Origin of the sequence: Sorangium sp. So ce363 (assembly GCF_051520435.1) — a bacterium.
In the GTDB taxonomy this organism is placed as follows: domain Bacteria; phylum Myxococcota_A; class Polyangia; order Polyangiales; family Polyangiaceae; genus Sorangium; species Sorangium cellulosum_B.
Genome location: NZ_CP150333.1, coordinates 1,268,776 through 1,383,536, shown reverse-complemented (window position 1 = coordinate 1,383,536; position 114,761 = coordinate 1,268,776). Strand labels below are relative to the sequence as shown.

The 114,761-nt window shown below is 69.8% G+C and carries 91 protein-coding genes and 2 pseudogenes (2 of these 93 only partly in view); 48 read left to right on the top strand and 45 right to left on the bottom strand.

Annotated elements, in window-relative coordinates; all coding sequences use genetic code 11:
* Positions 1–1,185: the 3' portion of a hypothetical protein gene (locus WMF12_RS05210; RefSeq protein ID WP_437867331.1), read on the top strand. Its footprint begins 390 nt before the window's first position; 1,185 of the gene's 1,575 nt are visible here — the last part of the coding sequence; its start codon lies off the left edge, out of view; its stop codon occupies positions 1,183–1,185.
* 110 nt (positions 1,186–1,295) lie between these two features.
* On the opposite strand, the gene WMF12_RS05205 is transcribed toward WMF12_RS05210, so the two are convergent.
* A complete protein-coding gene (locus tag WMF12_RS05205) occupies positions 1,296–2,054 on the bottom strand; it encodes a type IV pili methyl-accepting chemotaxis transducer N-terminal domain-containing protein (protein ID WP_437867326.1) in 759 nt (252 codons plus the stop codon).
* A gap of 243 nt (positions 2,055–2,297) precedes the next feature.
* On the opposite strand from WMF12_RS05205, the gene WMF12_RS05200 reads away from it, so the two are divergent.
* Positions 2,298–4,097, top strand: a complete 1,800-nt coding sequence (locus WMF12_RS05200; RefSeq protein ID WP_437867316.1) for a protein kinase domain-containing protein — start codon at positions 2,298–2,300, stop codon at positions 4,095–4,097.
* A 23-nt stretch (positions 4,098–4,120) separates the two neighbouring features.
* On the opposite strand, the gene WMF12_RS05195 is transcribed toward WMF12_RS05200, so the two are convergent.
* Positions 4,121–4,915 carry an alpha/beta fold hydrolase gene (locus WMF12_RS05195; RefSeq protein ID WP_437867301.1) on the bottom strand — a complete coding sequence of 265 codons (795 nt, stop codon included), beginning with the start codon at positions 4,913–4,915 and terminating at the stop codon, positions 4,121–4,123.
* 227 nt (positions 4,916–5,142) lie between these two features.
* Positions 5,143–5,829, bottom strand: coding sequence for a YqiA/YcfP family alpha/beta fold hydrolase (locus tag WMF12_RS05190; protein WP_437867296.1), 687 nt, complete (start codon positions 5,827–5,829; stop codon positions 5,143–5,145).
* A gap of 66 nt (positions 5,830–5,895) precedes the next feature.
* Between WMF12_RS05190 and WMF12_RS05185 the strand changes: the two genes are divergently transcribed.
* Positions 5,896–6,366 carry an N-acetyltransferase family protein gene (locus WMF12_RS05185; protein WP_437744500.1) on the top strand — a complete coding sequence of 157 codons (471 nt, stop codon included), beginning with the start codon at positions 5,896–5,898 and terminating at the stop codon, positions 6,364–6,366.
* A 323-nt stretch (positions 6,367–6,689) separates the two neighbouring features.
* Positions 6,690–7,976 (top strand): MFS transporter, encoded by a 1,287-nt coding sequence (locus WMF12_RS05180; RefSeq protein ID WP_437867293.1) that lies wholly within the window; start codon positions 6,690–6,692, stop codon positions 7,974–7,976.
* Between the two features lie 150 nt (positions 7,977–8,126).
* Here the strand turns inward: WMF12_RS05180 and WMF12_RS05175 are convergent, their stop codons facing one another.
* From WMF12_RS05175 to WMF12_RS05150, 6 genes are all read right to left on the bottom strand, one after another.
* Positions 8,127–9,428: an ABC transporter permease gene (locus WMF12_RS05175; RefSeq protein WP_437867291.1), complete on the bottom strand. Its 1,302-nt coding sequence runs from the start codon at positions 9,426–9,428 to the stop codon at positions 8,127–8,129.
* Positions 9,371–10,597 (bottom strand): ABC transporter permease, encoded by a 1,227-nt coding sequence (locus WMF12_RS05170; RefSeq protein ID WP_437867290.1) that lies wholly within the window; start codon positions 10,595–10,597, stop codon positions 9,371–9,373. The genes WMF12_RS05175 and WMF12_RS05170 overlap by 58 nt, the downstream gene beginning before the upstream one ends.
* Entirely contained in the window at positions 10,594–11,715 is a 1,122-nt protein-coding gene (locus tag WMF12_RS05165; protein ID WP_437744496.1) for an efflux RND transporter periplasmic adaptor subunit, read from the bottom strand. The genes WMF12_RS05170 and WMF12_RS05165 overlap by 4 nt, the downstream gene beginning before the upstream one ends.
* Positions 11,712–12,527: an ABC transporter ATP-binding protein gene (locus WMF12_RS05160; protein ID WP_437867289.1), complete on the bottom strand. Its 816-nt coding sequence runs from the start codon at positions 12,525–12,527 to the stop codon at positions 11,712–11,714. Before WMF12_RS05160 ends, WMF12_RS05165 begins: the two co-directional genes overlap by 4 nt.
* A gap of 238 nt (positions 12,528–12,765) precedes the next feature.
* Positions 12,766–13,965, bottom strand: coding sequence for a glycoside hydrolase family 88/105 protein (locus WMF12_RS05155; RefSeq protein ID WP_437867288.1), 1,200 nt, complete (start codon positions 13,963–13,965; stop codon positions 12,766–12,768).
* Positions 13,966–13,990: 25 nt separating this feature from the next.
* On the bottom strand, positions 13,991–16,243 hold the full coding sequence (locus WMF12_RS05150) for a heparinase II/III domain-containing protein (RefSeq protein ID WP_437867287.1): 2,253 nt from the start codon (positions 16,241–16,243) through the stop codon (positions 13,991–13,993).
* Between the two features lie 534 nt (positions 16,244–16,777).
* Here WMF12_RS05150 and WMF12_RS05145 point away from each other — a divergent pair.
* Entirely contained in the window at positions 16,778–17,095 is a 318-nt protein-coding gene (locus WMF12_RS05145; protein WP_437867286.1) for a hypothetical protein, read from the top strand.
* A gap of 145 nt (positions 17,096–17,240) precedes the next feature.
* Here the strand turns inward: WMF12_RS05145 and WMF12_RS05140 are convergent, their stop codons facing one another.
* From WMF12_RS05140 to WMF12_RS05105, 8 genes are all read right to left on the bottom strand, one after another.
* Positions 17,241–17,549 carry a hypothetical protein gene (locus tag WMF12_RS05140; RefSeq protein WP_437867285.1) on the bottom strand — a complete coding sequence of 103 codons (309 nt, stop codon included), beginning with the start codon at positions 17,547–17,549 and terminating at the stop codon, positions 17,241–17,243.
* Between the two features lie 134 nt (positions 17,550–17,683).
* Complete coding sequence (locus WMF12_RS05135) at positions 17,684–18,685, bottom strand: hypothetical protein (protein ID WP_437867284.1); 1,002 nt, start codon at positions 18,683–18,685, stop codon at positions 17,684–17,686.
* 303 nt (positions 18,686–18,988) lie between these two features.
* Positions 18,989–19,873 carry an SDR family NAD(P)-dependent oxidoreductase gene (locus WMF12_RS05130; protein WP_437867283.1) on the bottom strand — a complete coding sequence of 295 codons (885 nt, stop codon included), beginning with the start codon at positions 19,871–19,873 and terminating at the stop codon, positions 18,989–18,991.
* A gap of 21 nt (positions 19,874–19,894) precedes the next feature.
* Positions 19,895–20,077 carry a hypothetical protein gene (locus WMF12_RS05125; protein WP_437867282.1) on the bottom strand — a complete coding sequence of 61 codons (183 nt, stop codon included), beginning with the start codon at positions 20,075–20,077 and terminating at the stop codon, positions 19,895–19,897.
* A gap of 386 nt (positions 20,078–20,463) precedes the next feature.
* Positions 20,464–20,871 (bottom strand): hypothetical protein, encoded by a 408-nt coding sequence (locus WMF12_RS05120; RefSeq protein WP_437867281.1) that lies wholly within the window; start codon positions 20,869–20,871, stop codon positions 20,464–20,466.
* 82 nt (positions 20,872–20,953) lie between these two features.
* Positions 20,954–22,750 (bottom strand): glucuronyl esterase domain-containing protein, encoded by a 1,797-nt coding sequence (locus WMF12_RS05115; RefSeq protein ID WP_437867280.1) that lies wholly within the window; start codon positions 22,748–22,750, stop codon positions 20,954–20,956.
* Between the two features lie 384 nt (positions 22,751–23,134).
* A complete protein-coding gene (locus WMF12_RS05110; RefSeq protein ID WP_437867279.1) occupies positions 23,135–24,100 on the bottom strand; it encodes a class I SAM-dependent methyltransferase in 966 nt (321 codons plus the stop codon).
* A 93-nt stretch (positions 24,101–24,193) separates the two neighbouring features.
* Positions 24,194–24,361, bottom strand: a complete 168-nt coding sequence (locus tag WMF12_RS05105; protein WP_437867278.1) for a hypothetical protein — start codon at positions 24,359–24,361, stop codon at positions 24,194–24,196.
* A 330-nt stretch (positions 24,362–24,691) separates the two neighbouring features.
* Between WMF12_RS05105 and WMF12_RS05100 the strand changes: the two genes are divergently transcribed.
* Entirely contained in the window at positions 24,692–27,136 is a 2,445-nt protein-coding gene (locus WMF12_RS05100; RefSeq protein ID WP_437867277.1) for an alpha-glucuronidase family glycosyl hydrolase, read from the top strand.
* A 253-nt stretch (positions 27,137–27,389) separates the two neighbouring features.
* Entirely contained in the window at positions 27,390–30,812 is a 3,423-nt protein-coding gene (locus WMF12_RS05095; protein WP_437867276.1) for a hypothetical protein, read from the top strand.
* Here the strand turns inward: WMF12_RS05095 and WMF12_RS05090 are convergent.
* From WMF12_RS05090 to WMF12_RS05075, 4 genes are all read right to left on the bottom strand, one after another.
* The gene (locus WMF12_RS05090) at positions 30,793–32,184 is read right to left on the bottom strand and encodes a DUF1552 domain-containing protein (protein ID WP_437867275.1); all 1,392 of its coding nucleotides are present in this window, start codon (positions 32,182–32,184) and stop codon (positions 30,793–30,795) included. The two genes, WMF12_RS05095 and WMF12_RS05090, sit on opposite strands and share 20 nt — an antisense overlap.
* Positions 32,185–32,189: 5 nt before the next feature.
* Positions 32,190–33,914 carry a DUF1592 domain-containing protein gene (locus tag WMF12_RS05085; RefSeq protein WP_437867274.1) on the bottom strand — a complete coding sequence of 575 codons (1,725 nt, stop codon included), beginning with the start codon at positions 33,912–33,914 and terminating at the stop codon, positions 32,190–32,192.
* 366 nt (positions 33,915–34,280) lie between these two features.
* The gene (locus tag WMF12_RS05080) at positions 34,281–34,919 is read right to left on the bottom strand and encodes an NADPH-dependent F420 reductase (protein WP_437867273.1); all 639 of its coding nucleotides are present in this window, start codon (positions 34,917–34,919) and stop codon (positions 34,281–34,283) included.
* 28 nt (positions 34,920–34,947) lie between these two features.
* The gene (locus WMF12_RS05075; protein ID WP_437873831.1) at positions 34,948–35,766 is read right to left on the bottom strand and encodes an inositol monophosphatase family protein; all 819 of its coding nucleotides are present in this window, start codon (positions 35,764–35,766) and stop codon (positions 34,948–34,950) included.
* Between the two features lie 167 nt (positions 35,767–35,933).
* On the opposite strand from WMF12_RS05075, the gene WMF12_RS05070 reads away from it, so the two are divergent.
* Positions 35,934–36,842 (top strand): LysR family transcriptional regulator, encoded by a 909-nt coding sequence (locus tag WMF12_RS05070; RefSeq protein ID WP_437867272.1) that lies wholly within the window; start codon positions 35,934–35,936, stop codon positions 36,840–36,842.
* A 97-nt stretch (positions 36,843–36,939) separates the two neighbouring features.
* On the opposite strand, the gene WMF12_RS05065 is transcribed toward WMF12_RS05070, so the two are convergent.
* Complete coding sequence (locus WMF12_RS05065) at positions 36,940–37,875, bottom strand: LysR family transcriptional regulator (protein WP_437867271.1); 936 nt, start codon at positions 37,873–37,875, stop codon at positions 36,940–36,942.
* A gap of 109 nt (positions 37,876–37,984) precedes the next feature.
* Here WMF12_RS05065 and WMF12_RS05060 point away from each other — a divergent pair, with 109 nt between their 5' ends.
* Both WMF12_RS05060 and WMF12_RS05055 read left to right on the top strand, forming a co-directional pair.
* Positions 37,985–38,716 carry an SDR family NAD(P)-dependent oxidoreductase gene (locus WMF12_RS05060; RefSeq protein WP_437298067.1) on the top strand — a complete coding sequence of 244 codons (732 nt, stop codon included), beginning with the start codon at positions 37,985–37,987 and terminating at the stop codon, positions 38,714–38,716.
* Complete coding sequence (locus tag WMF12_RS05055) at positions 38,706–39,023, top strand: DUF1330 domain-containing protein (protein WP_437867270.1); 318 nt, start codon at positions 38,706–38,708, stop codon at positions 39,021–39,023. The genes WMF12_RS05060 and WMF12_RS05055 overlap by 11 nt, the downstream gene beginning before the upstream one ends.
* 9 nt (positions 39,024–39,032) lie before the next feature.
* Here the strand turns inward: WMF12_RS05055 and WMF12_RS05050 are convergent, their stop codons facing one another.
* The 3 genes from WMF12_RS05050 to WMF12_RS05040 all read right to left on the bottom strand — a co-directional run bounded on the left by WMF12_RS05050 (position 39,033) and on the right by WMF12_RS05040 (position 41,359).
* Complete coding sequence (locus WMF12_RS05050) at positions 39,033–39,509, bottom strand: hypothetical protein (RefSeq protein ID WP_437867269.1); 477 nt, start codon at positions 39,507–39,509, stop codon at positions 39,033–39,035.
* Positions 39,510–40,253: 744 nt separating this feature from the next.
* Positions 40,254–41,189 (bottom strand): helix-turn-helix domain-containing protein, encoded by a 936-nt coding sequence (locus WMF12_RS05045; protein ID WP_437867268.1) that lies wholly within the window; start codon positions 41,187–41,189, stop codon positions 40,254–40,256.
* Positions 41,171–41,359, bottom strand: coding sequence for a hypothetical protein (locus WMF12_RS05040; RefSeq protein ID WP_437867267.1), 189 nt, complete (start codon positions 41,357–41,359; stop codon positions 41,171–41,173). Before WMF12_RS05040 ends, WMF12_RS05045 begins: the two co-directional genes overlap by 19 nt.
* Positions 41,360–41,468: 109 nt before the next feature.
* Between WMF12_RS05040 and WMF12_RS05035 the strand changes: the two genes are divergently transcribed.
* The gene (locus tag WMF12_RS05035) at positions 41,469–42,632 is read left to right on the top strand and encodes a DUF418 domain-containing protein (protein WP_437867266.1); all 1,164 of its coding nucleotides are present in this window, start codon (positions 41,469–41,471) and stop codon (positions 42,630–42,632) included.
* A 99-nt stretch (positions 42,633–42,731) separates the two neighbouring features.
* On the top strand, positions 42,732–43,214 hold the full coding sequence (locus tag WMF12_RS05030; RefSeq protein ID WP_437867265.1) for an alpha/beta fold hydrolase: 483 nt from the start codon (positions 42,732–42,734) through the stop codon (positions 43,212–43,214).
* Here the strand turns inward: WMF12_RS05030 and WMF12_RS05025 are convergent.
* Entirely contained in the window at positions 43,176–43,883 is a 708-nt protein-coding gene (locus tag WMF12_RS05025) for a helix-turn-helix domain-containing protein (protein ID WP_437867264.1), read from the bottom strand. The two genes, WMF12_RS05030 and WMF12_RS05025, sit on opposite strands and share 39 nt — an antisense overlap.
* A gap of 248 nt (positions 43,884–44,131) precedes the next feature.
* Here WMF12_RS05025 and WMF12_RS05020 point away from each other — a divergent pair, with 248 nt between their 5' ends.
* Together WMF12_RS05020 and WMF12_RS05015 are read left to right on the top strand one after the other, a co-directional pair.
* A complete protein-coding gene (locus tag WMF12_RS05020) occupies positions 44,132–45,334 on the top strand; it encodes a cytochrome P450 (protein ID WP_437867263.1) in 1,203 nt (400 codons plus the stop codon).
* Between the two features lie 250 nt (positions 45,335–45,584).
* On the top strand, positions 45,585–46,421 hold the full coding sequence (locus WMF12_RS05015; RefSeq protein WP_437867262.1) for an alpha/beta fold hydrolase: 837 nt from the start codon (positions 45,585–45,587) through the stop codon (positions 46,419–46,421).
* 56 nt (positions 46,422–46,477) lie between these two features.
* On the opposite strand, the gene WMF12_RS05010 is transcribed toward WMF12_RS05015, so the two are convergent.
* Together WMF12_RS05010 and WMF12_RS05005 are read right to left on the bottom strand one after the other, a co-directional pair.
* Positions 46,478–46,768 (bottom strand): hypothetical protein, encoded by a 291-nt coding sequence (locus tag WMF12_RS05010; RefSeq protein WP_437867261.1) that lies wholly within the window; start codon positions 46,766–46,768, stop codon positions 46,478–46,480.
* Positions 46,769–47,071: 303 nt separating this feature from the next.
* The gene (locus WMF12_RS05005) at positions 47,072–49,336 is read right to left on the bottom strand and encodes an SdrD B-like domain-containing protein (protein ID WP_437867260.1); all 2,265 of its coding nucleotides are present in this window, start codon (positions 49,334–49,336) and stop codon (positions 47,072–47,074) included.
* Between the two features lie 889 nt (positions 49,337–50,225).
* On the opposite strand from WMF12_RS05005, the pseudogene WMF12_RS05000 reads away from it, so the two are divergent.
* Together WMF12_RS05000 and WMF12_RS04995 are read left to right on the top strand one after the other, a co-directional pair.
* Positions 50,226–50,387: pseudogene (locus WMF12_RS05000) on the top strand (DNA glycosylase AlkZ-like family protein); the annotation flags it as partial.
* Between the two features lie 465 nt (positions 50,388–50,852).
* Entirely contained in the window at positions 50,853–51,311 is a 459-nt protein-coding gene (locus WMF12_RS04995) for a hypothetical protein (RefSeq protein ID WP_437867259.1), read from the top strand.
* Positions 51,312–51,321: 10 nt separating this feature from the next.
* Here the strand turns inward: WMF12_RS04995 and WMF12_RS04990 are convergent, their stop codons facing one another.
* Complete coding sequence (locus WMF12_RS04990) at positions 51,322–51,897, bottom strand: exonuclease domain-containing protein (protein WP_437867258.1); 576 nt, start codon at positions 51,895–51,897, stop codon at positions 51,322–51,324.
* A 47-nt stretch (positions 51,898–51,944) separates the two neighbouring features.
* On the opposite strand from WMF12_RS04990, the gene WMF12_RS04985 reads away from it, so the two are divergent.
* Positions 51,945–52,946, top strand: a complete 1,002-nt coding sequence (locus tag WMF12_RS04985; protein WP_437867257.1) for a hypothetical protein — start codon at positions 51,945–51,947, stop codon at positions 52,944–52,946.
* A gap of 120 nt (positions 52,947–53,066) precedes the next feature.
* On the top strand, positions 53,067–54,428 hold the full coding sequence (locus WMF12_RS04980; RefSeq protein WP_437867254.1) for a CotH kinase family protein: 1,362 nt from the start codon (positions 53,067–53,069) through the stop codon (positions 54,426–54,428).
* A 148-nt stretch (positions 54,429–54,576) separates the two neighbouring features.
* Here WMF12_RS04980 and WMF12_RS04975 read toward each other — a convergent pair whose 3' ends face one another.
* Together WMF12_RS04975 and WMF12_RS04970 are read right to left on the bottom strand one after the other, a co-directional pair.
* Positions 54,577–54,723: a hypothetical protein gene (locus tag WMF12_RS04975; RefSeq protein ID WP_437744472.1), complete on the bottom strand. Its 147-nt coding sequence runs from the start codon at positions 54,721–54,723 to the stop codon at positions 54,577–54,579.
* A gap of 19 nt (positions 54,724–54,742) precedes the next feature.
* A complete protein-coding gene (locus tag WMF12_RS04970) occupies positions 54,743–56,212 on the bottom strand; it encodes a cytochrome c peroxidase (protein WP_437867246.1) in 1,470 nt (489 codons plus the stop codon).
* A gap of 224 nt (positions 56,213–56,436) precedes the next feature.
* On the opposite strand from WMF12_RS04970, the gene WMF12_RS04965 reads away from it, so the two are divergent.
* Complete coding sequence (locus WMF12_RS04965) at positions 56,437–57,543, top strand: sensor histidine kinase (protein ID WP_437867238.1); 1,107 nt, start codon at positions 56,437–56,439, stop codon at positions 57,541–57,543.
* Positions 57,540–58,397: a LytR/AlgR family response regulator transcription factor gene (locus WMF12_RS04960; RefSeq protein ID WP_437867227.1), complete on the top strand. Its 858-nt coding sequence runs from the start codon at positions 57,540–57,542 to the stop codon at positions 58,395–58,397. Before WMF12_RS04965 ends, WMF12_RS04960 begins: the two co-directional genes overlap by 4 nt.
* On the opposite strand, the gene WMF12_RS04955 is transcribed toward WMF12_RS04960, so the two are convergent.
* Together WMF12_RS04955 and WMF12_RS04950 are read right to left on the bottom strand one after the other, a co-directional pair.
* Positions 58,351–58,629, bottom strand: a complete 279-nt coding sequence (locus WMF12_RS04955; protein WP_437867210.1) for a hypothetical protein — start codon at positions 58,627–58,629, stop codon at positions 58,351–58,353. The genes WMF12_RS04960 and WMF12_RS04955 overlap by 47 nt on opposite strands.
* Before the next feature lie 62 nt (positions 58,630–58,691).
* Positions 58,692–58,904, bottom strand: a pseudogene (locus WMF12_RS04950) (VOC family protein); the annotation flags it as partial.
* Positions 58,905–59,668: 764 nt separating this feature from the next.
* Between WMF12_RS04950 and WMF12_RS04945 the strand changes: the two are divergent.
* The 5 genes from WMF12_RS04945 to WMF12_RS04925 all read left to right on the top strand — a co-directional run bounded on the left by WMF12_RS04945 (position 59,669) and on the right by WMF12_RS04925 (position 72,130).
* The gene (locus tag WMF12_RS04945; RefSeq protein ID WP_437867206.1) at positions 59,669–63,805 is read left to right on the top strand and encodes a hypothetical protein; all 4,137 of its coding nucleotides are present in this window, start codon (positions 59,669–59,671) and stop codon (positions 63,803–63,805) included.
* Entirely contained in the window at positions 63,795–63,998 is a 204-nt protein-coding gene (locus tag WMF12_RS04940) for a hypothetical protein (RefSeq protein WP_437867202.1), read from the top strand. The genes WMF12_RS04945 and WMF12_RS04940 overlap by 11 nt, the downstream gene beginning before the upstream one ends.
* Positions 63,999–64,031: 33 nt before the next feature.
* Positions 64,032–66,293: a hypothetical protein gene (locus WMF12_RS04935; protein WP_437867197.1), complete on the top strand. Its 2,262-nt coding sequence runs from the start codon at positions 64,032–64,034 to the stop codon at positions 66,291–66,293.
* A gap of 95 nt (positions 66,294–66,388) precedes the next feature.
* Positions 66,389–70,147 carry a DUF6603 domain-containing protein gene (locus WMF12_RS04930; RefSeq protein WP_437867192.1) on the top strand — a complete coding sequence of 1,253 codons (3,759 nt, stop codon included), beginning with the start codon at positions 66,389–66,391 and terminating at the stop codon, positions 70,145–70,147.
* A gap of 30 nt (positions 70,148–70,177) precedes the next feature.
* Positions 70,178–72,130, top strand: coding sequence for a hypothetical protein (locus WMF12_RS04925; RefSeq protein ID WP_437867187.1), 1,953 nt, complete (start codon positions 70,178–70,180; stop codon positions 72,128–72,130).
* A 598-nt stretch (positions 72,131–72,728) separates the two neighbouring features.
* Here the strand turns inward: WMF12_RS04925 and WMF12_RS04920 are convergent.
* On the bottom strand, positions 72,729–75,647 hold the full coding sequence (locus WMF12_RS04920) for a protein kinase domain-containing protein (protein ID WP_437867181.1): 2,919 nt from the start codon (positions 75,645–75,647) through the stop codon (positions 72,729–72,731).
* 406 nt (positions 75,648–76,053) lie between these two features.
* Between WMF12_RS04920 and WMF12_RS04915 the strand changes: the two genes are divergently transcribed.
* The 5 genes from WMF12_RS04915 (at position 76,054) to WMF12_RS04895 (ending at position 80,606) form a co-directional block, all read left to right on the top strand.
* Positions 76,054–76,902: an SDR family oxidoreductase gene (locus tag WMF12_RS04915; RefSeq protein ID WP_437744463.1), complete on the top strand. Its 849-nt coding sequence runs from the start codon at positions 76,054–76,056 to the stop codon at positions 76,900–76,902.
* Between the two features lie 11 nt (positions 76,903–76,913).
* Positions 76,914–79,301 (top strand): tetratricopeptide repeat protein, encoded by a 2,388-nt coding sequence (locus WMF12_RS04910; protein ID WP_437867166.1) that lies wholly within the window; start codon positions 76,914–76,916, stop codon positions 79,299–79,301.
* On the top strand, positions 79,298–79,561 hold the full coding sequence (locus WMF12_RS04905) for a GIY-YIG nuclease family protein (protein ID WP_437744461.1): 264 nt from the start codon (positions 79,298–79,300) through the stop codon (positions 79,559–79,561). The genes WMF12_RS04910 and WMF12_RS04905 overlap by 4 nt, the downstream gene beginning before the upstream one ends.
* Positions 79,562–79,736: 175 nt before the next feature.
* A complete protein-coding gene (locus WMF12_RS04900; protein WP_437867157.1) occupies positions 79,737–80,351 on the top strand; it encodes a PH domain-containing protein in 615 nt (204 codons plus the stop codon).
* A gap of 36 nt (positions 80,352–80,387) precedes the next feature.
* Positions 80,388–80,606 carry a hypothetical protein gene (locus tag WMF12_RS04895; RefSeq protein WP_012233609.1) on the top strand — a complete coding sequence of 73 codons (219 nt, stop codon included), beginning with the start codon at positions 80,388–80,390 and terminating at the stop codon, positions 80,604–80,606.
* A 41-nt stretch (positions 80,607–80,647) separates the two neighbouring features.
* Here the strand turns inward: WMF12_RS04895 and WMF12_RS04890 are convergent, their stop codons facing one another.
* Complete coding sequence (locus WMF12_RS04890) at positions 80,648–80,977, bottom strand: DUF2325 domain-containing protein (RefSeq protein ID WP_437867146.1); 330 nt, start codon at positions 80,975–80,977, stop codon at positions 80,648–80,650.
* Between the two features lie 257 nt (positions 80,978–81,234).
* Positions 81,235–81,564: a DUF2325 domain-containing protein gene (locus WMF12_RS04885; RefSeq protein ID WP_437867139.1), complete on the bottom strand. Its 330-nt coding sequence runs from the start codon at positions 81,562–81,564 to the stop codon at positions 81,235–81,237.
* 540 nt (positions 81,565–82,104) lie between these two features.
* Between WMF12_RS04885 and WMF12_RS04880 the strand changes: the two genes are divergently transcribed.
* The gene (locus tag WMF12_RS04880) at positions 82,105–83,079 is read left to right on the top strand and encodes a ferritin-like domain-containing protein (RefSeq protein WP_437867134.1); all 975 of its coding nucleotides are present in this window, start codon (positions 82,105–82,107) and stop codon (positions 83,077–83,079) included.
* Positions 83,052–83,966 carry a hypothetical protein gene (locus tag WMF12_RS04875; protein WP_437867125.1) on the top strand — a complete coding sequence of 305 codons (915 nt, stop codon included), beginning with the start codon at positions 83,052–83,054 and terminating at the stop codon, positions 83,964–83,966. Before WMF12_RS04880 ends, WMF12_RS04875 begins: the two co-directional genes overlap by 28 nt.
* A 181-nt stretch (positions 83,967–84,147) precedes the next feature.
* Here the strand turns inward: WMF12_RS04875 and WMF12_RS04870 are convergent, their stop codons facing one another.
* On the bottom strand, positions 84,148–84,780 hold the full coding sequence (locus tag WMF12_RS04870; protein WP_437867118.1) for an RNA polymerase sigma factor: 633 nt from the start codon (positions 84,778–84,780) through the stop codon (positions 84,148–84,150).
* Between the two features lie 146 nt (positions 84,781–84,926).
* Between WMF12_RS04870 and WMF12_RS04865 the strand changes: the two genes are divergently transcribed.
* Together WMF12_RS04865 and WMF12_RS04860 are read left to right on the top strand one after the other, a co-directional pair.
* Positions 84,927–85,184, top strand: coding sequence for a hypothetical protein (locus WMF12_RS04865; RefSeq protein WP_437867110.1), 258 nt, complete (start codon positions 84,927–84,929; stop codon positions 85,182–85,184).
* A 399-nt stretch (positions 85,185–85,583) separates the two neighbouring features.
* Positions 85,584–85,814, top strand: coding sequence for a hypothetical protein (locus WMF12_RS04860; protein WP_437867105.1), 231 nt, complete (start codon positions 85,584–85,586; stop codon positions 85,812–85,814).
* Here the strand turns inward: WMF12_RS04860 and WMF12_RS04855 are convergent.
* On the bottom strand, positions 85,798–86,886 hold the full coding sequence (locus WMF12_RS04855; RefSeq protein WP_437867101.1) for an RNA polymerase sigma factor: 1,089 nt from the start codon (positions 86,884–86,886) through the stop codon (positions 85,798–85,800). The genes WMF12_RS04860 and WMF12_RS04855 overlap by 17 nt on opposite strands.
* Before the next feature lie 227 nt (positions 86,887–87,113).
* Between WMF12_RS04855 and WMF12_RS04850 the strand changes: the two genes are divergently transcribed.
* The 8 genes from WMF12_RS04850 to WMF12_RS04815 all read left to right on the top strand — a co-directional run bounded on the left by WMF12_RS04850 (position 87,114) and on the right by WMF12_RS04815 (position 96,249).
* A complete protein-coding gene (locus tag WMF12_RS04850; RefSeq protein ID WP_437867092.1) occupies positions 87,114–88,226 on the top strand; it encodes a hypothetical protein in 1,113 nt (370 codons plus the stop codon).
* Positions 88,227–88,240: 14 nt separating this feature from the next.
* Positions 88,241–89,860 (top strand): hypothetical protein, encoded by a 1,620-nt coding sequence (locus WMF12_RS04845; protein WP_437867087.1) that lies wholly within the window; start codon positions 88,241–88,243, stop codon positions 89,858–89,860.
* Between the two features lie 37 nt (positions 89,861–89,897).
* Positions 89,898–91,424, top strand: coding sequence for a hypothetical protein (locus tag WMF12_RS04840; RefSeq protein ID WP_437867083.1), 1,527 nt, complete (start codon positions 89,898–89,900; stop codon positions 91,422–91,424).
* Between the two features lie 154 nt (positions 91,425–91,578).
* A complete protein-coding gene (locus WMF12_RS04835) occupies positions 91,579–92,175 on the top strand; it encodes a hypothetical protein (RefSeq protein WP_437867078.1) in 597 nt (198 codons plus the stop codon).
* Between the two features lie 12 nt (positions 92,176–92,187).
* Positions 92,188–92,754, top strand: a complete 567-nt coding sequence (locus WMF12_RS04830; protein WP_437867072.1) for a sterol desaturase family protein — start codon at positions 92,188–92,190, stop codon at positions 92,752–92,754.
* Entirely contained in the window at positions 92,751–93,506 is a 756-nt protein-coding gene (locus tag WMF12_RS04825) for a sterol desaturase family protein (protein ID WP_437867050.1), read from the top strand. Before WMF12_RS04830 ends, WMF12_RS04825 begins: the two co-directional genes overlap by 4 nt.
* A 216-nt stretch (positions 93,507–93,722) precedes the next feature.
* A complete protein-coding gene (locus tag WMF12_RS04820) occupies positions 93,723–94,355 on the top strand; it encodes a hypothetical protein (RefSeq protein WP_437867029.1) in 633 nt (210 codons plus the stop codon).
* A gap of 190 nt (positions 94,356–94,545) precedes the next feature.
* The gene (locus WMF12_RS04815) at positions 94,546–96,249 is read left to right on the top strand and encodes a DNRLRE domain-containing protein (protein WP_437867024.1); all 1,704 of its coding nucleotides are present in this window, start codon (positions 94,546–94,548) and stop codon (positions 96,247–96,249) included.
* Here WMF12_RS04815 and WMF12_RS04810 read toward each other — a convergent pair.
* Positions 96,230–96,529 (bottom strand): hypothetical protein, encoded by a 300-nt coding sequence (locus WMF12_RS04810; RefSeq protein WP_437867016.1) that lies wholly within the window; start codon positions 96,527–96,529, stop codon positions 96,230–96,232. The genes WMF12_RS04815 and WMF12_RS04810 overlap by 20 nt on opposite strands.
* A gap of 595 nt (positions 96,530–97,124) precedes the next feature.
* On the opposite strand from WMF12_RS04810, the gene WMF12_RS04805 reads away from it, so the two are divergent.
* Together WMF12_RS04805 and WMF12_RS04800 are read left to right on the top strand one after the other, a co-directional pair.
* Positions 97,125–98,339 (top strand): aldose epimerase family protein, encoded by a 1,215-nt coding sequence (locus tag WMF12_RS04805; protein ID WP_437867011.1) that lies wholly within the window; start codon positions 97,125–97,127, stop codon positions 98,337–98,339.
* Between the two features lie 156 nt (positions 98,340–98,495).
* Positions 98,496–99,701 carry an alpha/beta hydrolase gene (locus WMF12_RS04800; protein WP_437867001.1) on the top strand — a complete coding sequence of 402 codons (1,206 nt, stop codon included), beginning with the start codon at positions 98,496–98,498 and terminating at the stop codon, positions 99,699–99,701.
* A gap of 51 nt (positions 99,702–99,752) precedes the next feature.
* Here WMF12_RS04800 and WMF12_RS04795 read toward each other — a convergent pair whose 3' ends face one another.
* Complete coding sequence (locus tag WMF12_RS04795; protein ID WP_437866989.1) at positions 99,753–101,243, bottom strand: glucuronyl esterase domain-containing protein; 1,491 nt, start codon at positions 101,241–101,243, stop codon at positions 99,753–99,755.
* A 20-nt stretch (positions 101,244–101,263) separates the two neighbouring features.
* Positions 101,264–102,898, bottom strand: coding sequence for a glycoside hydrolase family 30 protein (locus tag WMF12_RS04790; RefSeq protein ID WP_437866969.1), 1,635 nt, complete (start codon positions 102,896–102,898; stop codon positions 101,264–101,266).
* A gap of 604 nt (positions 102,899–103,502) precedes the next feature.
* Here WMF12_RS04790 and WMF12_RS04785 point away from each other — a divergent pair.
* From WMF12_RS04785 to WMF12_RS04775, 3 genes are all read left to right on the top strand, one after another.
* Positions 103,503–104,369 (top strand): glycoside hydrolase family 11 protein, encoded by an 867-nt coding sequence (locus tag WMF12_RS04785; RefSeq protein ID WP_437866952.1) that lies wholly within the window; start codon positions 103,503–103,505, stop codon positions 104,367–104,369.
* A gap of 309 nt (positions 104,370–104,678) precedes the next feature.
* A complete protein-coding gene (locus tag WMF12_RS04780) occupies positions 104,679–106,232 on the top strand; it encodes a DUF5924 family protein (RefSeq protein ID WP_437866948.1) in 1,554 nt (517 codons plus the stop codon).
* The gene (locus WMF12_RS04775; protein WP_437866943.1) at positions 106,229–107,059 is read left to right on the top strand and encodes a hypothetical protein; all 831 of its coding nucleotides are present in this window, start codon (positions 106,229–106,231) and stop codon (positions 107,057–107,059) included. Before WMF12_RS04780 ends, WMF12_RS04775 begins: the two co-directional genes overlap by 4 nt.
* Positions 107,060–107,074: 15 nt before the next feature.
* On the opposite strand, the gene WMF12_RS04770 is transcribed toward WMF12_RS04775, so the two are convergent.
* The 4 genes from WMF12_RS04770 to WMF12_RS04755 all read right to left on the bottom strand — a co-directional run bounded on the left by WMF12_RS04770 (position 107,075) and on the right by WMF12_RS04755 (position 112,339).
* Complete coding sequence (locus WMF12_RS04770) at positions 107,075–108,994, bottom strand: sensor histidine kinase (protein WP_437866932.1); 1,920 nt, start codon at positions 108,992–108,994, stop codon at positions 107,075–107,077.
* A gap of 178 nt (positions 108,995–109,172) precedes the next feature.
* A complete protein-coding gene (locus WMF12_RS04765) occupies positions 109,173–110,336 on the bottom strand; it encodes a formimidoylglutamate deiminase (RefSeq protein ID WP_437866913.1) in 1,164 nt (387 codons plus the stop codon).
* Positions 110,337–110,497: 161 nt separating this feature from the next.
* Entirely contained in the window at positions 110,498–111,136 is a 639-nt protein-coding gene (locus tag WMF12_RS04760; RefSeq protein WP_437866904.1) for a hypothetical protein, read from the bottom strand.
* A 180-nt stretch (positions 111,137–111,316) separates the two neighbouring features.
* A complete protein-coding gene (locus WMF12_RS04755; protein ID WP_437747943.1) occupies positions 111,317–112,339 on the bottom strand; it encodes a YegS/Rv2252/BmrU family lipid kinase in 1,023 nt (340 codons plus the stop codon).
* Positions 112,340–112,496: 157 nt separating this feature from the next.
* On the opposite strand from WMF12_RS04755, the gene WMF12_RS04750 reads away from it, so the two are divergent.
* Positions 112,497–114,761 carry the 5' portion of a PEP/pyruvate-binding domain-containing protein gene (locus WMF12_RS04750; protein ID WP_437866896.1) on the top strand. The gene runs 819 nt beyond the window's last position, so 2,265 of the gene's 3,084 nt are visible here — the first part of the coding sequence; it begins with the start codon at positions 112,497–112,499; its stop codon lies off the right edge, out of view.

The following is a 114,761-nucleotide window of genomic DNA, read 5'->3' as shown; positions in this document are numbered from 1 at the left end:
GAGAACAGCCGCTTCGCCGGCATCGATGAGAGCGCGCTGGACGCGGGAATGGGAGGGCTGCTCGAAAGCCTCCGTCCCGAGGACCGCGTCAGCGTCATCCGCTATGGCGAGAGGGTCGAGCGCCGCGCCTTCCTCGCAGCGCCGGAGTCGGCGGAGCTCACGCGCCTCATCGCCGACGAGCGCCTCGGCGACGGCGCCGGCGAGCTCGTCGGCCTCTACGAGGGGATCGCCGCCGCCGAGAACGCGTTCGAGGAGGGCGACGCGGCGGGCTTCGAGGGCGCGCACCGCGTGCTCCTGCTCACGAGCGGGCACGCGACCAGCGGTATCACCGATCCCGACCGCATCCTCGGTCTGGGCGAGGCGCTCGTGGAGAACGGCACGGCGTTCGGCGTGATCGGCGTGGGGGAGAGCTTCCTGGTGAAGATCCCGTCGGCGCTGGGCTCGATGGGCGCGGGCACGTACGCCTACGCGCTGAGCCCGGGCGACCTCGGCGGTTTGCTCTCGGAGGAGGGGAAGACCACGCTCTTCCCGCTGGCAACGGACTTCAGCCTGGAGGTGACCCCGTCCGCCGGCTACAAGGTGGGGCGCATCTACGGGACGAAGCGGGCGACCGCCAGCGCCGCGGGGGCGGCCCTGGAGATGCCGGCGCTGTTCATCGGCCAGCGCGACGGCGCGACCGACGTGGGCGGCAGCCGCCGCGGCGGCGGTGGCGGTCTGTTCGTGGAGCTCCTCGCCGACGCGTCCCTCGGCGACGACATCGGGCCGGACAAGGCGGCCTTCCAGGTGACGGCAGGCTGGACCTCGGCGAAGGACGGAGCCGCGCAGAACGTCGACACCACGCTGCTCAACGCGCTGCCTCCCGGGCAGAACCCCGACTCGATGTGGTGGAACATCTCCGACGGCGGCTCGGGCAAGCCGTACATGATGCTGAACATGTACCTGGCGCTGCGCGGCGCGCTCGACTTCTACCAGGCGGGCGACTGCCGGCGCTCGCTCGGGGTCATCGAGATGATGAAGCCGTCGGTCGGGGGGTGGCTCGGGGAGTACCCGGACACGGACATCCAGGACGACAACAACCTGATGTTGATGTTGCGACAGAACATCGAGGATGCCTGTCGTGAATCGCAGTCGTCCACGGAGCCCACGCCCCCCTTCGACTTCGACGGCGGCTGCGGTTGGCTGTGACCGCCACCTTCCCCCTCTGAACGCCGCTCGGCGGAGGTGGGGGCGGGGGGGCGCGCTCCCTTCATCCCGAGAGGGGAAATCGACAGGCGGTCACGGAGAGCCGATGTGCATCACGGCTGTCCGATACCCGCGATCGCCCGGAGCGCCTGGACCGTGTTGTCGAGGTGCCCCCTGGCCTGGACGAGGTGGCTGATCGTCCTTCGGATCTCGCGCACCGCCGGGCGGAAGATATAGAGCCCTTCGAGAAAGAGGACCCCCAGGGTCACACACAGCAGGATCAGCTCGACGAGCCGGAGCCGCTCGATCCGCGCCGTCGCCTCGTGGGCAACCTGAGAGACGACCCGGTCCATCCCGCTCAGGAAGCCCGGCTCCGCGGCGAGGATCGCGGCGACGATCGGCTGGATGGCGGCCGCCTCCACCGGCTTTTCGCCGCCGGCGCCGACCGCGGCGAGGAGATCCTTCCCGTCCCGGAGCATGCTCTGGTGCAGCGGCTCGATCGCCTGGAACATGCGGGTCACCTCCGGCGTGTTCTTCCCCGGCAATCCCATCGCCGGATCGCCGTGCTGGAGCGCGCGATGCGACCGCTCCCAGAGCGCCATCGCCTGCGCCAGCTCGTCGGCGCGGCCCTTGCGCTCGGCGGGGTCGGTGGTCACCTGGAACGTGAGCGCGGCCTTGCTGAGCCGCTGGCTGAGCATTCGCTGGCGCCCGGCCACGTTGACGACGTGGGCGTCGCTCGTCTGCTGGTTCAACGCGTGCTGCACGAGGAGCTGCGCCACGACCGACAAGAGCGCCACGGCGCCGAGCGCGCTGACGTACAGGCGCGTCAACCGGCGGGTCGGTGCCAGGAGCTCAGAGGAAACCTGCGCCATTGTTCTCTCTCCATGGGCGAGGAGGGAGACATTACCCGCGCATCGGAACGAACATGTATCGCTCATGTTTCCACAGATTGCTTTGCGCGCGCTGCCCCGCGCTCCGCCATTTCAGGCGGACGCATTCAAAAAAAGCTGACTTCTCATGACCGCTCCATGGTAAGACTCGCCCGAGAGCGCTCATCGCGAGGCCCCTTTGCGCTGGCCTTGCAGTAGCGTCCACTGGAACCAGGAGAATGTCTCATGCAAGAGCGTACCGCGTTGGCCGCGGGCGGCGCGCCGCCGAGCACGGCCGGAAACGCACCTGAGCTCTTGCCGAAACAGTTCGGCAAATACACGCTCCTGTCGAAGCTGTCGGCGGGGGGCATGGCGGAGATCTTCCTCGCGCTGCATCGCTCGTCCTTCGGCTTCGAGAAGCTCGTGGTGATCAAGCGCATCCTGCCCTCGATGAACCAGGATCCGTCGCTTATCGACATGCTGCTCCACGAGGCGCGCATCGCGGCGACGCTCTCGCATCCCAACATCGTCCAGACGTTCGACGCCGGGCAGGTGGACAGGACGTATTTCATCGCGATGGAGCACATCCACGGCGAGGACGTCGGCTCGATCGTGCGCGAGGCGGCGGAGCGCGACCCGGGAGGGATCCCGCTCGAGCACGCGCTCAGCATCATCCTCGGCGTCTGCGCGGGGCTCGCGTACATCCACGACAAGCGCGGCCTCGACGGTGCGCCGCTCGGCATCGTCCACAGGGACATCTCGCCGCGCAACGTGGTCGTGAGCTACACGGGGGACGTGAAGATCGTCGACTTCGGCATCGCGCGGAGCGAGCTCGGCGACGTCGAAGAGCAGAGAGAGAACGTGCTGATGGGCAAGTTCGCCTACATGGCCCCGGAGCACGTGGCGGGGGATCGCATCGACCATCGCGCGGACATCTTCGCCGCCGGCGTGGTCCTGTTCGAGATGACGACGGGCAGACGTCTGTTCAAGGGCGGTACCCAGATGCGGACGCTCCTCCAGATCCACGGCTCGGAGTACCCCCTCCCGAGCGCGATCAAGCCCGGCTACCCGAAGGGGCTGGAGAAGATCGTCCTGCGCGCGCTCGAGAAGCGGCGCGAGGATCGCTACCAGTCTGCCCGGGAGATGCACGCCGCGCTCGAGGAGCTCATCCGCGACGAGCGCATCCCCGCCTCGCCCATGGGCCTCACGGCATGGATGGAGTCGCTCTTCCGGGACAAGCTCGCTCGCCACAAGGAGGCGCTCCTCGGCGTCAGGCAGCTCATCGACGTGATCGCGGCGCAGCAGCAGCGCTGGTCGCTGGAGATGAGCGGCGGCGCGACCGTCTCCCAGAGCGGCGTCCCGACGAGCACGAGCCCGACGACCTTGAGCAGCCCGCCGCCGCTCGCGGGCAAGGGAGGTGTTGCGGCGTTCATCCCGGCCGCCAGCGCGCTCGCGCTCGTGCCTGGGTTCCTCTACATGCAGGGGCAGCTCTCGGAGCGGCACGCCGAGTTCATGACGATGGTCCACGACGCCCAGGCGAGCCGCCAGGAGCCGCCCGCGCAGGTCGAGGCGAAGGGCTCGCTGGAGATCACGAGCAAGCCGGAGGGCTGCACGTTATGGGTGAACGGCGAGCGTCACCCCGTCGCCACGCCGGCCAAGCTCCACGGGCTTCCGCTCGGGCGTGAGCTCCACATCAAGCTCACAAGAGACGGATACAAGCCGTACCGCACGGCCGTGAAGCTGAGCGACGAGGCGCGCTTCAAAGAGATCGTGGCCGATCTGGAGAGGCTCACGGCGACGGTGGTGCTCTGGGTCGATCCGCCGGCCAACGTCGTCGTCGACGGGAAGCTCTGGAAGGGCAATCGCACGAGGATCGAGGGGCTCACGGTGGGCGAGGGACACCGCTTCGTGCTGTCCGCCCCTGGGCATGCCTCCAGGACGCTGATGGTCAACGTGGAGCCGGGAGAGATGAAGACGCTGAGCGTCCGGCTTCCGAAGCTCGGCGCGCAAGCGCCGGTGGAGGAGCGCGCCGAGGGCGCGCAGTGACGCCGCGCGCCGCGCGTCTCCCGTTACGCCCGGATCTCCACCGGCTCGCCCGGATCACCGCGCAGGAACGCCAGCGCCGCGCGGGCGAACGGCTCCTTCCACTCGCCGAAGATGGGGCCGTGTCCGCCGTTCGGCACGATCCACAGGCAGGAGCGCGGGATGGCGCGGTACAGCTCCAGGGCGATCTCGGCCGGGTAGAGGGGATCGCGGTCGCCGCTCACGATCATCGTGCGCGCCGTGATGGTCGACAGGTGGGGGGGCGTGAAGCTCATGTCGTCGTGGCTGGCCGCGAAGCGGCGCGGCTGATTCCACAGCGCTCGGATCTGCGCGTCGCCGAGCGCGTGGCGGCTCCTCATGTCCCGCCATTCCTCCTCCGAGCGGCCCTCGTCGGAGATGAGGCGCATGATCGCCCTGGCCTGCTCGGGGAAGTACGGTGTCGCGGACACGAGGACCATCGACGCGACGCGATCCGGCTGCTGCGTGGCCAGGTGCAGGAGGCACTTGGCGCCGAAGCTGAGGCCGATGGCCCGGAACGCCTTCACCCCCAGGTGGTCGAGGAGGGCGAACACGTCGGAGGCGCACTGACGGATGGTCAGGTCGCCCGCCGGGTTGGTCGAGCGGCCGTGGCCGCGCAGATCGGGGACGATGACCGTGTGTCCACACGCGAGCTCCGCGAGGTCGAAGACATGAGCCCAGTCCCCGCTCGCTCCGGTGAAGCCGTGGAGCAGCACGAGCGGCGGCCCTTCGCCGCGGAGCTCGTAATACATCTCGATGTCGTTGACGGGCGCGGTGCGCCCGGTGGCCGTCGCTGTCGCCATTCGCTCCTCCGATCGCTCGACCGCGGCCGATCCGCGGCCGGTCGCACACGATCTGTAAGCGGTGCTCTTCGCTCTTGATAGCTGTGCCCTTCTCGCATAGAATGCCAGTCGGCTGCTGAGGGGACGGCCAACCGGCGGTTCACGCAGGGCGCGCGGAGCTCGCGGATGGCGCTGAAACCGCTGAACAGACGCTCAGCGTCCGCGGTCCAGGCGATGACGGGTGTTCGTCAGCCGCCGACGAAATGGCGCAGGAACTCGTCCACCTCGCGGAGGATGCGCGGGATCGAGGCGACGAGCTCGTGGCCGTCGTCCACCTCGATGAGCCGGACATGCCGCTTCCCTGCGGCGAACGTCCGCGAGAGCTCGATGTCCACCACCTCGTCGCTCCGGCCATGGACGATCAGCGTGGGTACACGCACGTCAGGCCAGCCCTCCGAGCGCTCATCCACCTCGGCCGCGTCGGCGGCGAAGCCGAAGTCCACCCGGGCTCGCTTCTTCTCCGCGTAGTCGTCGACCTCGAGCCACCCCCGCTCCTCCCACGCCCGGAAGCCCTCCTCACCCAGCCGCAGCCGCCATCGCTCCATGATCCGGAACGCGGGCGCGAGCAGCACCAGCGCGCACACCCGCGCGTCCTCCTCGGCGACGCGGCACGCGGTGAGGCCGCCGAGGCTCGATCCCATCACCACCGCCCGGTCGCGCTCTCCGCCGATCGCCTGCTTCACGGCGCCGATCATCGCGCTCAGGCGCAGCCGCTCGAACGAGGGCACCCGCAGGTTGAGCCGCTCGACGACCACCCCGCGCTGCTCGAAGTGCGCGGCGATCCGGACGCCCTTGGTCGAGCTCGGGCCCGAGGCGAAGCCGTGCAGGTACAGCCAGCGCGGGCCGGCGGCGGAGGGCGGCGTCGTCATGGTCATGCAGGTGGGGAGCCTACTCCCTCCACCGCGGCGCGACGATGCGGTATGACCCGCCGGAGAGACGCCATGATCCGCCCCGCCACCGCCGCCGACATCCCCACCATCGCCCGCCTCATCCGGATGCTCGCCGAGTACGAGCGGCTCGCGCACGAGGTCACCTTCGACGAGCGAGAGCTCGAAGCGCACCTCTTCGGCCCGAGGCCGGCAGCCGAGGTCGTCCTGGCCGAAGCGGAGGGGATCCCGGTGGGATTCGCGCTCTTCTTCCAGAGCTTCTCCACCTTCCTCGGCAAGCCCGGGATCTACCTCGAAGACCTCTTCGTGCTCCCGGATCACCGCGGAGGAGGCCACGGCAAGGCCCTGCTCGTGCACCTCGCGAAGCTCGCGGTGGAGCGCGGCTGCGGGCGCTTCGAGTGGTCCGTGCTCGACTGGAACGAGCCGGCGCTCGGCTTTTACCGGAAGCTCGGCGCCAAGCCCATGGACGAGTGGACCGTCCACCGCCTCACCGGCGAGGCGCTCGCCCGGCTCGCGCAGGGCTGACGCGCTCGCCACGGGCGTTGCTCGTGGCGGCGCAGCCGAGCACCACCGGCTGCTGCTGGAGCAGCAGCGGCCGCGACCCCTCGGCGCGCTCTTGGCCTGATCACGCCCGAGGCGCGCCGTCCAGACGACCACCGCGGGCGCGGGGATCTTGGTACGGATGTTGCGATTCATGGCAAATGGCGGATTGCGAATCGCCCATCACACACGCCGCGTGGGCTGATAACGGCGTCGCGACTCCTGGACTCGGTCGCGACATGCCCTGGTGCTCATCGTGGTTGAGCGAGAGTCCACAACGCCCCACCAGGGCCGCCGCAGGCGCCGAGATGTCTTCCAACAACCTCACCGGGCTCGGCGTGCTGCGCCACCGGAGCTTCGCGTTCTACCTCGCGGCCAGGCTGCTCTCCGCGGTCGCGGTGCAGATGCAGAGCGTCGCGATCGGCTGGCAGGTCTACGCGCTGACCGGCGATGTCTTCGATCTGGGCCTCATCGGCCTCGCCCAGTTCGCGCCCTTCTTCGCGCTGATCCTCTTCGCCGGCCAGGCGGCGGATCGGTTCGACCGGCGCCGCATCATCACGGTCGGCCTCGGCGTGGAGCTGCTCTGCTCCCTCCTGCTGCTCGCGTTCACGGTGTCCGGCCTGACGGTGGTGTGGCCCGTGTTCGCGGTGCTGGTGCTGTTCGGCAGCGCGCGCGCCTTCATGATGCCGGCGCAGCAGGCGATCCTGATGAACCTGGTGCCGCAGCACAGCTTCAGCGAGGCGGTCGCGCTCAGCTCATCGAGCTTCCATGTCGCGGTCATCGTCGGGCCGACGCTCGGCGGGCTCCTTTACCTCGCCGGGTCGACGATCGTGTATTCGATCGTCGGGGCGCTGCTCCTCGTCTCGCTCGTGCTCATGAGCCTCGTGCGCGCGGCCCGGCAGGCGAGGCGCGCCGAGCCGACGTCGTGGAGCGCGGTGCTGGAGGGGCTTCGCTTCGTCTGGTCGAAGCCGGCGGTGCTCGGCGCCATCTCGCTCGACCTGTTCGCTGTGCTGTTCGGCGGGGCGGTCGCGCTCCTGCCCGCGTATGCGCGCGACGTGCTCCACGCCGGCCCGACCGGCCTCGGCCTGCTCCGCACGGCGCCGGCCGCGGGCGCCGCGATCACCGCCGGCGTCCTCGCCTTCCGGCCGATCACGCGCCAGGTGGGCCGCTGGATGTTCGGCGGCGTCGCCGTGTTCGGGCTCGCCACCATCGCCCTCGGGCAGACCCGGAGCTTCACCGTCGCGCTCATCGCCCTGTTCCTCGTCGGCGCAGGCGACATGGTGAGCGTCTACATCCGTCACATCCTCGTGCAGTTCGAGACGCCGGACTCCATCCGAGGGCGGGTGAGCGCGGTCAACGCGGTGTTCATCGGCGCCTCCAACGAGCTCGGCGAGTTCGAGTCCGGCCTCACCGCCAGCTGGCTCGGCCTGCTGCCCGCCATCCTCCTCGGCGGCAGCGCCACCCTCGTGGTCGCCGCGCTGTGGGCCCTCGGCTTCCCCGTGCTCAGCCGCATGGACCGCTTCCCGCACGCGAAGCGAGATCCCGAGCAGAGCGCGGACGGCGGCGGAGCGACCGAGGCCGCCGCGACGACGTGAGGCTGACAAATCCCCTCATTTTGTCGGCATTTTTGGCGAGAAATTGGACAGGGAGTCGGAGAGACGGGGAGATTCATGGGATTTGACTCCCCGTCTCCCTGTGAATCTTCTCGAAAAATTCGAGGTGATGCTGCAGGACGTGACGAGCTGCTACTCCGCGCGGAGGGCCTCGATCGGGTCGAGCCGCGCGGCGCGCCAGGCCGGGTAGAAGCCGAAGACCACGCCGATCGTGACCGAGAGGCCGAGGCCGAGGAAGAGCGACCAGGGCTCGACCTGGAACGCCCAGCGGCCGACCATCTGCGCGAGCAGCGCGCTGGCGAGCCAGGAGAGGGCGAGCCCCGAGAGCACGCCGAGCACGCCGCCGAGCAGCGAGACGGCCGCCGCCTCGCACAGGAACTGCAGCAGGATCGCGCGCGGCGAGGCCCCGACCGCGCGGCGGATGCCGATCTCCCGCGTCCGCTCGGTCACCGTCACCAGCATGATGTTCATGATGTTGATGCCCCCCACGATCAGCGCGACAACGCCGGTGCTGAGCAGCAGCATCTTGATGATGTCGAGGACGAGCCGCTCCTGGCCGTGGCTGTCCTCGTCCTCGATCCTGAAGTTCTTGACCCCGTGATGGCGGCGCTGGAGCGTCGCGTCGATGACGCCGCGGAGCGCGGCGAGCGGGGTCCGGACGGTGACGAGCGGATCCTGCCGGACGTACAGGCGGTCGGTCCTGTGCGACGGCGCGTAGAGCGCGTCGTAGGTGGTCTCCGGGACGAGGACCTTGCGGTTCCAGATGTTCGTGTCGTCCGTGGAGCCGAGGATCGGCCGGTCCTGGAGCACGCCGACGACCGTCCACACGTGGCCGTCGGCCGTCATGTGCAGGGGCTCGGCCTGCGCGGCCCGCGCAGGAGGGCCGCCGAAGAGCTCGGCCCAGACCTCGTGGCCGACCACGCACACGCGCCGCCGCGCCGCGAGATCCGCCTCGACGAGGAAACGGCCCGCCGCGAGCTCCAGGTCGTAGAGGGCCGGCGCCGCCGGCACGGCGCTGACGAGGGAGATCCGCTTCTTCTTGCCGCCGGCGCGGGCCTCGGTCGGGCGCACCGACTCGCTCAGGGCAGAGGCGCCGCCGAGGGCGCGCGAGGCGGCGAGCGCGCGGGCGTCGTCGCGCGAGAGATCGCGCCGGGTGCGGCGCCGATCGCCGACGCTCACCTCCGCGGGGTGGACCTGGATGAGGTCGGCCTCCACGGCCTGCTGGCTCGCCCGGAGGAGCGCCTCCTCGCCGCCCGCGAGCAGCGAGGCGAGCAGCACGATCGAGCCGGTGCCGATGATGATGCCGAGCAGCGTGAGCGCGGCGCGGGTCCGGTCGGCGACCACGGCGCGCGTCGAGTGGAGGAGATCGTCGAGCCTCATCGCCGCATCGCCGCCACGGGGTCGAGCCGGCCCGCGCGCTGGGCCGGCAGCCACCCGAAGACCACGCCCACGCCGGAGGAGACGAGCAGCGCCGCGATCACGGCCGGCGTGGAGACCGCGCCGATCCAGCTCGGCGTGAAGCGGCGGATGACCGCCGAGGCGAGCTCGGCCGCGGCGGCGCCGCCGGCGACCCCGAGCAGGCCGCCGAAGCCCGAGAGCAGCGCCGCCTCGGCCAGGAACTGCGCGCTGATGTCGCGCGGCGACGCCCCGAGCGCCTTGCGGATGCCGATCTCACGCACGCGCTCGGACACGCTGACGAGCATCATGTTCATCACGCCCACGCCGCCGATGAGCAGCGCGACGCCCGCGATGAGGCCGACGATCGCCTTCATCGTGGTGAACATGGCCTCGAATTTCTGCATGATGCTGCTGAAATCGAGGAGGGTGAAGTCGTCGACGCCGTGGTGGCGGTCGACGAGGAGCGCGTTGATGATGCGCTTCACAGGGTCGTTGTTGCGGACGTCGTCGGTCTTGATGACGAGCAGCGCCGAGGTGCTCACCGCCTTCTCGACGTCCGCCGCCGTGTCGAGCGGGGCGACGAGCAGGTCGACCCAGCTGAAGCCGAAGTTGACGCCCATCCGATCGGCGTCGGCCAGCACGCCGATCACGCGGCAGCGCAGGGCCCCGACCGTGACCCACCGGCCGATCGGGTCGCCGCGCCAGAGCCGCGCCGCGAGCTTCGGGCCGGCGACGCAGACCCGGGCCCGGCGGCGGTCCTCCTCGTCCGAGAACGTCCGGCCGCGCGCGACGGGCATCCGGAAGGCGTCGAGGAAGCCGCTGTCGGCCGCGATGAAGTCGGTGCGATCCTCCTTGCCCTCGTCGGAGGTGACGTCGCGCGAGCCGAGCATGGCGTACATGGTGTGCTCGGCGACGTGGGGGACGCCGCGCGCGAGCCGATCGCGATCCCGGCGGGTGAAGCCGGTGACGTACATCGTCTTCTTCCGCTCGGCGCGCTCCGGCGCCTTCGGGACGACGAGGATGAGCCGCGCCCCGCCGAGCTGCTCGATGCCGCGGCCCAGCGTGAGCAGGCCGCCCTCCGCGAGCGAGGTCATGAGCACGATGGCGAAGGCGCCCAGGGTGATGCTGAGGACGGTCAGGAGCGACCGCAGCTTGTGCGCCGAGAGGGCCTTCGCGGCGATCGCGAGGTAGGCGGACCACCTCACATCTTCGTCTCGTTCGCGGCCGCCGAGGGCGGGTTGATGAGCACGCGGGCCCCCTCCGGGACGCCGTTCACGATCTCGACGTCGCGATCGTTGCGCGCGCCGAGCGCGACCTCGACCTTCTCGGTCGTCTGCTTGCCGTCGGGGCCGTCGACGACGCGCGTGACGAGCTGCTTGCCGCCCTCGTCGGCGACGGCCTCGATGGGCAGGGAGACCACGCCTGGCCTGCTGTCGAGCCGGATGCGCACGTCGGCGGTCATGCCGGGCTTGATGAGGCCGTCGATCTGGGTGAGCTCGGCCTCGACCGGGAAGACGTCGACCTCGCGGCCCTCGAGCTTCACCGAGGCGGGCGCGATCTTGGTGACCCTGGCCGCGTACGTCTTGCCGGGCAGGGCGTCGAGCGTCAGGGTCGCCGTCTGGCCGAGCGCGACCTTGGCCACGTCGATCTGGTTGAGGTCCACCTTGACCACGAGCGTCGAGAGGTCGGCCACGGTGAGCAGCGCCTTGCCGTTGAAGGTCGACTGCACGCCCGGCGTGACGACCTCGCCGGGCTCGATGTTGCGCTGGATGACGGTGCCGTCGAGGGGCGAGGAGATCTTCGTGTACCGGAGCTGGTCCCTGGCGGCGCTGAGCGCGACCTCGGCGAGCCGGATGGCGACGGTCTTCTCGGTGAGGTCGTGCTTGGCCGTGTCGAGCTCCTGCGCGGGGACGACGCTGGCCTCGACGCCGGCGGTCCGCTGCGCGACCACGCGCTTGGCGAAGCCCGCGGCGGCCCTGGCCCGGGCGAGCTCGGCCTCGGCGCGGGCGACCTCGCGCTCGTAGTCGGTCGGGTCGAGCACGAGCAGCAGCTGGTCCTTCTGGACCCGGGCGCCCTCGTCCGCGAGCACCTCGGCGACCTGGCCCGCGACCTTGGACTTGAGCTCGACCTGCTCGCGGGCCTCGATGCGCCCGGTCTCGAGGATCTCGACGGCGAGGTCGCCGCGCTTCGCGGTCACGACGAGCGCCGGGTCGATGGGCGCGGGGCCGGCGCCGGCCTTCGCGAGGACGGCGGCGCCGCCCCCGGCGAGCGCCAGCGCCCCGACGAGCCACGGCCAGAGGCGCCGCCGACGCCGGGCGCTCACGAGAGGCCTCCGGGAGGGGACGACGAGGGTCCAGGGACCGACGACGCTGGTCCAGGAACCGGCGACGACGGTCCAGGAACCGATGACGACGGTCCAGGAACCGGCGACGAGACGTCCACGCGCCGGCCGCGAGGGCCGGTGTCCTCGACGATGGCGCCGTCCCTGAAGGTGACGACGCGGGTGGCGTAGTCGGCGATCGAGCGGTCGTGGGTCACGACGACGACCGTCATCCCCTGCGCGTGCAGCGCGCAGAAGAGATCCATGACCTGCCCGGTGGTGGCGGAGTCGAGCGCGCCGGTCGGCTCGTCCGCGAGGAGGAGCGGCGGCTCGTTGACGATGGCGCGGGCGATCGCCACGCGCTGCTGCTGGCCGCCGGACAGCTGGTTCGGCAGGTGGTGCGCCCGGTCCTCGAGGCCGACGCGCGCGAGCGCCCGCGCGGCCCGCGCCCGCCGGTCGGCCGGCCGGACGCCGGCGTAGACCATGGGCAGCTCGACGTTCGCGAGGGCGGTGTCGCGCGGAAGGAGGTTGAACGACTGGAAGACGAACCCGATCTTGCGGTTGCGGAGCTGGGCCAGCTCGACCTCGTCGAGCTCCTCGATCGGCTCGTCGTCGAGGAGGTAACGGCCGCCGGTGGGGCGGTCGAGCGTGCCGATGACGTTCAGGGTCGTCGATTTGCCCGACCCCGAGGCGCCCATGATGGCGACCATCTCGCCCCGCGAGAGCTCCAGCGAGACGCCGCGGAGCGCCTGCACCTCCACCTCGCCCATCCAGTAGACCTTGGTGATCGCGTCGAGCTTCACGAGTGCAGACATGAGGGTCCTCGGCGGTGGCCTGCGCGCCGTCCCCAGGGACGGCCGCGGCGCGCGCGAGCCCGGTTCACCTGACCCGCGCGTGACGCACCAGGGTGCGCCGCTCTCGTCGCTCCGGCCATCGCGCTGCGAAGGCCGGCGGACGCGCTGAGGCGTAGGCGAAGCGCAGCAGCAAGGCAACCGCGGCGCAGGAGCGCGGCGGTCGCGCGCCGAGGCCGCGGCGAGCGTGGCGCTGGCAGCGCTACAGCCCGGACGTTTCGACGAGCGCCAGGACCACGGCCCCGACGCCATAAGAGAGGTCGTCGCGGAGCTCGACCGCCGCGTAATCCTCGAGCTTGCCGACCGTCGTGGGCCCGGAGATTCCGGTCACCACCGGCCGCCCGGAGCCGTCCTCCTCGATGCGCGAGCGCACGCCCGCCATGGCGCGGTCGATCGCGGGGCGCACCGAGGCGTCGAGGAAGCCGTGGCGCAACCCGCGCGCGAGCCCGACGGCGAAGAGGGCCGTCGCGCTCGTCTCCAGGTAGATCTCGCCCGGGCGGTTCATGATCGTCCACCACAGGCCGCTGTCCTGGTCCTGCGCGCCCAGGACCGCCGCGACCTGCCGCTCGAGCGCCCCGGCCACGGCGTCGTCGTGCTCGCCGCGCGCCGCGCGCACGCGGAGGTACTCGTAGCCGGCCGCCGTGATCCAGGCGTTGCCGCGCGCCCAGTACACGTCCGGATCCTGCGGCGCCGCCCAGTTGTACGCGTGCCGGAACAGCCCGGGCTCGTCCTGGAGGAGCGACGCGAAGATCTGGAATTGATTCGAGAATTCGTCGAGCGGACGCGCCTCGCCCGAGCGCTCGCCGGCGCGGACGAGCACGTTGCCGAACATGAACAGCGAGTCGACCCAGAGGGTGGGCTCGAACAGCGGCGACACGCCGAGGTGATTGATGCCGCCCTGCTCCGTCCGGCGCGCTTCCTCGTAGAGGTAGCGGAGCACGTCGTCGACCACCTTCGCATAGGGAGCCGCGCACGTTTCCTCGTGGAGCGCGAGCGCGGCCATGGCCGGCGGGCAGCGGTCGCTGGTCGTGATCTCGTAGCCGTACTCGATGTGGCGGTCGATGGTGCGCCGGTAGTAGTCCCGGTACGGGGAGTGCTGCGTGACGCGGTACAGCTCGACCAGCGAGAGCATGACCGTGCCCTCGCCCCAGTCCCACGGCAGCGACTCCGCCGGGTGCTCGGTGATCCAGCGGTCGGCGATGGCGCGCGCCAGCGCGATGCTCTCGGAGTCGGGTGCGCGCTCGCGCGCGAACGCGTCCTCCGCCGACGGCGAGATCGGAGCGCACCCCGCTCCGGAGCTGCCCGGCTGCCCGGCGCCCGGGTCCCCCGCGCACCCGCCGGCCGCGGCGGCACACGCGGCGGCAGCGACGAGCAGCGCGCGGAAGCGCGACGTGCGCGACATGGGAGGGCGAGCTCTCGGCGGCATCTCACTCCTCCACGGCGAGGCTGGTGGCGTCGGGCGCGGTGACGCGGGGGCTCCCGTCGAGGAGCACCCTGGTCCCCCGCGCCATCAGCGCGAACGGCCGGTCGCCCTCGATCCGCAGCACGACGAGCTCCGCGTCGGTCTCGAGGACCTGCCCCCCAGGCAGCGCCAGCGCCTCCGGGGCTCCCTTGCTCCGCAGCACCGCGACGTCGGTCCCTCCTTCGCTCTCGATCTGCCACGCGACGACGCCGGGCTCCGCCGCGATCGGCGCCGCCTGGAGCGGCGCGTCGGGGCCCGCGTCCACGCCGACCTTGTAGGGCAGGAGCACCGCCAGGAACCCCGGCGCCTCGGCCTGCACGGCTGCGTCGATGACGGCGTGGTCGGCGGCCTTGCGGTCCTCCTCGAACTCGTGGACGTGGGGCGCGGTGAGCGGCGTGTACGGCGGCTCCACGACGGCGAGCCCCGGCGACGTCGACTGCACGCGCGCCTCGACGCCCGCCCGCGCCCGCTCCCATCGGCCGCCGTCGGGGAGGAGCTCGAAGGTGCCTCCGGACGTGAGCCCCGCGTAGCCGTGCAGCCGCCACGCGTGGGCGCGGGCCGCCGGGTGCGACGTCGAGAGGCGGTCGCCGACCACGAAGTAGCGGCCGTCGATGAAGGCCACGGATCGCTCGACGTGCGTGTCCTGGTAGTCCTGGTGCGCCTCCGCGTAGTCGACGGCGTCGCCGTCGTGGGTGTTCCGGAGGAAGGCGTCCGCGTCGCCGAAATCGTTGAAGAGCCCCTTGTCGGGCGCGGATCGGCCGTCGATGAGGACCACGTTGTGCGACGGCGACTGGCTGGTCTTTGCGTTGTCGAGCGAATCGGGCTTGTAGTAGCCGGCGTCGATCAACAGGTACTCTCCGTAGGCCGCGAGGGAGAACGACGTGCCGTCCACGTGGTCGTGGATCGCCTTGCGCGCCGAGCCGTGCTCCGCGAGGAGCAGGAGCCAGCGCGCGTCGTCGCCCCAGTCCGAGCGGAACACCGCGTGGCCGGTGTCGGGGAAGAAGCGCGTGAGGAAGCGCGGCGCCTCGGGGGCCACTGCGTCGTCGATGTAGAGCAGGTGATGCGCGATGAGGTCAGCGCCGAACTCCATGGCCTGGGGGTCGCGGTTCTGCTCCCAGTCCCACAGGTACTCCCCGCTCCCGCCGAAGGACGTGAGCAGCGGGCTCCCGTTGAACGGGGTGAAGACGCCGTCGTCGACCGGGGGCCGGCTGCCCCAGGGGAGGCGCAGCGAGAGCGACCAGTCGACGGCCTTCGTGAAGAGCCCGCCGCGCAGCGGGACCTTGAGCGCGCCCTGCTCGCCGTCGACGCAGCCGTGTCCGGCCCACGGGTCCTCGTCGGAGCGGGTACGGCAGTCGCGGGTGAAGGCCACCTCGCCCTCGAGCGCGTTGTCGAGGGCGATGAAGAACGCCGCCGTGGGGCCCCAGGCGAAGCCGGAGTAATACGGGCCCTCGGACGCCCCGCCGTCGGGCTGCACGTACTGGCCGTCCGGGCCCCAGAGGTAATCGAGCTCCGAGATCGACCAGCTCCACCAGGTCGCGGCGGCCGGGTGCTCGGGGAACGCGAGCGCCACATAACCGAGCGCGTCGGCGGTCCGGATCGGGTGGTTGTTCTGCGCGGGGCGCAGCAGGAGATCTCGATAGAAATCCTGCTCGAGGTACTTGGCGAAAAACTGACCGGTGATGTCGGTGATCTTGCTCTCGGCCTGAGCGGACTCCTCGTCGGGGAACCACGGCGTGGCGCTCAGGAGGTCCCACGTGTTCGTGTACCCCATGAGGATCTTCGCCATCCGGATGTTCATGTCGAGGACCGTGTTCGTGTCCCAGTGGGTCTCCAGGCGGCGCAGGAACTCGCGCGCCTTGTCGGCCGCCGCCCGGTCCTCGAAGGCCCAGGCGAGGAGGGCATTCGCCTGCGCGGTCGAGGCGTTGTTGCCGTTCGTCTTGTGGTCCCATGAAGCGGGGTCGGGCTCCTCCTCGTAGGGGCGGTCGGCGCGGCGCTTCAGGGTGGCGAGGATCGATGCGTAGGGCTCGCGATCGACGCGCGAGCGCAGGAGGTCGCGGTGCTCCGGGCGCGCGAGGAGCCGCGGATGAACGCCGGTGTCCCGCGGCTCGCTCGGCCCGGTGGCGTCCGTGCCGCACGCCGCGGCCGCGAGCGCGACGCACGCGAGCGCCGGAGCGAGGGTGTGAAGAGGGAGAGGAAAGCCGCGAGACCGTGATTTCATGGAAGGATGGGGCGAGGGCTCAGAGGGACGAGCTGGTGCGTGAGGCGCAGCGTATCAGCTCGTCCCGGCCTGAGGCCGCCCGAGTTCTCGCGGCCGTGGGGGCGATCACCACATGTCCACGATGGGCAGTCTCGGCAGCTGCCGACACGCCGGAAGATCCGACCAGAGCGGAGAGAACAACGCTGGCGACGCGCGGTCGTCAGGGGAATGCGGGAGAGGAGGAGCCTTCTGTGAGCCCGCCAGGGTCAGCGCGGCAGGCGCCTCGGGGAGCGTGTCCTGCGAGCTGAGCCGTGCCTGTTGCGATCGCCTGGCGCGGGCTGCGTCGAGCGCGCCCGCGGCCTTCTCCGCGTGACGGGCCGCGCTCGCGCAGGGTGGTGCGATCCTGCGCGAGCGTCTGCCTGCTGTAGCAGGACGCGACAGGCGGGGTGGAACGACCACGCTGCTGGCGCGGAACCCTCGACACAGGGGCTTCCCGCTGCGCGGTCTCCCGCTTGCATTGCCCGGCCCCGGTGGGGGGAGTCGAGGAGGTTCGATATGGCGACCGAGCAGAAGCAGGGAATGGGCGCACAGGGGCAGCAGGGCGCTGGCCTACAGGAGGGCCGCAGCGAGAGCACCGTGGTCCCCGACAAGGACTACAACCTGGTCAGCGTGCTCTACCATGTGCTCAAGGGCGCGGAGACCCACTCACAGTACATCCAGGATGCGAAGAAGGAGGGGGATCAAGAGCTCGCCTCCTTCTTCAGCGAGGTCCGGCAGGAGGAGCTGCGGCTCGCGGAGCGCGCGAAGCACCTCCTCGGACAGCGGCTGAGCGGAGGGCGCCCGGGCCAGGGAGGGGCCCGCGCGAGCGCCTAGGGCTCACGGCGCTCCGGGCCGCCCTGACGGGCCCTCAATCGGCGATATACTGGTTTCGACCAACGAAATCGAGATACGGGTACAACGCCGAGCGCAGGTTATCCACCTGAACACTCGAGTTGATACCGCCGACCTCCCACCCGTTTCACTTGGACGGGTTCCGGGTCGTCGCGTTCAAGAACAGCGGCACCTCCAGCAATGACTCCACGACGCCGGTCGTGGACATCTTGTCAAAATCGACGAGGACCGGAGCGGTGTTGTCCGTCAGGTTCTTCACCCAGACACGCGCAGCGCCGAAGTCACCGCCCGCGACGCCGTCGATGTCGCGGCTCGGGTCGACCTGCACCTGAATATCGTACCACTTGCCCGAAGCCGGCGCGAAGTTGGTCGCCTTGTACAGCTCACCGCTGTCCCGCGACCCCCGGAGGCGCAGCTGCCCCTGCTCGAACTGCACAAGGAACCCGACGTAGTTGTTCGGGGTGAGGCCGTTGCTCGCGCTGGCGACCGTGTTGACAGGAGCGAAGTAGACACCTGTGGTGCCGTACAGCTGGCCGGAGTAGACCGTCAGGTCGCTCGCGTCGTGGTCGGTCAGCTCGGTCTCCCACCAGGCGCTGGCCGCGCTCGAGCCCGTCGGACGAACCGCGAGCGTCGAGGGATTGCCGGTGCCGTACGGCGCAGAAGCCGTGAGCTGCCCCGGCCCGCCGGAGGCCGGCCCCTTCCACACCAGCTGCGGAACAACCTGACTATCCATGGCGACGCCGGACTGATAATGATCGAATTGTCACTCATCTGCGGCACGTAGTACCCCATCGAGAGGTCATCCACGGCATTGCTGTCACCGTAGGCCGCCACGACGAACCCGTTGAAATTGGAGGGGTTCTTGTTCACGCCCATGAGCAGCGGGACAACCAGCACCCGCTCGGTCACGCCGGTCGTCGTGAGATTGTCGAAGACGACGCGCGTGAAGTCCTTCTGCCCGTCCGTCACGTTGCGGACGTACAGCGAGCCAAGACCGGTGCCGACAGTGGGGTTGACGACCATCTTCACCTCCAGCCATTTGCCCATCGTGGCGGGGATGTTGACGGCTTGATAGACATCTCCGCCGTCATAGCCAGAACGAAGACGGAGCGCCCCCCAGGCCATGGAGACGGTCGGCCCCTGGTAGGCAGGGAGTGCGTAGCCCGTCGGGCTCCCGCCGGCCACGTTGATCGGCTCGAACGCGACGCCTGAGACGGCATTGTAGATGAGACCCGAGTAGACGACCTTGTCCGTGCTGTTGAAGCTCGGGCCATCGAACGCGGACCAGGCTACCTTGCCGTTGTAGCCGCCCGTGGAGACGATGCTCTGCTCGGAGTCATTCCCGCTTCCCGGCGGCGAGCCGATCGCGAACTTGTCCGGGTTCGCCCCCGACCAGCTGTTCGCGCCTTGGTTGTTCATCGCGTTGCCAAAGACGTGCTGCTCGTAGTCCTCGCGATCCATGGTGCAGGCCTCATACTGAAGGCGCACGTGGTCGTGGTAAGCGACGTCCGGCGACTGGGAGGGCAACGCCGCCACATGAGACCAGTCGGCGTGCTGCGTGGTGGTGTTCATGTTGCTCACCAGCACATCGACGCGGCCCCCTCCAGACGATGACTCCGACCGCGCTCGCCAAGGAGATGCTCAGCTGGGCAGCTCACGTGCAGCTCGGGAAGCTCAAGCGCCATCCACGCGGTGTGAAGAAGCCCGTGCCGAAGAGAACCCGATTCGCGAATGAAACTCACGTGTCGACTGCTCGATTGCTCGCAGAATCCAGGAAAAAGTCGCCTTGAAAGGGCTGCCCCTACCGGGAACCAATTTTCAAGGCAGTGCTATCCCTCACGAGCCGGACCCTCTCGATGTGCTCACGGATCCCGCTCACGCGTCGGCGTCAATGCTCTTGGGCTTGGCGCCGGCGGCCAGCATCTCCTCGCGCATGCGCTTGTGCCTGTAGCTGGCTAGCTTGAGGCTGAGCGCCGGAGACAGGCGATCGAGGTACCAGAATGCCTTCCACCATTTGGGCAGGACGATGATCGCCTCGTTGCGGGCGACGGCGTCGAGCGTGCGGCGCGCGAGCTCTTCGGGGGGGATTGGGTGCAGGCGCTCCGACATGCGCATGATGGTCTCTTTGGAGACGTTCTCCACGTTGATACGGCCGTACACACCGCCGGTGACGATGGGTGTGCGGATGGCGCCGGGGCACAGGACGGAGGCGCGGACGCCGTAGCGCTCTGCCTCCACGCGGAGGGCCTTGGTGACGGCGACGACGGCGTGCTTGGTGGCGGTGTAGGCGCCCTCGTTAAAGCCCGCGACGAGGCCTGCGACGGAGGCTGTATTCAAAATGTGTCCTGAACCCTGCTTCACCATGATCGGGTAGACTGCCTGGATGCCGTAAACGACGCCGCGCAGGTTGACGTCGATGACGTCGTCCCAGTCCTCTTGCACGTGACTGGCCATCTCGCCCCCGACGACGATGCCGGCGTTGTTGAACAGGTAGTCGATGCGGCCTGAGCGCTGCAGCGTGTCTTTTGCGATGGCCTTGAAGGCCGGCAGGCTGCGCACGTCGAGCTCGGCGGCGGTCGCGCGACCTCCGCGGTCGGTGATGCCTTTGGCGACCTCCGCGGCGACGCTGTGCTGGCGATCCGCCAGCACGACCTCGCACCCTCGATGGGCGAGCTCTTCACCGAGCGCGCGGCCGATGCCGGAGGCGCCTCCGGTGACGATTGCGACCTTGTTTTCAAGCGTTTTCTGGTTGGTGCTCATCGGGCGCGGACGCTATCACGTTCACGCGCCGCGCACGATGGCCAAGGTGCGCTCCACGACCTCGGCGACGTCGCAGTCCGACGTGTCGACCGTGTAGTGCGCAGTCTCGTACTGGGTGGCGCGCTCGGACAGGAGGCTCTTGAGGCGCTCCATCGCGAGCGGGTAAGGTGCCTCGGCGTTGGCTTGTTCGAGCGTCCGGATCACATCGACGGCACGCCGACGGACGTGGCTCGGAAGACGCTACTTCACAAGAAGGTCGAGCCCATGCTCGAGTGCGAGCTCCAGCACCGAGAGCAAGTGCCCCCAATGCGCGACGGTGATGCTCGTGGGCATCACGACGTCGGACGTCGGCGAAAGCCGAGACGCTGCGGGCGGCGCCGGAGCTTCGTTCTCCGTCTGCTTTGGCGCCTTGGTGTGCTCGCGCTCCGGCGCTTTCTCGCCCGCCTTTGCGTCGTCACACGCCTTGTTCTTCGCGAGCGGCGTGCCGCCTGGGGGGGCTTCGGCGTCACGAGGGGGCGAAAGGTCGAGCGGGCAGCCAAGACGCCGTGGTAGGTGATGGTCGGGTAGAACGGTGGGGGTATCAGGGCCAGTTACAGCTCGTGTGCTCGCCGGGACCGAGGTCGTGTGATGACCTTGAAAGGGGTGCCCACATAGGCCTCCGAGATGTCCGCGTCTGGGTCGGCTCGAACGCGGTCGACGTTGTCCAGGAGCAGATCGTATTGCGTCTGGGTGTCCCCCTCGATGTCCATCAACAGGTAATCGAGCGCATAGCCGTTGCTGCTGATCCAATCGAGCGCAGGGTCCAGCGTCGCCAGGCCCCACCCCCTGGTCTCGAGCCCCGTAGGGACCCCGGCCAGGGTGTTGCTGATGATCACGTCGTCGTAGTCGCCCCGCTCTGCCCACCCCACCGCGGCGATGTCTCCCCCGTTCTGGACAATCTCGGGGTTGGTCGGCTCGAACGCCTGCCAGCTCGTGAAGTAGCCCTCGGCTTGCGCCATCGCGGTCGAGCATGCGATCACCGCCGCCGGGGCGGGTGCCGGTCGGGGCGCCCCTTGCGAGGCGCCCCGTCGCCCCGAGCGGCTACTGGAGGGTCGGCGCCGTCCACTTCATCCACCTGTTCAGATCGGCCGTCGCCCCGTCGCCCTTGATCAGGTTGGTGTCCGCGGTGCCGCCGCCGACGAGGAACTTCTTCACGTACGCATCGAGGGCCGCCCTCTGCGAGGACGGGAACGCGCAGTGGGCATGGGCGGCGGTCTGCCAGTAACCCATCTTGTCCGGCACCCCGAGCCCCTTCCAGATCTGCTGGGCGATGGACCCCGCCGTGAAGGTGCTGTTGATGCCGAGCCAGTCGATCCTGTTGTCGATGACGAGCAGCGCGCGCGGCGCGACGAGCCCCATGACCATGTGATGGTCGAAGGGCAAGGACGTCACCCGGTTGCCGAAGGTCGAGCCGAAGTTCGCGCGGAACCACGGCTGCTCGCTGGCCGCGCTGGACAGGGTCTGCACGTTCTCCCCGGCGTTGGCGCCCGCCTGCGAGACGCGCCAGCTCGCCGAGCCGCCGGCGCCCGACTCCTGCGGGATCGTCAGCACGATGCGCTCGTCGAACGCGCCGGCCGTGAGCGCGCCCTTGCCGTTGCGCGAGCAACCCGTCACCGCGATGCGCTTCGGGTCGATGTTGGCCCCCGGGGTCTTCTCCAGCGCGTCGATGATCCGGCTCACGCCCCAGGCCCACGCGATCATCGAGCTGGCCGAGTGGTTGCTGCCGTAGAGGTTGTAGAACGTGCCCGTCCCGCGCGAGCCGCCGCCGTTCTGCGCGCCCATCGCGTTGTTGTCGAAGGTCGCCATCGCGACGCCGTTCTGGGTGAACACGCTGTTGTCCAGATTCGAACCGCCGATGCCGATGACGAGCGGGATCGGACCAGCAGGCGCGCCGGAAGGCCGGCTGATGTTGATGGAGAAGGAGGCGCTCTTCCCTGCATCGTTGACGTTGACCGTCAGCCTGTTCGCCGAGAACTGCCCCGTGACATTGTCCTTGGACACCACCGGCTTCGATCCGGACTCATACGTCTCGACCTGCGACTTGATCTCCGCGCGCCGGCACGCCCACTCCGACTTCTTCGTGATGCGTGAACCGCTCAAGCTCAGGAACGGATCGTGATGCGTGTCGAACACCGGGAGAGACGAGGCGGCGGGCAACGTCGGCTTGGGGCAGCTCGCGCCGCTGTCTTCGACCGCGCCCGTGCTCCCGCCCGACCCGCCGGAGCCGCCCGACCCGCCGGAGCCGCCGGAGCCGCCCGCACCGGAGCCGCCCGCACCGCCCGAGCCGCCTGCCCCGCCCGCCCCCGTGCTGCTGCTGCTCGACGACGAGCTGCTGCTCGATGACGAGCTGCTGCTCGATGACGAGCTCGCGCTGCTGCTCGACGAGGAGGACGCGCCCGTGCCGACGATCGTGCCTCCGCTGCCGGTGACCGACGCGACCGCGGGCCGCCCGCTGCCGTTTGCGCAGAACCCCCACTCCACCCAACCTTTCTCCTTGATCGCTGCGTTGTGGGTCACGTTCGTGGCGGTGAGCTGCCCGCTCGAGGACACGGAGGTCACGTTCCACGCATTGGCCAGCGTCGAGCCGTTGAGCCGGACGACCACGTTCCAGCCGGTGGTGGCCGGGGAGCGGGACTTGTTCGTCACCCTCACGTTCGCGCAGTAGCCGTTCCCCCAGTCCGACTGAATCGCGATATCCGCCGACATCGAGCCGTCAGCGCTGTCCAGGGCGCCGTCCAGCGTGTCGAGGTCCTCTTCCTCGATGGGCTCCACGGCGCACGCAAGCAGACCGAACGCGAACGAAGCGGAGATGCAGCCAAGCAAGCGAGTGATACGCATAAGGTTCTCCATGAATCGGAACGTCTGAGTCGCGGGCTTCTGCTCAAGGTGGATACGTGCACCAGCGAGACGCCTGCGAGCCCTCGTTCAATTGGTAGAGCTCAATATTCCCGGCCAGCGTGCACCTGATCATGAACACGTCGCGAACCTTGCCGACCCCATGCCTGGCAACCACGGTGTTCGTCGGACAGCTACTCACATGCGGATACCCCGCGGGGGGGTGGGGCACCATGAGAAAGCAAGAGCAACTCGGAAACGCAGCAGCAAGGAGCGAGCGCTCCGGGCAGCAATCTCCCCCCGAGTCGGTCCTCCGGATCGTGCCGCCGTCGCTCAGGCTGCCTGGGCGCGGGCCATCGTCGAGTTACGCCGTTCCGAGGCCGGGCGTCACGCCGGCGTGCGCCCCGACACCAGGTAGAACGTCACCCCGTGCGCGCCGCCGAGCGTGCGCGCGAGCGCGGCCTGCTTCCACGCGCGGGCCTCCTGCATGGCGATCGCCCACAGCCGCTCAAACTGCGCCGGATCGCCGCCGCCGGCCAGATACCAGGCGTGGGCCTGGTCGCGGGTGCCGCCCGTTCCGAGCCAGATGCCGCCGTCGATCCACGCCAGCACCTGGCGCAGCTCCGCGCGCTCCGCGGGCGTCTCGTACGGCGGGATCAGCGCGGCGCACTTGTCCGACTGGCACACGTGGAGATCGCCGAGCCCTGCCTCGCGGAAGAGCCCTGGCAGCCGCTCGCCCACGGAGCTGTCCCCCTGTCCCAGCGCGCGCTTGCCGTCCTGGCAGGTTGCCTCGAGCTCGAGCAGCGAGAGCCGGTCGGCGCGCGACAGGCCGGGCGCGGTGACCAGGGCGGTGGCCTTCTCGGCGAAGTTGTTCGGCTCGACCGCCAGCAGGAGGCCGCCAGGGCGCAGGACACGGCGCATCTCGCGCAGCACCCGCAGCGGGTCGGCGACGTGCATCAGGACCGTCTGGCACGTGGCGAGGTCGACGCTCGCGTCGGGCAGCGGGAGGGCCTCGGCGAGGCCCTCCAGGTACGACGTGCGCGCCGCCACCCCGCGCGCCTCGGCCTCGGCGGCGGCGCGCGCGACGAACGACGGTTCACGATCGACGCCCACCAGGGTGGCGTCGCCGTGAAGCACGGGCAGGAGGGTGCGACCCCAGTGCCCGACGCCGCAGCCGACATCGACCGCCGCGCGCACCTCGTCGAGCCGGAGCCGGCGGGCGATGAGCTCGACGAAATCACGGTTCCACCAGGTGTCGCGCCAGTCGCCCTCGAAGCCGACGAGCCAGCTGTAGTCGCTGGCCTCGAAGGCGGGCGGCGGCGGAGGAGCCGAGGGATCAGCGGCGCTGGACACGACGATGGCATACCACGGCCGCCGCACGGCCCGGCGCCGATCCACGATGTGGCGCCGGGCCGGGCTTCTGGAGGCGAGCCCCGCCGGGAGCGGTCACTCGACCGTCGGCGCCGTCCACTTCATCCACCTGTTCAGATCGGCCTTCGCCCCGTCGCTCTGATGATCGAACGGCAAGGACGTCACCCGGTTGCCGAAGTTCGAGCCGAAGTTCGGGCGGAACCACGGCTGCTCACCATTCCCAGTGGAAGGCGCCTCGATCACGGTTATTGGCAGCTTCAGTCCGCATTCCTGACGTTTTTTGCTCGGACCCCGCCAGAAAATGCAGGAGCACTGAACACTTCGCGCACGACGGCACAAGAAGCGACCTCTGACGAGGTGAGCAAGGCATGGCGGAGCCGCGGTGCGTTGCAGTCTTGCACGGCGCGTTTAGCCCTTGACGGGCGTCGAGATTCACCCTCGAGATCCGCGAATCGGTTTGTTCACCCTCTTTCCCAAGCCCCCTCCATGGAAAGGCTGATTCAGATGGCGCCTCCTTCGGAAAACAAGATGTCACGTCGCGCGGGTCGGCCGCCCCCCAGACGGCCTCATTCGATGAAGATCCTGAGGGTGCCGCTCCTCGTTGTCGGGCTCTTGAGCGCGGCGCTCGCGGGCGCTTGCTCCTCGAGCGGCACCGATGAGCCGAACGAGGTGACCGGCAGCGGCGGCTCCAGCGCGGCGGGGAGCCCCAGCGGGGCCACCGGCACGGGCGGCGGCGCGAGCAGCGGCGCGAACAGCGGCACAGGCGGCGGCGCATCGGTCGGCCAGGGCGGCGTGGACACGACAGGATCGACCGGGAGCACGGGCGGCATGTCGGGCTCCGACGAGGAGTACCCCGCGCCGGGCGCCCTGCCGGACGAGACGGGCGCAGACCTCTGGCTCAGGTACCCGAAGGTGCCGATTCCGGGGCGCCTCGCGGAGTACCAGGCGGCCTTCAAGCGCGTGGTCAAATCGGGGACCGGCGCGAGCCTCGACATCGCCGAGGCCGAGCTCGTCAAAGGGCTGAGCGGCTTGACGGGCGGAACCGTCGGGACCGGCGCGGCCGTCGACGGACCGGGCGCCGTGGTGATCGGGACGGCCACAGCGGACGTCATCAAGGGCCTGCCGCTCGCAGCGCGCCTCGGCGCCCTGGGCCCCGAGGGCTACCTCGTCGAGGCCGCCGACGTCGGAGGCCAACCGGTGATCGCCGTGGCAGGCAACACCGAGGTGGGCGTGCTCTATGGCACCTTCGCGCTCCTCCGGCACGTCCAGAGCCACAGCGCCCTCGACAAGCTGTCGCTCACCGGCTCTCCGAAGATCGGCCATCGCATCCTGAACCACTGGGACAACCTCGATCGCAGCGTGGAGCGCGGCTACGCGGGCCGATCCATCTGGGACTGGAGCGCGCTGCCCGGCACGCTCTCTCCCCGTTACAAGGACTACGCGAGGGCCAACGCCTCCATCGGCATCAACGGGACGGTGCTGACCAACGTGAACGCCAACGCGCAGGTCCTGACGCCATCGTACCTCACGAAGGTCAAGGCGCTCGCCGACGTCTTCCGCCCTTATGGCATCAAGGTCTACCTCACGGCGCGATTCAGCGCGCCGGTCGAGATCGGCAACCTGAGCACGGCCGATCCGACCAACGCCAGCGTCAAGCAATGGTGGACGAACAAGGTCAACGAGATCTACCAGCAGATCCCCGACTTCGGTGGTTTCCTTGTGAAGGCGAACTCCGAGGGGCAGCCAGGGCCGCAAGACTACGGGCGGACCCACGCCGACGGCGCCAACATGCTCGCCGACGCCCTCGCGCCGCATGACGGCATCGTCATATGGCGCGCCTTCGTCTACTCCGACACCAGCCCCCCGGACCGCATCAAGCAGGCCTACGAGGAGTTCAAGCCTCTGGACGGCAAATTCAAGAGCAACGTCCTCGTGCAGGCCAAGAACGGCCCGCTCGATTTCCAGCCCCGGGAGCCGTTCCATCCGCTGTTCGGGGCCATGCCGAAGACGCCCCTCGCCCTCGAGCTCCAGATCACGAAGGAGTACCTCGGCATGGACACGCACCTCGCCTACCTCGGCCCGCTCTACGAGGAGGTCCTCAAGGCGGACACCTACGCGGGCGGCGAGGGCTCGACCGTGGCGCGGGTCATCGACGGCACCCTCCACAAGTACACGACCACCGCGATCTCGGGCGTCGCCAACGTGGGTGACGACACGAACTGGACCGGATCGCAGATGAACCAGGCGAACTGGTACGTGTTCGGACGCCTGGCGTGGAACCCGGACCTCTCCTCGGAGGCCATCGCAGAGGAGTGGGTCCGGCAGACGTTCTCGAACGACCCCGTCGTCGTCGAGCCGGTCGTCCAGATCATGATGGAGTCACGCGAGGCGCTTGTCGACTACATGACGCCCCTCGGCCTTGTCCACATCATGGGCAACGACCATCACTACGGGCCGGGGCCGTGGCTGAACAGCCTGAGCCGCGCCGAGTGGAACCCGGTCTACTATCACAAGGCGGACGCGAACAGCATCGGCTTCAACCGCACCTCGGCGGGCAGCAACGCTGTTGCCCAGTACGCCGCGCAGGTGGGACAGACGTTCGGGAGCCGGGACACGGTTCCGGACGATCTCGTGCTCTTCTTCCACCGCGTCGGCTGGCAAGACAAGCTGAAGTCGGGGAGGACGGTCTGGGAGGAGCTCGTCCATCGTTACAGCCAGGGCGTCGATGAGGTGGGGGTCATGCGAGAGACATGGAAGTCCGTCGAGGGCCGTATCGATGGCAAGCGCTTCGGTGACGTGAGCGACTTCCTTGAGATCCAGCACTACGAGGCGCGCTGGTGGCGCGACGCGTGCCTCGCCTACTTCGGCTCGGTGTCGAAGCTCCAGGTCCCGAGCGGCTATGCCCCCCTGGCGAACACGCTGAGCTTCTACCAGGGGCTCCGCTGCCCGTCCGACCCGAAGAAGCCTCGCTGCTCGCAGGTCTATACGGGGAATCCGTCCCCGGCCATCCTCCAGTGAGAGCGGCGGGCCAGCTCGGTCTGGCCCGCGGCCTGCTGGCGATCTTCACGCCCCTGCCCCCGTCAAGCGCACAGCGTCCTCCGGGTCTTGCTGACTCGGCGATCTAGCCAGGTCACAACACCGGAGTCGTCGCATGACCTCGTCGTGGTCCGCGATCGACGTGAACGCACACACGCTGTTACCGTCCCGCTGGCTCATCCATCAGAGAACGGCGGGGTGCGCGTCGGCTGCCAAGGCCGTCAGGAGGTGCGTCATGACGCTGGCTTCGAGTCGAGCATGGTTGCTGTTGATGGCGGGGTGCGCCTCGGCGTGCAGCGCGCCTGGACCGCAGGCGGCGGGGACCGGTCCTGCCGAGCGCCCCGCGGAGCGCGCGCTCCGGCCGAGCGGCGCCGCGCCGGTCGAGCTCGGGCGGATCGTGAGCAGGGCGCGGGCGAGCTTTCGATCGACGCGACAAGGGCTCTCCGCGGAGGGCGCCGCCCACCGGATCGACGTCGAGGGCGGCGCGGCGCGGATCCGCGCGAAGCCCTCGGCGAGGGGGGCACGCAGGGGGCGAGCGAGGCAGCTCCAGGCGCTCGCCGGGGCGCGCTCCGCCGCCGAGCTGACGGCGCGCCGCCGCGCGCTCCGCGGGCCTCTCCTCGAGGGCGCGCCCGGCGAGCTCCAGCCAGGGAGCGCGCTCACGCTGACGACGCGATCGATCGCCCGCGCCGGCCACGAGTGCGTGAACGGCGAGGGCCGCGTGCGCATGGCGGCGGACGGCGGCGCGGAGCGCGCGTTCGAGACCTGCAGCGAGCTGTGGAAGAACCACGAGGCGAACGCCGAGCAGGCGTTCCGGTTCCCCGAGCGGCCCGGGGGGCGCGGCGATCTCGTCGTGCGCGTGAGCGCCCGGCTCGACGCCGCGGACGCCGCGCCCTCGGTCGCGAGCGACGCCCGCGGCCTCGTCCTCGGCGCCGCGCCGGGGCAGCGGTTCGTGTACGGCCACGGCACGTGGATCGACGCGTCGGGCCGCCGCGTTCCGGTGCCCGCCCGCTGGGCGGACGGCCACATCGAACTGCGCGTGCCCGCCTCGGTCGTCGAGGAGAGCGGCTATCCGGCGCTGCTCGATCCGGAGGTGGGCCCGGAGATCGGGACGGAGCCGCCCGTACCCGTCCAGCAAGACGTAGGGTTCGATCCGGAGATCGCGACCGACGGGACGAGCTACGTCGTCGTCTTCGAGGATCTGTCGCGCATCCGCGCGGTCCGCGTCGGCGCGCGCGGGGACGTGCTCGATCTCGACTGGCTGGATCTGGGCGAGGAGTCCGCCGGTCAGTACCTGCCCAGCGTGGCGTACGGCGGAGGCCGCTACCTCGTCACCTGGAGCCAGTACGGCGACGACGCCCGGATCACCATCCGCGGCCGCGTGATGCGACCCGACGGCACGCTCGAAGGGCCGGCGAGCTTCGCGATCTCGACGTCGGCCGAGGGCGTGTATCCCTCGGTCGAGTGGAACGGGGAGCGCTTCGTGACCGCCTGGCTCAGCCTCGCCGACGATGGGGCCGACGACGTCCGCGCGACGCTCGTCGACCCGAGCGGCAGCGCCGTTCCCGGCGCCGAGCGCGCCCTGTCCACGAGCGGCCGCGCGTCGCGGCCGGCGGTCGGCGCCGGGGCGGACGTCTCCGTCGTGGCCTGGGACGAGGACGTCGCCGGCGGCGGCGCGCGGGCCATCCGTGCGGCGCGGGTGGCCAGCGATGGGACAGCGCTCGACGCCTTTGGCGTTCAGATCTCGGAGGACCCGGGCAACGCGCGGCTGGCCGCGCTCGCGTCCGGCGGGACGAGCTTCCTGGCCACGTGGGTACGGGACGATCCCACGAGCACGATCCGGGGCGCGGTGCTGCGCGCAGACGGCACGATCGCGGCAAGGGACTTCCCGATCTCACGGCCGAGCCCGGGCGCCGGGGCCCCCGCCGCGGCGTTCGACGGCAGCAGCTATCTCGTGGCCTGGGCCGACGAGCGGGACGGTCGCGCGATGTACGGGGCCCGCGTCTCGGCCGAGGGCGTCGTGCAGGGGACCGACGACGTGAGGCTCGCGGACGGATCGCCTCGCTCCGTCCGGGATTCGGATCGGAACGCGCTCGTGTGGAACGGTTCGCACTTCCTGCTCGCGTTCCACGGCCAGGGCATCGAGGGCAGCCTGATCGGCCCGGATCTCGCGCTGGCCGCGGGCCGACTCGGGCTCAGCCCCCTGCCGAACAGGCAGGGCGCCCCGCGCGTGGCCTGGACCGGCGAGAGCTACCTCGTCGCCTGGACCGACGAGCCGGACCCGGAAGGGGAGCGGACGACCGCGCGCGCGGTGCGCGTGAGCGCGGCCGGCGAGGTCGTCGATCCGGTCGGGATCGAGCTCGCGAGCAGCGCCTTCGCGATCGATCTGGCCTCGAACGGCGGCGGCGCGTCGGTGCTCACCTGGAGCGCGCTCGGCGCCGGCGGGGATCACCTGCGGCGGGTGTCGGGCGACGGCGCGCTCGGGGAGAGCGTCGCCGTCTCGTCGCTCCACCTGTCGGCGACGCCGTCGGTCGCGGGCAACGGCGACGGTTATCTGGTGACCTTCGTGGAGAGGACCGCGGAGGAGCCCTTCGTGTACACAGCGTCGGGCCGCCTGCTCGGCGCTTCGGGGAGCGCTGGCCCGGTGTTCCCCATCGTGCCCTCGGTCGGGGCGGAGTCGCACGCGATGCCGCTCCACGCCGGGCAGGACTACCTGGTGGCCTACTCGAAGGCCGGCCTGCATCTCGTCCCCGTGAGCCGCACGGGAGACGTCGGGGAGGGCTTCCTGCTGTCGAGCGCATCGGCCGCCATCGCCGGGGCAACGGACGGCACCGACACGCTCGTTGTCTGGACGGAGTCCGTCGATGGCTGGCCGGAGGGCGGTGATGGGCCGGTGCACGGTCGAATCTACGGCACGGGCGGCTGGAGGGGCGAAGCATTCCTGATCTCGCCGACGAGCGCTGGTCATGCGGCGGCCGTGGCCTGGGACGGCGCGAGCTACCAGGTGGTGTGGGAAGAGGCGGAGACGCACCGGCTCCGGATCCGCGCCGTGGCCCCCGACGGAACGCCGGGCATGGAGGCGCTGCTCGTGGATGACGCGTGCAATGCGCCGATGCTGGCCCGCGGCGAGGATGGCCGGTTCCTCCTGAGCTATGACAAGCTCGGCCCTGCTGCGCGCACGCGGCGCGTCGTCTCGCGGCTGCTCAGCTGGGAGCCCTCGCCCGGGCCCGGCGCAGGCGGCGGCGCGGGTGGAAGCGGCGGCGCGGGGCTTGGCACGGGCGGAGGCGGCAGCGTGGAGCCCGGCGCGGGCGGGAGCGGCGGTGCGGAGCCGGGCGGGAGCGGCGGTACGGAGCCGGGCGCGGGCGGCAGCGGCAGCGGCGGCGGCGGCGGCGGCGCGGAGCCGGGCGCGGGCGGGAGCGGCGGTACGGAGCCGGGCGCGGGCGGCCGAGCAGGGAACGGCGCGGGCGGCGGCACCTCCAGCGCTGCCGCCGGCAGCAGCAGAATGGATGGGACCGACGACACCAGCGACGACGCACAATGCAGCTTTCACGGCGCCGGCAGCAGGTCAGCGTACCTCGGGCTCACGGTCGCCCTGTTCGGCATCGCCCTCGTCGCGCGACGCCGCGGCGCCAGGAGTGGCGCTATGACGTCAGGTTCGTGAGCGGCCCGGTGCAATGCTCCGGGGTGCCGAACGTGGTCCGGGTGTCGCCGAACAGGTTCAAGATCGACACGAGCAGGTTGTTGTGCGGGAGGTTCTTGTAGCGGAGCCAGCGCCCCGTACGCAGGCCTCCGCCGCCGCCGGCCAGGAGGAACGGCATGTTCGTCTTCTTGTGGCTCGGCGGATCCGAGATCTCGGAGCCGAAGAAGACGACGCTCTCGTCGAGCAGCGAGTGTCCGCCCATGTCGACCTTCTCCATCTCCTGCAGGAGATAGAGGTGTTGCTTCGAATACCAGTTGCAGATGAGCTCGCACTCCGCCGCCCTGAAGCCGCCGTCGTGCTGGTAGTAATGGTGGTGCTCGCTCAGGTTCAGCCAGGGGAAGGTGTGCTTCGCCTCGGTGTCGCTCCACTGAAGGGTGCCGACCGCGGTGATGTCGCAGGCGAGCGCCATCACCAGCATGTCCGTCATGAGCTTGCCGACCTTGGGGATCGCCGCGTCGGTCGACGTGTCCTTGATCGAGCCGTTGTCGGCGGAGTTGCGCCCCGTGCGCGGGTTGTAGTCGGACGTGTCGACCTTCGCCGGCGCCTGGCAGGCGCCCGTCGCGGTCGGCGCCTTGCTGAGGCTCTCCTCGATCTCGCGGATCTTCGTCAGGTGCTGATCGATCTTCTGCCTGTCAGCCGCGCCGAGCCGCGAGGACAGGGCGGAGTAGCGCCGGTCGAGGAAGTCGAGGATCGATTGCTTTCGCGCGAGGCGACGGGCAGCGTCGTCGTCGGCGCCGGGGTTCAGCGTGCCGAAGAGATCGGTGAAGATCTCCACCGGATCGATGCGCGGCGGGATCGGGCTGTAGGGCGCGTCGTTCTCGAAATTCGCGATGTTCATCGGAGACAGCAGGCCGTGGGACTTTCCCGTCGCCCAGCGCACCGCGATCTCGAGGCTCGCCTTCGCCTTTTGCCCCCCGGAGATCCGGGAGGCGATCACCTGATCGATGGACGGCCCGCTCCCGTAGGCGCGGCCCGCGGCGCCGTCCTGCGGCGTACCCGTGAGCCAGGCGATGATCCCCGCCTGGTGCTGCTCGCCGAGCCCGCTCTTCATGTCGAGGCCGTCGACGACGAGCAGCCGGCTCTGCACCGGCGCGAGCGGCGCCAGGATGGGGCTCAGCGTGAAGCTCGTCTCGGAGCCCGTCGGCCGCCAGCGGTCCATCACGGTCCCGCCGGGCGTGTAGACGGCGAGGAAGCGCTTCGCGGGGGCGGCTTGCGCGCGCGCCGTGGGCTCGGTGCCCATGATCTCCAGCCACGGGAGCGCGATGGCGATGCCGCCAGCACCTCGCAGCAAGGCACGCCGGTTCAAGCGAAACGTCGAGCGAAACGTCGACATAGCCGTCACTCCTCCCGGGGAGCCATGGTGTGGAAGGCGTCCGTCTGCGTGAGCTCGATGAGGAGCTGTTTCACGTTGTATCCGGACGTCTTGAAGGCGGCCGTGACCGCCTCTCGTGTGCACTTGTCCTCGGCGCGCAGGGTGAGGCCGTAGGCGTATTCGATCCAGTGCGTCGCGAAGCAGCTCTGCACGTCTTCCGTCTCGGCGAGCTTGCGCACCAGCTCGATCGGCCCGCTCACCGTCCCCTCCGTGCCCGGCACCGAGCCGCTCGCGTCGATCGCGACGTCGTTCTCGGTCGTGCGGAACAGCCCGACGGCGTCGTAGTTCTCGAACGAGAAGCCGACAGGATCCATGAACTGGTGGCACGTCGCGCAGACCTTGTCCTCGCTGTGCTGACTGAAGCGCTCCCGCGCCGTCTTGCCGGTGTACGGGTCCGGCGGCTTCACCTTCTCCAGGATGTCGCCCGTGGGGAGCGGGATCACGTGGCACATCAGCTTCTGGACCACGAAGGAGCCGCGGACCACGGGGTTCGTCATGTTCGAGTGCGTCGTCCCGGCCATCACCCCCGCCTGGGTGAGGAGCCCGAGGCGCTGGGTCGTATCGAGCTCCACGCGCTGGAACGCGTCGCCCGTCACGCCGGAGACGCCGTAGAACGCCGCGAGCGGGCCGTTCATGTACGTGTACGGGGCGGTCAAGATGGACGGCCAGGTGCCGGCCTCCTCGAAGATCTCCTGCTCGAGGAACCGCTGCGTCTCCTCACGCATCAGCGAGCCGATCGTGCGAGAGAAGGTCGGGAATGCCTCCGCGTCCCGCTCGAGATCCGCGAGGCTGCTGATGGGGAGCAGGCTGTCGAAGAAGAACCGCACGACGGGCCGGGCCCGAGGGTCGTCGAGCATGCGCTCGGCGTGCGAGCGCACGCCTTCCTTCGTCGCGAGCTCCCCCGCCCGCGCGGCCGAGCGCAGCTGCTCGTCGGGCATCGTGCCCCAGAACAGGTACGAGAGCCGCGTCGCCATCTCGTCGCCCGTCGGCCGGCGGAGCGCCGGGCGCGCGGGATCGGGCGCGCCCCACTCGACGCGGTAGAGGAAATCGGGCGACTGGAGCACCGCCTCGATCACCATCGCGATGCCGGCGGCGAACGTCGCGTCCTCTCGCCCGACGCTGTACAGCGCGAGGAGCTCGTCCGCCTCGCCGGCCTGGAGCGGCCGGCGATAGGCGCGCGCCGCGAGGTCCTCGACGATCGTGCGCGCGCACGCTTCCTCGCTCGCCGCCGTCACGTCGCCCGCGCAGGGAGCGAGCCTCGCGAGCGCCTCCGGCGTCGCGGTCGCGCGCTGGGCGATGCCCTCCGCGATGGTGCCCAGCTGCTCGGCGAGCAGGCTCGAGACAGACAGCGTGTCCGCGTCGTTGCCGAAGCCGTTCCCGATATCCTCGCTCGGCAGCGAGAAGGCGGGCTCCGTCGTGTCCCCCAGGAGGTCGCGAACCGTGTTGTTGTATTCGAAGCGCGTCAACCGCCGGAGCGGCGCTCGCCCGGGGTACACCGTGTCGTCCTGGCAAACACCGATCGGATCGTCGGTACCAGGTTTGCCGGAGCCGGAGCTCGAGCCGGAGCCGGAGCCGGCGCCCGGCTCACCCACGGATCCCGTACAGCCGCCGGCGAGGACCAGCGCGATCGGCGCGGCCCACCGAGCGCCTCCGCGACGACGCGCAGGCTGGTGACGCGAGGGTCTGGACATCGTTGTCGCTCCTCACCAGCGCTGGGAGCGCTGAAGTCCCGCGATTAGACAACAAGCGCTCTTCAATCGCCAGGAAATTGAGAGCGGATCCCTCGCCTTCGACCGCACAGGAGCCGTCGGGACCGTCCCGGCGGCCCCGTGATTCCAGTGACGGCGACATGATTTGATTTTTCAGGACGTGTTGCCTCCCGGCGCGCCCACGTTCCGTTCGTTCCGTTCAGCAGCGAAAATCACACGAACAAGGCGCTTCTCGCTGGCTGCAATTTTCTCGCGATGGGCGTTCGCGCAGGACCGGATGGGTACTTTCGCAAAGCCCCGGTCACGGAGATGGATTGGGCTCCAGATCCGCGATGCGCGCCGTCGCGTCTACCGGGCGAGCGCGACGGCGAAGGGCGCGAGCCCTCGCCTTCGCAGCACGGAGGGGACGAGCAAGGCGACGGCCTCGGGGCCGCGCGCTGTCTCGATGTCTCCGAGATCTTCGATCCAGTCGGCCGGCCAGCCCAGATCACCGAGCAACCGCCCGACGACCGCCTTCGCGCCCTCGTCGTTGCCGGAGAGGAACGCGGTCGGGGCGGCGCGCAGGCTCGTGGGATCGGCCATGACGGTGAACAGCATGGTGTTCAGCGTCTTGACCACGGCCGTCTCGGGCAGCGCAGCCTGCAGGCGCTCGGCGACGCTGCCGTTCGGGTAAAGCAGGCTGCCGGGAAGGCCGTCGCGGCCGCGCAGCGTCGCATTGGAGACGTCGACGAGGATCTTTCCCTTCAGCGCGTCGCGAAGGCCGCCGAGCCGCTCCACGCTCGTGTCCCCGGGGGTGGCGTTGATGACGATCGCGGCCAGGCGCGCGGTCTCCGCGTGATCCCTGAGCTCGACGCGCGCTCCCGACCATTTCAGCGCCGCTTGCGCCGGGTCCCTGGTGCCGATCGTGACGGCGTGCCCGGCGCCCGCGAGCTTGTTGGCGAGGACCGTGGCGACACGGCCCGAACCGAGGATTCCAATGTTTCCCATGAGTTGATCCATGTTCAGCCTCCTCCTCTCATCGGATGGTCGACAGGACGAAGGCCGCGCCGGCGTGGAGATCGGGCGCTGCAGCCAGGAAGTCCTCGCTGGCGAGGGTCCAGCGCTCCCCGCGTGTGTCCGTGACCGTGCCCCCGGCCTCCGCGACGAGCAGCGCCCCCGCGACGAGCCCGGAGCGGATCTGGCTGTACTGCCAGAAGACGTCCATCCGGCCGGCCGCGACCTGAACGAGCTGGAGGGTGGCCGGGACCGAGACGCGCAGGACGAGCGCGCTTCCGAGCATCGCGGTGACGGACATGCCAATCCGCCGGTACGTCTCGTCGTCCTCACCCGGCTTCGCCTGGCCGGTCCCGACGAAGGCAGCGCCGAGCGCCGTCTTCGCCGACGCTCGGATCCTCCTGGTCCCGAGGTACGCGCCGGCGCCCTTCCGGGCGGTGTACGTGTCGCCGGTCAGGGGCAGGTGCACCGCCGTCAGGACCGGCTCGTTGTCGCGGACGAGGGTCGCCGTGACGCACCAGTCCGCCATCCCGTGAACATGGTTGATGTTCCCCTCGACGGTGTCGGTGACCCACCACTCCCCCGGCGGGAGGGGCCCGCACTCGAGCTCGTCCTCGACCCACCGGGCCTCCGGGCGAGCGCGCGACAAGGGCTCGCGGAGCGCCTCGAGGGAGACCGCATCGTTGGCGCCGAGAGCCGCGAAGATGTCCTCTCGGCTCCTCGGGCGCGGCTCTGTCGAGAAGCGACCGACGAGCCGCTCGCCCGCCACGGAGAGCGCCGCGACGACCGCGGGCAGCAGGGGCTCGTCCTCCGCGCGGCCCGGGCTCCGGTCTCGCCACATCACATCGTTGTTCATCTGCTCGGAATGATCGGAATGAATCGACATGAATCCTCCTCGGACGAGCGCCTCGCGCGTGCTCGTGAACCGCTGAACCACCGCGCGGAGGAATAAACCCTGGACGACTCATACCGTCCAATGCATAGTTGATATGAGGAAGAATTACCGCCATGCATGTGGACCTGAACCTGTTGCCGGCGCTGGACGCGTTGCTCGAGGAGAGGAGCGTCAGCGCCGCGGCGGCCCGCTTGCGCCTGTCCCAGCCCGCGATGAGCCGAACGCTGGGGCGCATCCGGGACGCCACGGGGGACCCGATCCTTGTGCGCGCCGGCCGGACGATGGCGCTCACGCCCCGCGCGCTGGCCTTGCGACAGGAGGTCCAGGCCATCGTCCAGCGAGCGCACGCGGTGTTCGCGCCCGAGCGGGAGCTCGACCTGGCGAGGCTCGATCGGACCTTCACCGTCCGCTGCCACGACGCCCTGACGACGGCGCTCGGCACGCGGCTCTTGCGAGCGGTGCAGGAGCAGGCGCCTCTCGCGAAGGTCCGGCTCCTGGCCGAGCCCGCGGGAGACACGGACGACCTGCGCCACGGGCGCGTGGATCTCGAGATCGGCTCGACGGAGCCCGCGCTCCCCGAGATCCGTGGGGAGCTGGTCGGCGAAGATCGCGTCGTCGTCGCCCTCCGCCGGGCCCACCCGCTCGCGCGCGGCCGGCTCACCGCCAGGCGCTACGCCGAGGCGCTCCACGTCATCGTCTCACGCCGTGGCCGCCTGCGCGATCCGATCGACGAGGCGCTCGAGGCCCTGGGGCTGCGGCGGCGCGTCGTCGCGGCGGCTCCCACGTGCGCGGCGGCCATCCATTTCGCCCACGAGAGCGATCTCGTCGTCGCGCTGCCGGCGCGCGTCTGCGGTCCCATCGTGCGGGCGCTGGGCCTCAGCACCCGTCCGCTGCCGCTCGACGCGCCGGAGCTCAGGATCGTTCAGCTGTGGCACCAGCGCTGCGAGGGCGACAAGGCGCACGCATGGCTGCGCGGACACACGCGCGAGATCCTCCGAGCGATCTGCCGTGGAGAGGCGTGACCCAGCAGCAGCGCGCCGGTCGGCCGGCGCTCGCGGACATGGCGTCGACCGGCCTGGCGAGCGCGCTCCGCCGCCGGAGGTCCGGCCGGCGCGGCCCTCAACCCCTCCTCCGGCGGCGCGGGGCCTTCCCGGCCGCCGCGGGCGCCCCGGCGCCGTGGCCGCAGCGCCCGAGCGCCTCCCAGAGCGCCTGCGCGACGACGCCGTGCGGGCGGTCGCGGCGGCGGATCACGAAGAGCTCCATGGTGTCGGCCACGAACTCGGGGACCTGCAGCGCCACGAGCTCGCCCGCCGCCAGCGCGCCGGCGGCCACGTGCTCGGGCAGCCCGCCCCAGCCCATGCCCGCGAGGATGACCTCCTTCTTCGCCGCGACGTCGGTGACCGTCCAGCGCAGGCCGCCCTCCAGCACGTTCAGGGACGGCGAGGCGCTCGCCCTCGCGCTGTCGCGCAGGATGATCTGCGCGTGCGCCCGCAGCAGCGCGGGCGGGATCGGCGCGCCGCAGGTCGCCAGGGGGTGATCGAAGCGCGCCACCGGGATCACCCGCACGTCGCAGAAGCGCGCCGTCTCCACCGCTGAGCCGTCGATCCCGAGCTTCGTGGCGACGGCGAGATCGGCGCGGTCCTCGCGCAGCGCGTCGGCGGTGCCCGCCAGCCGCTCGGTGCCGAGCTCGATGCGCACCAGGGGATGACGCGCCTGGAGCCCCCGGAAGATGTCCATGATGGGGCCGAGCGGCGTCACCGCGTCGACGGCGAGCCGCACGATCGGCTCCACCTTCCCCGAGAGGCGCATGCCGAAGCTGCGCAGCGCCTCGGTGCCCTCGATGACGGCCGCGGCGCGCTCGTGGAACAGGCGGCCGGCGTCGGTGAGCGTGGCGCGGTACTCCCGGCGATCGAACAGCTCGATCCCCAGCTCGCGCTCGAGGTTGCGCACCAGCTTGCTCACGGCCGGCTGGGACTTGTGCAGCCGCGCGGACGCGGCGCTGAACGTGCCCTCGCCCGCGACGGCGAGGAAGGCGACGAGCTGATCGTAGGTCATGGCAGGGCCCGCAGGATCAGAACCTGGAGTTATGGTGTTGATAGAAACATACCACTTTCTCGGTTCGAGGGGCGGCCGTAGATTGTCGGCACGAAAGGAACGACACTCCATGTCCACCAGGATCGATCGCGTCATCATCACAGGCGCCAGCAGCGGTATCGGCCTCGACCTCGCCAGGAGCTTCCTGGCCGAGGGATCGAGCGTCGTCATGAACGGCCGCGACCCGGAGAAGCTCGAGCAGGCGCGGCGGAGCCTCGACGGCGGGGCGCGCGTCGTCGCCGTGCCGGGCCACGTGGGGGATCGGGCCACGGCGCGGGCCGTCGCCGCGGCCGCACGCGAGCGCTTCGGCGGCGTCGACGTGCTGATCAACAACGCCGGGATCTTCGGCGTGAAGCCGTTCCTCGAGAGCACGGAGGAGGACCTGGAGCGGTTCTTCACCACCAACGTGAAGGGGACGTTCCTGATGACGCAGGCGGCGGTGCCGCTGATGATCGAGGGCGGCGGGGGCTCGATCATCAATATCGGCACGGTGCTCGTCCAGCAGGCCATGGCGCGGATGCCGGCCTCGGCCGCCATGGCCAGCAAGGGCGGCGTCCACGCGCTCACCGTCTCGCTGGCCGCCGAGCTCGCCGCCCACAACATCCGCGTGAACACGCTGGCGCCCGGCATCATCCGCACGCCGCTCATCGGCGAAGGCGCCGATTCGCTGGCCTCGATCCACCCGCTGCAGCGCGTCGGCGAGGTGCGGGACACGACGGAAGCGGCGCTGTTCCTGGCCAGGGCCGGCTTCGTGACAGGCACGACGCTCGACGTGGATGGAGGCTACTCCCATGGGCGCTGAGGGCCGGCAGCACGTGCTCCTGGTGGGGCTCCAGCTGGCGGACGAGACGTCCTACGCCCGCTACCGCGCCGGGATGATGCCGATCCTGTTGTCCTACGGCGGCGCGTTCGGCCACGATTTCGTGGTGGCGCGCGTGCTGAAGGGGGATGAGCGGATCAACCGCGTCTTCACCCTGCTGTTCCCCGACCGCGCGGCGCGGGAGCGGTTCTTCGCCGACCCGCAGTACCGCGCCGTGCGCGCCGAGCTCTTCGAGCCGGCGGTCGCGGCGACCTTCATCCTCGGCGAGCTCGAAGCGACGGCGGGGTGAGCTGCCTCCTCAAGGCGTGTAGACGATATCGCCGTCATCGAAGAAGCCGCCGGGGATCGAGACGCCGACCGCGCCGTAGTAGTTCACGTCGACGGCGTCGACGCCCGCGCCTGGGCTGCCCAGGTCAGAGAAGGTGAAGCGGTTCGCCGCAGCGAACGCGCCGCCCGAGCTCCAGCACGTCCCATGGCCATCGAAGCTCCAGCTTCCGCCGCTCACGGTATGGGGACGGAAGCGCAGGTAGCGGCAGGTGACGGGGGCTTCGCCGGGATTGTGGATGATGATCGTGAAATGCCCCCTGAGCGAGCCGTCGACCTGCTGGCTCACCGAGCCCATGAAGCTGGCATGGCCGCGCACGCCCCATCCGGAGAGCGTCGGCAGCGGCCCGGCCGCCGCAGGGGACGACAAGGCGGTGACGGCCAGGCCGGCGGCCATCGTGAGGGACATGACGAGGGAGCGGGTCTTGTGGGTCGTGTTCGTGGGCAGCATCGTATCTCCTTGGTCGTTGCAGCGAGCCTCGCGCGGCTTCTTTCGTGCCGAGACCAGGCGGACACTCGCATGAGCCGTACCAGGGCCCACGAGGGGAGCGGGTCGAGCGGGAGAGGCTGCTTCAGCCGAGATCCTGGCAGCGGCGCGGCGCGAGGGACGCGAGGCTGGAGGGGCGCGCCTCCACGTCCGGTGGTGCCCCGCGGCACCACCGGGGGCGCGATCCGCCGTGCCTCGTTGAGAGGACGTCACAAGCCGGCTTCGCTCGGACAAGCAGGCTTCGTTATGTTCTCGCTGCACGACACGTGCGGTGCTCCTCGCCGACCTCAATGACGAAGGATCCCAGGAGACAGCGCGCCTCGTCGCCACCGCCCCCTCAAGCTCATGGGGCGCGAGGGGCTCCAGGCCGACTACGTGGCGCGGCGCGCGCTCGAATCGGTCGACGCCGGCAGCCTCTACGCCGTGCCTCACCGCGACGGCCGCTGGTTCTCAAAGTGCTCCCGATAGCGCCAGGCCCGAGAACCGCGATCTTCATGGCAGAGAAGATACCCATGGGCGTTGGTGTCAGGAATGCATACCTACGCCGATCGGAGTTGCGTATTGCAACAGGACGCTCACGGCGCACAGCGCGGTGACGCTCCGCCCGCGACCGGCAGCGACTCCGCCATGGGTAGCGGCAAGAGGCGTTCCTGGCCTCGAAGGTGCACCAGGCGCGCTCTCCGCAAGGGCTCGCCCTGCGCGGCGGTTCTACCGGGGGCGGCGGAGGGCCTCGCGCTGCGCCGCGGTGAGCCGGTCGAGCCTGGCGGTGATGGTGAAGCTGCCAGGCCCGACGCGCTGGAGGGCGACCGGATCGGTCACGTCCGGGTATTGCTCGGCGTCGCGCAGGGCGCCCGCGACGCGGTCCGTGGACCAGCCCAGCGCGGCGGCCAGTTGCTGGACGGTGAGCGGCGCGCTCGCGTGCACGAGCGCGGCGAGCACCGTCAGCGCGTCACCGACGGCGGCTCCCGTATGGCCGCCGGCCATGTCGTCGCTGAGGCGCGCGAAGAATCGGCCCATCTGGTCCAACCGGCCGCCGGCGGGGGTGGCGGCCCCGAAGATCTCGACTCCCTCACGGGCGGCATCCGCCCACATCGCGTTCGCGCGAGCGCTCGACATCCACGACCGGACCCAGACATCGTCGTCGAAGACGTAGCGCTCGCCCCGCCGCGGGCCGCGCTCGCGCCGGACCAGCTCGATCCCTTCCAGATAACCGATGGCCTTGGACACCGACGCGGGGCTGACCCCCAATCGCGCGACCAGCTCGACGGCGGTCAGGGCGCCCGCGTCGGTGGTGAACAGGGAGGCGAGCACCCGGGCCGCCATCCGTGGAAGCCCTGTCTGGACCATCAGCGTCGAGAAGCGCTCGATATAACCGCGCACCGCCTCGGGGTCCCGCCCGTCGGCGCCGGCGGCGCCCCGCTGCTCCGGGGGCGGGGCCGGCCTGCGCCGGCGGGCGCGCCGCCCGGTGGCCTCGTGGGCGTGCTCCGCCCGGTAGCCGGCGGGCCCGCCGTTGCGGGCCACCTCCCGGCTGATGGTCGACGTCGGCCTGCCCAGCCGCCTGGCGATCTCGGCGTACCCGAGCCCCTCGGCCAGCCCTGACGCGATGTCCCGGCGGTCCTGGTCGCTCAACCTGCCTCCCGGCATCCTCGCCCGCCCTCCTGTGGGTCGCTGGTCCGGCGCAGTGTGCGTTCACCCTCAGCACATTGCAACGCCGATTGCCCGATCGTTGCATTCATCGACAAGACCATTGCAATATTCACCATAAATTCGCCGCACAGCGCACCAAATCCATGGATCGTCCATTGACGATCCATGAGACGCAACGTAGCGTTCGCGACTGTTCAAAGGGCCACGGCGAGGGGCCGGCGTGTTCCGCCCGCTTCCCGAGGCGGCGCAGCCGGGCTCCGCCTGTGGGTGACGTTCATGGACCTTGCCATCAACACCCAAGCTCCCACTGACGTGGCCAGTCGGTCGCTGGCGCCGGACATCGCCCGTGGCTTCATGCTGCTGCTGGTCGCCGTGTCCCACGCGCCGACGTTCGTCAGCCGCTGGGATCTCGGGCCGGAAGCGCTCAACACGATCGCCGTGTTCATCCGATCCCTCGTCGCCGAGAACCAGGCGCGCGTCATGTTCGTGTTCCTCTTCGGCTACGCGCTGGGACAGCTGACCGAGCGGCAGCGCGCGCGGGGCAGCGACTGGGCCTCGATCCGCAAGCTGCTGCGGCGCCGGAGTCTCTGGCTGATCGTCATCGGCTTCGCGCACTCGACCCTGCTCGTGCCGTTCGACATCATTGCGGTCTACGGCCTGACGCTGCTCCTGCTCGCGCCGCTGGTCCGGACCCGGGACTCGGTCCTGTGGTGGACCAGCGCCCTCATGCTCGTCCCCGCGACACTGCTGCTCTCGTGGCAGAGCGTGACAGCACAGACCGCCGCAGCCATGGGCGCGCCCATGACCATGGCGCACCTCATGGCCCCCGATTACGGTGCTCACGTCCTCGCCGGCCTCCCGTTCTGGCCGCTGAAGACGGCTGTCTCCCCCATCGTGGTGGTGCCGGACATGCTGCTGGGCATCTGGGCCGCCAGGCGGCGGATGCTCGACGAACCGGAGCGCCATACGAGGTTCCTGCTGCGCGTCACCGCGATTTTGATGGCCGTGTCCGTCATCGGCAGGTTTCCCACGGCCCTGCAGCTGGCGGGCGTGTGGACGACATCGAACCGCTGGACGGCCGCCGGCGCACACGCCCTGACCGGATACGCCGGCGGTCTCGGCATGGCCGCCGCCTCAGGGCTCGTCGCGATCAGGCTCGGACGCGACCATGGTCGCCTCACCGCGGCCCTCGCCGCGCTGGGCCAGCGGTCGATGACGTTCTACCTGTTCCAGTCGGTGGTGTGGGTGGCACTGTTCTACCCGTTCACGCTCGACCTGAGGGACGACATGGGCTTCGCCGCGAGCTGCGCGGTCGCCGTCGCCCTGTGGATCGCCTCGATCCTGCTGGCCGACTGGATGCGCCGCACAGGCTACCGCGGCCCGGCGGAGGCGCTGCTGCGAAGGCTGTCCTATGGCCGCACCGAGCCTGTCAGCGCGTGATCGAGCCCCACGACGGCGCATGCCGTCTTCTTCCTCTTGTTCCTCTTGTTCGTCGGCTTGCACATTGGCGCAAATAGAATCACATCACACTTCGCCACGATGAACGCAGATATGTTCAAAGGCACTCCCCTAGAGGAACAGCATCTCAAGCTCGGGAACGAGCTGACACGCTTTCCTGGGTTCATCAAGAGAGTCATCGGCGTGGACTTGAAGCCCCATGACTGGTCCAATGAGGTGAAAGGCATCAAGGCGCCCCTGTTCATCGTCATTGGTGACGCCGACGGCGCACGGCATGAGCATGCTCTGGAGCTCTTTCGGGCCAAGGGCGGCGGAGAGATGGGAGACATCCACGGCTTGCCGAAGTCTCGTCTTGCCATCATCCCGGGCACCACGCACATCGGCATGATGCAACGGGCGAGCTGGTTGGTGCCCATGATCACCGAGTTCTTGGATTCTGACCTGAATCCATCGCCGCCGACGTTCTCGCGAGGATTCGGTACGCACCGCTCCTCGACCCGCTCCTTCCGGGTCGTGAGGCACGACTCAGGCGCCGAAGACTTCGCGCACCCGGCGTTCGGCTGAGTCGGCCAGGTCCTGCGAGATCAGGTGCAGAAAGGTGCCCGCTTTGTCCAGTCGAGCCCCCGCGGGCGTGGTGCGACCGAGGATTCCGGCCCCCTGGCGGCTGAGCTCGGCCAGCAGCTCATTGGAGCGGATGCTGGTGAGACAGGAGCGGTACCCGACCTCTCTCTCCAATGTGTACCTCTGCTTGCCCCGAGCTCCGCGTTCGCGGACGATCAGGCCCTGCTCCTCGGCCCATCGGGTGGCTGTGGAGACGGCGGCCGGGCTGACATGGAGCCGCCGGACCAGCTCGGCGGACGTGAGATCGCCGGAGTCGGTGGTGAACAGGCACGACAGGATCCTCGCCACCATGCGCGGGCATCCGGTCGCGATCATCAGCTCGGCGAGCCGCTGCTCGAAGGCGAACACCGCCTTGGGATCGCGTCCGTAGGCGGCGGCGGCGGCCGGCGTCGCTGGCAGCGGTATCGGCTTGCGGCGGCGGGCACGCAGCCGGGTCAGCTGGTGCGCATGGTCGGCGCGGTAGTCCTCGGGCCCGCCGTTACGGGCCACCTCCCGGGTGATCGTCGACTTGGGACGGTTCAGCCGCCGGGCGATCTCGGTATACGTCAGGCCATCGGTGAGCCACGCGGCGATGCACCGACGGTCCTCCTGGGTGAGCCGATCTCCTGGCACGGCGGGCGCCTCCAATGTGGTGCGAGCGGCGAGCAGTATGCATTCGTTGTCATGTCATTGCAACCATGGGATGGTCCGCGTTGCATTCGTCTCCATCCTCATTGCAACATGCCCCCACAATTTGCGCTATTTTAGCCGAATAGTTGCCCCAACGATCTTGACGATTTTACGAATGCAACGTAGCTTTTGATTCCTCGCGAACGCTTCGCGCGTTTCAACGCAATTCGGCGAAGAAGAGAGGAATGAACATGACGGAATCCGTACACACCGTCGGCCTACTGCCGACGGCGCGTGAGCCTGGCTGTCCCTTCGACCCGCCGAAGGAGCTGCGTCAGGCGCGTGAGCACGGCCCCATCAGCCGGTACCCCTTCCCCGGCGGACACGAGGGTTGGCTGATCACCGGCTACGACCTGGTCCGGTCGGTGCTGGCCGACCCACGATTCAGCTCCCGCAAGGAGCTCATGCGCCACCCGTTGATCGACCTGGGCGACATGAAAATCCCCCCGGCGCCGCCCGGCGAGTTCCTCCTGATGGACGAGCCGGAGCACGGCCGCTACCGGAAGCTGCTGACGGGCAAGTTCACCGCCCGGCGGATGCAGCTGCTCACCGAGCGCGTCGAGCAGGTCACCACCGAACACCTGGATGCCATGGAAAAGGCCGGCCCGCCGGTGGACCTGGTGACCGCGTTCGCCAAGCCCATCCCCACGATCATGATCTGCGAGCTACTCGGGGTGCCGTACGAGACCCGAGACGCTTTCCAGGAGCATGTCGATGCGATCGTCTCCGGGGTGAGCAAGCAGGACCAGGTGGCCGGCTACGTCGCGACCCAGCAGTACATCGCACAGTTGGTGGCGGCCAAGCGCGCTAATCCCACCGACGACGTGCTCAGCGACCTCACCGACACCGACCTGACCGACGAAGAACTGATGGGTGTCGGCCTCCTGCTGCTGGCAGCCGGGCTCGACACCACCGCGAACATGCTGGCGCTGGGCACCTTCGCCCTGCTGAGCAATCCCGCGCAGTGGGCCACGCTGCGTGCCCGACCCGAGATCGCGGACCAGGCCGTGGAGGAACTGCTGCGGTACCTGTCTGTCGCCAAGACCTTCCAGCGGGCGGCGCTGGAGGACGTCGAGCTGGACGGCCAGACCATCAAGGCCGGCGCGACGGTCATCCTGTCGTACAACACCGCCAACCGCGACCCGCAGCGCTTCGCCGATCCCGACACTCTCGACATCCAGCGGCAGGCCATCGGGCACCTGGCCTTCGGCCACGGCATCCACGTGTGCCTTGGCCAGCAACTGGCCCGTATCGAGATGCGGGTCGCCTTGCCCGCGCTGGTGAAGCGCTTCCCGACCCTCCGCCTGGACGTAGCGGCCGAGGACGTCGACCTGCGCCCCGAAACCGCGGACATCTTCGGAGTGAAGAGCCTCCCGGTCACCTGGAATGCGTGACCCATGAGAGTCACTGGGTTAACGAGGAGATTGACTTTCGGATCGCGTTCGGATTGCCTAGACCCCGCTTCGGATGGCATGATGGCGGCGGCTGCGGCATCCGAATCCTTGCGGAAGGGCATCAAGAATGAAGAGGCACGCCTCGCATGGACTGTTGGTTGCGCTCGTCCTCGTGGTGGCAGCTTGCCGACCGACGCCGAGAGAGAGCCAGAACGCCTCGACTGCGCCGAAAGATGCGAGGAAAGACACGATGAAAGATACGACGGTCAGCCAGAGCACGGAACCGGCTGAGAGCGGATATGCGGATGTGAACGGGCTGAAGATGTATTATGAGGTACATGGAAAGGGTAAGCCCATTGTGCTGTTGCATGGCTCGTTCATGAACATACCCATGAACTGGGCTCACGTTATCCCTTCGTTGGCACGAAGCAGGCAAGTGATAGTGGCCGAGATGCAAGGCCATGGCCGGACGCGAGATGTGCCTCGGGAGTTCAGCTACGAAGGCATGGCCGATGATGTGTCCGGGCTGCTCAAGCACCTCAAAATCGTGAGCGCCGATGTGCTGGGGTACAGCATGGGGGGAGGCGTGGCCTTTCAGGTAGCGATACGCCATCCCGAGCAGGTTCGTAGGGTCGTCATCTTGTCGGGCGCTTATGCGCACGACGGGTGGTGGCCGGATGCGGAGGCCAGCTTCGCTACGATGAACGCAGACATGTTCAAGGGCACTCCCATAGAGGAACAGTATCTCAAGTTCGGGAACGACCCGACACGCTTTCCTGAGTTCATCAAGAAGGTCATCAGCGTCGACGTGAAGCCTTATGACTGGTCCAATGAGGTGAAAGGCATCCAGGCGCCCCTGTTCATCGTCATTGGTGACGCCGATGGCGTACGGTATGAGCATGCTCTGGAGCTCTTTCGGGCCAAGGGCGGCGGAAAGATGGGAGACATTCACGGCTTGCCGAAGTCTCGTCTTGCCATCCTCCCGGGCACCACGCATATCGGCATGATGCAACGGGCGAGCTGGTTGGTGCCCATGATCACCGAGTTCTTGGATTCTGACCTGAATCCATCGCCGCCGACGTTCTAGCGAGGATTCGGTATGTACCGCTCCTCGACCCGCTCCTTCCGGTCTTGAGGCACGACTCAGGCGCCGAAGACTTCGCGCGCCCGGCGTTCGGCCGAGTCGGCCAGGTCCTGCGAGATCAGGTGCAGGAGGGTGCCCGCTTTGCCCAGTCGGGCACCCGCGGGCGTGGTGCGACCGAGGATTCCGGCCCCTTGGCGGCTGAGCTCGGCCAGCAGCTCATTGGAGCAGACGCTGGCGCGAATGGACGCGCCATAGCACGGCCGCTGCCGGAGCTGCTGACGGGCAAGTTCACCGTCCGGCGGATGCAACGGCTCACCGAGCGCGTCGAGCAGGTCACCACTGGGCCACATGCCCCGTTACCGGTGGCGGCGAGACTCCCGCAGGCTGTGGAGTGAACGCGGCCTCCTCGATGCATGGGAATGCGCCCGCTGCCGTTCAAGATCGCCAGAGCGTTCGAGCGATGAGGCTGCCGTTCGCGGACCGGAACGCTCTAAGGAGGAACTCGGGGAGGGAGCGGCGCAGGAGGGGAAGCGGCTGAGGAGAGGGGGAGGGGCCAGCGCGGGTCGCGCTCGAGGTGGTTCGCTCGGGGCGGGCGCTGGCCTTGGGGAGGTCTCGTCGTGCCGGCCGATCACCGGTTATCGGCCGATCATCGGTCAGTCACGGTGCGGCGCGCAGAGGAGGCCGTTGTTGTACGCGTCGAGCGTCTCGGCCAGGGGCTTGCCGGTCGCCCAGGGCGCGTTCCGGCTGGTGCTCTCCTTCACGTTGCTGCCGAGCGGGTACTTCTTGAGCCAGGCGTCGGCCGCGGCGATGGTGTCCTCGATGCAGCTCGACTGGTTGCCGATACCGACGTTGAGCTTGGCGACGATGAGGTGCTTCGCAATGATGTAGGTGACGTCACCCTTGGTCGGACGGCTGATGATGTCGAGGAGCTGATCCTTCGTGTACGTCTTGCCACCGATGGTCAGCTGCGAGACCTTCCACGCGCTCAAGTGGTTCTTCCAGTAGCCGGGGGTGCCGGTGCCGGGGGAGGCGCACTCGCAGACGCCGCAGTCGGCCGCGCAGCTCGAGCAGTCCTCGGAGCCGGCCTTGCAGACGCCATCGCCGCAGACCGGCGGGCAATCGCCGCAGTCGGCCGCGCAGCTCGAGCAGGTCTCACCGGCCTCGCAGACGCCGCTACCGCAGACCGGCGGGCAGATGCCGCAGTCGCTCGGGACCTCGAGGCAGTTCTCGCCGGCCTCGCAGACGCCGTTGCCGGGGACCGCGGGGCAAGCGCCGCAGTCGCCGGTGCAGGTCGAGCAGTCCTCGCCGTTCTCGCAGACGTTGTTGCCGCAGACCGCGGGGCAGGCGCCGCAGTCGTCCGAGCAGCTGCCGCAGTCCTCGCCGGCCTCGCAGGTGCCGTTACCGCAGACCGGCGGGCAGGTGCCGCAGTCGGCCGCGCAGGTGCCGCAGCTCTCGCTGCCGTTGCAGGTGCCGTCGCCGCAGGCGGGCGGGCAGACGTCGCAGTCGGCGCTGCAGCTCCCGCAGTCCTCGCCGGCCTCGCAGGTGCCGTTGCCGCACTGGGGCGGGCAGACGCCGCAGTCGACGGCGCAGGTGGAACAGCTCTCGTCGCCGCCGCAGACACCGTTGCCGCAGGAGAGCTGGTAGCCGAAGTCCGCGTCGAGCAGGTCTTGTGCCCAGCCGAGCGAGACAACGCCCACGTTGTCGAGCCCGCCGTCGGGGTCGGCCGTCGGCTCCTGTCCGGCGAGCGGACCGCTCGTCATGAAGTTGTCGGGCGTGATGACCACCGAGTAGGTGCCCGCCGGGAGCGTGTCGAAGAGGTAGAAGCCGGGCTGGCCGGTGTAGGGGCTCGTGCCGGTGATCGTGAAGTCGATCAGCTGGGCCCCCTGGAACAGCTCGACACGGACGCCGTTGACGCCGAGCTCGCCGGTCTCCGGCTCGTAGAGCCCGTCGGCGTCGCTGTCGAGCCACACCGTGTCACCGATCGACGAGTACGTCACGTAGCCGAAGTCGGCGTTGGCCACGTTCTCACCCACGTCGAGGGACACGCCGAGCGGCTCGTCGTCGCTGGTCAGGATATGGCCGAGCGGGAGCGTCGCGTCGTCGACGTCGACGACGTAACAGCCCGCCTCGAGCTCGGTGAAGCGGTAGACGCCGTTCGCGCCGGTCACGGCCGTCTGGAGCAGGGCGCCGTCGGCGACGCCGTCGCAGTTCGCGTCGCCGAAGAGGTCGACGACGACGCCGGAGATGCCGAGCTCGGAGGCGTCCTCGATGCCGTCCGCGTTCGCGTCGAACCACACCTTGTCGCCGATCGAGCCCTTCGGCACCGTGTAACAGACCTCGAGGAGAGGGCGGTAACCCATGTCGGTGTGGGCGCTGCCCTTGTACGACGTCTTCCCGCTGGCGCCCTCCTCGAGGAGGATCCCGTAGCTCGGAGCCGTCCCGCTCACCCACTGCTGCACCATCCCGGTGAGGTCGACGGTGGTCCACCCGGTGACGTTGGGCACGAACGAGGTGAACGCGGCGGGGTCCATGCCGCCGAAGTTGTTCCACGTGACGAGCGACTCGCTCCAGGGAGCGAGCACCTGGTGGACGTACACGGTCTTCGCGGTGCTCGTGTACGTCAGGGCGTAGAACTTGGCCGACGTGACGAGAGAGCCGGCGGGGATGGGGCTGAGATCGAAGCGGAACAGGGCGCGCTTCTCTCCGACCGAGCTGGAGTACCCGGTGTTGACCTCGAACGGGGACGGGACGTGGTAGCTCGGGGCGAGGCTCCAGATCTCGGCGTTGTAGATGTCGCCCAGGACACCCCGCTTGATCACGGTGCACGTGGGAGACGGAGCGGTCGTGTTGGCGAGGCTGGTGGCGGTGATGAACAGCGTGGCGAGCGCGGCAGAAGATGCGATTGCGATCTGCTTCATTGGTAGCTCCTCGAGGTCCTCACGGGTGAACCATTGCTGGAGCGTCATCCGAATAGCAGGCACCATGACACACGGGTCAGGCGAGGTCGGTTTCGCGGGCTCCGGTCGGAATGAGCCCCCGCGGGCTGATCAGGATCGGATCAGGTACGCGGGTGCCCTGGCTTCGATCAGAGGGCGGATGCGCAAGGTGACAGTGTTCAAGATAGCAACTCGACTGCGAAGGTGTCCAGATCTTTTTGAAGACAGATCAGAAAAATACATCGAGTTGCACAGTGACAATTTTGGGTCGTTCGGTGACGTTTTTGGGCGTCTCGCGTCGTCTCGCTTCTTCCCGCGTCCTCCCGCGTCTTCTCGCGATCTGTGGGGAGGAACGCAGAGACGAGCGTGGTCTGTCGCATCGATGTCGCATCGATATCGATGGCCAGTGCGCAGCTCGCGGTCCGCGGGTTGCGGCGTGCCCCGCGCGGCGCGTGCGGCGGCGGCACGCCACGACGCTCAGCCGGATCAGCAGCCCTCGCCGACCCTTCGCGGAGGCCGAGGGACGAACACGATCCGATCAGGTACGCGGGAGTGTCTGACGAGATTTGATGCAGAATGCGCACGGGACCATTTTTCAAGATAACGAATCTTCGCTTCGCCTGTCTAGATCCTTTTTTGCCGCGTGAGCTTTTTATGTGGCTCTTGGTCTCGTATGCGGGCTCGCATGCGGGCTCGCGTGCGGGTGGGTGTCAGGCGCCGGGCGCAGCTCATCGCGCACCGTTCATCACATGCCGTTCATCGCGCACCGTTCATCGCACACGTTCATCGTCCACCGCGCCCACCGCCGAGGGAGACCTGCCCGACGACAGCCCGGCCAGCCGGCCGGCCGCGCGCGCCGCGCGCGCCGGGCCGCCATGCGCCGGATGAGGCGGTGCGCCTCTTGGCGCCTTTCGATCCGGTCGTGTGGGACCGCCGCCGCTTCGAGCTGCTGTGGGGCTGGGCCTATCGCTTCGAGGCCTATGTGCCGGCGCCCAACCGCAAGCTGCGCTACTACGCGCTGCCGCGGCCGTGGGGCGAACTTGATGGTCCGCTGCGCTGCACCCGCGCTGCCACCCCAATACCGGATCTTCCTGCTTACAGGGGATGACCAACGGCGCGCGCAACACGATATCAGCACGTCTTCGAGCTCGTCGAACCCGGGCCAGCGTGGAAGCGGCTCCAACCGTGGGCGGCTGCTCGCCCCCGGCGCGGCGCCGGAGGTCCGCCGCCGCTGGTACGCCGCACACCAAAGCCGGCTCACCGGGGCGCCCGACCAGAATGGTGGGCCCGGCCACGCGCTTCCCGCTGCTCGCGGCGCTGAGCGGGACCGCGGCCGAGCGGCGCGACAGGCGGCCCTCGAGCGGCTAGAGAGGGACGAGCTCCTGGCGTAGCCGCGTCCGCCGGGTCCGGCGAGCGCCGAATCATCGGCATGGGCTTGACGACCATCCCCCCGGCGGAAGGACAATACGCCACAATGATAACGGTCCGTCCTCCTCCGATGACGGCCGAGCTACTCGAGCGCACGGACGGGTACGTGGTGGCGGTGTGGCGGCGGCTCATGCTGCTGGTCTGGCGGGGCAAGGCCACCGCGGTCGGGATCGATCGCTCGCGGGAGCTCTTCGCTGGCTGGTCGGCGGACCAGCCGGGCGGCGCGGCCTTCGTCGTCGTCCTCCCCCTTCAGAGCACCCTACCGCCGGACGAGGCGAGCCGGGCCGCGATGCGGCGGGCGGCGAGCTCCCCTTCCCGGAACCTCAGGGGCACGGCCACGCTCGTCGAATCGGAGGGGTTCATCGCCGCCTCGGTCCGCTCCATCATGATGCTGCTGCACACGGGGCGGGCGCCGAACGTCTTCCGGACGACCGGCGAGCTCGCGACCTGGGCGGCGACGCTCCTGAAGGACCCCGAGCTCACCTCCGCCGGCCTCGCGGAGGCGATCCGCGTGGCGCGCGAGGGTTGAGGCGAGGCGCTCACCCCGCGGGCCCTGCCTCGGGGATCGGCACGCGGCCAATTGCGTAAGGCAGGATACGCGCGATGTTGCGCGCGTCGTCGATCCCGCGGTGGTGTGTCCCGTGGAGCGGGAGTCCTAGCCGCTCGAGCGCGCTCGCCATGCCGTAGCGCTGGGTCACCCCGAGCGCCGCGGAGAAGCGCTTCTTGAGGTTCATGTGCCCCTGCAGCGGCAAGGGCACGCCCCAGCGGGCCGCGTCGATCTCGAACTGCTTGCGGTCGTAATCGCCCCACGAGCAGAAGAGCGCCTCCCGCTGGCCGACGAAGCGCCCGAGCGCCGCGACGGCCTCGGGGAACGTGGGCGCGGCGTCGACGTCTGCTTGCGTGATCGTGGTGAGCTTCGTGCAGAACTCCGTGAGCTTCGGCCGGATGACCGGGCGCACGAAGGTGGCGAGCTCGCTCACGGGCTCGAGCGTCGCGCCGTCCACGAGGACCGCGCCGATCTCGATGATCTCCATGATGCGCTCGGGGATGCGGCCCTCCTCGTCGCACGTCGCCTCCAGATCGATCACCAGGAAAAACGCAGGTTCCTTTCCCATGTCCGTCCTCCTCTCTGCTGGACCTTGATAGGATCCGCGCGAAGAAAATGCCCGGACACGAAACCGGACAGGCCGCTCCCGCGGGCTTTTCCTGGGAGGATTACGTCGCCTGGCTCGTCGCGCAGCACGGCTCCTTGACCGCGGTCGCCGAGCGGCTCTCCTCCCTGCGTGGCTACGAGGACGACGTGTACTCGATCGAGCGCGCCCTGCGCCGGCTGCGGACGCGCGGCCAGCGGGACGGCGGGACGTGGGGGGCGCGCGCGCTCGCGGCCTTCGGCTTGCCGGACGCGCTCACCGAGCGCGCCCGCTGGATGGGCGCCTATCACTCGCGGTTCACCGACCTGCCCCTGCCCCTCGCCCAGGACCTCTTGCGCCTCTGGGATCGACCGCCGGTGAGCGAGGATCCGACCTCCCACGTCTTCCTCGCCCTCGCCCACGCCACCTGCGTGCTGCGCGGCGACGACCGCGAGGCCGGAAAGACGCACCTCGCCCGCATCCGGCCGCTGCTCGGAAAGGCCCCGCCCGAGGCGCGGGTGGAGGCCCTGCTCACAGAGGCCTTCGTGGCGAGCCGTGATGACGTCGCGCGCGTGCCCGGTCTGCTCGACGAGATCGAGCCGCTCTTCGAGCTGCCGATGCCCGCCTGCGACCGAGCCTGCCTGTTCGCCCGGTGGATCGATCAACGCGCCTTCGAGCGGAACCGCTCCTGGGGCGGCAAGCAGCCGGATCCGGCGGCCGCGGAGGCGCTTTACCGGCGCATCCCGGAGGACGGTCCGGCCTTCGCGCGGTCGCGGCGGGCGAACGGGCTGGCGTATGCGCGGTGGAAGCAGGGTTTCCCCGAGGAAGGCGCCGCGCTCGCGCGCGAGGCGTGCCGGCACGCGGGGGACGGCGGACACATGCGGATGCGCGCGATGGCGCTGAACATGCTGGCGCGGATCGTGGGCGGCGACGAGGGCGCGGAGGCGCGGAGGCGGGCGATGGCGATCGCGAACGAGCTCGAGGACGAGGTGCTCAGGCTGCGGTTCGAGCGGCGAGCGGGGAACAAGGGCTGAGGCGGAATTTCTCCCTCTTGCCGTCTCTCGCTCCCCGCCTCCCCTGTGAAATTCCTGTTCTTTTTTCTCGTGTTTCAACCCGTTTGTCGCTCTAGGCTTGCCGTCCGCAAGGAGCGGCTGATGAAACCAACCTATTGCCTCTTGCTCGCGCTGGCGCTCTCCACGCTGGGCGCGGGCTGTGGGGACGAAGAGATCGAGAACGGCGGGCAGGGAGAGACGCTGCCGTGTTATCCGCCGGACGCCGCGGTGGCCGACGGCGACCCGAGCGCGCTGTACGCGGCCAGCGACGTCCCGCGCTTCGACTTCCGGCTTCGCGACGAGACCTGGGCGGACCTCCAGGCCAACGCGATCGAGGAGGAGTACGTCGAGGCGGAGGCCTGCTACAGGGGCAGCAGCCTGGGCCTCGTGGGCCTGCGCTTCAAGGGCGGCTACGGCACCCTCGAGATGTGCGTCGAGGAGCAGCCAGAGCTCCCCTGCGCGAAGCTCAGCATGAAGGTGAGATTCGACGAGTATGTCGACGGACAGCGCTTCTTCCGGCAGAAGCGCCTGAACTTCCATTCCATGATCCGCGACCCCACGAAGCTCCACGAGCGGCTCGCCTATGATCTCTACAGGGACATGGGCGTCGCCGCCCCGAGGAGCGCGTGGGCCACGCTGCACGTGAACGGCGAGCCGCTCGGCCTCTTCTCGATGGTGGAGGACGCCGACGGCCGCTTCACGGAGAACCAGTTTCCCGAGGATCCGGACGGCAGCCTCTACGAAGCAGCCTGGCCGGTCTCGACCGACCCCGCTTACTATGCCGAGAAGATCAAGACGAACGAAGAGGAGGCCACGCACGAGCGCTTCATCGCGTTCGCGGAGGACCTCGCGTCCACCGAGGGCGCGGAGCGCCTCGCCGCCCTGTCGACATGGATGGATGTCGAGGAGCTCCAGCGCTACCTGGCCGTCGATGACGCCATCTTGAACTGGGACGGGATCACCACCTTTTACGTCGACGAGGACGGCTCCGCCGCGAACCACAACTACTTCGTCTACGAAGAGCCCTCGTCGGGCACGTTCCGCATCGTTCCGTGGGATCTCGACAACACCTTGAGCCTGGGCAGCTGGCGCTTCTTCGGCGGGGCGGCTCACTGGACGGAGACGCCGGAGACGTGCCCCGAAGACGTCCCGGTCCTCGAAGGCAGAGCGCAGCTGCGCGTGCCCGGCTGCGACGTACTGTTCAGCGCCCTTCGCCAGGACCTCGCGGGCTACCGGAGCGCGGTCCGGGGCCTGCTCGACGGCCCTTTCCGCGAAGGGCGGCTCGAGGAGCAGGTGGACCGCTACGCCAAGCTCATTCGCTCTTCCGTAGAGGAAGACGCGCATGGGCCCCCCCGCCCCGCGTGGGAGGCGGACGTCGCGTACCTCAGGAGCGAACTGTCGGAGATGCGGAGCCGCATGGAGCGCTTCCTCGACGAGGCGGCGCGCACGGAGCGCGGCGAATAAGGGGCTCACCGCGCGGGCGGCGCGCCTCGAAGGGCGCCGCCTTCACGCCACGGCGAGACGCGCCGCGGGCACACGCCGCCCTCCGGGCGTCCCTCATCCGCGTGCTTCGAGCGCGCCAGGACGCCGCGCCGGATCACGTGCCCGTGAGCTAGCCGGCCACGAGACGCGTCGTCTCGTCGAGGAACGTCTTCATCCTCGGGCCGGCGACGTAGGCGCCGTCGTTCACCACCGCCGTGTGCGTCAGCGTCTCGACCGTCTTCACGCACATGAAGGCCGCGAGGTCGAGATCGTCCACCGCGAGCGTCGGCTGGCTCTCACAGCCGCTTCAGAAAGGCCACCAAGTCGCTCTTCTGATCGGCGGTCAACGCTTCGGGAGGGCCGATATCCCCATCATCGTCCGGCTCCTTCTCCCCAGGCAGGGTGAGGGATGGGAATCTGGAGAGCAGGTGGTCGCTGTAGACGTCAACAACCCTTTCCAGGGTGTCCGCGGCATTGTCGTGGAAGTAGGGAGCAGTTTTCCCTATTCCACGCAATGTCGGTACGTCGAATGCCTCAAAGTCGTTGGGGCTCCCGGTGATCATGGAGCGACCCGGATCGGCGGAGAAAAGTTGTAGCCCGAAGTTCGGCCCCGCGACGGGGTTGCCATCGCTGTCCAGCTCGTCATTGAGGCCCGCGGGGTCGCCATCGCCGCCCGGATCGTCATCGAAGCCCGGCGGGGGAGTCGGAGGCAGGTCCGCGGCTATCTCCCTTCGAGAATCGTCCGTGTAGAACCGATACCGGTAACGTGGAAAGCTCACATCCCTTGTAAAGACATGCGAATCAGGGTCCAGCTGACCCATGAATGTTTCGTATGCCGACCCAATATTAAGAAATTCGTTCTTGGGTTGAGCGGCGAGCACCGGGGTCGGGGGATCTGTAGCTGGCACTTCATAAAGCACGGTTCCGTCGGGTTTGATGACCGGGAAGGCCAGATCGTGGATATCCCGATCCACGATGGTCGCCTGGTTGCCGCCCCCATGGCACGCCGCGCATATGGCCTTGTAAACCTCTCGTCCCCGCTCCTCCGTCGGCGTGAGATCGAGCTCGTCCTCCACGTCGGGCGCGCTCTCCGGGGCACCGCCGCCGGCGAGAACCTCCGCGACGCTGCGCGCCCGGTTCGAGGAGAAGACATCGCGCTCGAACGCGGCGATGCGCTCGAGCTCGCTCCGGGGAGCCTCGCCGCCTTCGCTGTGCCCGGTGATGGCTCCTTGGGCTTGATCTTCGAGCGTCTTCATACGTCCATCCAGTTGAAAAGGCGCAGTCAACGCGGAGTCAGCGATGGAGGGCACTCCGCGCCACACGAAGAGCTTGCGATCGCCGGGGGTGATCACGTTGCCCTCATCGTCTATCAAGTCCACGTTGTCGGGCAATGTGAGCCACACGCGCACGAGGCCCTTTTTCAGGTGCTCGAATGTGAGCTTTTCGGCCGTGGGGTCGTCGGCGTCGATCGCGTTGAACAGCGGGTCGTCCGGGTTCGTCTCCAGCAGCCGCGCCACGTGGTCGGGGGTGAGCGTGAAGTTGTCCTCCGGTACGTGGCAGGTGGCGCACGAGCGGCCGTTGGAGCGCGGGAAGGGCGTGCTGAAGAGCTGCTCTCCCGTGAGGTCCTCTCTGCTCGCGCTGCTCGTGCCACAGGCGCTCGTCGCCATCAGCACGACTGCGGCCCAATGCCAAGGGCGGGTCACGAGCCGGCCTGGACGCGAGCCGCCGGACGGCTCGCGCTCTCTGCGGAATGTGTGTTGGGTCATGGTTCGTCCGTCTGAGCGAGTGGGATTGATGGGTTGGCTGGGTTTCTCAGCTCTCCCATCTGGCGCGCGGCTCTGCCGTGCACTTCCGACGAGCCGGGTGTTGGTTCCGACGAGCGGTCGCTCCGCGCGCACGAGCCGGTGAGCGCTCGGTCGCGGACCTTCTCCCCGTCGTCTCGCGAGCAGCGAATGTTGTGGACCGTCTCCCCGAATGGTAGCTTTCCTTCATGGAAGGCTCTGCTTCGCGCGCGCCGCTGACCCTCCATACCCGGCGACGTTGGCTCCTCGGCATGGCCTCGGCCATCGGCGTCGGGGTGCTCCAGACCGCCCCTGATCTCGGCGGCGAGGAGCACGTCGCGAGCATCGTCATCAGCTTCTCGCTCTGGCTGGTCGCGGCGCCGGTGGTGCTGCTCGCCCTCACCGCCGCCTTCGAGCGCGGCGTCGAACGCCGCTTCAGCCCGACGAGGTTGCTGGTCGTGAGCCTCCTCGGGGCAGTCGTCGTCGGGGCCCTGTTCGCGCTCGCGTTCGTGCTCGTCTTCGAGGGGCTCCTCGGCTTCGAGCTCGACGAGAAGGGGCCGCTCTCCCCACCGCTCGTCGCGGGATTCGGCGCCATGATGGGCCTCGTGCTCGCCGGCATCTGGGGGCTCGTCTTCGTGTCCCCGCACGTGACCGAACAAGCCCAGCGCCGCGCGCTCGAGACGGAGAAGCTCCGCCTCGAGGCGGAGCAACTCCGGGTCTCGGCGGAGCTCGCGCGCTTGCGCTCACAGCTCGAGCCACACTTCCTCCTCAACACGCTCAACACGATCGCGGGGCTCGTCGTGCAGGATCCGCGAGAGGCGCGGCGCTTGATCGGGTCACTCGGAGACCTGCTCCGGGGCTCGCTGCAAGGGGAGGACGAGATGCAGCCGCTCGACCAGGAGATCACGTGGCTCAGGCGCTATGCGGAGATCCTCGAGTCACGCCACCGTGACGCCCTGCGCTTCGACTGGGACATTCCGGCCGACGTCGGCGGCGTGCTGCTGCCGCGGCTCTTGCTGCAACCCCTGGTGGAGAACGCGGTCCAGCACGGCGCGCTGTGTCGCGCGGGCGGCGGACGGGTGACCGTGCGGGCGGCGATCCATGAGGCCGGCACGTCATCGAAGCTCGTATGTACCGTGACGGACAACGGGCCCGGTCTCTCGGCGAACGAGCCGCGCTCGGGCGCGCTCGGCCTCCACACCGTGCGTCGACGACTCCAGCTGAGGTGCCCTGGATCACAGCTGCGCCTCTCGTCGTCGAGCGAAGGAACCGCTGCGGTCGTCGAGGTGCTGATGACTCGAGGAGCGACGGCATGAGCACGGAGAGCGACGCGAAGCTACGCACGCTCGTCGTCGAGGACGAGTGGGCGGCGCGCGACTACCTCGTCGAGCTCCTCGATGGCTCGAACCTCGCGCAGGTCGCGGGCGCCGTATCGTCCGCGGAAGAAGCACGGCAGATCCTCCTCGGAGAAGGGCGCCACGCCTTCGATGTGGTGTTCCTCGACGTGCGCCTCTCCGGCGGTCGCAACGAGGGGCTCGACGTCGCGCGCGAGCTCGCGGCGCTGCCGGGCGCTCCGTTGCTCGTGCTCGCGACCGCGTTCCACACGCATGCGCTCCAGGCCTACGATCTCGGCGTCTCCGACTACCTCCTGAAGCCCTTCACCGAGCAACGTGTCGAGCAGTGCCTGAAGAGGCTGCGGGCGCGCGACCCGCGGCCGGGGCGCGCGAGTCCGCTGCGGATCGCCGCGCGGCGGAACAAGGGCCTCGTGCTGTTCGACCGAGACGAGGTCTGGGCGTTCGAGGCCGCGGAGCGCTTGACGCAGGTGCACACCTCCCACGGCGCCTTCGACATCGACCTCTCGCTCGCGGCGATCGAGTCGTCCTTCGGGCGGTCCTTCGCGCGTGTGCATCGCAACTGGCTGATCAACGTGGCGCACGTCAAGGAGCTCACGCGAGAGGGCGAGACCCGCGTCTGGGTGGGCGACGGCCTCGCGGCGCACGGTCGCGGTGTCCACGTGCCGGTCGCGCGTGAGCGCGCGCAGCAGGTGCTCGACTTGCTGCTCGCAAACACCGCTGGGTTGCGCCGCGGAAACGAGCCCACGCGATCGAGGCACTGCGAGGAGGTCACGCCGGGTACGCGGGGAGCACGAGGTCGCTGGCGGCGCTCGTGACCATCTTCTCGAACCAGCGGGAGAGCGGACGCGAGGTGAGCGCCCGGTACATCGTGTTGCGCAGCGCGAGGTGCACGCGGGTCGGCGGTGCGAAGAACGAGCCGACGTGCTTCGCCCCCTGCTGGCAGCGCCGGGCATATCGACGGATCCGCGCTTCGTAGCGCTGGAACGCGGCGCGATGGTCTCTCTTCGCGACGGCGAGCTCACCCGCGAGCACGTACGCGCAGACCACGGCGAGGCCGGTCCCCTGTCCTCCGATGGTGCCCCCGTAGCCGGCGTCGCCCAGGAGCTCCGGTCGAACTCCGCGTCGTCCACGAAGAACGCGTAGTGGTGCGGCTCGAACGTCTCGCGGTCGGCGAAGTCGAGCGTGAGCCCGCAGTTGATGCGCACGGGGGAGAACGGCCCGAACGGCGCGTCCACCGCGAGTCCGAACATGCGCGCGAAGAACTGCGCGGCAGCCTCCTTGTCGTGCGCGGGGACGATGGTGTGGTTGAGCTCGATCGACATGGGTGATCCCCTCCCCTTTTGCCATTCGATCCGAGCGCGGATCGTCAAGCGGCACGCGCGTCCTCTTCCAGGGTCGCTTCGGTTTCGCGGAGTTCTTCCCGTCGAACCTTCCAGGGTTGATGTGCTCCGCGAGCCCGTGCAAAGGGCGCCTGACAGCGGATGAGCTGATGCGGGCAGGAGGCGCCACGCAGGCTGGGGAGCGAACCGGCATTTCTGGCGGGACTGTTCCGCGGCGCCGAACCGTCGCGATCCGTCGGAGCCCCCGGGACGTTGGGAGAGCGTGACGACGGATCGCACCCCCTTGGACGGCATGGACCCAACCCGGGCCCAACGGTCAAGCCTCGGGCCTGGGGAGCTCGCCGTGACCGAGCCGTCGCGTCGGGGGTGTCTGTGGACGATGTCGCCCGGCCCGTGCGCCCCTTGTAGAGGGACGGGGCGATATCTCCGCTGGACAGCCACAGGAGGTGCGCGTACCAGGCGGCGAGCGCGTAGGTCACAAGCTCAGCTAACCTGTTCAGACCGTTTCCGGTGGGTCGAGGGCAGCGCGGCAGCCCTGCGCGGACCGTGTCCGGTGCCTCGAGGCGAGCTCTTGTCCCTCCGGCCCCCCGGAGGACGAGCGCTCCCCCGCGCGCGTCTATAGAACCAAAATCCTATGGATGCCGACCGGGGCGATCTGTAAGGTGCCGGACGTGGGAGGCAACGCTCCTGCCGTGGCCGGGGGGGGTGCGCGACGGCGACGAGCGGGCCCGAAGCGGAGGAAGGTCATGTCCATCGAACGGTCGTCGACCGCGAGCAACGTCCTGCTCGTGCCCATGCACCTGGACGCGCTCTGCCTGTCCAACGCCGAGAACGTGCGGGAGGCGCTCGCGGATTACACCCGGATGCCGTTCACCTACCAGGGTGATGACGGGAAGTATCACTACAGCAACACGCGCGCCAACATCAGCGAGTACATCCTCTCTCAGCCCTTCGCGTCGAGCTTCCACCAACTCGGGCCGGGCATCCACCTCCACTGGGCGCTGCCCGACGCCCTCACCCGCAGCGCCCAGAGCGACCCGGAGCGCGGGCACCGATTTCCTGTTGTCCCCAACCGCTGGCTGATCAGCCGCACCCGGAACGGCGCCATCGATCAGCAGTGGGTCGTCGAGAGCGATTTTCTCTATCCCGACCTCACCGGCCTCAAGGCCCCCGCGGAGCGGCCCGCCGCCGCCGTCATCCCATTTCCGCGCACCAACCTGCGCACGGGGCCGTATCAGCCGTATCGGCACGTCGGGCGCGCGGTGCCGCTCGCGGAGTGGCAGCCGCCCTCGTCCGGGGAGTACCTGCGCCAGTTCGAGCTCGCGCTCACCGCCATGGGGCCGCTCGAGTGGCAGGCGTCGCTCGATCATGTGAAGGCCGCGTTCGCGGCCTACTACCCGGGCTGCTTCAGCGTGTTCGGGTTCCACGACCCGGACGCGGCGCTCGGGGCCGATCCCACCGGCGTCCGCTACGACGTCATCGGCTGGTACGACCGCCCCGACGACGATCTTCTCAAGTCGTTCTACGACGAGCGCCAGGGCGACGCCGACCGCGTGCAGCTGCGGCAGGACTTCGAGCGCCGGTTCCGCTGGCAGCTCGCGCTGGGAGACGACGCGCTCCCCCGCCGGACAGTCTGCTACGCGCGGCTCACCTTCGGCAGCCAGCAGCGGGCCAACATGGCCGCCACGGCCGGCGCGGTGACCCTCGCGATCGGCGGCACGGGCACCGAGGCGCTCTCCGCTTATCTCGCGCATCAGCTCGCGGCCGACCCCGCCGAGCGGCCCGTCATCGAGCAGCAGCTCGATGCCCTGGAGTTCACCGACCAGCTCGATCAGCGGCAGCTCGACGTCGAGGAGAAGTTCCACGAGGCGCGCCACGAGCGGGGCTTCACGTCGCGGGTCGGAGGGCTGCTCTGGTCGATCCAGCGCGCGGCACAGTCGGGCGAGGACGCCGGCGAGGAGCTCACCTTGCCGGACGACGTGGCGCACCTGCTCAGCGTGCTCAACCAGACCCAGGCGGCGTACGACCGGGCCAACGAGCTCACCGCCGCCATGAGCGCGCGGCTCTTCAACGACTGGCACAAGTTCATCGACGCCAAGCACCCGCAGGACGCCAGCGCGCCTACGGGGCCCGACGACCCGCCCGTGGCAGACTTCGACGACGCGCTGTGGGCCCACCACGATGGCGGCGTCGTTCCCCTCCGGAAGCACCTCTATGCGACCGGGAAGCTCGGCTGGACCCAGAACCGCAGGACGAGGTCGGTGACGTGGACGCAGAGCGAGCAGCGCTTCAGCGTCGTCGACGTGTATGCCAAGGACTACTTCGATGATTACCTGGCCGAGCTCGACGACGATGACCTGACCGACGATTGGTGGGGGTGGGAGCTCCAGCAATACGGCCTCGCGCTCGCCGCGGGCGCCAGCGCGGCGCTCGTGCAGGAGGGCGGCGAGGGCCGCGAGGGGCGGGAGTGGCGCATCACCAACGGGGCGCAGACGTACAGGGTCAGGATCGAGAAGGGGGTGATGGTCCTCTACCTCCCGCCCACGGAGGACCAGCTCGCGGCCCGCCTGCTGCGCGCGCTCGACGCCCTGCAGCAGCGGCTCGCGGGGCTCACCCCGGCCTGCTCCCTCGAGGCCCTACCCGGCCCGCGCTACTGGCAACCGAACGATCCGGTCGTCTTGATGGTGGGCGACGCGATCGCGCCCACGGTCCGGCACGGCCGCGATGGGCGGCTCCGGAAGGACGGCCTGCTCGCATGCCAGCTCCTCCTGGACGTCGACGACGAGAGCCTGAACGCATTGCCGCAGCACGCGGATCTCCTCGGCCGGATCCGGCAGCTCATCGACGCCCAGAGCCCGGCCGCAGGGGAGCAGCGCGTGGGTTTCAACGACGGGAGCCGGAGGCCGTGGAACCCCTTCCTGCTCGAGTGGGACGTGCAGTTCTTCTCGCACTCGGTCCCCGAGGAGGGCGACGTCGAGCGCTACCAGCCCGACCACATCACCCGCCGCTACACGCTCGCGCCCGAGGCCGTCGACCTCGCGCACAACGACCCGGACGACATCGACGACTTCGTTGAAAACGCGGAGCCCTACCGGGGCTTCAGCATCCTCAGCCCCCACGCGGGCGGGACGATGAAGCAGCGGATCGCAGCGTACGTGGTCAAGCAGCGGCTCCTCCTGCCCGAGCCCCACAACCTGGACCTGTACGGGCTCACTCCGTCGCAGGCCGAGCAGTACCTGGACACGGACGGCAATGCGCAAGCGATCCTCGACGGATACCAGTCCAATCCCGCGACGGCGGACCACGACGACACGCTGAGCGTGGCGCTCGCGGCGTACGTGAAGCTCCAGGGGCTGCCCACCCTGTCGCAGGCCCTGAGCGGCTTCAACGAAGCGCTGCTCATGCAGAAGCGCACGATGCAGCTCGACATCGAGGACCCGATCGGGAACGACGACGACCGCTTCTTCGCCACGCGGGTCGCCGGGAGCGTGCGGGGCGCCTTGCTGCTCGCCTCCACCCCGCGGCGCGACTTCAACCCCGTCCGCGCCGGCGAGCTCCGGGTCACCAGCCTGCGCCTCGTGGATTCGTTCGGCCAGATCAACGACCTGGGCACGAACCCGGCCCATGGCGCGACCATCGTCTCCGCCGAGCTGATGCCGCTCCGGGTGCGTGGCCTCGACGATCACCGCGTCGTGCTCCCGCCGCGGCTCGCGCAGCCCGCGCGGATCCAGCTCCGGTGGCTGTCCGGCGCGCCCGCGGGGGGAGAGGAGCAGCCGGAGATGAACGCCCACCCGGCGACCTCGCCGATCTGCGGCTGGATCGTGCCCAACAACCTCGACCTCGGCTACTCGGTGTACGACCGCGACGGCGCGCCGCTGGGCGTCATCAATGCGGTCGGGTACTGGGATCCGGTGCCCGGCGCGGCCAGCGCCGTCGCGGTGGAGTCCATCCCCAACCCGCACCTGCGCAAGGTGGTCGAGCACCTCACCGCGGCCGGCCGGTCAGGCAGCGAATATACAAAGTCGTTCACCGCGGTGCTGAACAGCGCCGTGGACCAGAGCGATCCGGAGGCGCTCGCGCACAGCCCGGCGCTGTCGCTCCTGATCGGGCGCCCGCTCTGCGTGGTCCGGGCCTCGGTCAACCTGCAGCTCCAGGGGCTGCCGGCGCGCGACAAGCACTGGCGAGTGTTCAACGAGACCACGCGCGAGTACGTGAACGACGAGGACTCCGTGACGCCGATCTCGGAGAGCCCCGAGAAGTGGACCGCGGCCTTCGACAAGGTGGAGCTGCCCATCCGCATCGGCGAGTTCCGCCAGTTCAACGACGGCCTCATCGGCTACTGGAAAGAGGACGCGGACGGCGGCTTCGAGGGCAGCACCTTCTACGCGCCCCAGAGCGGGCAGCCAGGCTTCTCGGGCGCTGACCCCGCCTCGCGCAAGATCGTCACCACCGCGAGCGGCCCGGTGAACCTCCTGCAATCGGTGACCGCGCCGGCCCAGATCCTCACGATGCTCCTGGATCCGCGCGGCGTGGTGCACGCGACCAGCAGCGTGGTGCCGGCCAAGTCGATCACCATCCCGCCCGACCAGTATGAAAAAGCGCTGGCGGCGATCGAGGTGACGTTCACGTCGGCGCCGCTCCTGACCGGGCGCGCCGGCTACGGCAGGGCCGGCGGCCGGCGCGAGGTGAACGTGCCGCTGCGGGAGCAGCCCGGCTTCACCTGGTCGTGGGTGTCGCGGCAGCGCGGCGTATGGGAGGAGTCGCGGGCGTTCGCCGCGGTGGAGACGCGCGCGCGCCTCTCGGGACTACAGCAGATCTGCGAGGGCTACCTGAAGCTCTCGCGCGAGACCTCGACCGGGAGCACGGACGACCATGGCCAATGACACGAACAGGCCCCTCACGCTCACGCTGGCGGTGGCCGACATCAACCAGATCCTGGAGGCGCTCGGCAAGCTGCCGTACGCGCGCGTCTTCCAGCTCATCGGCCGCATCCAGCAGCAGGCCGCGGCGCAGCTCTCGGCGGCGGAGCCGGAGGCGCCCGGGAGCGGCGCGGGAGACCGGCCGCCCCGCGTTTGATCGAGGCGCCGGCAGTTCACCGAGGAGAGAGCCATGGCCACTGTAAAAACCTTCGATTTCGAGTTCACGACCCTGGCCCAGGATTCGGGCCAAGAGCTCACCAACATCCTGTTCGTCGACGACGCGCCGACGGACATCGACGGCCTCGACGTCGAGGCGACCGCGGTCGACGGCATCACCATCACGCTCAAGGTGGTGGACGACAAGCAGGTGAGCGCCTCGAACTACCACTTCAGGCTCACCTGCGACCCCGACGAGCTCGCGCAGCCCGACAAGATTGCGCTCGACGCGCCGCACAGCGGCTCGTGGGGCCTGCTCTGCGTCCACGAGACGCCGGACGCGGCCGGCGCGCAGGAGGAGCGCGCGCCGGGGGACGTCCACCTCTACTTTCTCTACAAGGGCGACACCTCGCTGGAGGTGAAGACCGGCAATCCCCTGGGATTGAGCTTGCTCAAGGTGGGCGCCAGCTCCAGGGGGGGCACGCGGCCTGCCATCGTGAGCTTCAGCTGGAACAAGACGGAGACGGACGTCGACAAGTTCGTGATGGTGGCAGGGGGGCCGGGGGGCGACCATCAGCTCACCGAGAGCGTGCGCCTGAGCCTCCTCGCCCCGCGGGTCCAGGCCGCGCCGACCTTGATGGCGGGGTTCGTCAGCTCCGACATCGTCTTGAACGACGGGGACACCGAGAACGGCCTCGTGCTCCGCATCGTCAACACGGGCCTGCAAGACATCCCGCTCTCGCCGGAGGGCAGCCCGAACGCGAGCCGGTTCACGCTTCGCTTCGAGGCCAGCGCGAGCACCGCGGTGCTCTGGGCCCTCGGGACAGCCTCGCAGGTCGGCCAGATCCTCATCCCCGCCAAGGAGGAGGGGGGGAGCTGGGTCACCGATCCGAACTGGTCGGGCAAAGATACCTGGACGGTGGGGCACACAGCCGGCGAGCCGACGTGGACGCTCACCCCCAAGACCGGCAAGACCGCCCTCAAGCCTGGCGAGGCGCTGGAGGTGCCCATCGGGAAGGTCGTCACCGGCCACGCCACGGGCCGCACGCCGCTGCGCATCGGCTACGGCGGCCTGCCCGGCTTCGGCGATGGCGAGCTCGTCGCGTTCATCCAGAAGTATCCTCTGATCTTCGCGGGTCAGCTCACCGGCGTGGGCACCGTCAGCCCTTCCGCGAAGCTGACGGTCAACTCGGGCGCGGACCCCGGAATCACCCACACAGACGGGACCATCACCCTCTCCACGCTCCTGGGTGACGGCGTGGCCCAGCTGCTCAGCACTTCGGGACACCCCCTTGCAATCTCGGCCGGTATCACCGGAATAGTCGTGATGCCCGAGGGCAAGGTGGGCATCAACGTGCTCAATTCTCCTTCGGACCCGCTCGTGGTCGGTACGTTGCAGGGCTACGGCATCACGAACACCAACGGGACCGTCAAGGTTTCTACCCGGATCGACAGCGACGGTGGCGCCGTGGGGACCCAGTCGAACCATCCCCTTCGCTTCTTCACCAACGGCAGCGTCCCCCAGATGACGCTGACGACCGACGGCAAGCTCGGCATCGGCACGACCGGCCCTTCCGAGAGGCTGATGGTCCAGACGGAGAATAACAGCTTCGGCATCACCCACACGAACGGGACCATCGAGCTATCCACCTACGTTGGCTACGGAAGGGCTGGGCTGGAGACGAAGAATAACTATCCACTCTTCTTCTCCACCAACAGCGGCGGCCCTCAGCTGCTGCTGGCGACCAGCGGCAATGTCGGCATCGGCATCGAGAGCCCTACCGAGAAGCTGCACGTCCACGGAAACCTGCGGGTCAACGGCGAGCTCAAGAACCATGGCCCCTTCGTCTTCCGGGCCAACACCGATGACAACCCCTCCGGCGAGGACCTGGCCAGGTTCTTCGACAGGAACGACAGCGAGATGCTCACGCTCAAGGCCGACGGCAAGCTGGGAGTCGGCACGACGACCCCGTCCGCCAAGCTGGAGGTGAATGGCTCGCTGCGTGTGAACGGCAAGATCACGGTCAACGGGCACGCCCCCATCGTGACCAAGCGGATCGATATGGGTAGTGCCATTGAACAGGATACCGGGTACCCCGTAGACCAGTGGCTCGTGATCGTCGCCGGATTTCATTGCGACGACAATCCCGGTGACAACTTTTATTGTTACACCGCCCACAAGTCGGGATCCAACAACTGGTGGGTCTTTGCCGAGCTGGAGGACGTCGGCGGCGACCACTGGATCGTCCATGTCATCGCCATCCGGCGCGAGCTTGCGGACGGTAACTTCGGCTGAAGACGACGTGAGCATGGCGAGGTGAGACGCCGCGGGAGACCGGCCCGCGGGAGACGGCGCGAGAGGGAGAGGCCATGGCGAGCACGAGGACGATCATGCAAGACCTGAAGGACCTGCTGACCGACGCTGTCTGGGAAGCCCTCGGCGAGGGCGTCGAGTTCTCGATCGAGACGGCGGACGGGGCGAAGACCATCGTCCTGCGGGCCGAGCCCGCGGAGGGGGGAGGGGAAGGGGATCCCGTCACCATCACCGCGGAGCTCGCCGACATCCGGCTCACAGATCTGGACGCCCTCACCCAGATCGCCGGCGGGGTGAGCCTGGACGTCATCCCGCCCGCGGTCCCGCTGGCGAGTTACATCGCGCTGCACGGGCTCGAGATCGTCGCCGCGCAGAGCCCCACCCGTGAGATCACGTCCGTCACCCTCGAGGTCCAGTCCGCCGAGCCGTGGGAGATCATCGAGGGACAGTTCTCGCTGGAAGAGCTGTTCTTCTCCATCACGGTGAAATCGCCGCTCGATCCGCTGACCCGCGAGGTGTCCTGCAAGGCCAAGAGCACGCTCGGGATTGGCGAGATCGCGCTCGACGCCGACGTGGCGCTGCCGGCGATGAACGTCGCGCTCGCCATCCCCGAGGGGGAGGAGGCGCCCCTCGCGCCGCTGCTCGCGAGCGTGCTGCCGGACGACGCGCTGCCCGAGCTCACGCTCACGACGCTCACGGCCGAGATCAAGCCGCGCGAGCAGCGCTATGCGTTCGCGGCCGCCGCCAAGGAGAGCTGGGAGGTGCTGCCCGGGGTCGTCACCCTGACCGGCCTCGGCATCGAGCTCGCGCGGGAAGGCGCCGCCCGGCCCACGGGCACGATCAACGGGTCCTTCTCCCTCGCGGGCGTGGAATTCGCCGTCTCGGCGAGCCGCTCCGGGGGCGGCACGGCGACGGCCCCGGCGATCTGGGTCTTCGAGGGCGGGGCGACGGAGGACGAGGAGGTCGCGATCGGCGCGCTGGTCGGGGATCTGACCGGCAAGCTCGGCATCCCGATGCCGGCGTTCGTCGAGACGCTGGCCCTCACCGACCTCACGGCCAAGCTCGATCAGAGCACGCAGAACCTCTCGGTGCGCGGCGAGCTCCCGTCGACCGGGTTCCTGGCGATCGACTTCCTCCCCGAGGAGCCGTCGCTCGGCCAGACGCTGATCGCGAGCTTCTCGAACCCGGAGGGCAAGGACGCGAGCATCCGGGCCATGCTCACGGGCGTCTCCGCCGAGCTCTCCGCGTTCGTCCCCGAGGGGCTCACCGTCGAGGTGAAGCAGGCGCTCTTCGCCTCGTGGCAGCCGGAGCTTGCCCCCGTGTCGACGACGCTCTTCGGCGTCGAGGTGGGCGCCGGCCTCGACCTCTCGCAGCTCCCGCTGGTGGGCCAGAACTTCTCCGAGGAGCACAAGGTGAAGCTCGCCTACGCGATCACGGTCGCCAGCCAGCCGCTCATGCGGCCGGACCTGGACGCGTTCGTTCCCCTGTTCAAGGCCCAGGGGGTGACGCTCGCCCAGCAGCTGCTCCCGACCGAGGAGACGCTCACTACGGTGGTCCTCCCGCAGGGGCTGACGCTCCGCGGCGAGCTCTCGATCGGCAATTTCAAGCTGCCGCTCAACGTGCCGGCCACGGTGGACGACAGCGGCGGGATCGTCGGCACGACCCCGGCCCGGGGCGCCATGGATCCGCAGTGGTTCCCGCTGCAGCTGTCCCTCGGGCCGGTGAGCCTGGAGCGCGTCGGCGTGAAGGTCGACGACGGCGAGCTCTGGGTGCTCCTCGACGCGGCCCTGAAGGTCGGCCCGCTGTCGCTGGGGCTCTCCGGGCTGTCCGTGAGCGCGCCGATCACGATGGACGAGACGCCCCGCTTCCACCTCGACGGCCTCGCCCTCGATTACCGCACGCCGTCGCTGGAGATCGGCGGCAGCCTGCTGCGCCGGAAGATGACGGTGGACGGCCAGGAGGTCGAGTCCTACGACGGCCTCGCGGTGCTCAAGGGCAAGCTCGGCGCCAAGTCGGTCGCGCTCAGCGCGATCGCCGGTTACGCGAGCTTCCAGGGAGAGCCGTCGCTGTTCCTTTATGCCGTGCTGGGGGTGCCGCTCGGCGGGCCGCCGTTCTTCTTCGTGGAGGGGCTCTCGGCCGGCTTCGGCGTCAACCGCGCGCTCACCGTGCCCGACATCGACATGATCAAGGAGTTCCCCCTGGTGCGCGAGGCGCTCAGCGGCAGCGCGAACATCGGCGACGCGAGCAACCGGGCGGCGATCCTCCAGGAGAAGGTCAACGCGCTGTCCAGCTACATCAGGCCCAGCCTGGGGGCGGGGTTCCTGGCCGTCGGGGTGAAGTTCACCTCGTTCAAGATCCTGAGCGGGTTCGCCCTGGTGACGGCGTCCATCGGCGAGCGCTTCGAGCTGAACGTCCTCGGCCTCGCGCGCCTCACCCTGCCCCTCTCGGAGCCCGGCGCCCCCGTGGAGCCGATCGCGCAGCTGGAGATGGCCCTCAAGGCGACCTTCATCCCGGAGGAGGGCTTCCTGGGCGTCATCGCCCAGCTCACGCAGGACTCGTTCATCTTCTCGAGGGACTGCAGGCTCACGGGCGGCTTCGCCTTCTACACGTGGCTGGCCGGGCAGCACGCGGGCGACTTCGTGGTCACGATGGGCGGCTACCACCCGCGCTTCCAGGTGCCCGAGCATTACCCGAGGGTGCCGCGCCTCGGCTTCAACTGGAACATCGGCGGCGTCGCCACCCTCAAGGGGGAGCAGTACTTCGCGCTCTGCCCGCACGCGGTGATGGCCGGCGGCTCGCTCCAGATCAGCTTCGAGTCCGGCGACGCCCACGCCTCCTTCCGCGCCCACGCCGATTATCTGGTCGGCTGGAAGCCTTACCACTACGACATCGAGCTGGGGGTCGAGATCTCCGCCGGGTACGGCTTCCTGGGCGACGTCAGCGTCGGGGCGAACCTGCGCCTCTGGGGGCCGGACTTCGGCGGGTACGCGGAGATCGACGTGTTCCTGTTCTCGTTCACCATCGAGTTCGGGGACCAGTCGAGCCGCTACCCGCTGGCCATCGGCTGGGAGGATTTCTCGACCAACTTCCTGCCGCCAGCCGAGGAGATCTGCAGCATCGCGGTGACCAGCGGGCTCTCGGCCCGTTACCAGGTGGAGGGCGGGGAGCTCTGGGTGGTGAACCCGAAGGAGCTCGCGCTGGCCACGGGCGCCTTCGTCCCGACGAAGAAGGGCCTCAAGGGAGACGCCGAGGCGCCCCTCGACATGGGGGGCGCCGCGGGGAGCTTCGGCATCCGCTCCATGGCGGTGAACCCGGATGAATTCGAGACGGAGCAGTGGATCAAGATCTCCAAGATCCCGGACGGCGGCGACCCCTCCGTGGACGTCTCCGATTGGTTCATCTTCCGGCCGTCGCAGAAGCAGCTCCCGTCCGCGGTGTGGGGCACGGCCACCACGGTCGCGGGCCAGCCGGACCGGATCCTGCCGCCGCGCGCCGATGAAGATCGCTTCGTGGCGGGCGGGGTGGTGACCGGCTTCGACATCACGATCGCGGCGCAGCCACCCGTCACTGACACCGAGGACATCCGCTCCGAGTACCTGCAATACGACACGACGCCGGAGGGCGACGTCTTCCAGTGGGCGCAGATGATCCCGTTCCAGCCCATGGAGGGCCCCCCCGAGGCGCGCCGCGAAGCGCTGCGCAAGACCCTGGGCCAGAGCGAGGCGCGGGACCAGCTCCTCACGGCGCTGGGGTTCGATCCCGCGCGCGACGTGTCCATCGATCCTCTGTCGCTCGCGCAGGTGTTCGTCGTCCCCCCGCAGGTCCAGCAGGTCTAGCGCGCTTTCCAACCTCCGAGGAGCACGGCCATGATCCGACGATTCCGCAACGAAACCGCGCCGGTGGTGGAGTTCATCCAGCACCACCAGCCCCCGCTCGACAGCGGCACGTACCGTATGGACCTGGTGCAGAGGATCAAGCCGGTCAACTCCGACAAGATCCTCGCGCACGATCTCGGGACCCGCAGCCTCACCTTCGTGGTCGCGGGGGAGCGGTTCTCCGCGCTCGCGCCGCAGCAGGTGGCCGGGCTCTTCCCGGCCGAGGGGAGCCTCGGCGACCACGCCAACGTCCTGCCGCACATCACGCTGACGCGCAGCACCCTGCCCTGGGAGCGCTCGCCGGATAACGTGAATCACGATCTGCCCTGGCTCGCGTTGCTGCTCTTTCACGACAAGGACTTCGCGGTAAAGGAAGACCGGCCGGAGCCGCGCGTCATCGCGCTGCGCGAGCTGACCGCGGCCGGCGCGAAGTTCCCCGCCGACACCACGCTGGAGCCGGCGCAGGACCCGAACGACCGCGTCACCGTGATCGAGGTGAAGCGGCGGCTGCTCGCTCCGGTGCTGCCGAGGAAGAGCGAGCTCGGCTTCTTGGCCCACGTGCGCCAGCTGAAGGATGCCAACGAAAACCCGCTGCCCGGCCAGAGCACGCTCGCGACCGTGCTCTGCAACCGCCTGCCGCAGGAGGGCGGCACCAGCACGGCGTACCTGGTCTCCGTGGAGGGGCGCTACCTCCGGGAGGGTGAGGGGTTCGATTTCGACGGCGCCGGCGAGGACGAGCCCATCCGCCTCGTGTGCCTGAAGAGCTGGCGGTTCACGTGCATCGATCCGGAGCAGAGCTTCACCGCGCTGCTGACGAACCTGGACCACGAGCCGGGCACGCTCCGGCTCCCCGGGAACGGCAACGCCGAGGCGGACCGCTACCTCGGCATGGGCTACCTCCCGCTGCCGCACGCGCTGCGCCAGGGCGACAGGACGGTCTCGTGGTACCACGGCCCCCTGAGCCCCGGCGACGTGCCGGCCCCGGAGCCGGTGTCGGCGCTGAGCGCGGACGAGCTCGTTCGTTACGAGGCGCGCACCGGCATGTTCGACGTGTCCTACGCCGCGGCCTGGGAGCTCGGGCGCATGCTGACGCTGCAGAACCAGGCCGTGGCCCTGGCGCTCTATCAATGGAAGCGCGCCGGCGGGATCGCGCAGCGGTCCCTGGAACAGCGGCGCGCGGGGCGGACGCTCTCGCGCCTGCCGTTCCGGAGCGCGCGGACGCAGGCGCCGATGCCGGCGTCGGTGGAGGCCTGGTTCGACGATCTGCGCGTCCTGCGCGGCGTGCCCTTCGACTACCTGGTGCCCGACGAGCGGCTCTTGCCGGTGGAATCGCTGCGTTTCTTCCACCTGGACCGGCGCTGGATGAAGTGCCTCCTGGACGGGGCCTACAGCATCGGCCGCGCGACCGAGGGCGAGCGGCGGCGGGAGATGCGCAGCGGCTTCACCCCGGCGAGCGAGGCCGACGCCCTGGTCACGGGCTTCTTGCTGCGCTCCGCGGTGGTCTCCGGCTGGCCGGATCTGGTGGTGGACGGCTACAGCGTCGTGGTCCCGGGCAACGATTTCCACCCGCCTGGCGCGGGCGCGCTGGACCTCCTGCGGATGGAGCGGCTGAGCGACAACGTGCTGCTCTGCCTGTTCGAGGGCGACGTGAAGACGGTCGACATCCACCTCAAGCCGGAGGCGATGCACTTCGGGGTGGACGCGCCGACCGGCGAGCCTCCGAAGTTTCACAAGACGCTGCGCGACCCAATGACGGGCGAGGAGATCGAGGGCAGCACCATCGAGGTCCCCTGGACGAAGGACCAGGAGCACGGCGTCATCGACATCGCTGAGCTCGCGCCGAAGGTGCAGGTCTCCATGCGCCGCTCGACGATGACGTCCGCGCCCTTCGCGCTGCAGATGATCGAGGGCGTCCAGAAGGTCCGCTTCACCCAGGAAGCGTAGGCAAGGCCGAGGCCGGGCGCGCTCCCGCGCCGAGCCGCTCCGGGGGCGCCCACGCTTCAGCATAGGACCAAGGTCCCATATCGGATGGCGCCAGTCTCGCTGGTGCTTCCGTATAGGACCAAGGTCCCATGTTCAGCGTCCCTGCCGCCGGATACAAAGCGGTCCAAGGAGACTTGAACATGAACGACCACATGTTCGTGATCTGCGTGTTCGCGCAGCGGTTACACCGGGAGGGAGGGGAGGTTGAATGAACCACTCCAGACGTAATGAACCGCCCCGCAGGCTGTGGAGTGAACGCGGCCCCTTTGATGCATGGATAAATTTGTTGATACAGCGTCCTTTTTTCAGGAGGGGAGTGGATCGCGTAAGGTGTTTTATGTCAACCAGCGCGTGCAGCGTGGCCGTACGGTGGGACCGGTGATGCCGCGGGCCCTTCACCGCGGGGGACGCGGCGGCGGAGGGCGCCCCGTTGGGCCACACCGGAGCCGCCCTCGGCGGCGAAACAGGCGGAAACCATGAAAATCGTTACTGTTTCCGGCGACCGCTCGTCATCGACCGGTTTTTCTGGCGGGATTTCCGACCCGCGGTCCTGGCGCGCTCAGCGCGCGGGCCGGTCGAGCGCTGCGAGCGCCTTCTGCGCGCCCCGGTGTTTGGGATCGAGCCGCAGCGCCTCCTCGAGGTGCTTCTTCGCCTCGGCGAGCAGCTCGGCGCGTCTCTGCTGCTCCTGCTCCTTCTCCGCCAGCGCCCGGAGGTACAGCGCCATGCCGTGCGGCGCCTCGGCGCTCCCGGGGTACGCCTCCCTCGCGGCGAGGAACTGCGCCCGCGCGCCCTCGAGGTCCTGCCGGGCGAGCAGCTGCCGGCCCTTGCCGCAGAGCGCGCTGGCCAGGATCGTGCGCCCTATCGGGTAATCGTTCGTGGCGAGGGCGGCTCGCGCCATGTCCACCGCCCGATCGTGCTCCTCTCTCCACGTGAGAAAGGCGGCGTAGTTGCCCTTGGCCCAGGCAGACTTCGGATCGAGGCGAACGATCGCCAGGTAGGTATCCTCCACGGCGTCCCACTCACGCATGGCCTTGTAGACGTCGGTGAGGATGTCGTAAGCGCGCGCCAGCACCTGCGGGTTCTTGCTGCTCTCGATGATCCGCTTCGCGCCCGCGAGGGCCTCCTCCGTCTTCCCCTCGCGCTCGGCGAGGGTGGCCGAAAGGAGGACCACGTCGTCGGCGCCTGGGCGGAGCGCCTCCGCGGCCTCGACCCTCTTGCGCGCCTCGCCGTGGTTCTTCTGGAACATGTAGGCCCAGCCCTTGACCACATGGGCGTCCAGGCATCTGGGATCGAGCTCCAGCGCCTTGTCCGTGTGCTCGTGGGCGCGCACAAGGCTGTCCGGCTCGTACTCGTTGCCACGGAGGTAACCGCTCTTGTACGCGACGCGGCCGAGCGCCGCGTGGGCCGGCGCGTAGGCGGGGTTCGTGCGGATCGCCTGATCGAGGAGCGCGCGCGCCCGCTGGTAGACGCTCTGCGATCTGGCCTCATCGAGCAGCGCGTTGGCGTCGCGGACGAGCGACGCCTCGACGGAGGGCGACGGCTCGGGGACGACGGGCGCTGGCGCGTAGTCGGCGGGCGGCACCGGCGGCCTCCACACCTTGCCCGGCGCCGCCCAGATGCGGATCTGGTTGTTCCCGCCGCCCGCGGCGAACTGCGCGCCGCCCGGGTGGAAGGCGAGCGCGATCACGCCGTTCAGGCCGGCGCGCTGCTCTCTCCTGAGCTTGCCCGAGTAAACGTCCCAGACCCGGATCATGTCGTCCTTGCCGCCGCTCACCAGGGTGTCGCCGTTCGGTGAGAGCGCGAGCGACCAGACCTCGTCGGTGTGCCCGGAGAGCGTGGTGAGCGGCTTCCGGCTGCCGAGGTGGAAGAGGCGGATGGTGCGATCGTCGCTCGCGCTGATCACGGTCTGCCCGTCGGGCCCGATCACGATGCGGTTCACCGGCCCGGCGTGGCCCGAAAGCACGCCGATCTCGCTGGCCGTCTCGACCGACCAGACCCGGACGGCCCCGCGGTCGTCGCCGCTCAGGACCACGCGCCCGTCGGCCGTCATGGCGACGGACATGACGCGCCCGCCGTTCTGGAACGTCTTCTCGCTCTCGCCCGTCCGGATCGAGAACACCCGCACGGTCCCATCCATGCTCGAGACGGCGACCCGGCCGCCGTCGGCGGACAGCGCGAGATCGGTGATGACCCCGGCGCCGGCGTCGAGCGTCTTCAGCGGCGCGCCCGAGTCGACGTCCCAGAGCCGCACGGTCGAGTCGGCCGCAGAAACAAGCGCCTTGCCGTCCGGCGTGAACGCGATCCCTCCGATGCGCTTCGTGTGCCCGGCGAAGGAGCGCAGCGGCTGGCCGTCGTCGAGGTTCCAGAGCTTGAGCGCGAGATCGTTGCTGCCGCTCGCGAGGCGCTTGCCCCCGGGGTCATAAGCGACCTCGAAGATCGCGGACCAGTGCCCCGAGAGCGTGCGCAGAGGGGCGAAGGACGCCCGTTCCTTCGCTTCCTTCGCGGCGGTCGTCGCGGGCGTGCCGGGCGTGCCGGGCGCGTCGCGCGAGACGGCCGCGGTGGGGAGCGGAACCGATCGGGTGCGATGGACGACAAGGGCGGCGCCGCCGGCGGCCGTGAGGCCGAGGGCGACCGCGGCCACCGCGAGCAGGCCCCGCCGGGGGCTGCGTTCCGCCGGGCGATCGAGCGCGAGGAGCGCTTCCCTCGCCGTGGCGAACCGGCGATCCAGGTCCGGATCGAGCATGCGATCGAGCCAGTCGGCGAAGGGGGGCGAGACCTGGACGCTGCCGCGGACGTCGAACCGCATGCCCTTCTGGGGCAGATCCGCGGGATCGCGGCCGGAGAGCACGTGCATCAGCGTGGCGCCGAGCCCATAGAGATCGCTCCCGGGCGCGGCGCGGCCGCGGAACTGCTCCGGGGCCATGTAACCGTACGTGCCCACCACCGTGCTCCCTCCCGACGTCGTGTCCCGCGCCTCCCCCACGGCGCCGAAATCGACGAGGTACACGGAGCCGTCCTCGTGGCGGAGGAGGTTCTGCGGCTTGATGTCGCGGTGGACGATGGGCTGGCTGAAGCCCTGGAGATAAAGCAACGTCCGCAGGACGTGCCGCGCGATGGTCGACGCCTCGGCCTCGTCGGCGCGCCATCCGTCCTTGACCCAGGCCGAGAGCGGTCGCCCCGGCGCGAGCTCCTGCACCAGATAGAAACAAGGCCCCTGCGCGCCGTCGAGCTTGAGGTAATCGATATAGCGAGGAATGCTGGGGTGGGTGAGGTTCGCGAGGACCCTCGCCTCGCGCTCGAACAGATCGAGGGCCTTCCACTCCGCGCGCTTCCAGATCAGGAGCTGTTTGACGGCGACGCGCCCCCCGGTCGAGAGGTCCTCGGCCTCGTAGGTGATCGCGTTGCCGCCGCGGCCAAGCACGCGAACGACGCGGTACCGATCGGCGATCACATGCCCTTCAAGGTACGCAGAGTCCATGACGAGCGAGAGGATATCATGCGGAATGCGCTGCTCTCCGCGCGGTTCGCTCCGCCGGAGCGCCGGAATCGTGCCCCGAGGCGAGGGCGGCTCCGGGGCCCGGGGACGTCGTGAGGACACGCAAATGACCCGATTCGTTCAACAATGCCTCGCTCGAGAGGCGCTGTCGCTCACGTGAGCAGCGCCGACGTCGCGCAGCGGGATCGGCGGTCCGACCGCGCGCCGGCCGCGAGGCGTCTGGCAGGCGCGCCGGGCGATCGCCGAGCCGTGGAGCAATCCGCGCCAGCCGCCGGAGCCGGACGGGCAAGCGCCCCCGAACGCCGGGGCCTTTCTGCCTGGGACGCCGGAACCACCCCGGATCGCCCAGCGTGTGGCGGCGCCCGCTGAGCCGTTGTAAACGCGGGGCGTGACCCAGGTGCGCTCGATCTTCGCCCCAGGACTCTTCGAACGCCAGGTGGCGATCGTCACCGGCGGGGGCAGCGGCATCGGCCTCGCGTGCGCGCGAGAGCTCGCTTACCTCGGCGCGAAGGTCGCCCTCTGCGGCCGCCGGGCCGACAAGCTCGAGGCCGCGGCGAGCACGCTCGCGGGCGACGGCGTCCCCGGCGACGACGTGCTCGCCGCGCCGTGTGATATCCGCGAGCCGGAGCAGATCGCCGCCTTCGTGGGCCAGGTCCTCGGGAAATTCGGCCGCGTCGACGTCCTCGTGAACAACGCCGGCGGCCAGTTCCCGAGCCCGGCCAGCGACATGACGCCGAAGGGCTGGGAGGCGGTCGTCCGCAACAACCTGAACGGCACCTTCTTCATGACGCGCGAGGTCGCGAGGCGCGCGATGCTCCCGGCGCGCCGCGGCCGGATCGTGAACGTCACCGCGTCGGTGAGCCGCGGCTTCCCGGGCATGGCGCACACGGGCGCCGCGCGCGCCGGCGTGGAGAACCTGACCCGCTCGCTCGCCGTCGAGTGGGCGGCGCTCGGCATCCGGGTCAACGCGGTCGCGCCCGGCAGCAACATCCGGTCGAGCGGCACGTCGCAGTACGGCGACGAGCTGCTCGAGCTCGCGCGGCGCGCCACGCCGCTCAAGCGCCTCGCCACCCCCGAGGAGGTCTCGCGGCTCATCGTCTTCCTCGCCAGCGACCAGAACGACTTCATCACGGGCGCGGTCTACGGCGTCGACGGCGGCCAGCCGCTCTGGGGCGACATCTGGTCCATCCCCGAGCCGGACGGCGCGCCGGGCGCTCCACCGGACGTGAAGGGCTGAGAGGGCGCGGCGTGACCTATCGGCCCCCGTCCCCTGCCGCCGCGCGCGACCCCATGTCCAGCGCGCTCGACGACGACACGACGACGCCGTACGGGCCGCCGTCCTCCGGGCCGCCGCCGTCCTTCGGGCCGCCGCCGTCCTCCGGGCTGCCGCCGTCCTCCGGGCTGCCGCCGTCCTCCGGGCTGCCGCCGTCGGCAGGGCCGCCCGCCACGCCGTCCTTCCTCGGGGACGCCGCGCGGCGCGTGCGCGACTACTTCCTCGGGCTCGACCCGACGTTCCTGTCCGCGATCGCGCCGCTCGCGCTGGTCGCCGTCATCCTCTTCACGCGCGCACCGTCGACGAACTACATCTTCGACGAGCAGGAGGCGCTCCTCGCCAACCCGTACGTGAACGCGAAGGGCGGGATCGGCTTCCTCGAGGCGATCCACCGCGATTTCTGGGGGCTGCCGCCCGACCGGAGCGTCGGCTCCTACCGCCCGCTGCCGAACTTCCTCTGGCGCACGATCTGGGCGGTCACGAAGCAGCCGTTCTTCCACCACTTCTACAACGTCCTCTTCCACGCGGTGAACGGCGCGCTGCTCACGTGCGTCACGTTCTGGCTCACGCGGCGGCGCGGGCTCGCGTACCTCACAGGGCTCCTCTTCGTCGGCTGCGCGGTGCTCACCGAGGCGGTGAGCGGCATCGTGGGCATCGCCGACGTGCTCGGGGGCATGGGGGCGATCGCCGCCCTCGCCGCCCTCGCGCTGCCCGCGTGGGCGATGCCGTTCGGCGTGTTCGCGGCCGTGCTCCTCGGCCTCTTCTCCAAGGAGAGCGCGCTCGTCTGCGTGCCGCTCGTCCCGTTCGCCGCGCTGATCGCCGCGCCGCTCACCCACCCCACGCGGCCGGCGCGGTTCGTCCGGGCGCTGCTCGCGCTGCTCGCCGCGGGCGCGGCGTTCGTGCTCTACGTCGAGCTCCGGCGGCGCTGGTTCCCCGCGCCCATGCCGGCCGAGCTCGCCGCGGCGCTCCCCGAGGGCGCGCCGCTCGTGAAGCGCGCGCTCCACGAGGCGCTCGTCTGGTTCCACCAGGCGCCCCTGCCGCGCGATCCGCTCAACAACCCGCTCGGCGCCGCGGACATGCCGCACCGGATCGCCGGCGCGCTGCGCGTCTACTGGCGGGGCCTCACCCAGATCGTGTTCCCGTGGACGCTGAGCGGCGACTACTCGTACCCGCAGGAGCCGGTGCCGGACAGGCTTGTCTTCTTCGGCAGCGTCGCCGGCGCCGCGATGATGGTGCTGCCCCCGCTCGGCTCGCTCGCGCTCTGGATCGCGGCCCTCCGCCGCGAGCACCTGGAGCGGCGCGAGCGGCGCTCGGTGCGCGCCGCCTTCCTGGTGGACGGCGGCCAGGCGACGTCGCGGAGGTGGCCGCTGCTCCTCGCGGGGGCGCTCCTCGCGATCGCGGCGGCGGCGCTCGCGGCGTACGACTGGCACGTGCTCCGCCCGGCGGGGCGCGCGCCGCTGCTCCGGGCGCTGCCGCTCGTGCTCTGGCCGCTGCCGTTCCTGCCCGCGTTCCTCCTCGGGCTCGGGCTGCTGGTCGAGGGCGCGCGCCCCCTGCCCTGCCCGGCGACGGCGGACCGGAGCGCCTGGGTGCCGCTGCGCCGCGGCTACGCGGGGATGTGCATCGCGGCGATCGGGCTGACCTGGGTCGTGGTCAGCTACTTCCCGCACTCGAACATCCCGGTCGTCCTGCCGACGGTGCGCGCCGAGCGCTTCTGGTACTTCCCGGCCATCGGCTCGTCGCTCGTGCTCGCCGTCGCCTTCTCGTGGCTCCACGAGGCGCTCGCGGGCTCGACCCTCACGCCGCGCGCGCGCTGGTCGTGGAGGGCGTGGGTGACGCCGGCGCTGTTCGTGCTCTTCTTCGGCTTCCAGTGCGCGCAGGCCTACCGGCACGCGATGGACTACCGCAACGACCTCGATTTCTGGGCGGCGACGAAGGAGGCGGTCCCGAACAGCGCCAAGGCGCACCTCAACTACTCGGTGATGAAGGGCGCCCGCGGCGACCTCGAGACCCGCCTCGCCGAGAGCAAGATCGCGATGGAGCTCGCCCCGACGTGGCCGATGGCGCACGTGTACACGGGCGACACGCTCTGCCGGATGCACCGCCCCGACGAGGCCTTCCCGCATTACAAGCGCGGCATGGAGCTCGGCCCGAACGAGCTGAGCCTGATCGCGCTCGCGCTGCAGTGCCTGCACGACGAGCAGCGCCTCGCGGCGCACGACGCGGAGCTCCGGCGGCTCGCGGAGGAGCACCCCGGGACGTGGCTCGCGTACCTCGCGACCGACACGCTCGACAACGGCGCGACGCACGGCGGAGTGGACCCGAAGTACCGGCCGCGCGGCTACAACGAGGGGCCGAAGGAGTGACAGCGGGCTGGCACGTCTACATCCTGCGCTGCGGAGACGGGTCGTTCTACACGGGGATCGCCCGCGACGTGGAGGCGCGCTTCGCGCAGCACGCGGCGGGGCGCGGGGCGCGGTACACGCGCGGACGGGGGCCGCTCGCGCTGGTCCACGTCGAGGCGGCGGCCGACAGGGGGGAGGCTCTGCGGAGGGAGGCGGCGATCCGGAGGCTGGGGCGCGCGGGAAAGGTGGCGCTCGCCGCCGGGGGCCGGGGGGCAACGTGAACGTTTACGTGGTCGTGAACGTGGTCGTGGTCGTTCACGGCCTACCGTTGACGACCACGACCACGACCACGTAAACGTTCACGACCACGTAAATGTTCGGATGTAGGAGAACGCGGCGCGAAGCTTGGTGGTTGCCGTGGATCTCACGCCCGGGATGTAGACTACACTCGTCGGGGTGAAGCCCTGCCCCTTCTGCGCGGAGCAGATCCAGGACGCCGCGATCAAGTGCCGATTCTGCGGCAGCATGCTCGACGAGCGAGCGCCGGTGGCCGCGGCCCCCGCCGCGCCGCTCGCCCCCGCCGCCCACGCCGGCGGCGCGCTCGCCCACGCCGGCGGCGCGCTCGCCCACGCCGGCGGCGCGCTCGCCCCCGCGCCGGGCGCGGCGCGCGTCCTCTTCGAGGGCACGCCGAGCTGGAAGGCGTGGTTCTGGTCCTACGTGGCGGCGAGCGTGCTCTCGCTCGTGCTGGTGGGCCTCATCTGGCTCGGCATCCTGCACTGGAAGCGCAAGAGCCTCCGCTACAAGATCACCGATCGCACGATCGACTACGAGGCCGGCCTGCTCACGCGCCGGATCGAGACGCTGCAGCTCTGGCGGGTCCTCGACATCGACCTCCGCCAGACGTTCATGCAGCGGCTGCTCGACGTCGCGGAGATCCGCGTGTTCACGAAGGACGCGAGCGATCCCGAGCTCGTCATCCGGGGGCTGCCGGCGTCGCGCGAGCTGTTCGAGGCGCTCAAGAACGCGGCGGAGCTCGCGCGCCAGCAGCGCGTGCTCGGCGTCGTGCAGTGAGCGCGGCCCACGAAGGCCAGATCTCGGAGCCTGACCATGCCCCCTAGGCGATCCCCGCTCGACGAGCTCCCGGACGTGCGCGACGGCCTGACCCGCGCCGAGCGCATCATCCTGTGGAAGCTCTCCGAGCTCGAGAAGGAGTTCAACGGCCGCAACGTGCCCACGGCCACGCTCTACGGCCGCGTCGTCGAGCACATCGACCTCTCGGTCCCCGAGTTCCAGCGCCTGATGCAGCGCCTCGTCGGCGTGCGCTGAGCGCTGCGTGGCCCCTCCTCGCGCGGGCGCGGCGCCTCCCGTCAGGCGGCCGCCTGCTCGATGACGGCCCGCAGCGCGGACACGGAAGCGCTGCGCAGGTACACGACCTGAGCGCCGTCCGCCGCGAGGCGCTGCATCTGATCGCGCAGCGCGTGCGAGACCATCGTCACCATGATCACGATGAGCGCGATCCTCCCCACGCCGTGGCGCGCGCCCGGCGGCACGCGGTTCTCGTAATGGCGCAGCGACCAGCCGTGCTTCTCGACCACATCGCGGTAGCGGCTCGACATGCCGCCGCTGCCCCCGATGACCAGCACCGTCTGCTCCTCACGCCTCCCGTCGCTCCCCTGACTCCGCCGCTCCGCCTTCATGCGATCTCCCTGGAGCAAGGCGCAAGCCACGCTCTCCAGCTCGCCATTTCCGGCGAAATCCTCGTCATCGGACTCTATTCCTGGGCAAATTGTCCTCGAATCGCAAAGGCCCTTGTCACCGTGACAGCGCGAGCGTCGGAACGCGGGACAGACATGCTCGAGGAGGGTCAGGAGAGGAGAGGAGAGGAGAGGAGAGGAGGCGCGACGCCGGCTCCGGGGGAGAGGGCCTCTCCTCGCCGCGGCGGCGCGACGTGGTGTCAGGCGGACCGCTGCTCGATCGCGGCGCGCAGCGCCGAGACGGAGGCGCTGCGCAGGTACACGACGGGGGCGCCATCCGCCGCGAGGCTCTGCATCTGATCGCGCAGCGCGTGCGAGACCATCGTCACCATGATCACGATGAGCGCGATCCTCCCCACGCCGTGGCGCGCGCCCGGCGGCACGCGGTTCTCGTAATGGCGCAGCGACCAGCCGTGCTTCTCGACCACATCGCGGTAGCGGCTCGACATGCCGCCGCTGCCCCCGATGACCAGCACCGTCTGCTCCTCGCGCCTGCTGTCGACCGCCTGGGAACGCCGCTCCGCCTTCATGCGATCTCCCTGGAGCAAGGCGTAAGCCACGCTGCTCCGGCGGCCATTTCCGCGCAAATGTCGCGGCTCCGGCCTATTCCCCGGCAAAATGTCGTCGAGTCACCGAGGCCTCTGTCATCGTGACATCGCGAGCGCGAGGACCCGACGCTGCGCGGCGGTGGCCGCGAGGATCGGGGAATATTCTCCCCCTCGCAGCGGTTCCTGCCGGCGCGCGCGGCCCGGGCGAGGAGTCGGATCGCAGGCGCTACCGCGAGCGTCCCGCCAAAGCCACGAGAGCGCCGCGACTGCGACCCCTCGGTGCGGAAGGCAAACCCACCGGCACCGAGATAGCCCGACATGCCGTCCCCGCTGCCCGCGGCCGGGGTGCGCCCGGTGAGGGCGTGCCGGATGCGGCCACGAAGGCGGGAAGGCCGGAATAAAATTCAACGATAGTCCATATTTAACGCCTCCATGGGGGCGCTCTCCTGGCGGATGCCACGGCGTTCCGCCGGCGACGTCGAGCTGTGGTAGGGAGCGGCGTCCCCCCTGCCCCGCCGTGCCATGATGTCTCCCGCCACGCCGCCCAGCGACCCGCCTCCGCCCCCGCCCGGCACCGTCGAGCGCTGGGCCTGGGATTACGTCCTCTCGACCGACCTCGAGCACAAGCTCTCTCCGCCGCCCGTGCCCTCTCTCTGGGAGTCGGATGCCACGCTGTCGGCGTCGGGCGCCGCGCCGGCCCCGCCGCGGCGTCTCGAGCGACCTGGACGGCCCGCCGTGCTGCGCATCTCGGAGCGCGCGCAGAAGAGCCCGGGGCCCGAGGCGCTGCGCAACCCGGCGCGCCGCGCGCAGCTCTTCCACGCGTTCCTGCACCACGAGCTCCAGGCGGCGGAGCTCATGGCCTGGGCGCTGCTCGCCTTCCCCGAGACGCCGCGCGCCTTCCGCGGCGGCCTCGTCCGGATTGCCCTCGACGAGGTGCGCCACATGCGGCTCTACGCCGCGTACCTCGCCGCGATCGGCCACCGCTTCGGCGACTTCCCGGTGCGCGACTGGTTCTGGACGCGGGTGCCGGCCGCCGCGTCGCCCGCGCAGTTCGTGGCCGTGATGGGCATGGGCCTCGAGGGGGGCAACCTCGACCACACGGCGCGCTTCGCCGAGCGCTTCCGCGCCATCGGCGACGTCGAGGGCGCCGCGCTCACGGAGCGGGTCTGCGCGGAGGAGATCCCGCACGTGCGCTTCGGAGTCCGCTGGTTCCGCCGCTTCACGCAGGCGAGCGGGAGCGCTGGCCAGGCGGCGATTCCCACGTCGCTCGGCGGCGCTCCGGCTGGCGCGGGTGAAGCCGCGCCGCACGGGCCGGATGACGTCGCGCCGCATGGGCCGAGCGATTTCGAGGCGTGGGTGCGCCACATCCCGCCGCCCCTCTCGCCGCTGCTCATGCGGGGCGAGCCGATGAACCGCCGCGACCGCGGCCGCTCCGGGCTCTCCGAGCCGTTCCTCGACGCGCTGGCCTCATGGACCGAGCGAGCGCCTGGGTCCTGAACTTCGACGCCGACGAGGAGCTGGCGCGCCCCGCGGGGTACACCCCGCGCGCCGCGGTCGCCGGCCGGGCTCCCGAGCTCGCCGGCCGGGTCTCGGCCCTGCTGCGCCCCGGCGACGTCGTGCTCAGCCCCGAGCTCCCCTCGCCCCTCGTGCCGCCGGCGCCTCCTGGAACGCCGCTCGTCGGCCGCGCGTGGTGCCCCACGCCCCGCGCCCTTCGCCTCCTCGGCCGCGCCGGCGTCGCGCTCGCGGAGGCGCCGCCGCTCGAGGTGCTCCGGCGCGTCAACCACCGGAGGTTCTGCGCGGACCTCGGCCAGACGCTGCCCGGCGCGCGCTACGTCGCCTCCCTGGCCGAGCTCGAGGCCGCGATCGCGGAGCCCACGCCGACGGGCCACTGGCTGCTCAAGCGGCCGTTCGGGTTCGCCGGGCGCGGCCGGCGCCGGGTCGCCCGCGGCGCGCTGCCGCCCGATGCGCGGCCCTGGGCCGCCGCGTCGCTCGATCCCGCGTCGCCGGACAGCGGCCTCCAGGTCGAGCCCTGGGTCGAGCGCCGCGGCGACTTCTCGCTGCACGGGCACGTCGCCCGCGGCGGCGCGGTGCGCCTCGGCGACCCGTGTGTCCAGCGCTGCGACGCGAACGGGGCGTACCTCGGGGCCGCCCTGGCCGGCGAGGGCGACCTCGGCGGCGGCGAGCGCCGGGGGCTCGTCGAGGCCGCGCTCGAGGCGGGGCAGGCGCTCGCCGGCGCGGGCTATTTCGGGCCGTTCGGGATCGACGCCTTCCGCTGGGAGGACGAACACGGCGAGTTGCGCTGGAACCCCCGGTGCGAGATCAACGCGCGCTACACGATGGCGTGGGCCATCGGCATGGGCAGCGCGCGGCCTGATCTGGAGTGACCGAGGTCGTCCCCTCGGGCGGCGAGCGCGACTGCGGGCAGCGGCGCCCTGCGATCGCCGAGGTGAACCGTCGCCTCGCCGCGAGCCGAGATCCAGGTCGACGACGACCACCGCAGAGCCGGATCTTCGGGCGCTCACGTAGTGCGCTCGGCAACAAGGCGTCCGCTACCAAAGCAAGACGTCAGCCCTCACGGCTCGGCTCCCGAAGCGGTGACATGCTCGCCAACATGCCCCTGATGGCGGGCAGCGTCGGGGCATCGTTCAAGCGCAGCACCCTCCGGAGCTGGTCTCTTCCGCGCGCCAGGCGCTCCTGGATCGTATTGGGATTCTGACCGAGCTCGGCCGCAATCTCCTCTGCGGTGAGCCCCAAAGCGAAGTCCGTCACGACGTCGCGCAGCGCGGGATCGATCCGTTCCAGGTTGCGGAGGCTGAGCCGCGCCTCCACGCGCCCAGACGGCGGCGGCATAAGGTCATCGATCGCCGAATGCGCATACGAATCGCGGCCTTTCTGCCACCGATTCTGGAACTCCCTGTAGTGCGTCGTATGGTGCCACACGACGACATCCAGCCAGCGTCTTGTCGCCTGCTTCATCGACAGGTGCTTGCGCGCGGGGACCCCTCCTGCCTCGACTGTCCTCCATACCGAGAGCAGGATATCCTGCATCACATCGTCTCGGTCACACGCTGGAACCTGGAGCCGGCGCAGCCTGTCCCTGATCATGGAACTTTGCTGCACGATGGCATCGAATGTAACGCGCACCTCGGGGCGCATGCCCGCGTCCACCGCATCCGAGTCACGGGTGCGTTCACCCATGGTTTCCCACTCCCGGAAGTGTGGTGTTCAGCGGAGAGCGCTCTGCTTCCTCCCAATCCGACGCGCCGGCGGAGCTCGCCCCCGCTTCCTCACGCTGTAGCGGGAAGCTCGCCGACGTCCCAGCTCGGCGGACGACCTCTTCCCCCGTGGCGGAGCGGACAGGGAGCGGCGACCGAAGCCGCGGCAGCGGTGGCGGCGGGAGCTTCGCCCGCGGGCTCCTGGCCGCGAGTTCGGGAGACGGCACCACGGGCGGAGGAACGTCGGGCGCGCGAGGAGGCATCGTGGGCGGAGGCGGCGGCACCGAGCTCGGCGCCGGTGACAACGCGGGACGCGCCGAGCTCTCGCGCCTGGTGACGGGCTCGCCGACCTGGATGACCACGGTCTCCTCTGCGTGCGTCCGGTAGTCGTCGTGCAGCCGCCACAGGCGCTCCCAGTACCGAGCGGGCGCGCCTGTGAAGTCCTCCAGCTGCCGGGCAAGGCCGGGGGTCATGGGAAGGTCGTTCCTTAGCAACTGCTCCACCTCCCTCGGCGACAGCCCCGTGCTCTCGGCCAGCTTTCTCCTCCACGAAGGGTTCGTCGCGCAGAACGACTCGAGGACCCTGCCTGGCCCGGGAATGGGGCGCGCGCGGACGTTTGTCAGCTCTGCGAGCGCCGCATCGACGTGACAGTCCAGCAGGCGCCGGTATCGATCCCGCTCCCCTGCAGCCTGATCCCTCGCATCGGTGAGGGCTGCCTCTTCGTCATCATGCGCGTGCTCGCGCGCCTCGCGAAGCCCGCGCTCGCGTCCCAGCGCTTCACGCGCGGTGACCGCGAAGCCGATCGCGACGCAGGCTATCATCGCGAGCCCGAGCGGCGAAATGAGCCACATCGCACTGAGCACATCCTCCATCGTAGTCATCGCGTTTCGTTTCCTGGACGTGACCGTTCTTGTCGGGAACAAGGCGGATCGTAGCCTTGTGCTGTCCGAAGACATCACCAGCGTCACCGCCTGCTTGCTGTCACAGGACAGCCGAGGGCTCAGCGCAGCTGTCTGAGAAGTGCCTCGCGCTCGGCGGCGAGCAGCCCATCGGGGAACTCCCGCGCGTGGGCATTCAGCAGCTGGAGCGCCTCGACGTCGGCCATGGCGTTGCCGGCCTCGACAGCCCTCCGGGCCTGGTTGATCAGGCTCCTCTCGTGCTCGCTGACGGTCGGTCGAACCGCCCTCGCCGGAGACACGTGCCGGCCGTTGGTCCTCGTTGAGAGAGCGGGCGTGCTGCTCACCGCTGCCTGCGCGCGTGCGCTTCCTTGATCCCTGACCGACGAGATCTCGTGCGCGATCGGCGCGGCGGGAGCCACGGCGCCGTGCGCGCCGTCTCGCGCAGGGGGCGCCGCAGCGTCCTGCGCTGCGGGCGGGGTGACAGGGACGCCGACCGCCGCCGCCCCGAGCCACGATTCCAGATCGGCCAAGGGCGGCACAGCGGAGACGATCGCGCCGGTCAGCAGAACGAGCGCGCACTGAACGATGATCCTCACGCCCAGGTGGCGCAGCGAGGCCACCCACGACGCGTGACGGCGGAAACCCAGCGCGAGCGACAGGAAGGCGCGCTCGTCCCTTCCCTGCGAGCGCTCCTGCGCCTGCCACCGCTCCCGCTGCACCCGGAGCGCCTTGTGCGCCCGCCAGTGCCGCGTCCTCACCGTGGCCAGCGGGAGTCCCTGCTCGGCGGCGATCTCGGCGAGCGGGACCTCCTGGAGATCGTGCTTGATCACCAGATCCCGGTACTTGGGATCGAGCTGGTTTATCAGCTCCCGCGTGAACTCTTCCTGCTGCCGTCTCCGGAGCAGCTCTTCCGGCGTGGGGCACTCGTCCCGGATCTCGCACTCATCGAACGACGTCAGCACCTCGCCGCGGCAGCGCGCGTCACGGACATGGTTGCGCGCCTGGTTGATGGCGATCGTGACGCGGTACGGGGCCGGGTCTCCCCCCGGGTCGAGCCGCTTGTCGGCCTCCAGCCCCCGCAGCAGCGCTTCCTGGGCGACATCCTCGGCGTTTCGCGCCGGCACCCCGTGGCGCCGCGCGAGCCGCCGGAAGAGATCGAAGCCGGGGGAGACGGTCGCTGGCTTGTCCACGGTACGCAGCACACTTGAGCCGGTCGAAACGCTTCACGGAAATGATCCGGCGAGCAACTTTGGTCGGACAATATGCTCTATAGTAGGACAATTAATCACATTCACCCAGGCCTGGCGGACGGCTGAGCTCATTCCACCAACCGACCGAAAATTCTCACAAAAACGGACCAAAATCTGGCGATTTCTGTCGGTTGACGCCAAGCGGACGGCATCACTAGCGTGGCTGGATGCGTTGCATCGCGCATTCGCTCTCGATCTTTCTTGCGCTCGGGGTCGCGACAGGCCTCACGCGCTCGGCCAGCGCGGACGACATTCAAGCGAAGGCGAAACCGAGCGGCAGCTCCTCGGTGAAGGACCATGTTCGCCGCGGTCAGAGAGCGCGCAATGCCGGGCTGTGGGTCGAGGCGCACGCCGCCTACAAGGCTGCTCTCGAGGCCGCGGACCCCGCGACCAGCACCGAGCGAGAGCGCGCGGAGCTCGCCGGTGAGCTCGGCCTTTGCGAGGTCGCGCTGCGCAGGTATCGCGACGCGGCCGAGCACCTCTCCAGGAGCCTGGAACAGCGCGAGACGCTGCCGGACGCGCTCCGGCGGCGATTCGAGGCAGGACAGCGCGAGGCAGCGAAGCACATAGCGACGCTCGTGCTCGGGGTCGATCCGCCCGACGCCGAGGTGTTCATCGACGGCGAGCGCATTGGCGAGATTGCACGGACCTACACGCGCTTCTTCGAGCCGGGCAAACACATGGTGCGGGCCCGCGCACCGGGCCGTGAGGACGCGCTCCATTCGTTCCTCGCCGTGGCAGGCGCGGAGCACGAGATCACGATGCAGCTGCCCCGCACTGCGGCGAGCAGCGCCAGGGAGACCGCGCCAGGATCACCGAAGGAGGCACCGCAGGCGCTGAGCTCTTCGCCCGCTGTGCGGGACCGCCCGCACAGCCCCTCTATATCCTGGCCTGGCCCCCTGCGCATCACCGGTATCGGGTTGACCGTGGCGACAGGCTCGCTCGGTGCGGTCTTCATGGTTCGCGCGATGACTGCTGACGGAGATCTGGACGAGCGGAACGCGAAGCTTGATGCCGCCGGCGTTTCTCAAGGGGTGTGTCGGGAAGCGACGAGACCCTCCGCGTGCTCCGAGCTGAAGGGTCTCCGACAAGAGCGAGATCTCTTCGCCGGGCTCGGCACGGCGATGGTGGTGACGAGCGGTGTCGTGGGCGCTGCGACCCTGGCTTCGTTCTTCACGGACTTCTCTTTTCTACAGGCTGAACCGACCAGAGCTCGACTCGCGCTGGTGCCGACAGTCACGCCGGCGCAGGCCGGTCTCGTGGCGTACGGCGCGTGGTGATCAGGACCAAGGACATGCCTCTTCTCGAACCGAAACGAATGCGGCTGCTCCTCACCGCAGGCACCCTCTCCATGGTCGGCGTAGGCGGCCTCTCCGGGTGCACTTACGACGATAGCTGCTACGACGAACGCCTTTGCCTCACGCCACCGAAGTCGCTCTGTGACGGCGATCCAGCCGCGGCGATGGCGCTCGACGAATGCGGGGTGTTCGTCAGCGAGCAGGGCGACGACAACAGCGCCGGTACGAAGGGCGCGCCGGTGAAGACCTTGCAACATGCGATCGGCCTCGCCGCACACGGGCGAGGCCCCGGCGAGCCGCCGACCCGGCGCGTGTACGCGTGCGGTGGGTTGTTCGAGGAGAAGGTCGCGCTGCCCTCGGGGGTCGACCTCTGGGGCGGGCGTCTCTGCGATGACGGCGACGATTGGTCGTACGAGGGGTCGTTCGGCGGGCCGGATCACCCGACGATCATCGCTCCGCCAGTGGGGATCCCGCTGCGGGTGATCACGGGCGAAGAAGGCGACACAACGTCGATGATCTTCGGCGTGCGCGTCAAGGCGGCGGATGCGTCCGCGGACGATGGCAAGTCGTCGATCGCGATGATCCTGAGCCCCGGGGCCAGGGCGATCGTGCGGGAGAGCGACATCCTCGCAGGTGATGGCAAGAACGGAGAGCCGGGCAAGGACGCGCCGAGCTTCCGCGCGAGCGCCGGCGTGGTCGGGAACAACGGCGTGGATGCCTGCACCGCGGACGTGGCACCGGGCGCCCTTCCGGTCGTGACCGCGTGTGACGATGGCATCGAGTCGAGGGGTGGCTACGGGGGCGACGGCGGTCTCGATACGGGCGGCGATGGTGTTTCAGGGCTGCCGGAGCCGGTCGGCAATCCGCCCAACCTCGGCCGGGGCGGCTCCGGCGCGTCCGGCATGCCGTGCAAGCCGGGGGACGACGGAGCAGACGGCGCCGATGCACAGCGAGCTGCTGGAGCGGCGGGTGCTGGCCTCCTGGACGTCTACGGCTGGGTCGGCGTCCGCGGGGAGGATGGGAAGAAGGGCAGCGTCGCTCAGGGCGGCGGCGGGGGTGGCGGCGGCAAAGGGCGCGACGACATGACCGCGTGTCCGACCGGTCGGCCCCGGGGCGGTGCGGCCGGCGGATCGGGGGGCAGCGGCGGCTGCGGGGGCAAAGGGGGCAAGGGCGGCGACTACGGCGGCGCGAGCATCGCGATCGTGGCCTTGCAAGGGAGCGCCATCACGGTCGAGGCCGGCAGCAAGGTCCTCGGGGGCAAGGGCGGCGATGGCGGGGTCGGCGGAACGGGCCAGTGGGGAGGCTTAGGCTCTGCCGGCGGCAATGGTGGACGCCCTGGTCCGACCATCACGTCACGAGGGTGCATCGGCGGCTTTGGCGGCAACGGCGGCCGCGGGAGCGATGGGGGCGGCGGTCTCGGGGGCCACTCGCTCGGCATCGGCTCCCTGGGCGCGTCCGTGGCCATCTCGGAGAAGGCGACGGTCTTGCCCGGAGAAGCCGGCAAGGGGGGGCTCGGTGGCAATGCAGCCCAGGAAAGCAACGCCGGCCAGGGGAACGATGGGACTGCGTTGTTCTGGTTCAGGTTCGACGAGCAAGCTCCGGAACCGCCTCGATGAACCGCCCTGTGTTGGCGGCGCACTTCAGGACACGCACATGAGAAAGACCACCGCTGCAACCTTCGTCTTCCTGTTGTCGCCGTGGGCCACCGGCTGCGGAACTGTGCCCGACGTGAACGACCCTGGCGTGACGCCTTGCGAAGGCACCTCGTGCGAGGACGAGCCGCCCCCGGAGTCGGTCTGCGCCGAGCACGTCGCCGCTGATATCCTCGACGACGGCTGCGGCGTGTTCGTCGCCGGAGCCTACGGCTTTGGCGACGACGGGAACCCCGGCACGAAGGCAAAGCCGGTGTTCACCGTCGAGCACGCCGTCGAGCTCGCGCGCACGAGACGAGGGCGCGTGTTCATCTGCAACGACGGATTCGTGGTGAGTCAGATCAGGGTGCCCTCCGGCGTGGATCTCCTCGGGGGCTTCGACTGCCGGAAATGGATCCGCAGCGACCTGCCCAAACGGTCCTCGTTTTATCACGAGCGGATCCGCGGTCCCATGGTGATCGTCGAACCCTCGACCCCCGAGGACAAGGGGGCCGCGGACGGGGTATCGACGCTCGCCGACCTCTATGTCCAGAGCTGGGGACCGATCGGCGTGCTCGCTCAGTCGAACACGGTGGTGGAGATCCTGCGGAGCGAGATCTTCGCCAACGGAGGAGAGGGAGGCATCGATGGCGAGCCGTGGCCGACCAAGCAACCGGCCGCACCGGATGGCAACTTCGGTGGGGACGCGTGCTCGGCGGCCGTCGTCGCAGGCGGCGCTGCCGTCGTGAACCGGTGCGAGAACGGGCTCACGAGCGTTGGCGGCAAGGGAGGAGATGGGCTGCCCGACAGCGCCGAGGATGGCGGAGGCGGGGAGCCCGTCTACACTTCGCCCTCGCACGGCGGTATCGGGGAGCGGGACAACATGCGTTGCTCCAATGGATCCGTTGGGGGCCCGGGGGCTCCGGGAACACAGGGCGCACCGGGCACGGGCATCGGGCGCCTCACGGACACAGGATGGGAGGGCGGCACGGGGGGCGAGGGCACCTGGGGCACGCCGGGCCAGGGCGGCGGCGGCGGTGGCGGTCGCTGGGGTGGGATCGCTCTGTGCGGCGTGGCCTCCAAAGGAGGCGCAGGCGGAGGCTCGGGCGGGGCCGGCGGTTGCGGAGGCCGCGGGGGCCGCGGGGGAGCGAACGGGCAGCCGTCCATCGGCGTCCTCGCGGGTCACGCCCGGGTGACGGTGCGCGACACCAAGATCACGACGTCCCGCGCCGGCTCGGGCGGAGACGGCGGGCCACCCCAGAAAGGCGGCTGGGGCGGCCGAGGCGTGCATGGCGGAGCGCTGGGGGATGGATTCTACTCCTGTCTCGGCGGCCATGGCGGCGATGGTGGGCCCGGCGGCTACGGCGGCCCGGGGCGCGGCGGCGACTCCATCGGCGTCGCCTACCTCGACGAGGACCAGCTCACGCTCGAGAACGTCATCATCGAGACTGGACCGCCGGGCCCAGGTGGCACCAGCTGGAACTACGATGCCACGACAACGACGGGGCAAAGTGGTGAGGCGCACCAGACGCTTCGCTTCCCCGAATAAAGTCATGTCCTGGGAGAACGCACGGATCTCCACGACGGCTACGAGGAAGCGCCAGGATCCGAGTCCACGGGCCAACCCGCCACGAAGCTGAAGTCTCCGACACGGGCGACGATCTGCGCGCCAGATCCAGCGCGCTCCGTGGTAGCATCTCATCATGGCCGAGCTCATGCCGACGCCGGACGCCGCGCTGTCGCATCGCCTCGGAGCGCGTTCGGCGCTCGGGGCACGCGCGCAGGAGCTCTTCGAGGAGCTCTCCCCCTACCGCGGCGACGGGCTGCGCAACCACTGTCTTCGCGTATTCCACTTCACGATGCTGCTCCTCGAGCGCCGCCGCCAGAAGGCCGATCCCGACCTGCTCCACGCGCTGGCGATGGTTCATGATCTCGGGCTGCTGTGCCCGGGCGAGCGGGGCGGAGACTACATGCAGCGCAGCCGCTCGCTGTTCCACCGCGCCTTCGCCGCGAAGTCGTTCGAGCTCTCCCCGCATGACCTGCGCGTGGCCGACGAGTGCCTCCTCTACAACCATCGCCTCCGCCCGACGCCGGCGTCATGCCCTGAATCGACGGCGTTCCGGCAGTCGGTGTGGATGGACCACTCCCTCGGTGTGCGCCGCTACGACCTCGACGCCGCCTCGGTGCGCGACGGCTTCGCGCGTTATCCGCGGGGCGACTTCAACGCGGTCCTCCTCGACTTCGCCCGGCGCGTCCTGACGCGCGAGCCCTGGACCCTCGTCGACGGCATCTTCATGTGAGGGCCAGGCCGCATGTCGACCCTGCGTGGCGCCATGTTCCGGGACCCCGCCGACGCGCGGCGGCTCGCCGTCGTCGCGGCAGCCGAGGTGATCCTCCTCGGGATCGGCGTGTGGAGCGGAGGCGGCGCCCTCGCCGGAGCGCTCTTCTGGGCGGCTGGCCTCGCGGGATGGACCTTGATCGAGTACCTGCTCCACCGCTTCCTCTTCCACCTGCCGGCGGAGCACCCGCTCGCCTTCCTCGGCGCCCGTATCCACCTGGCGCACCACGAGGCCCCTGACCAGACGCCGATCGTCAAACCCCCCGCCGCCACGCTCGGGGCCTTCTCCGCAGGCTTCTTCGTGACCGCGGGGGCCGCGGGGGTCTCTCGCGCCGCGCCGCTCTGGGCCGGGCTCGTCGCCGGCTATCTTCTTTATGAGCTCTCCCATCTCGCGGCGCACCTGCTGGGCGACGCGGAGCACCCTCTTCCAGCGCAGCGCCGCCATCACCTCCGGCACCACGCCGCGCCGCGCGCGCGCTTCGGGGTGAGCTCCGCGCTCTGGGACCGGGCGTTCGACACCGGGCGCGAGGCAGGCCAGTGAGCGCGTCTGACCAGAATGGCTCGCCCGACCCCGCCCCGCTCGACGACTCGGGCCGGGCCGAGCTGCGGCGGCGCCGGGTCATGTCGATGCCGCGGTGGTACTCTCCCTGGCTCCACCTCGCCAGCACGGTCGGCCTCGGGTGTGGGCTCGCGGCGCTCTCGCTCACGCGGTTGCATGGCCTGCGGGGCTGGGAGCTCGCCGCGATTCCGCTTTTCTTCGTCTTTTGCAATGCCGTCGAGTGGCGGGCGCATCGGGGTCTGCTTCACCGGAGGCGGCGCTTCCTCGAGGCGTTCTACGACCGGCACACGCCGGTGCACCACCGCGTGTTCGTCGAGCGCGACATGGCGATCCGCACACCGCGTGAGCTCGGCTTCGTGCTGATCCCGTCGTACGGCATCGCGGGTGTCTTCGCGCTGACGCTCCCGATCGCGCTCGCCCTCAGCGCGGCCGGTCAAGGCAACCTCGCATCGCTCTTCGTAGCGACGTGCATGGCGTACATGGTGCTGTACGAGTGTCTCCATCTCTCGTACCACCTCCCGCCGGACGGTAGGATAGGCCGCAGCCGCGTCGTGGCACGGCTCCGGCGCCACCACGGCGCGCACCACCGGCCGTCGTTGATGCGACAGTGGAATTTCAACGTCACCTTCCCGCTCTGGGATCTGGTTCGCGGGACCTACTACCGCGGCGACGCCACGGACGCGACGACCCGGGATCTGCGTTCCAGATCAGCGCTCGAGCGTCTCGAACGGTGATGTCAGCGCCCGGGAACCGCCGGGCGGATCCGACGGCCGAGCGCCGCGCCCTCGCCGACACAGACTTGTTGCACACTGGCCCGTCCAGCTCCTTTACGTTCCCGCCCGCCGAACGACACGGGCCATCCAGGATCGTCCGATGGCCACGTGAGAGGAGGGAGCGGCATGGATCTTCCAACGTGCATGGCGGTGCGACGTGCGGTGAGGCATCGCGCGGTGCGACGGGGCACCAGCGCGACGACGAGCGTGGGGCTCGGGGCGTTCGGCGCGCTCGTGGCGCTCGTCGCGGCGTGCGGGGACGGCGGCGACGACGGAACGGGCGCGGCCCGAGGGCCCTGCGGCGGCGTGTTCTGCGCCGCGGATCAGTACTGCAACTACCCGCCAGGCGACTGCGGAGAGGGCGGCGTCGTCCCGGGGAATTACGGCATCTGCCAGGAGCGGCCCACGTCGTGCGACACCGCCACGCCGCGCGAGGTCTGCGCCTGCGACGGGCGCCCCTATGCCAACGCCTGTGAGGCCGCGCGGGCCGGCGTGAGCGTCGGCAACGGCGAGGAGTGCGCGGGCGCAGCGCCGCCGGGGACGTTCGCCTGCGGAAGCTACTTCTGCCGATCGGACGGCGAGTACTGCCAGACCATCGAGGATCAGCACGACGAGCTGTTCCGGCTGCCGCCGCAGAGCTCCTGCAAAGCGGTCGCCGTCGCCTGCGCGCCGGAGCCCTCCTGCGCCTGCCTGATCGAGGTGGTCAAGCCGGCTGGCAGCAGCGACAAAAGGGAGTGCACCACCGCACCGACCTGCACGCAGGACGCATCAGGCAATTTCGCCCTCCGGTGCGCCGGCGATCTCTACTGAGCTGCCATCGCGAGCGGCGGGATCTGCTGAGCCTGCGAGGCACGGCGCCAGGCAAACGCTCAGTCGACCGTACCAAGATGGAACACGATCTTCATGGAATTGTATCCAATAACGGAACAACACTTCCATTAACCTGCCCGTGCCTCGCTCACACCTACGTTCGAGATCAGGAGAAAGGGTAGACAGACTCATGCAGAATTCGCGCACGCGAGAGGACGCAGGCACACACGAACACCGAGAGACGGGCTGGTCGAGACGATCGAAGGGCGCCCTCTGCGCCGCCCTGCCGGCGCTCGCGGTCATCCATGCCTGCGGCGCAAATGACGAGTACATCGAGGAGGTCCTGGAGACGCGGCAGGCGCTGACCACGGTCTCCTTCCAGCAGGGGTCGCTCCCGAGCTCGTCGTACGCCGGCTCGACCGACGCGACCCTCCGGCAGGCCGCCGCCACCACGAACTACGGCGGAGCCACCACGTGCGAGGCCGACGGCGACGACGGCTCGGGCGTGGACAAATCTTGCCTGCTGAAATGGACCCTCTCCGGCATCCCCGCGGGGAGCATCGTCCAGTCGGCGTCAATCACCCTCCAGGTGACGGACGGCTCCGCGAACACGTACAGCGTCTACGAGGTGAAGCGCTCGTGGAGCGAGTCGCAGGTCACCTGGAACAACGCGACGTCCACGACGGCGTGGGCCACCGCGGGCGCGATGGGCTCGACCGATCGCGGAAGCCTCGTGGGCAGCGTCACCGGCAGCGCCGGCGCCAGGACGATCACGCTGAACGCGGCCGGCGTGGCGCTCGTCCAGGCGTGGATCGACGGGACCTCCAACGACGGCCTCCTCATCGCGAGCGCGTCGAACACCGATGGCATCGACTTCGCGTCCTCGGAGCACGCCACCGTGGCGCAGCGGCCCAAGCTCACGATCACGTATGGCCCGCCCGGCGGCGGCGCGGGCACGCCGACCGATCCGGATCTCCTGATCGCCTTCATCGGCGATCAGGGCGCGAACGGCAACTCGGACGCGGTGCTCAACCTGATCAAGAACGAGGGCGCCGCGGCCACCATCCACAACGGTGACTTCGACTACGCGAACAACCCGACCGCGTGGGACAACCGGATCAACGGCATCCTCGGCGCGAACTATCCTTACTTCGCGATCATCGGCAACCACGACGCCGCGGCCTGGGGCGGCGCGAGCGGCTACGCCAGCAAGATCCAGGCTCGCCACGCGGCCGTGCCGTCGATGAACTGTACCGGCGAGCTCGGCGTCAAGTCGACGTGCAACTTCCGTGGGCTGCACATCATCCAGTCCTGCGTCGGGACGAGCGAGCTCCGCTCGACCTGCGCCGCCAACGCGGCCGACCAGGTGGACTTCATCCGCGACTCGCTCGCCGCCGACAACTCGATCTGGTCCATCTGCAACTGGCACAAGAACCAGAACGACATGCAGGTCGGCACCAAGGGCAACGAGGTCGGCTGGAGCGCGTACCAGGAGTGCATGAACGCCGGCGCCATCGTCTCGACCGGCCACGAGCACTCCTACTCGCGCACGCTGACCCTGACCGACGTCGGCAACGCCGCGACCGGCCACGGCAAGACCGGCGCCTACGACCTCGTGGAGCTCGGCCCGAGCCGCAACTTCGTGTTCGTCTCCGGCCTCGCCGGCGTCGGCATCCGCGACTACGACGCGGCCAGCCACGACGACGACACGTGGTGGGCCTCCTACTACGCCAGCAACAAGTGGAAGAAGAACAACGTGGTCATGTCGGGCACCGCCGCCTATGGCGCCCTGTTCATCCGCTTCCACGTCGGCGGGGATCCGAAGCGCGCGACGGCGTACTTCAAGGACGTGAACGGCCGCCTCGCGGACGAGTTCACGATCCAGGTCCAGTAAACCCGGGCGGCCCCCGGCGAACCTGCGGGATCCGTGGGTTCCGCCGGGCAACAGCCTGCACCTCGCAGCCGGGCGGGGCAGACAGCCCGATCAGCGAGAAGAACGTGCCGAACGTGTTGTCCTCGAAGCAGCTGTCGTGCGTGTCCGGCACGGTGAGCAGCGTCAGGTCGCTCGCCGTCAGCGTCGCGCCGGAGGCGTGGGCCCGCGCAGAGACGAGGCATGCGGCAGCTCCCCCCGATGCCGCACACAGCACGACGAGCACGGCGCGATTGCAGTCCATGGAACTCCCCTCTGCGATCCCGACGATCCGCGGCATGCAGTTGCCCGCTCTGCGTCCACGACAGCTGAGCGCGGATTTTCTGCGTGTCACGATATACCATCCCTTCGGATCGCCAGCACACCATGGTGCTTCACCACGTCAGCGGACCGCCACGCCTGGAGGCGAAAACTGGCAACGAGCACCGCGAACCAAGCTCGACATCGGATGGCTGGCAAGTCTCCTCCGGAGCGGCGCGTCAAGAGGACGGGCACAGGGCCACGGTATTGTTCGATGTGGATTCCAATTTCGGGATCGAGGCTCGCCTCGCGCCGGTTCATTTGAGTTGACACGGACAATGTGAACGTTCACAATTTCGTCTCAGGGTGTCGTTTCGCTTTGTCCCGGGTAGCCGTCGTGCGCACCGGACTCTTGGTCCTTTGTACCGGGATCGATCTCTGCGCCGGCTCCGCTCGGGTGTCGTGAACGCAAGCCATGGCGAGATCGCGGGGGCTCGCCCGCGCTGGGCTCGCTCAGGTGGAGCCGATCCAGGTGAGACAATCCTGGCGGAGGGAACAGCATGGCGATGGGTAGGACGAGATCGTGGTTCGGATTGACGATGACGGCGTGCCTCGCCGGCGCGTGCGGCGGCGCGCAGACCGTCGACACGCCCCCTGCGGCAGCGCCGCCTGCGCCGGCGGCGGCCCCCGCGGCGGACGCCGCTCCAGCGGCCCCGGCCGCCAGATCCGAGCCACCTGGTGGTGAAGCCGTGAACGCAAAGCCCGCTTCCGTCTCCAAGGCGCCTTTCGGCAACGCCGATGGCAAAGAGGTGATCCTCTACACGCTCACGAACGCGAACGGCCTGGTCGCGAAGGTGATGACCTACGGCGCGACGGTGACCGAGCTCCACGTCCCCGACAAGACAGGGAAGATGGGCGACATCGTCCTCGGCCACGACAACCTCGACGGGTACCTGAAGAGCAGCCCGTACTTCGGGTCGACGGTCGGCCGCGTGGCCAATCGCATCAAGAACGCGCAGTTCCAGCTCGATGGCAAGACCTACAAGCTCTCCGCGAACAACGGCGCCCACACGCTGCACGGCGGCAAGAAAGGCTGGGACAAGGTCGTCTGGGACGCGGAAGCGACCGAGACGCCGGACGGCCCCTCCATCAAGCTCACGTACGTATCGAAGGACGGGGAAGAAGGATACCCCGGCACGGTCAACGCGACCACGACCTACACGCTCACCAACAAGAACGAGCTCAGGGTCGAGATGTCGGCGACGACCGACAAGACAACGATCGTCAACATGGCCCACCACGGCTACTGGAACCTGGGAGGGCACGGCTCGGGCTCCGTCGCCGACCAGGAGCTGACGCTGCACGCCGACAGCTACACCCCGCCGGACGCCACCGACATCCCCTCGGGCCAGATCAAGCCGGTGAAGGGGACGCCGCTCGATTTCACCACCGCCAAGCCGATCGGCAGGGACCTGAAAGCCATGGGCGGCAAGCCGGTCGGATACGACCACAACCTCGTCATCAGCGGCGACCCGCACAAGCTCCGCGAGGCGGCTCGGGTCAAGGATCCGAAGACCGGTCGGGTGCTGACGATCGAGGCCGATCAGCCGGGGATCCAGTTCTATACGGGCAACTACCTCGACGGGTCGATCAAGGGCAAGGGCGGCGCGGTTTACGATCAGTACAGCGGCTTGTGCCTCGAGCCGCAGAAGTTCCCGAACTCGATCAACGTCCCGGCCTGGAAGAACGAGGTCATCCTCAAGCCCGGCCAGCGCTACGCGCAGACGGCCGTCTTCCGGTTCACCACCGAATAGCTCGTCGACCGTCACCCGCGCTGCCTCGCAACGCCTGCGCGCTCGCGCGAACGTCACGATCGGCTTCACGTCCGCCGAGCGGCGCGCGAGCGCCACGGCCCGGCGTCCGTGCCGCACACGCCGATGGCGGGCGGCAACCCAATCCCAGGAGGATCCATGACCCGCTCGATCCCATGCAGTATCTCGCTCCTTGTCGCGCTTTCAATCGCTGCTTGCGGGTCCGACGACGACGCCGCCGACGGCTCGGGCGGCAGCGGAGGAAAAGGAAGCAGCAGCGCTTCGAGCAGCAGCAGCAGCAGCAGTCCTTCGAGCAGCAGCAGCAGCTCTTCGAGCAGCAGCGGCAGCACCTCGGGCGCGGGCGGCACGGACGACCCGAACCCGAGCGGCGGGGGAGGTCAGGGCGGGACGGTCGATCCGGTCGGCACCGAAGGCGACGGCGATTTCGAGATCGGGCCTGACTACCGGGATGCCCCGGAGATCAAGAGGATCGACGGCGTTCCCCAGGGGCGGACGTTCACGTTTTCCCTGTCGTCCCGGGAGAGCGACATCTTCACCGGCCACGATCCGACGTTGAACGACAACGCCAAGGGGGATTTCAACCGCCGCGTGGAGGTCGCGATCCCCGCGACGTACGTCGACGGCGCGGAGGCGCCGTTCATGGTCGTCCAGGACGCGCGCGACAGGAACGAGATCATCAACACGATCAACAACCTCGTCGCGGACCCGAACAACCGTTTCCCGAGCGTCATCGCCATCTTCGCCGCGAGCGGAGGGGGCGACTCGTACGGCAGCGAGCGGGGGCTCGAATACGATACCATGTCGGACGCCTATCAGAGGTTCGTCGATACGGAGCTCCTCGAGGCGGTCAAGAACGACCAGGCCGTCCACGCCGCGTACCCCAACCTGAAGTTCACGAGCAACCCGGACGGCCGCGCCACGTACGGATGCAGCTCGGGCGGGGCGGCGGCGCTGACCATGGGCTGGTTCGGCCACGACACCTACCGCAAGATCGTCACCTACTCCGGCACGTTCGTCGACCAGCAGAACCCCCTCGCGCCCACCGAGGCCGAGTATCCCGACGGCGCCTGGGAGTACACGGAGGGGCTCATCCGGGAGAGCCCGCCCAAGCCGTTGCGCGTCTTCCTGCAGGTCGGCGAGAACGACCTCGGCAGCACCAGGGATGAAGCCAGCCACCACAACTGGGTGATGGCGAACCAGCGCGTGGCGGCGATCCTCAAGGAGAAGGGGTATCACTACCGCTTCGTCTACGCGAACGGCGCCAGCCACTGCGACGGGAGAGTGATCAGGCAGACGCTCCCCGACACGCTGCGCTGGATGTGGCGGGGCTATCCGGTCGATTGACGGTACGGGCCGGTGGCCTGGGGAACGGTTCAGACCGGCAGCCTTGGCGACCTAGGGAGTATCCTTGCGCGGCGGGACGACGTCGAAGCGCCGGGTCCCCGGCTTCCCCAGGAGGACCTGATCGGCGAAGTCGAAGATGGCGTTCCAGTCTTCCTCGGTGGCGCCGTGCCCGCCGGGCCGGAAGTTCAGCCCCACATGCTCGGGGACGCCGAGGAAGTCGTACACCGGCTCCGCGCCAAGGTACGACTGCACGGCCGCGTAGGCCCTTCCGTACTGATCTTTGAGCGAGTTGCACAGGATGAAGAGCCGCGGCGCGGTGAGGGCGGGCAGCCAGTGTTGGTCCGAGGGAAGGCGCTCCGTCCGATTCCTGAACTCCGGAAGCAGCGGCCCGAACCAGTAGGTGTTCTGGTCGACGATCTCGGTGATGCCCTGCCCGAGCCCGCCGCCCATCTCGGCGCCCGAGAACCGAAAGGCCATGCCCCCCGCCACCGGGGCGGTGAGCGCGATGCGCTCGTCGAAGGCGCCCGCGAGCAGGACCGCCTGGCCCAGGCGTGACGTCCCCGTGATCATGATCTTGTCCCGATCGACGGCAGGATCGGTCATCAGGTAGTCGACAGCGCGGGAGATGCCCCAGGCCCACGCCGAGATGTCCCTCCAGTCGTGGTCCGGGTAGGCCGGAAAGAACGCGCTCGACGCGTAGTCGCGAGAGTCCGCGCCGAGCTCCTGGTAGCCGATCGTGGCCACGGCGTAGCCTCGCGCGAGCGCGCCCGCCGCTCCCCCGAGGCTGCTTTCGCCGGAGCTGAAGGAGAGCGAGATCAAGATGGGACGCGCCTCGGCCTCCCCCTCCGGAGTCGCCTCGGCCTTCGGGAAGAAGAGGCCCAGGTCGAAGCCGAGCTCCCCACCTGGCCCGAAGCTCAGGTGAAGCTTGCGGTAGGTGGCGTCCACGCCCGAGGCCGTCGTGATCTCCGACGGCTCCGAGACCGGCACGGCCGTCACGTTGCCCGGCGGCGGCGGCATGTGCCCGTACGTGTAGTCCTCCAGGATCCGCATCATCTCCTTGCGGCGAGCCCGCCACTGCGCTGCCGTGGTGACCTTGGTCCCATCGACCATCGTGAGCGGATCGGGCATCTCGGAGATGACAGGGAGCTCGTCGACCGGGATCGGCGCGGAGTCGTCGACCGAAGAGCTCCCGCCGCTCGGGTAGGGATCGCTCGGAGCGCCCAGCCAGCAGCACCGCTCGCTCGGGACAGCGCAGCTGCCCTCCACCTCCAGAGCGCCCAGGGCCGGACAGTCGTCGTGACAGGTGAAGGTGCACGGCGTGGTGGCCGGGCCGCCGCCGCCGCTGCCGCCTTCCCCCGCCGACGTCGTGCCTCCGCTCGAGCTCGAAGGCGAGCTGCCGCCCGCCCCGCCGCCTCCAGCTCCACCGGTGAGGCGCGGCGCATCGGCCTCTGCCGCGGGGCCTCGCTCGCTGCAGCCCATGAGCGCCCCGCACAACGCGCCGACGCACAGAGTCGTGAAGCGGATGGTCCGACGCTCGATCATGGATGTCGCTCCAGGGGAAATCAGGGCATCGGGATGACGAAGGTGGTGACGGAAAAGGCCGGGACCGTGACCACCAGGCGATAGTCTTCGATCGCCATGTCGGGGAGCCGATCGAGGTCCTCCGTGCGCGAGGTGCGGTGCACCTCCGAGACGGGACCGACCGTGGGGAGCCGGGTGAGATCGAGCGTGTAGCCGCGGCTCGCGTTGCGATCACCGTTGCGGACCACGAGCGAGAGAGAGCTCCCGTCGGCGCTGACCGAGGCCACCATGTCCTTGCTATCGACGTCGACGAAGCGCGCGCCGGGCCGGATGTAGCGGCTGAAGCCGGCATGCATGTAGAAGCGCTTGATGGGAGCGAAGGACTGCTCGCGGTCGTTCAGCGTGAAGCTCGCCCAGCTGCGCGACGGATCGCCCGACTGCCAGTCCACCCAGGCCTCCGGCTTCAGCTCGCGCAGATCGTCGATGATGCGCTCCGCCATGAACAGCGCCGCGTCCGTGTCGTCGCTGATGCTCTGCCCGAGCGGCCCCGATTCCGATTGCCACAGCCGCTTGCCGAGCCTGGTCGCCAGCTGCCGGAGCTCGCTGCGCTGGCTGCCCGCGTAGGAGTGGACGTTGAGCTGCTGGAAAGCGGCGAGCGTCCCCGCGCCGAAGGCGCCGATGTTCCGGACGGCGTCATCCATGCTGTTCTCGTCCGACGCGCTGACCACCGTCTCGCCGAGGCCCTTGCTGGTCAGCTGCCTGGCCACCTCCTGGATGATCTTCTCCTGACTCGCCCGGTCGAAGTGGCATCCTTCCTGGGAGCCGTTCGATTTCCACCAGTCGGCAAAAGGCTCGTTCAGCGGCTCCAGCGTGCGAAAGGTGATCCCGTGCTCGTCCCTGTAGTGACGGACGACCTCCGTGAGGTAGTGGGCGAAGTCGTCGTAATGGTCCGCTTTGAGGTTGTCTTTGCCGTTGCTGCTGCCCGAGGCGCAACCGCTGTTCGTCATCCAGTAGGGGGGAGAGTTGGAGAACGCCTCGAAGATCAGATCCGCTCCGCGCTCCGCGATGCGCAGGAGGATGGCGCGCTGCCTGGCGTCGTTCGCCCACGTGAAGGTCCCGTCGGCGCTCTGGAATCCAGGCATCTCGCGGTGCTCCTTCATGTGCTCGTGGGACGGGTTTTCCCCGCCGCCGATGTTGTAGCGGAACACGTTGTAGCCGAGGCCGTTCACCGGATCGACGACCGCTTCGACCACGGCGTTGCGCTTGGCTTCCTGCCATCCGCCCACGTGATCGGCCCACCAGCACAAGCTCGTGCCCCAGCCCTCGAAGGATTGGTGCATCACGTTCGTGTCGACCCGGACGAGCTCCGTGCCCGGAACGGCCGTCACCGTGGGGCGAGGCTCGCTCGGTGGGCCCCCGCTCGCGCCCGACGAGCCGCCGCTGGTCGAAGCCGCGCTCGCCGCCCCTGCCCCACCGGAGCCCGCCGGCGCCCCGCCCGAGCCCGCCGGCGCCCCGCCCGAGCCCGCCGCTCCTCCTGCTCCGGTCGAGGGCGCGCCGCCGCTTCCACCGCTCGACCCGGCCTCGTCCGAAGGAGCCGCCGAATCACGACCGCAGCCCGATACGAGGACCAGGGTGATCGCGAGGAGGGACGAGGTTCTCGACGTCCTGGTCATCATGGGGCCGTCCCCGAGCACCGGCGCCTCCCGGTCGCTCCACGGTGAGAGGTCTCAACAGCTCTCAGGTGGTCGATGACCTGTCCGGCCGGACAGGGCGCCGAACAGGCAGCGTCTTCCCGAGAACGGCAACAGTAGAGCATGACGGCGCGGAGCGTGGAAGATGGGACCCGAGCCGATCCCACATTCCCGCCCTCATGTAGTTCTCTTGCGCTGTTTCACGCGACTCGGCGCGTCAGGGATCCAGCGCGTCAGGGATCCAGGGTGACGGGGGGAGACGCTTGCCTCGGCGGCTGTTGGCAAACCCACCGTACCGGGGGCGGTTGTGCGACCTCGTCCGCTGCTCGGCCGGGTCGAGCCTGAAGCGGGCCGTGGACCAGCGGCTGGAATGGCTCTACGGGCCGTTGTCGCCACCGAGCCCAGATGCTAGCCATGATCACGAGATCGGCTGCAGGGAATTGACTCATTTCGCCAAGGAGGATCTGTGAGTTTAACTTTGTTAAAACATTTTACTATCGCCCTGGGATTCGTCGCTGTGGGTTGCGCGGGACCGGATGATTCATCTGGGGATACCGGGGCGGGTGGCAGCTCGTCTGGGACGGGCGGCGTGACCTCGGGCAGCGCCGGCACCACCGGCAGCACCGCGGGCCCGGGCGGCGTGACCGCGGGCAGCACCGGCACCACCGGCAGCACGGCGGGACCGGGCGGGTCGACAACGAGCGGGACCGGAGGCTCGGACGGGTCCGGGGGTGCGGGCAGCACGACAACGAGCAGCTCGACCGCGGGCAGCACGACAACGAGCAGCTCGACAACGAGCAGCACCACCGCGAGCAGCACGAGCGCGAGCACCACGGCCTCGACCGGGACCGGCACGCCTACCCGGTGCACGGAAGCCGACCTGGAGGTCTGCAGCGACAGGACAGGCATGCATTGCGGGCTCACCTTCGAATACTGGAAGGACCGAGGAGACGGGTGCCTGCTCAACACGGCGGATGGCTTCAGCGTGAACTGGAGCAACATCAACAACCTGCTGGGCCGTAAAGGCGTGAGGCCGGGTGGGAAGAACAATATCGTCACCTACGAGGCCGACTACCGGCCAAACGGCAATTCCTACCTGGGTGTCTACGGGTGGACGAGGAGCCCGCTCATCGAGTATTACATCATCGATAGCTGGGGCAACTGGCGTCCGCCGGGCGGAGAAGGGCACGTGGGCACCGTCTCCAGCGACGGAGGTACCTACGACATCTACAAGACCCAGCGAGTCAACCAACCTTCCATCGATGGCACGGCGACTTTCTATCAGTTCTGGAGCGTCCGGCAGCAGAAGCGCACGAGCGGAACCATCACTGTCGGCAACCACTTCGACGCGTGGGGGAAGCAGGGGCTGACCCTCGGGACCTTCTATGAGGTCTCGCTGGTCGTGGAAGGCTATCAAAGCAGCGGCAGCGCCGATGTGAAGGTCTCGATCGAGTGAGCGCCGAGCCCTGAGCATCGTTTCGGCCGACAGCCGTCCCTGAACGGAGCAACGACGGGCACCTGGAGCATCCCCTCGAATTTTTCGGGGGGAGAATTCACAGGGAGGCGGGGAGTAAAATCCCGACGATCTCACCGTCTCCCTGTTCAGTTTCCCGGCAAGATGCCGACCCATGAGGGGGTTGTTCAGGACGACGCCACGCCCCGTCCAGGCGCTCGCCGCCCTGCGCGCCCCCGAGCGCCGGCCGCGCCGGCCCGCTCGTGCGGCGCTCGAAGGTGGACCGCCCGTCGGGTACGCTGCGGGCCGGACATGAAACAGCACGCGCCGCGCTCCCCTGACGCCCCGGCCCCCGGGGCCCACGCGAACGCGCCCTCGCTGCCGTCGCCGCCGCCTTCCAGCGCCACGGCGCCGGTCCACAAGACGCGCGTCCCGGAGGCCTTCGGAGAGGCGCCCACGATCATGTACATGCCGGGCGACGAGCCCGATCGCTCGCCGGGCCACGCCCCGTCCCACGCGGCCGGACAGGCCCGGCCACCGGCGACCGACGAGGCCACCCTGCGCATGCCGCCCAGGGCCGGCGCCCAGGCAGGGGACGAGGCCACCCTGCGCATGCCGCCCAGGGCCGGCGCCCAGGCAGGGGACGAGGCCACCCTGCGCATGCCGGCCAGGGCCAGCACCCCGGGCGGGGAGCACGACGACCGCACGCTCAAGATGCCCGAGCGGCAAGCGCGCGGCGCGGCAGCGGACGAGGACAACGCGCCCACCGTCAAGGCCGAGCCCAAGGCGTCCTACGTCGACCTGAACGCCGAGGACGAGGACAAGCCCGGGGACCTCCGATCGTCCGCCCGCGCCTTCCTCAAGCGCCACCACAAGAAGCTCTGGTGGCTGCACACCGCGTATGCGCTCAGCCTCGGCGCCTTCGTGGTGACCTTCGCGCAGAAGGGGTTCCAGCACGCGCGCTTCCTCGCGGTCACGGTCAGCGTCGCCTGGCTGCTCGTGCTCCTCTTCTTCCGGCTCTTCGGCACCGGCGCCCGCCAGGACTTCGCGACGGCGTGGCGCGGCGCCCGGCTGCGCTTCCTCGTGATGACCTATGTCCTGAAGAACCTCTATCAGGGCATGCTCTTCTTCCTCCTCCCCTTCTACTGGAAGAGCGCCAGCCTGGACGCGCCGAACCGGTGGTTCGTCCTCCTCCTCGCCGCCTGCGCGGTGCTCTCGACGCTCGATCTCGTCTTCGACCGCGTGCTCATGCGCTGGAAGACCCTCGCCTCGGTGTTCTACGGGGTGACGCTGTTCGCGTGCCTGAACCTCGTCATCCCCGCGCTCCTCCCCGACACCCGCACGCTGTACACGCTGCTCTCCGCCGCCCTCGTGTCCGTGCTCGGCTTCTGCACGCTGCACCTGCCGTTCGGGGCCCTCTGGAGCCGGATGGGCGCCGTGTTTTTCGTCGTCGCGATGGCCGCCGGGGTCGGGCTCGCCTACGGGACGCGCGAGCTCATCCCGCCCGTCCCGATGCACCTGTCCTCCGCGGCCGTGGGCCCCTCGGTGCTCCCGGACGGACGTCTCGCCATGTCCGTGAAATCACTTCATTTTTCTGTGATCCGCGAGCTCCGCGCGGTGACCGACGTGGTGGTGCCGGGCGGCGACGGCGATCGCCTGCTCCACGTCTGGCGGCGCGAGGGGCGCGAGGTCCTCCGCGCGCCCGAGGAGACGCTGCGGGTGCCCGGGCCGGAGGGCGCGGTGCGGCTCAAGTCGCAGCTCGTGGGCGGGAGCCTGCCGCGCCGCCTGGCAGGGCGCTGGACGGTGGATGTCGAGACCGAGGACGGCCAGCTCGTCGGCCGCACCTCGTTCGAGGTGACGGAATGAGCTGGCCGCTCCGGGGCGGAGGCGAGGCGAGCGCCGCGGAGCGCGCGCGCTGGGTCGACGCCGGCAACATCGCGAACGGGTTCCTCGTGTTCGGCAACGTCGTCACGGGCTTCATCGCGATCGGCAACGTCGCGCGCGGCTTCATCGCGATCGGCAACGTCGCCGTCGGCGTCGTCGCGATCGGCAACGTCGCCGTCGGCGTGGTCGGCGGGTTCGGCGCGACGATCGCCGTGGGCGCCTTCGCCGGCGCGGGCGTGCTCGCCCTGCCGGTGCTCGACGGGGTGGCGGGCGTGACCAGCCTGCTCGCCCTGAATCCATTCCTGTCGGTGCTCCCGATCGCCCTCTGGCTCTTCGCCGCGCGCGTCCTCCCGGGGGAGCGCGCGCCCCGGCTGGGCCCCGATCCCGAGCTCGCGTCGCTCTCGTCGGTGCTCCGCGGCGAGCGCTCCGAGGGCTGGGTCCGGGGGCGGGTCGAGCGCGCGGGGGACGGCGCGCTCCGCCTCACGCAGCGCGGCCGGGCCGTCGAGCTGCCCGCGACCCCGGAGGCGCTGCGCGCGGGCGCGGCGCTGCTCCCGGAGGGGCGCGGCGCGCGGCTCCTCGCCCTCGTTCGGGCGGAGGAGCACGTCCGCGGCGGCGAGGGCGGCTACCGCGCGGCGCAGGAGCGCGAGCGAGTCCTCACCGTCGCCGATCTGCTGGCGCCGCCGGCGTGGGTGCCGCCGTGGATCAACGGCGCCGAGGTGCAGTGGTGGCTCGCGCGCGCGTGGAACGTCGGGGCGGTCGTGGCGGTCCTCCTGAGGGCGGCGCAGCTCATCGCGGGCGCGATGGGATGAGCGCCCGCCGCTCGCCTACTCCGTCCCTCCGTTGCTCCGCTCCTCCGCCGGCTTCCGCTCGCTCTCGGGCACCAGGGCGGCGTCGCCTCCCTCGATCTCCGGAGGCAGCGGCAGCCGGACGCGGAACGTCGTGCCCTGACCTGGCTCGCTGTCGACCAGGATCTCTCCGCCGTGCGCCCACACGATCAGCCTGCAGACGTAGAGCCCGACGCCGAGCCCGCTGTGCGCCTCCGGTGTCCACCGGAACGGCTCGAAGAGCCTGTCCCGCTGCTCCGGCGTGATGCCGACGCCGCGATCGTGCACGGAGATCACCGCAAAGCCGGCCTGCCGGAGGACCGACAGCGTGATCGGCTGTCCAGCGCCGTGCCGCGACGCGTTCGACAGCAGGTTCGTGATGACCTGCTCGATGCGCGCGTCGTCCCAGTAGCCAAACACGGACCGGTCGAGCTGGAGCTCCAGGGAACACCCGTCGGCCTCGAGCTGCTCTGTCACCTGCCGCGCGGTCCTGCGCACGATCTCGTTGAGCTCCGTCCTCTCCAGGTTCAGCGCCGGCGGGCCGGTCGCGAAGCTCGCGACGACGAACATGTTGTTGATGACCTGCGTGATCCGGGCGAGCTCCCGCGAGGACACCTTCAAGAAGCGGCTGATGTCCTTCGAGCCCAGCGTCGCCATGAGGGGCTGCGATCGCGATCGCAGCATGTGCTCGTACAGGAGCCGCAGGCTCGTCAGCGGCGTGCGCAGCTCGTGCGAGGCGAACCGCAGGAACTCCTCGCGGACGCGGATGGCGTCCTTGAGCTCCGCCTCCGCGCACTCCAGGCGACGGACACGATCCTCGAGCTCCCTGCGCAGCTCCTTCTCGCGCCGCACGCCGGTGGCCAGGTCCTTCGCGCGCCGCTGCAGCAGGATCGTCAGGACGAGCGTGGCGAGCATCATCACGCCGCAGGCCGTGAGGACCACACGGCGCGTCACGACATACACGCCATAGGCATCGTCCTTGTCGATCTCGGTCGCGAGGCCGAGCTCGAGCTCCTGATCCCACAGCCACGAGCCGACGACCGGGACGCCGCGATAATCGCGGTATCCCTCGACATCGACCCCGGCGATCCCCCCGATGGCGCTGGTCGCCATGCGCGTGAGCGGCTGCTCCGCACGGGGCAAGAGGCGCCCGGAGCCGTCCGGCGCTTCGCCCCCGGGATCGCGTATCTCCACGTTGAGGCTCGTGCGCTCGCCGGCCGCCAGGATGCCCATGTCGCGGAGGTTCTGGGCGAACCTGAGCTCCGTGACGGCACGACCGTGCCTGTCGAACGCGTAGGTCTCCCCTGACGCGCCGACCTGTCCGCGATGGGCGATCTGCGTCAGCTCCTTCCCGGGATCGATGCGGAAGGCGAGCGCCGCGATGATCTCCCCTTCCCCGACGACGGAGCGCACCGGCGCCGCGACCACGAGGACGGGGGTGACCCTTCCGATGACGGTAGACCGCATGGCGAAGGGAGTACCCATGACCGTCGAGCCGCGCAGGGCCGCGGCGATGGTGTCCGGGTCGTGGACGCTCAGCGTCTTGGTGGCGAGGAGCTCATCGCGATCCGAGGCGATGTGGGTGCCATCCAGCGCGATGACGTCGAAGCCGAGGCACTGTTCCCGCTCGACGACGCTCTCCAGCTCCAGCCGCAGATCCTGGAGGTGCGGGCTATCGCGGAGCGAGCCGTCGCTGCGGCGCACCTCGACCTGGGCGGCGACCGCGCGCCGTATCCTGGGCTCGTTCGCCCAGAACCCCGCGGCGCCCTTCGCCTGCCGCGCCCACGTCAAGAGCCCTTCGCGGGTCGTCGAGAGCACCGCCTGCAGGGTCGCCGCGATGTTCCTGCGGTGGACGTCCTGGATCTCGTGGAGGCTCAGGAGCAAGACGACGCCGATCGGCAGCAGCGCTGCCAAGGGCATCCAGTCGAGCCATTCCTTCCTTCGTCGATCGTTTCCCATGCAGGAGGCAGGCGAGACGCGGGGGGACAGCACCTCACAAACCACGCCACCACCCCGTGTGACCGCGCTTCACGCTCGCCCGCTCGACCCGGGGCTGCCTCGATCCCCCCGCGCCACGGCGAACCGCGCCTCGCCTCGGTCAACGCGCAGGCGGGCCCGAGGGCGCGGGGCTCCCCTCCACGATCGAAGGGCTCCCGCTGTACACCACCGCGTCGAGCAGCCGCTCCTCCCGCACCATCGCGAGCGCCGGCGCGTCCCGGCGCACCGAGATGCTTCCGCCAGGATCCGCGAACCCGCACGCCTCCGCCCCCCGCTGCGAGCCGATCTCCCAGAGCACCTCGGCGGGCGTCGCCCCGCCCTCGCCCCGCAGCGTCACGCGGCGGCCCGTCCGCAGCCGCTCGCCGAGCTCGACGCCGCGCATGTCCTCGAACGGATCGGTGATCACGTGGCTGTCGATCCCGACGCACAGCCGCGCGCCCGCCGCGCGCAGCGCGCTCACGTCGGGCAATCCGTCGCCGAGGTCGCGCTCGGTCGTCGGGCACAGGCACGCGAACGCCCTCGCCGCGCCGAGCAGCGCTGGCTCGTGCGGCGCGAGGTGCGTCGCATGCACCGCCACGAAGCGCTCGCCGAGGACCCCGCGCTCGGCCAGGAGCTCCACCGGCCGCCGGCCCGTCTCGGCGAGGCACGCCTCGATCTCGGCCGGCTGCTCGGCCACGTGCATGTGCACCATGAGCCCGCGCTCCGCGGCGTACCGCGCGATCTCGCCGAGCCACGCCGGGGGCACGGCGCGCACGCTGTGGGGCGCCACGCCGACGCGCACGTCCTCGCAGCCCGCGTAGCGCGCCCGGAGCGCCTCGACGTCCGCGAGCGCCGCGTCGAGCGAGGCGTCCGAGAACCGCCGCTGCGCCCCCTCGGGCGCCCTGCCCGCGCCGGCGCGCGCGTAGACGACCCGGAGGAGCGCGATCCGGAGGCCCTCCTCGCGCGCGGCCTCGATCACCGCGTCCGCGAGGACCGTGCGATCCGCGTAGGGCGCGCCGCCCGGCTGGTGGTGCACGTAATGAAACTCGCCGACCGTGCGCACGCCCGCGGCGCGGAGCTCGCGATAAGCCACCTTCGAGATCGCATGAATGGACTCCGGCGTGAGCGACTCGGCGAGCGCGTACATGGCGCTGCGCCACGACCAGAAGTCGTCCGCCCCCGACGGCCCCGGCCGCTGCGCCTCACCGCGCATCCCGCGCTGGAAAGCATGCGAGTGGGCGCTCGCGAGCGCCGGCAGCTCGATGGCTCGCTCGGTCAGCCTCATGGAGCACGTCTATCACGTCCATCGCGTCCATCACGTTGGGACAGACGGGAAAAGGCGTGGGCAGGCCGCTCTGCCGGGGCGGCGCCGCGATCCAGAGCGGCCATCTGTACCGCGGCAGGGAGCGCAGCGGTCCGGGACGCGCGCCTTCCAGTCAATTCCGGTCAATCATCGCTTGGCGTCAGGAGGAGCGGGAGGCAGCCGACGTTGAGCTTGCTGCAGGCCCCATCGAGCACGGCGGGGTCCTCGTCGGATTGCTCGTAAAACGCCATGGTGAGCGCGCTGCACTCGGGGAGCACATCGCGCGTGTACGCTCGCACCTCGGCGGCGCAGGCGTCGATCTCCGCGATCGTGGCCGTGCACTGCGTCGGCTGGCCGCAGGGCTTTGCGTCGACCTCCATGAGGGCCTGATCCATCAGCTGCTCTGCCTGGCTCGGGTCGGCCATGCACCCCTCGACCAGCTCGGAGCACTTCGCCTGCAGCTCGGCGTCGCTGGTCCCGGCGTCGTCCCCGTACGCCGCGCCGAGCACGCCCTGCATGAGGCAGACGTACTCGACGGTCACCTGCTCGGCGCTGCAGCGGCGATACCCCTTGCACGCCTGCTCGACCTCCGCGGGCGAGAGCTCGCTGACGAGCGCCGACGTGTCGAGTCCGGAGCAGGACGCGGCCCCGGAGCCCCCGCCTCCCGCCGAACCCGCCGAGTCGCCGGGCGTCGCCCCGTCGTCGTCTCCCCCGCAGCCCAGCCCCGAGAGGCCGCAAGCCAAGCACACCCCCACCACACAAGCCCAGAACGTCGTTCGCATTCCTCTGCGCTCCCGATGAAAGGTCAAGAATCGAGCCCTGCCGCGGCAGAACCACGTTTCCTTACGCCGGGCGGCTCCGGTTCCCCCCCTGACGAGGCCGTCACGATGCTGCTCGCCGCGACGCGACGCCGGATCGTGGTCGTCTGGGTCTTCCTCGGGCCTTCGCGGCCCGAGCGCGCCTCACGGCTTCGGCTCGACCTCGAGCTCGGGCAACCCCGCGAGCTTCACCTCGACCTCCGCGGCGGGCGGCGCTTCACGGGCCTCCTCGCGGCGGGGCGCCATGACCGTCAGGGCGCGCGGGAGGCACTCCACCACGAGCGGCGTCGTCCCGGCCTCCTCGCCGTCGATGAGCACGTTCTGGGGCGGATCGGTCGTGATGCAGACCCGCCGGGCGGCGAGGAAACCTATGTTGTCGCGCTCGGCCGGCTCGCCGTCGATCGCGGTCCTCAGGAGGTGCAGTCCGGTCGCGACCGCCTCCACCAGCGTCGTGGCCGACACGATGGTCAGGTCGAGCCGCCCGTCGTCGGGGGACAGGACGGGCGGCCCCTGCGCCAGCACCGTGCGCGGAGGCGCCATGTTCGCGACGGTCACCGCGACCGCACGGCAGTGGATCCGCTGGTCCTCGGTCTCGATCTCGACAACGAACGGCTCGAGGCTCATCAGCTTCCTCAGCCCGGTGCGGATGTACGCGAGCACACCCCAGCGCTGCTTCTCGTCCTGCGGGGTCTCGCCGACCGTGTCGGCGTGCAGCCCGACCGCCGAGAGCAGGATCATGGTCTTCCCGTTGGCGCGGGCGGCGTCGATGCGCGTCGGCTCACCGTGGACGAGCACGTCGATCGCCCCCTCCAGGTCGGCCGGGATTCCCAGGGAGTGCGCGATCGAGTTCGCCGTTCCCAGCGGCAGGACACCCAGGCACGCATCGGCCCCGAGGAGCGCGGACGCCACGCTGGAGATCGTCCCGTCGCCGCCCGCCGCGATCACCAGGGAGGCCCCTTCGCGGCGCGCTGCGTCGGCGCAGGCGGCGGCAGAGCGCTCCGCGCTCGTCTCGTAGACGCTCAGCGCAAACTCGCGCTGGAGCCGGGCAGGCAGCGACTCGACCGAATCGCCCGCGTGGCCAGCAGCAGGGTTGACGATCAGCGCCGCTCTCCGCTCGGTCATGGCGGCATCGTAGAACGCCGAACCGGTTGAAACCCCAAGAAAAATCGGCAGGGTGGCCGCGAGCAGACCCGCGCGAGCAGCCGCGCCGCGCCCGTACGGCTGTGCCTGCGTGCGCCACGCGCGCGACAGCGACGCCCCGCCGCGCAGCCCAGAGACGCCGCTGGCAGCACGATGGCACGGCAGTTGTACCGCGATGTTGTTCATGAGACTTCAGCGAATCGGTCGACCGGCTTGTCTTGCGCTCGCGCTCCTCGGCGCGGGGACGCTCGCCGCCTGCGGAGAGGACTCGTCAGCGGGCGCGGGTGGCAGCGGCGCCACCAGCAGCGGAGGCGCCACCAGCGGCGAAGGCGGCGCGGGCGGCGAAGGCGGGGGGGACGGCGGGAGCGCCGGAGGCGGCGCGTCATGGCCCGTCGACACCTACCCGATCGACATCACGCCATCGGAGGACTGGAAGAACCAGATCAGCTTCCCCTTCGAGCCCTTCGCCGCCTGGCCCGCGACCTTCGAGACGCCAGGCTGGGTGAAGTTCACCGTGCTGATGCACGACCCCACCAAGGTCTACTACCAGGACAGCAACAAGTTCCCGTTCCACGGCGAGTTCGCCACGGCGCGGCTCGACCCGTTCTTCGAGATGTCGCGGGACGAGTTCGACCAGGTCTCGCTGCACGAGGAGGGGCAGAAGGCCATCCTCGGCGCCGTGCTCTTCCCGCCGACCCCGGAGAGCGTGCCGGAGTACGGCATCCAGCTCGTCCGCCAGGACGCTTACGACCCCGAGGTGGCGCGCGTCGTCCTGGAGCTCGTGAAGGACAGCGTCATCGCGCCCCAGGGGGCGCGGCCCTTCTATTTCCCGACGTACGAGCAAGCCGCGTCGGCCGCGGAGAACAGCGCGTTCTTCGAGGCGAGCGGCTTCCCGGTGAGCTCGGTCGAGCGGTGGCTGGACGGCGACGCGTGTTATGCGACGGGCTGGGCCGTGGGCCGGCTCCGCTATGTCCCGCCGGACGCGATCGACGCCGCCTACGCGAGCGGCGAGCTCCGGGCCGAGGACATCCTGCTCACCGACTCCATCCCTGCGGAGGTGCCGTATGTGGCGGGCATCGTCTCGCTGTCGCCCGCGACGCCGAACGCGCACACCGCCCTCCTCGCGACCTCGTTCGGCATCCCGTTCGTCTACCTCGGCGATCCGGCCGCCGCCGAGGCGGCAAAGGCGCTCGACGGCGAGGAGGTCGCGCTGCGGGCCTCGCTGCAATACGGGTCCATCTGCCGCGCCGTGCTCTTCGAGGCCGGAGGGATCGCGCCGGCGGACAGGGAGCAGCTGCTCGCGCTGAAGCGGCCCGGCGAGCTCGGGATCCAGCCCAAGGAGCCCCTCGGCGCCTACGCCGGATCCACCGAGGATCTCGGCCCCGCGGATATCGTGCATTTCGGGGGCAAGGCCGCGAACTATGGCCTGCTGCGGGACGCCATCCCGGAGAACTCCGATGTCGCTGTCGCGCTGTCGTTCGATCTCTGGGACGATTTCCTCGATCAGGTCGTGCCCGGCGGCCGCACGCTGCGCGCCGAGATCGCGGAGCGCCTCGCGGGCCATAGCTACCCGCCCGACATGCTGGTGCTCAAGGCCGATCTCGCGGCGATCCGCGCGCGGATCACCGGGGAGACCGCCTTCTCGGCGGGGCAGCGGCAGGCGATCGAGGCGGCGCTCGAGGGCTTCACGCCCACGAAGAAGATCCGGTTCCGGAGCTCGACCAACGTGGAGGACAGCGCCGTCTTCACGGGCGCGGGCCTCTACGACAGCTACAGCGGCTGCCTGGCCGACGATCGGGACGCCGACCAGGAGGGGCCGAGCCTGTGCGACCCCGGCGAGGCCGGCGAGCGCGGCGTGTTCCGCGCGATCCGCAAGGTGTACGCGAGCTTCTACAACGACAACGCCTTCCTCGCCCGGCTCCTCCATGGCGTCGACGAGGCCGAGGTCGGGATGGGCGTCCTCGTCCATCACTCCTATCCTGACGACGACGAGATGGCGAACGGCGTCGCGACGCTCGAGCGGCGCGAGCTGGTCAATGACCAGATCCAGATCGTGACGCAGCTCGGGGCGACGTCCGTCACCAACCCGGAAGGCGGAGCGCAACCGGAGGTCGTGACCGCGAGCCTCTTCGACCAGGAAACCTCCGTTTACCTCCTGTCCGGCTCGACGCTCGTCCCGCTCGGCGGCCACGTGATGCAATGGGAGGACGATTACCTCGCGCTCGCCGCGCTGCTCGGCCGCGTCGAGGCGCGGTTCAGCGAGGTGAACCCCGGCAGGAAGTCGTTCCTGCTCGATTACGAGTTCAAGAAGATGAAGCCTGGAGACCTCGTCGTGAAGCAGGTGCGCGAGGTCGCGCTCCCGGACACGGCGCCGAGCCTCACGCCGTTCCTGCTCGACGAGCCCCGGGAGGTCTGCACCTTCCAGGGCGAGTTCGGCAACGTGTTCGCG

What these genes read in the sequence shown, in the direction of transcription:
- WMF12_RS05005 (WP_437867260.1), bottom strand. Translation starts at nt 49,336, where the DNA reads ATGAAGCAGATCGCAATCGCATCTTCTGCCGCGCTCGCCACGCTGTTC.
- WMF12_RS05080 (WP_437867273.1), bottom strand. Translation starts at nt 34,919, where the DNA reads ATGGGAAACATTGGAATCCTCGGTTCGGGCCGTGTCGCCACGGTCCTC.
- WMF12_RS04805 (WP_437867011.1), top strand. Translation starts at nt 97,125, where the DNA reads ATGACGGCGTGCCTCGCCGGCGCGTGCGGCGGCGCGCAGACCGTCGAC.
- WMF12_RS05045 (WP_437867268.1), bottom strand. Translation starts at nt 41,189, where the DNA reads ATGCCGGGAGGCAGGTTGAGCGACCAGGACCGCCGGGACATCGCGTCA.
- WMF12_RS05145 (WP_437867286.1), top strand. Translation starts at nt 16,778, where the DNA reads ATGGCGACCGAGCAGAAGCAGGGAATGGGCGCACAGGGGCAGCAGGGC.
- WMF12_RS04935 (WP_437867197.1), top strand. Translation starts at nt 64,032, where the DNA reads ATGGCCACTGTAAAAACCTTCGATTTCGAGTTCACGACCCTGGCCCAG.
- WMF12_RS04945 (WP_437867206.1), top strand. Translation starts at nt 59,669, where the DNA reads ATGTCCATCGAACGGTCGTCGACCGCGAGCAACGTCCTGCTCGTGCCC.
- WMF12_RS04800 (WP_437867001.1), top strand. Translation starts at nt 98,496, where the DNA reads ATGACCCGCTCGATCCCATGCAGTATCTCGCTCCTTGTCGCGCTTTCA.
- WMF12_RS04870 (WP_437867118.1), bottom strand. Translation starts at nt 84,780, where the DNA reads ATGGGTGAACGCACCCGTGACTCGGATGCGGTGGACGCGGGCATGCGC.
- WMF12_RS04790 (WP_437866969.1), bottom strand. Translation starts at nt 102,898, where the DNA reads ATGATGACCAGGACGTCGAGAACCTCGTCCCTCCTCGCGATCACCCTG.
- WMF12_RS04795 (WP_437866989.1), bottom strand. Translation starts at nt 101,243, where the DNA reads ATGATCGAGCGTCGGACCATCCGCTTCACGACTCTGTGCGTCGGCGCG.
- WMF12_RS05040 (WP_437867267.1), bottom strand. Translation starts at nt 41,359, where the DNA reads ATGGATCGTCAATGGACGATCCATGGATTTGGTGCGCTGTGCGGCGAA.
- WMF12_RS05090 (WP_437867275.1), bottom strand. Translation starts at nt 32,184, where the DNA reads ATGTCGACGTTTCGCTCGACGTTTCGCTTGAACCGGCGTGCCTTGCTG.
- WMF12_RS05055 (WP_437867270.1), top strand. Translation starts at nt 38,706, where the DNA reads ATGGGCGCTGAGGGCCGGCAGCACGTGCTCCTGGTGGGGCTCCAGCTG.
- WMF12_RS05075 (WP_437873831.1), bottom strand. Translation starts at nt 35,766, where the DNA reads ATGTGGCGAGACCGGAGCCCGGGCCGCGCGGAGGACGAGCCCCTGCTG.
- WMF12_RS04765 (WP_437866913.1), bottom strand. Translation starts at nt 110,336, where the DNA reads ATGAGGCTGACCGAGCGAGCCATCGAGCTGCCGGCGCTCGCGAGCGCC.
- WMF12_RS04885 (WP_437867139.1), bottom strand. Translation starts at nt 81,564, where the DNA reads ATGAAGGCGGAGCGGCGTTCCCAGGCGGTCGACAGCAGGCGCGAGGAG.
- WMF12_RS05135 (WP_437867284.1), bottom strand. Translation starts at nt 18,685, where the DNA reads ATGAACACCACCACGCAGCACGCCGACTGGTCTCATGTGGCGGCGTTG.
- WMF12_RS05130 (WP_437867283.1), bottom strand. Translation starts at nt 19,873, where the DNA reads ATGAGCACCAACCAGAAAACGCTTGAAAACAAGGTCGCAATCGTCACC.
- WMF12_RS05115 (WP_437867280.1), bottom strand. Translation starts at nt 22,750, where the DNA reads ATGCGTATCACTCGCTTGCTTGGCTGCATCTCCGCTTCGTTCGCGTTC.
- WMF12_RS04770 (WP_437866932.1), bottom strand. Translation starts at nt 108,994, where the DNA reads ATGCCCTTGGCAGCGCTGCTGCCGATCGGCGTCGTCTTGCTCCTGAGC.
- WMF12_RS05030 (WP_437867265.1), top strand. Translation starts at nt 42,732, where the DNA reads ATGAACGCAGATATGTTCAAAGGCACTCCCCTAGAGGAACAGCATCTC.
- WMF12_RS05195 (WP_437867301.1), bottom strand. Translation starts at nt 4,915, where the DNA reads ATGGCGACAGCGACGGCCACCGGGCGCACCGCGCCCGTCAACGACATC.
- WMF12_RS05120 (WP_437867281.1), bottom strand. Translation starts at nt 20,871, where the DNA reads ATGGCGCAAGCCGAGGGCTACTTCACGAGCTGGCAGGCGTTCGAGCCG.
- WMF12_RS05100 (WP_437867277.1), top strand. Translation starts at nt 24,692, where the DNA reads ATGAAGATCCTGAGGGTGCCGCTCCTCGTTGTCGGGCTCTTGAGCGCG.
- WMF12_RS04990 (WP_437867258.1), bottom strand. Translation starts at nt 51,897, where the DNA reads ATGGGAAAGGAACCTGCGTTTTTCCTGGTGATCGATCTGGAGGCGACG.
- WMF12_RS04930 (WP_437867192.1), top strand. Translation starts at nt 66,389, where the DNA reads ATGCAAGACCTGAAGGACCTGCTGACCGACGCTGTCTGGGAAGCCCTC.
- WMF12_RS04780 (WP_437866948.1), top strand. Translation starts at nt 104,679, where the DNA reads ATGAAACAGCACGCGCCGCGCTCCCCTGACGCCCCGGCCCCCGGGGCC.
- WMF12_RS04835 (WP_437867078.1), top strand. Translation starts at nt 91,579, where the DNA reads ATGGCCGAGCTCATGCCGACGCCGGACGCCGCGCTGTCGCATCGCCTC.
- WMF12_RS05185 (WP_437744500.1), top strand. Translation starts at nt 5,896, where the DNA reads ATGATCCGCCCCGCCACCGCCGCCGACATCCCCACCATCGCCCGCCTC.
- WMF12_RS04970 (WP_437867246.1), bottom strand. Translation starts at nt 56,212, where the DNA reads ATGACCCAACACACATTCCGCAGAGAGCGCGAGCCGTCCGGCGGCTCG.
- WMF12_RS05020 (WP_437867263.1), top strand. Translation starts at nt 44,132, where the DNA reads ATGACGGAATCCGTACACACCGTCGGCCTACTGCCGACGGCGCGTGAG.
- WMF12_RS04940 (WP_437867202.1), top strand. Translation starts at nt 63,795, where the DNA reads ATGGCCAATGACACGAACAGGCCCCTCACGCTCACGCTGGCGGTGGCC.
- WMF12_RS05150 (WP_437867287.1), bottom strand. Translation starts at nt 16,243, where the DNA reads ATGAAATCACGGTCTCGCGGCTTTCCTCTCCCTCTTCACACCCTCGCT.
- WMF12_RS04815 (WP_437867024.1), top strand. Translation starts at nt 94,546, where the DNA reads ATGCAGAATTCGCGCACGCGAGAGGACGCAGGCACACACGAACACCGA.
- WMF12_RS04875 (WP_437867125.1), top strand. Translation starts at nt 83,052, where the DNA reads ATGGACCGAGCGAGCGCCTGGGTCCTGAACTTCGACGCCGACGAGGAG.
- WMF12_RS04925 (WP_437867187.1), top strand. Translation starts at nt 70,178, where the DNA reads ATGATCCGACGATTCCGCAACGAAACCGCGCCGGTGGTGGAGTTCATC.
- WMF12_RS05205 (WP_437867326.1), bottom strand. Translation starts at nt 2,054, where the DNA reads ATGGCGCAGGTTTCCTCTGAGCTCCTGGCACCGACCCGCCGGTTGACG.
- WMF12_RS04920 (WP_437867181.1), bottom strand. Translation starts at nt 75,647, where the DNA reads ATGGACTCTGCGTACCTTGAAGGGCATGTGATCGCCGATCGGTACCGC.
- WMF12_RS04810 (WP_437867016.1), bottom strand. Translation starts at nt 96,529, where the DNA reads ATGGACTGCAATCGCGCCGTGCTCGTCGTGCTGTGTGCGGCATCGGGG.
- WMF12_RS04840 (WP_437867083.1), top strand. Translation starts at nt 89,898, where the DNA reads ATGAGAAAGACCACCGCTGCAACCTTCGTCTTCCTGTTGTCGCCGTGG.
- WMF12_RS05085 (WP_437867274.1), bottom strand. Translation starts at nt 33,914, where the DNA reads ATGTCCAGACCCTCGCGTCACCAGCCTGCGCGTCGTCGCGGAGGCGCT.
- WMF12_RS04895 (WP_012233609.1), top strand. Translation starts at nt 80,388, where the DNA reads ATGCCCCCTAGGCGATCCCCGCTCGACGAGCTCCCGGACGTGCGCGAC.
- WMF12_RS05070 (WP_437867272.1), top strand. Translation starts at nt 35,934, where the DNA reads ATGCATGTGGACCTGAACCTGTTGCCGGCGCTGGACGCGTTGCTCGAG.
- WMF12_RS04760 (WP_437866904.1), bottom strand. Translation starts at nt 111,136, where the DNA reads ATGCGAACGACGTTCTGGGCTTGTGTGGTGGGGGTGTGCTTGGCTTGC.
- WMF12_RS04995 (WP_437867259.1), top strand. Translation starts at nt 50,853, where the DNA reads ATGACGGCCGAGCTACTCGAGCGCACGGACGGGTACGTGGTGGCGGTG.
- WMF12_RS05160 (WP_437867289.1), bottom strand. Translation starts at nt 12,527, where the DNA reads ATGTCTGCACTCGTGAAGCTCGACGCGATCACCAAGGTCTACTGGATG.
- WMF12_RS04775 (WP_437866943.1), top strand. Translation starts at nt 106,229, where the DNA reads ATGAGCTGGCCGCTCCGGGGCGGAGGCGAGGCGAGCGCCGCGGAGCGC.
- WMF12_RS04980 (WP_437867254.1), top strand. Translation starts at nt 53,067, where the DNA reads ATGAAACCAACCTATTGCCTCTTGCTCGCGCTGGCGCTCTCCACGCTG.
- WMF12_RS05035 (WP_437867266.1), top strand. Translation starts at nt 41,469, where the DNA reads ATGGACCTTGCCATCAACACCCAAGCTCCCACTGACGTGGCCAGTCGG.
- WMF12_RS04960 (WP_437867227.1), top strand. Translation starts at nt 57,540, where the DNA reads ATGAGCACGGAGAGCGACGCGAAGCTACGCACGCTCGTCGTCGAGGAC.
- WMF12_RS05155 (WP_437867288.1), bottom strand. Translation starts at nt 13,965, where the DNA reads ATGTCGCGCACGTCGCGCTTCCGCGCGCTGCTCGTCGCTGCCGCCGCG.
- WMF12_RS05010 (WP_437867261.1), bottom strand. Translation starts at nt 46,768, where the DNA reads ATGTGGCCCAGTGGTGACCTGCTCGACGCGCTCGGTGAGCCGTTGCAT.
- WMF12_RS05050 (WP_437867269.1), bottom strand. Translation starts at nt 39,509, where the DNA reads ATGCTGCCCACGAACACGACCCACAAGACCCGCTCCCTCGTCATGTCC.
- WMF12_RS04890 (WP_437867146.1), bottom strand. Translation starts at nt 80,977, where the DNA reads ATGAAGGCGGAGCGGCGGAGTCAGGGGAGCGACGGGAGGCGTGAGGAG.
- WMF12_RS05095 (WP_437867276.1), top strand. Translation starts at nt 27,390, where the DNA reads ATGACGCTGGCTTCGAGTCGAGCATGGTTGCTGTTGATGGCGGGGTGC.
- WMF12_RS05065 (WP_437867271.1), bottom strand. Translation starts at nt 37,875, where the DNA reads ATGACCTACGATCAGCTCGTCGCCTTCCTCGCCGTCGCGGGCGAGGGC.
- WMF12_RS04850 (WP_437867092.1), top strand. Translation starts at nt 87,114, where the DNA reads ATGCGTTGCATCGCGCATTCGCTCTCGATCTTTCTTGCGCTCGGGGTC.
- WMF12_RS05180 (WP_437867293.1), top strand. Translation starts at nt 6,690, where the DNA reads ATGTCTTCCAACAACCTCACCGGGCTCGGCGTGCTGCGCCACCGGAGC.
- WMF12_RS05015 (WP_437867262.1), top strand. Translation starts at nt 45,585, where the DNA reads ATGAAAGATACGACGGTCAGCCAGAGCACGGAACCGGCTGAGAGCGGA.
- WMF12_RS05200 (WP_437867316.1), top strand. Translation starts at nt 2,298, where the DNA reads ATGCAAGAGCGTACCGCGTTGGCCGCGGGCGGCGCGCCGCCGAGCACG.
- WMF12_RS04965 (WP_437867238.1), top strand. Translation starts at nt 56,437, where the DNA reads ATGGAAGGCTCTGCTTCGCGCGCGCCGCTGACCCTCCATACCCGGCGA.
- WMF12_RS05060 (WP_437298067.1), top strand. Translation starts at nt 37,985, where the DNA reads ATGTCCACCAGGATCGATCGCGTCATCATCACAGGCGCCAGCAGCGGT.
- WMF12_RS04985 (WP_437867257.1), top strand. Translation starts at nt 51,945, where the DNA reads ATGCCCGGACACGAAACCGGACAGGCCGCTCCCGCGGGCTTTTCCTGG.
- WMF12_RS04845 (WP_437867087.1), top strand. Translation starts at nt 88,241, where the DNA reads ATGCCTCTTCTCGAACCGAAACGAATGCGGCTGCTCCTCACCGCAGGC.
- WMF12_RS04830 (WP_437867072.1), top strand. Translation starts at nt 92,188, where the DNA reads ATGTCGACCCTGCGTGGCGCCATGTTCCGGGACCCCGCCGACGCGCGG.
- WMF12_RS04880 (WP_437867134.1), top strand. Translation starts at nt 82,105, where the DNA reads ATGATGTCTCCCGCCACGCCGCCCAGCGACCCGCCTCCGCCCCCGCCC.
- WMF12_RS05190 (WP_437867296.1), bottom strand. Translation starts at nt 5,829, where the DNA reads ATGACCATGACGACGCCGCCCTCCGCCGCCGGCCCGCGCTGGCTGTAC.